The following is a 109,499-nucleotide window of genomic DNA, read 5'->3' on the forward strand; positions in this document are numbered from 1 at the left end:
GATCGTCCACGGCTGGTTGACGTACATCGTGGGGTAGGGGCCACGCAGGAACGGGGCCATGCCGGGGAACGTAGCGAGGAAGTCGGGACCGTTCTCGAGGTCGGCGGCGATGTAGAGCGGCGGGATGTCGATGCCCTCGGGCGTCGGCCAGGCCGCGACGTCGGACGTGTCGCCCGCTGCTGCGGTCGCGGAGGCCGCGCCGAGTGTCGCCTCGGAGAAGTCGGGGATGCCCGCCATCACTTCACTCCCAGAGTCTCGAAGACCGAGCGCAGCACCGCGAGCGCGTCGCACCCGGCGTAGAGCGTGCCGTCGACGCCCTCGACCTCGGCCTTCCCGGCCAGCCAGATCGTGGTTGCGCCGGCGTCGCGCAGCGCCTTCGCCGCCGGCGCGGCGGCATCGGCGTAGACGCTGTCCGACGAGCAGAGGCAGGCCACGGTCGTGCCCGACTTCTCGAACGCGGCGAGGAGCTCGTCGAGCTCGCCGCTGCCGGTGACGCAGTCGAGCCCGCCGGCCTGGAACAGGTTGGCCGCGAAGCCGGTGCGGGCGCTGTGCGCGGCGAGCGGACCCAGCCCGGCGAGGAACACCTTGGGTCGTTCGGGGGCGGCGTCGGCGCGGTCACGCAGCGCCTCGAAGTCCTGCGCGTACCGCAGCGGCGGCAACATACCTTCAGGTATGGGAGGCAACGGTTCGCGCTCGACCGGCAATTCGTCGACGAAGGCGAACTCGGTGACCCCGGTGATCGGCGACCGCCGGTGCGCGATGTCGTCAAGACGCTTGTCGTTCGTTGCGGCGATGAGGGCGGCGACGGTGCCGTCGTCGAGGGCCGCGAGCGCGCCGCCGCTCTTCTCGATCGAGGTGAAGACGTCCCACGCGGCGACGGCCAGCTGGTCGGTGAGCGACTCGACGAACCACGAGCCGCCGGCCGCGTCGACGACCCGGGCCAGGGAAGACTCGTCGTGCAGCACCGCATGGGTGTTGCGGGCGATGCGCCGGGCGAAGTCGTCGGAGCGGCCGATGGCCGAGTCGAACGGCAGCACGGTGATCGCCTCGGCCCCGCCGATCGCGCCGGCGAAACAGCCGATCGTGGTGCGGAGCAGGTTGGCCCACGGATCGCGTCGGGTCATCATGGCCGCGGAGGTGACGGCGTGCTGGCGCTGGCCGCGGCGGTCGTCGGAGGCACCGGAGAGCTCGGCGACGCGGTCCCACACCCGCCGCGCCGCTCGCAGCTTGGCGATGGACGGGAACTGCTCGGCGGTGACGGCGTAGCGGAAGTCGAGGGAGTCCAGCGCGTCGTCGACCGGCAGCCCGGCGTCGACCAGCGCCCGCAGGTAGGCGACGCCGACGGCCAGGCTCAGGCCGAGCTCCTGGGCGTCGCTGGCACCGGCGTCGTGGAAGACGGTGGCGTCGACGGTCGCGACCCTCAGTTTCGGCGCCCGTGTGCTCTGCGCACTCAGAGTGGGCAGGAGGCCGAGGTCGGCCTCGGCTCCGGTGCGAGCGCGGGTGCCGATCGGGTCGGCCCCGAGGTTGCCGGAGAGCTCGGCCGGGTCGACCCCGCGCTGCTCGCTCAGAGTGAGCAGAGCCTGCGCTGCTCGCTCGGTGTGCGCGCCGGCGTCGAGCACGATCGGGGCGAGGTCGAGGTAGACGCCCTGCAGCGCCGCGTCGAGGTCGTCCACGGCCAGGCCGCCGTCGCCGACCACGAGCCAGAGCGATGTCGCGCCCCGTTCGAGGTCGGCCAGCACCGCGGCGTTCGTGCGCGCGGGGTCGGGGTCGGCGTGCCGGGTGCGGACGTCCCAGCCGGTCGCCGCCCCGCCGTCCTCCGTCGCGCCCCGCACGAACGGGGCGTGCCCGGGGCGGCCGTCGGCGCTCACGCCGTGCGCGTCGTCCGCGGTGTAGAGCGGCTTGATGGTGATGCCGTCGTAGGTGGTGTACGACAGGGCGTCCTCGGGATCGACGCCGTCGCCCGCGCCGGACTTGGCGAGCACGGCGGACACCAGGGCCCGCCAGTCGTCGCGGCTCGGGGTCGGGAAGTCGGCGGCGAGCGCAAGCGACTCCGGCTCGTTCGGCATGCCTCGGATCGTAGGTCTCAGCGCCCGCGCAGGCGTCCTCGAGGTGGTCGATCTCTCGTGGGTGGGGGCGGGGCCGAGGTCGCGGCGCCCTCGTCGGCGGGGGTGACGAGGGCGCCGCGGGCCGGCGGGCATCGACGAGGTTCCAGGTCGTCGATCGAGCCGGGTCGGGCACCTTGCGCGAACAGAAGTTACGCACGCGCGGGCGGGCGGGCCACTGCAGTACGCCGAACCTTTGCGCAAGATCCGCGCAAGGCCCGACCGGGGGGCTCACACCCGCGCAGGGGTGACCATCCGGTAGCCGACGCCCCGCACGGTCTTGATGTAGCGCGGGTGGCTCGAGTCGTCCCCGAGCTTGCGGCGCAGGTTCCCGACGTGCACCTCGACGAGGTGCGTGTCCCCGCTCCAGTTGGACCCCCATACCGACCGCAGCAGCGCATCGCGGGCCCAGGCCCGGTTCGGGTGCGCGAGCAGGGTGGCGAGCAGGTCGAACTCGGTGCGGGTGAGCTCGACCTCCTCGTCGCCGCGTCGCGCCGTCCGGGCCTCGAGATCGACCTCCAGGTCGTCGTGGCACAGGACCGTTCCCCGCACCGGCGCCCCCACGACGCCGGGACGGCGCGGGCGGCGCAGCATCGCGTTGACCCGGGCCCGGAACTCGCGCGGGTTGACCGGCGTGGCCATGAAGTCGTCGGCCCCGGCCTCGAGGCCCACGACGCGGCCGATCTCGTCGAGCCGGGCCGACAGGACGACCACATAGGCGTCGGTGAGGGCGCGCACCTGCCGGCACACCTCGATGCCGTCAGGATCGGACAGGCTGAGGTCGACGGTCACGAGGTCGGGGTCGGCCGTGCGGACTGCCGCCAGCCCGCCCCGACCGTCGCCGGCCTCGATGACGACGAAGCCGCACTCCCCGAGGAGGTCGACCAGCGGCCGGCGGCGTTGCGGATCCGGCTCGATCACCACGGCCGGCCGCATGTCGGACACTCTACGTAATCGTCCCGGTTACTCCACGTACCAAAAGACCCGGGCCGGCAGGTCGCTCGGCCCGGTCGGGCGCGGTCGAGCGCCTCCTCGGGCGCCGCGGACGGTCCAGTCCGATGCGCGCGCCCGGCACGACAGCGACCTCGCTGCTCTACTCTGGCACCGGGCCAGTGGTCTCGGCGCTCGGCGACGACGTACTGCCCGGCCCGGCGCACGTGCCGGCAGGTCCCTCGCTGGGAAGGCAGGTTGTGCCCGCACACGTCGCGCACGAGTTCGCCGGTGATGCGCAGTCACCGGCCGCCGCGCGCGGCTTCGCGAAATCCGCCCTTGCCGAGCTGCTCTCCGAGCCGGTCCCGCCGACCCTGCGCGACGACGTCGAACTCGTGGTGAGCGAACTCGTCACGAACGCGGTGCGCGCCGGCAGCCCGACCGTCACCGTCCAGGTCTCCATCGAGGACGCGGCGATCCTCCTGCGCGTCGCGGACGAGGCCCGGGGTTGGCCCGAGGAGCGGCACGCCGGCATCCACGACACGAGCGGACGCGGCCTCCCCCTCGTCAGCGCGTTGAGCTCGTCGTGGGGCGTGCGGATCGTCGAGCACGGGAAGGTCGTCTGGGCCACGCTGGCCCTGCCCGCCTGATTCCCGGAACGGCGGGCGCCGCCCGTCCGTTGGACGATCATGCAGGCGCACGCCGGACACCCGCGACGCGCCCGAACCTGCGCCGCCGCGCTCCTCGCCTGCCTGCTCACGCTCTCCCTCGTGCCGGTCGGCGCGCAGGCGAGCAGCCGCCCCCACGCCCACCAGCACGTCGCCCGCATCGCGGTCGTGCTGCCGACGCTCGTCGCCGACCCGGGCCACCTCGCCCTCCACGGCGCCGTCCACAGCGCCGTGCTGCCGGGCCTTTCGGTCGCCGCGACGGCCGTCGCGGCGTGGCCGGTCACAGCTGATTCCTCCCCGACTGCGAAACACCGCACAGCGCAGACACCGCCGGTTCGAGGGCCACCGGCGCAGGGTTCCGCGTAGGGGCTCCCCTCTCCCGTCTCCTCGACGGTCGGACCGGAGCCGCCGCGCGGCCCGAGTCCGTCCCGAATCCAGCCGAGGAGTCTCGATGTCCCGATCCACCCTGGTTCCACCGTCCCGCCGCGCGATCGACCCCATCCGTCCGTCCCTCACCGAGGCCCAGGTGACGATGCTGCGGCACATGCTCGAACAGCAGCGCGCGTTCCGGCTCGAGCAGCTGGCCGAGTTGCACCGGCCGGGCGTGCCCGGCCTGCTCGGCAGCACCGACGACGAGGTGTTCACCTCGCTCTCGACCGGCGCCCGCGCGGCGCTGCGCGACGTGCAGCACGCCCTGTGGCGCATGGACGAGGGCGGGTACGGGCTGTGCACCGCCTGCGCCGCCCCGCTGCGGCTCGAGGTGCTCGAGGTGCTGCCGCAGGCGGCCCTGTGCCTGCCGTGCCAGCGCGCCACCACCGACCAGCGCGCGAGCGTGCCCGGCAACCGTGGGGGCGGGCCGGGCGCGTAGCGCGTACCGAATACGGTCACGCCCGCCGTCCCGCTCCGGGGACAGGACAGTCGGACGAGACGGTCCGGGCCCGGCTGGGGGTCGACCCGGGCCGGTAGGGTCGGCGGGCGTGACCGGACCAAACCCCACCGCTGACGCCACCGCCGCCGCAGCCGCTCTCGCCGAACGGAGCGGCGTCGACCGTCACGACATCGCCATCGTGCTCGGCTCGGGCTGGGTGCCGGCCATCGACGTGCTCGGCACCGCCGTCGCCGATCTCCCGGTCACCGACCTGCCCGGCTTCCTGCCGCCGGCGGTCGAGGGTCACGCCGGACGCATCCGCTCGCTCGAGGTGAGCGGCCGCCGGGTGCTCGCGTTCCTCGGCCGCACCCACCTGTACGAGGGCCGGGGCGTCGAGCCGGTCGTGCACGGCGTGCGCGTCGCCGCCGCGGCCGGCTGCAAGGTCGTCGTCCTCACCAACGCCTGCGGCGGGCTGCGCCCGGGACTGTCGGTCGGCGACCCGGTGCTGATCAGCGATCACCTCAACCTCACCTGGCGTTCGCCGCTCGTGGGCCCTCGCTTCGTCGATCTCAGCGACGTGTACTCGGCCCGGCTGCGGGCCCTCGTGCGCGAGATCGATCCGTCGATCGCCGAGGGCGTCTACGCGCAGTTCCCCGGCCCCCAGTACGAGACGCCGGCCGAGGTGCGCATGGCCGGGGTGCTCGGCGCGCACCTCGTCGGCATGTCCACCGTGCTCGAGGCGATCGCCGCGCACGCCGAGGGCTGCGAGGTGCTGGGGCTCTCGCTCGTCACCAACCTCGCCGCCGGCCTCGGCGACGCGCTCGACCACGAGGAGGTGCTGGCCGTCGGCAAGGCGGCGGCCACCCGGATGGGCGAGCTGCTCGGCCAGGTCATCCCACGGATATGAGCGCTGAGCGACGCGTGCGGAGCGAACCACCGGCCCGGCTCGGCTCGGGTGGCCGTATCGGGCGAAGCGAGAGCGGGCCAGTCCTGTTGACCGGTGCGGCCGGGCGCATCGGCACGTCGATGCGCGAGCGGCTGCCCGACTACGGGTGGGACGTGCGGGCCTTCGACCGGGTCGCCGTCCCGGGCGGCGTCGTCGGCGACATCACCTCACCCGCCGATCTGGACGCGGCGCTGGACGGTGTCTCGGCCGTCGTGCACCTGGCCGGGCAGCCCACCGAGGCGCCCTGGCCGACGATCCGCGACGCGAACGTCGACGGTCTGGTGCAGCTGTTCGAGGCCGCCCGCCGCGCCGGCGTGTCGCGCGTGGTCTGGGCGTCGTCCAACCACGCCACCGGGTTCACGCCGGTCACGCCCGAGCTGCCGGCCGACGCCGCGCCGCGACCGGACACGCTCTACGGCGTCAGCAAGGTCTTCGGCGAGGCGCTCGGGCGCTACTACGCCGACCGGTACGGCATGCGGGTCGCCTGCCTGCGGATCGGCACCTTCGCCGACGAGCCGCGCGATGTGCGCACGCTGTCGACCTGGCTCTCGCCCGACGACTGCGCCCGGTTGATCGACGCTGCGCTGCGCAGCGCCTCGCTCACGTTCTCGATCGTGTGGGGCGTATCGGCGAACACGCGGCGCACCTGGAGTCTCGGCGCCGGCCGCGCGCTCGGCTACGAGCCGCACGACGACGCCGAGGCGTTCGCCGGGTCCCTCGCCGAGCCCGAGCCGGATCCGACCGACGGGCTCGTGGGCGGCGGGTTCACCTCCCCCGGGTTCGGCATCGACGAGGTCTTGTCACGGAGTCACTCATGACGCTGCACGGACAGGTCCGGCGCTGGATCGCCGACGAGGTCGACCCGATCGCGGCGGCCGAACTCGAGGCGCTGCTCGACGAGGGCGACGACGTGGAGCTGGCCGACCGGTTCGCCGGCCCGCTGACCTTCGGCACGGCCGGGCTGCGCGGGCCGTTGCGGGCCGGGCCGAACGGCATGAACCGCGCCGTGGTGCGCCGGGCCGCCGCCGGCCTGGCCGCGTGGCTGCTCGAGCACGGTCACGCGGGGCGTGCGGTGGTCGTCGGCTTCGACGCCCGGCACGGCTCGACCGACTTCGCCCGCGACTCGGCCGCCATCTTCGCCGCGGCCGGGTTCGACGCCCGCCGGATGCCCCGCGTGCTGCCGACCCCGGTCCTCGCCTTCGCGGTGCAGCACCTCGGCGCCGCGGCCGGCGTGATGGTCACGGCCTCGCACAACCCGCCGCAGGACAACGGCTACAAGGTCTACGCCGACGATGGAGCCCAGATCGTGCCGCCGACCGACGTCGAGATCGAGCACGCGATCCGGGCCGTGCCGTCGACCCGCGACATCGCCCTCGACGAGTCGGGCGTGCGGGTGCTCGGCGACGAGCTCGTGACCGCGTACGTCGAGGCGGTCACCGCGCTCGTCGGCGACGGTCCGCGCGAGCTCCGCATCGTCCACACCGCGATGCACGGGGTGGGCACCGAGACCGTCCTGGCCGTGCTCGGCCGGGCCGGGTTCAGCGACGTGATCCCGGTGCCGCAGCAGGAGCAGCCCGACCCGGACTTCCCGACCGTCTCCTTCCCCAACCCCGAGGAGCCGGGCGCGCTCGATCTCGCGTTCGCGCTGGCGCGCGAGCGCCACGCCGACATCGTCATCGCCAACGACCCCGACGCCGACCGGTGCGCCGTGGCCGTCCCGCTCGGCGACGGCGGGTGGCGGATGCTGCGCGGCGACGAGGTCGGCGTGCTGCTCGGCGACGCCCTGTTGCGCGAGGGCGTGCGCGGCACCTACGCCACGACCATCGTGTCCTCGTCGATGCTCGGCGCGCTCGCCGCGAGCCACGGCGTCGGCTACGCCGAGACGCTCACCGGGTTCAAGTGGATCTCGCGGGCCGCGCCCGATCTCGTCTTCGGCTACGAGGAGGCGCTGGGCTACGCGGTGGCGCCCGACCTCGTGCGGGACAAGGACGGCGTGAGCGCGGCCCTGCGCATCGCCCACCTGGCCGCCGGGCTGAAGGCCGCCGGGTCGTCGCTGCTGCACCGCCTCGACGAGCTGGCCGCCGAGCACGGTCGCTACGCCACCGAACAGGTGTCGGTGCGGGTCGACGACCTGTCGATCATCGCCGCCACGATGCAGCGCCTGCGCGAGTCGCCGCCGACCGAGCTGCTCGGCCGGCCGGTCACCGCCGAGGACCTGCTGCCGGCCACCGACGGGCTGCGCTGGCGGGTCGACGGCGGCCGGGTCGTCGTCCGCCCGTCCGGCACCGAGCCGAAGCTGAAGGCCTACCTCGAGGTCGTCGAGCCGTCCGGCTCGGCCGAGCGGGCGGCCGCGACGATCGCCGCCCTGCGGGCCGAGGTCGAGCCCCTGGTCGGCGTCAGGACGTAGGGACGAGCCCGCCGGTCCGCCACGCCGCCCACGGCACGTTCCAGTCGCCGTAGCCCTGGCCGGCGGTCGTCATCGGGCCCTGACAGTTGCGGTAGTCGAGCACGTCGCCGACCGCGAGCAATCGGTAGAGCTGCTGCGCATCGGCCGGTCGGAGGTCCGTGCTGCCGCTCGAGATGTTCATCTGCCCGATGGCCCACACGCTCCAGGGCGAGCTGACCAGGTACTCGCCGGCGGCCGTCAGTCGCTGCGTGTACCGAACGTTGCACACGTGGTAGTTGGGCCCCGTGAGGCACACGTGGTCGGCCTTCGCCATGACCACCTTGACGCCCTGGGTCGTCGGCGTCCGGTCGGCACCGAGCGACACCGGGAAGATGCCGATCCGGCGACCGTCCTCGGCCAGGGTCAGCCGATGCGTGTCACCGTCGACGACCGCGACCCGGGCCGCCGCCGTGCGGAACGCGACCTGCACGTCGTCGGCGAAGGCGAGCCCGCGACCGGCGGAGAGCCCGGCGGCGGCGACCTCGACCCGGATGCTCGCGTGCGCCGGCCAGTAGCTCTGTGGGCGCAGGTGCGCGGTCATCGCCGCCGCCGGGCCGGTCCGCTCGAAGTACCAGGCCGCCGGCAGAGGCCGCCCGTCGACGGTCACCCGGGTTGCCGCCTGCCACGCCCGGCCGTCGGTGATCGGCCGCGACAGCGCGACGACCACCGGCAGCCCGACACCGACCGCCGACGTCGGGCGCAGCGTGACCGTCGTGCGCACCGCCGCCGCTCCGGCGGGCGCCTGATAGGCCGACAGGGGTGAGTGGGTCGGCGACGGCGCGACCCCGGCGACGGGTTGCCGGCCGCCGCCCGACAGCTCTGCCCCGATGCCGACGGCCGCGACGACGGCGGCCGCGGCCACGACCGGCGCCCACCAGCGGCGCCGCCAGGAGTTCGTCGGGTGCAGCTCACCGTGGCCGGTCGCGAAGCGGGGCGGCGGCGGGGTGGCGTGGTCGCCGACCACGGTCCGCGCCTGCTGGTCGAAGGCGTCGCCGAGCAGGCGACCGAGCTCGTCGTCGTTCATCGCTGTTCCCCGAGCACGCGCTGCAGGGTCGCCAGGCCGCGGCTCGCCGCCGACTTGACCGAGCCCGGGGCGATGCCCAGCGTCTGGGCGATCTCCTTCTCCGACAGCCCCGACCAGAAGCGCAGCGTCAGCACCTCGCGCTGGTGACGGGGCAGGGCACGGACGGCGGCGAGGACGGCCCGGTGCTCGTCGCGCAGCAGCACGTCGTGGTCGGCGCCGGCGGTGCCTTCGGGTTCGGCGACCTTGAGGTGCTTGCGGGCGACGACGCGGCGTCGGATGACCGAGCGGGACAGGTTCACGACCGAGGTGCGCAGGTAGCCGAGCGCGGCGTCCGGGTCGCGCAGGTTCGTCTGGTTGCGGTGCAGCGCCACGAAGGCGTCCTGGACGACGTCCTCGGCGCTGGTCGCATCGTCGACCAGCAGGACGGCGAAGCGGACGAGATAGCGCCAGTGCGCGTCGTAGAGCGCGGGCAGGTCGATACGTCCGACCGGCCGATCGGACGCGGGTTGCGCGTCGACCAGCCGCTGCGACTGCTCGTCGGCCTCCACCAGGGTCAAGGTTGCCACACCGGATGGTCGCCCGGCCGGGCGTCGAGGTTGCCTCACCTGTGGGACTGGTGGGCGTCAGCCGCGCCACATGGCGCTGACGCGGGCGCGCTGCAGCGTCGTGGCCGACGGGGTGCCGTATTGGACGACGACGGTCGCGGCCCGGGCGTCGACCACGGCGGCGTAGACCCCGCCGGTGCAGCGGAAGCTCAGGGCGACGTCGTCGACGAACGGCACGGTGCCGGTCGAGGCGGTGCAGCGCCGGCCGTCGGCGAGCTGCAGGGCCCACGGCCGGGTGCGGTCACCCAGCGGCGGCGCGGTCGGCAGCTTCGCGGTGAGGGTGACGACGACGGCCGGCGACCAGGGATCGGTGACGCAGGCGACGGTGGCGGGGGCCTGGGTCGACGGGTCGGCGAAGCACGGGTCGAGCAGGTCGTTGCCGGCGAGGCAGCGGTAGGCGTGCGCGACCGGGTCGGCCGCGCTCGCGGTGAAGCAGGAGCCGCGGGCCAGGCGGCCGGTCGCGACGCGCAGGTGGCCGGCCGGGTCGAACGGGGTGAATGCCCGCACCGTGGTCGCCGGCGTCGCGATCGCGGTTGGTGTGGGGAGAGCGGCGGCCCCGCTGGCGGCGGTTCCCCCAGAACGCGCAGCCGTCGCGGAGCGGCTCGCGCAGGACGCTGTCACCAGGGCCGGCAGCAGCACGCAGATCGCGAGCAGTCGCGAGCGGAGAATCCGCGACGGCAGATTCCCTCGGCCCGACCGCTCCCCCACATCCACTAAGACGCGATGGTGCGCCGAAACGTTGCCCGCCGATCACAGCGCCGCGTAACGATGTGGTCACAGGCCACAATGAGGTCATGAACCGACCGCGCCGTAACCGTGAGGAGCCCGGGCCGGGCCAGGAATCGGTGTGGGACTACCCCCGTCCGCCCGCCTGCGTGCCGTCCGAACGGCACGTCGTGGTGCGGGTCGGTGACACCGTCGTCGCCGACACGAGAGCCGCGTTCCGCGTGCTCGAGACGTCGCACCCGCCGACCTGGTACATCCCGCGGGGCGATGTCGTCGAGGCGGCGATCGCGCCCTCGCGGACCCGCTCCACCTGGTGCGAGTGGAAGGGCGCCGCGACCTACTGGGACGTGCTCGGCATCGAGGGCGCGGCGTGGTCCTACGAGCGGCCGACACCGGGCTTCACCGCCATCGCCGGCCACCTGACCTTCTACCCCTCCCGCTTCGCCTGCTACGTCGACGACGAGCGGGTCCGACCCCAGGAGGGCGGCTTCTACGGCGGCTGGATCACCTCCGACGTCGTCGGCCCGTTCAAGGGCGGCGAGGGGACCTGGGGGTGGTGAGGCCCGCCGGCCCGGTCGCAGCCCTGCTGGTGCTGCTCGGCGTGCCGCGGGGGTCAGCCGGGTACCGCTACATGTACTGCTGACTACCGCGGTCCGAACTGCCGGTCACCGGCGTCGCCCAGGCCGGGGACGATGTAGGCGTTCTCGTTGAGCTTCTCGTCGATGCTGGCGGTATAGACGTGCACCGGCAGCCCGCTGTCCTCGAGCGCGGCGAGACCCTCGGGCGCGGTGAGGGCGCAGATGACGGTGAGGTCGGTGGCGCCGCGCTCGGCCAGCAGCCGCAAGCAGTGCAGCAGCGAGCCCCCGGTCGCGAGCATCGGGTCGAGCACGATCACCGGACGTCCGGCCAGCGACTCGGGCAGCGAGGCCATGTAGGCGTGCGGCTCGTGGGTGCGCTCGTCGCGGGCGAGGCCGACGAAGCCCATCTGCGATTCGGGCAGCAGGTTGAACGCGGCCTCGGCCATGCCCAGCCCGGCGCGCAGCACCGGCACCAGCAGCGGCGGGTTCGCGATCGCGACACCGGTCGTGGGGGCCACCGGAGTGGTGATCGGGGCGTCGGCCCGCTCGAGTTCGCGGGTGGCCTCGTAAACCAGCAGGGTGGCGAGTTCGCGCAGCGCGGCCCGGAATTCGGCGTTGCTGCTGCGCTCGTCCCGCATCACGGTCAGTCGGGCCTGCACGATCGGGTGATCCACAACGGTCGTCTGCACAAGCATGACTGTAGGACGAGGCCCCGGACCGTCCCTAGACTGGGACGAGTGACGACGCTGGCACGGGACGACCTGACGAGCGTGGCGCGCGACGATGCGACGCTGCGCCGCTTCCTGCACGGGCTGCCCGGGGTCGACCAGGTCGGCGCCGAGGGACGTGCCGCCTCGCTGGCCACCCGGAGCATCAAGACCACGGCCAAGGCGTGGGCGATCGACACCGCGATCAGCATGGTCGACCTCACGACGCTGGAAGGCGCCGACACCCACGGCAAGGTCCGCTCGCTCTGCGCCAAGGCGGCCCGCCCCGACCCGTCCGACCCGACGGCGCCCGCCGCCGCGGCGGTCTGCGTGTACCCCGACCTCGTGGCCACCGCGGTCGACGCGCTGCGCGGCACGGACGTGCAGATCGCGTCGGTCGCCACCGCGTTCCCGTCCGGCCGCGCGTCGCTGGCCACCAAACTGCACGACGTGCGCGAGGCGGTGGCCGCGGGCGCGACCGAGATAGACATGGTGATCGACCGCGGCGCGTTCCTGTCCGGGCGCTACCTGCAGGTCTTCGAAGAGATCGTGGCCACCAAGGCGGCCTGCGGTCCCGCGCACCTGAAGGTCATCCTCGAGACCGGTGAGCTGGCCACGCTCGACAACGCCCGCCGCGCCTCGTGGCTCGCGCTGATCGCCGGCGGCGACTTCATCAAGACCTCGACCGGCAAGGTGTCGCCGGCGGCCACGCCGCCGGTGGCGCTCGTGATGCTCGAGGCCGTCCGCGACTTCCGGGCGATCACCGGGCAGCTGCGGGGCGTGAAGCTGGCCGGCGGCATCCGCACCTCGAAGGAAGCGGTGCGCTACCTCGTGATGGTCAACGAGGTCGTCGGGGACGAGTGGCTCCACCCGGCGCTGTTGCGCTTCGGCGCGTCCAGCCTGCTCAACGACCTGCTGCAGCAGCGGCACAAGATGACGACCGGTCACTACGACGGTCCCGACTACGTGACGGTGGACTGATGTTCGAGTACGCCCCGGCGCCCGAGTCGCGCGACATCGCGCGCCTCAAGCCGAGCTACCAGATCTTCGTCGACGGCCGGTTCCGCGACGGCGCGGGCGAGGCGATCAAGACGATCAACCCGGCCGACGAGGAGCCGCTGGCCGAGGTCGCCGAGGCCGGCCCGTCCGACGTCGACCTCGCCGTCAAGGCCGCCCGCAAGGCCTTCGACGGGCCGTGGGGCCGGATGTCCGGCGCCGAGCGGGGCAAGTACCTGTTCCGCATCGCCCGGGCGATCCAGGAGCGTGGCCGCGAGCTCGCCGTGCTCGAGTCGCTCGACAACGGCAAGCCGATCCGCGAATCGCGCGACGTCGACATCCCGACCGCGGCGGCGCACTTCTTCTACTACGCGGGCTGGGCCGACAAGCTCGGCTACGCCGGCTTCGGGCCGGCGCCGAAGCCGATCGGGGTGGCCGGGCAGGTCATCCCCTGGAACTTCCCGCTGCTGATGGCCGCCTGGAAGATCGCGCCGGCGCTGGCCTGCGGCAACACCGTGGTGCTCAAGCCGGCCGAGACGACACCGCTGTCGGCGCTCGTCCTGGCCGAGATCATCGCCGAGGCCGAGCTGCCGCCGGGCGTGGTCAACATCCTCGCCGGCGGACCGTCGATCGGGCAGGCGATCGTCGAGCACGAGGGCATCGACAAGATCGCCTTCACCGGCTCGACCGACGTCGGCAAGATCATCCAGCGGACGACGGCGGGCTCGGGCAAGCGGCTCACCCTCGAACTCGGCGGCAAGGCGGCCAACATCGTCTTCGACGACGCCCCCCTCGACCAGGCGGTCGAGGGCATCGTCAACGGCATCTTCTTCAACCAGGGCCAGGTGTGCTGCGCCGGCTCGCGGTTGCTGGTGCAGGAATCGGTGGCCGACGAGGTGATCGACTCGCTCAAGCGCCGGCTCGCCACGCTGCGGGTGGGCTCGCCGCTGGACAAGAACACCGACGTCGGTGCGATCAACTCCGCGACGCAGCTGGCCCGCATCCGGGAGCTGACCGACGCCGGAGCGGCCGAGGGCGCGACCCGCTGGTCGCCGCCGTGCGAGCTGCCCGAGCGCGGGTTCTGGTTCGCCCCGACCGTCTTCACCGACGTCTCGCAGGCGCACCGCATCGCCCAGGAGGAGATCTTCGGCCCGGTGCTGTCGGTGCTCACGTTCCGCACGCCCGACGAGGCGGTCGCCAAGGCCAACAACACCCCCTACGGGCTGTCGGCCGGCGTCTGGACGGAGAAGGGCTCGCGCATCCTCTCGATGGCGTCGCGCCTGCGGGCCGGCGTCGTGTGGGCCAACACGTTCAACCGGTTCGACCCGACCGCCCCGTTCGGCGGTTACCAGGAATCAGGCTTCGGCCGCGAGGGCGGCCGACACGGATTGGCGGCCTACCTCGATGTCTGATCGTTCTGTCCCGACGGCTGACCGGATCGATGTACGCAAGACCTACAAGCTCTACATCGGCGGCGCGTTCCCCCGCTCGGAGTCGGGTCGCTCCTACCCCGTCCAGGACGCGAAGGGCCGCCTGCTGGCGCACGCCGCCCAGGCCTCCCGCAAGGACGCCCGCGACGCCGTGACCGCGGCCCGCTCGGCGTTCGGCAAGTGGTCGGGCGCGACCGCCTACAACCGGGGCCAGGTGCTCTACCGGGTGGCCGAGCTCCTCGAGGGGCGCCGCGAGCAGTTCGGAGCCGAGGTCGCCGCCGCCGAGGGCCTGACCTCCGAGCGCGCGCTGGCCCAGGTCGATGCCGCGATCGATCGCTGGGTGCACTACGCCGGCTGGACCGACAAGTACGCCCAGATCGCGGGCTCGACCAACCCGGTCGCCGGTCCGTACTTCACCTTCTCGCTGCCCGAGCCGACCGGCGTCGTCGCTGTGCTCGCGCCGCAGGACTCCTCGCTGCTCGGACTCGTCTCGGTGCTCGCTCCGGTGCTGGCGACCGGGAACACCGCGGTCGTCGTGGCCGCGCAGGACCGCCCGCTGCCGGCGGTCTCGTTGACCGAGGTGCTGGCGACCTCCGACGTGCCCGGCGGCGTCGTCAACCTGCTCACCGGATTCACCGACGAGCTCGCGCCCTGGCTGGCCTCGCACCGTGACGTCAACGCGATCGACCTGACCGGCGCCGCCGCCGAGGCGCGGGCCGATCTGCAGGCCGAGGCGGCCGACAACGTCAAGCGTGTCTACCTCCCCCGCGACACCGACTGGACCGCGGAGCCCGGCCTGTCGCGCCTCAACGCCTTCGTCGAGACCAAGACCGTCTGGCACCCCATCGGCGTCTGAACCGGCGGGGTCTGAACCGCGTCACGTCGCGTCGTCCCAGACCCTGATCGAGGAGTAGTCGTACGGGGCCTCGCCATAGTGCAGCGGTTCGTAGCGACGCCAGTAGCAGTGATCCGGCACGGCCCCATCGGTCGGCCACCAGGCGATGCGGTACCACCCCCACCACTGGGGGCCGGAGGCGTGCGCCAGCGGCGTGGGCGCGGTGCGCAGATGCGGCGGGAGTCGTCGCCGCGCCCGATCGACGAGTCGATCCATCCGGTCGTCGAGCATGAGCAACCGGTTCCACTGGTCGCACACCACGAGGTCGTAACCGGTGGCTCGCAGAAGCCCCACGACCGTGCTCAGCCTCGGGTCGCTGGCGCCCGACTCGATCCGCGCGACGGTCGAATTGGGCAGCCCGGCGAGGTCGGCGAACTCGCGCTGGTTGAGCCGCCGGCTGCGCCGAACAGCCCGCAGCGTCCTCGCGATGTCCACGCCGGCCAGCCTGCCCGCCCGGTCGGTCCTCTGCCGTGCCTGATCACAACTTGGGGATAACCCCGCCACCGCCCGGGCGACCACCTCCGCCGCCCGCGGTGGCCTGCTGGCGAGTACGCATCACGCGCTCCAGCCGGGCCGATCCTCGCGTTGCCTCCACGCCAGCAGGCCACCACGGCCGAGACGGAACCCCGATGCGCGCACGCCAGCAGGCCACCACGGCCGAGGCCGGCACCCCGATGCGCGCACGCCAGCAGGCCCCCACGGCCGAGGCCGGACCCCCGTTGCGTGTACGCCAGCAGACCTCCACGGCTGCGCGGAGCAGCCACCGACAGTCTCAGCCAGTTGCCGCGGCGGGCGGCGGCGCAGTGTTGGGGGCAGCAGACCGGAGGGCGGCGAGGAGGGCCTGGCCGTCGGGGACGCCGACGCCGGTACAGGGGTCCCAGCCCGGAGCGGCCGAGTAGGCGCCGTTGCCGCCCTGGGTGATGTCGCGAAAACCGGCGGGTGAGGTGCCCGGTGCGGCGGCGGCGTAGATCGCGGGCTGGAGCAGGCCGAGCGGACGGCCGAGGGACTGCGCGAGACGGCAGACCAGACCGGCCCAGAGCGGCGAGACGGCGCTGGTGCCGCCGATCACGGTCGCCTGGCCGTCGACCAGCACCTGGTAGCCGGTCTGCGGGTCGGCGTCGCCGGCGACATCGGGCACGCCGCGTCCGGAGCCGCCGCCGGCTCGGGCCGGCACGCCGGCGCCGGCCTGCCACGCGGGCACCGGGAAGGTGTCGCTGACGCCGCCGCCGGTCGCGCCGCCGCCGGGGCCGTCGTTCCAGACCGACTCGCTCGTCACCGCGCCGCCCGAGCCGACCTGCAGCGACGTGCCGCCGCAGGCGAGCGCGTGCGGGCTGGAGGCGGGGAAGTCGACATGGGCGCCGGGGGTCGAGCTGGTGGAGTCGGACGAGCCGCTGTCGCCCGCGGCGGCCGTGACGGTGACACCGAGCAGCACCGCGTCGGCCATCGCGTTGTCCATGGCGGTGCGCGACTGCGCGCTCCACTGATCCTCGCTCTGGCCCCAGCTGATGCTCATCGCGGTGGGCGCCAGAGCGGCGTGCGCGGCCTGGGTGATCGCGTCGACGAAGCCGGCGTCGGTGTTGGGCGCGAAGTAGACGAGCTGCTTCGCGGCCGGTGCGACGGCGCCGGCGACCTCGATGTCGAGCAGCACCTCGCCGTCGGCCCCCTGCGGATCCTGGCCGGCCGCGTTCTGCGCGCCGTCGACGCTCACCGCGGTCACCGACGGCACCGGCAGGCCGAGGCCGCCGAAGTAGGAGGTGAGGTCGCTCGGGCCGAACCCGCCGCCGAGCTCGATGATCGCGATCGTCTGGCCCGCGCCGTCGCCGGCGGGGAAGTTGTATGCGGCCGCCAGCTGGACCGGCGTGAAGCTCGACCCGGGCGCGGCATTGGGGCCCGCGATGCGGAAGCGCCCCTCGGCCTGCGGGCGGTCGTCGAGCCCGAGCACCCCGACCAGGACACCGGCCAGCGCGGGCGGGACGGTGAGCTCGCCGCCGCGGCGGCGGGTGCCGCCGACGCCGGGCGCCGCCTGGTGCAGCGACGTGCCGAACAGCTCGCTCAGGCGGCCGACCGGGCCGCGCACCCGGACCAGGCGGGTGGCGAGATCGGCCGAGACGATCTCGGCCCCGGCGGCGGTGACCGCCGCGCGCACGGCGTCGAGGTCGGCCGGGTCGCCGCCGTACCCCTCGGCCAGCTGCGCACGGGTCAGCGGCGGCCCGCCGAACGCCTCGGCCGGCGGCTCGGCCCGGCGGCGGAGCACCAGCGTGATCTCGACCGGCGTGCCCGGGTCGACCGGACCGGTGACCTCGCCGGCCGCGATCTCCGGACGGTTGCTGCCTGGAACGGTGGTGCGCGATTCGCTCATACCGGGCATGGTGCCCGCGCCGTCCGACAATCTCGCATCCGACCGCGCCCGGTAAGTTCTGCGCCATGACGAGTTCGAGCGCGGCCATCGTCCCGATCACCCTGACGGTCAACGACCGCACCGGCCTGACCCTGTGGGCCCCGCCGTGGGAGGACGAGGACGGCGAGGAGTGGCAGGGCTTCCTCGGCGACGGGAAGAAGATCCTGCTCTACCCGAACGTCGCCGACCTCGCGGCGTTCATCGCGTCGGGCGAGGAGAACGACCTCTCCGACCACCCCGGGTGGGGCCAGGTGCTGAAGGCGACGCCGGATCAGCTGCGTCCGGGCGCCGAGGACCAGTACGACCTCGACATGGTCTACGAGTGGGCCAGCGGCGAGCCCGACCCGGTGCACGTCTCGGCCCTGGCCGACGTCGTCGACATGGTCGGCAAGATCGCCGACTGCTGCGACGACGGCGCGCTGCGCCGGCTCGTCGAGGGCACCCCGGCCTACGCCGAGCTCGTCGACGAGGAGAACACCTACCAGGGCAAGGACGGTCGCAAGCGCTGGAACGAGCTCGGCGACACCATCGCCGACTCGTGGGAGCGCGCGATCAAGCGCGTCGACGACTGGCTGGAGTGGGTCGGCGACTTCACCGTCGCCGAGTTCGACGGCGACGACTCGATCTGGCAGCGCGTGGGCGCCGAGCCGATCGAGCTGCGCTTCTCCGACGCCACGCTGCTGACCGTCCGCGGCGATGTCGCCCCCGACGCCGAGGGCGACGACACCGAGACCGTCTTCCTGGGCGAGCCCGACGACAACGTCGTCGTGTTCACCGAGGTCGCCGACCTCGCCCGCTACTGCCGCGACGCCAAGGGCCACCGGCTCGTCAAGCTCGAGTGGTGGAGCGAGCTCAAGGACCTCGACGACGACGCGTTCACCCCCGAGGCGAGCGGACGCTTCGACCTGCGCAAGCCCTCCGAGCGCGGCGCCGACCTCGTCCGCGAGCTCGCGATCTTCTGCGGTCTCGAAGCCGACACCGACGTCCTGGACGGATCGTCGATCGACAAGGACGACTGGAACACCCTCGTCGACGAGGTCAGGACGTGCTTCGACGTCCAGGACTGACGTCGGCCCGCAGGTAGCGCCGCACCTGGGGCGCGGCCGTGCGCACCTGATCGGCCGCCTGATCGTCGAGGCGTGACTGCGAGGCGCGCTCGGCCTCGACGCGGGCGGTGTAGTTCACGATCTCGGACGTGCGCATCGTGTCGTCCCAGCCGAGGAGGTCGGCGACCAGGCCGGCCACCGCGGGCGCGCAGTCGACCCCGCGGTGCGGGTACTCGATCGAGATGCGGGTGCGACGGGTGAGCACGTCCTCGAGGTGCAGGGCGCCCTCGTCGGTGACCGCGTAGCGGATCTCGGCCATCAGGTAGTCCGGCGCCTCGGGCACCGTCTCGAGCAGCGCGGCGTCGGTCAGCCCGGGGCGCAGGACGTCGCGCAGCAGCGATCCGTAGCGGTCCAGCAGGTGCCGGATGCGATGCGGGTGCAGGCCGTACTCGGCAGCGAGCGCCTCGACCTGGTTCTGCATCGCGAAGAAGCCGTCGGCGCCGAGCAGCGGCACCTTGTCGGTGCACGACGGCGCCACCCGCTTGAGCAGCTCGTCGGCACCGGCGTCGACGGCGTCGGCCGCCATCACGCGGTACGTCGTGTACTTGCCGCCGGCGATGGAGATCAGGCCGGGCACCACGCGGGCCACCGCGTGCTCGCGCGAGAGCGCCGACGTCTCCTCCGACTCCCCCGCCAGCAGCGGCCGCAGCCCGGCGTACACGCCGGAGATGTCGGCCGGCGTCAGCGGCGACACCAGCACCTCGTTGACCGTGTCGAGCAGGTAGTCGATGTCGGACTTGGTCGCGGCCGGGTGCGCGAGGTCGAGGTTCCAGTCGGTGTCGGTCGTCCCGATCAGCCAGTGGTTCTTCCACGGGATCACGAACAGCACGGACGTCGGTGTGCGCAGGATCAGCCCGGTGTCGCCGGTGATCCGCTCGCGGGCCACGACGATGTGCACGCCCTTCGAGGCGCGCACGCGGAACCGCCCGCGGCCACCCGACAGCGCCTGGATCTCGTCGGTCCAGACGCCGGTGCAGTTGAGCACCACGCCGGCGGCGACGCTGGTCTCCCGGCCGTCCTCGGCATCGCGCAGCCGCACACCGACGACCCGGTCGGACTCGCGGACGAAGCCGACCGCCTCGGTCGAGGAGCGGACCACGGCACCGTAGCGGGCGGCGGTGCGGGCGACCGTCAGCGTGTGCCGGGCGTCGTCGGCCTGCGCGTCGTAGTAGCGCACGGCGCCGACGAACGCGTCGTCCTTGAGACCGGGGAACATGCGCAGCGCGGCCCGGCGCGACAGGTGCTTCTGGCCGGGGACGCTGCTGTGCCCGCCGATCGTGTCGTAGAGCGCCAGCCCGGCCGCGACGTAGGGACGCTCCCACCCGCGGTGGGTCAGCGGGTACAGGAACGGGACGGGCTTGACCAGGTGCGGGGCGAGCCGCGTGGTCATCAGCTCGCGCTCGCGCAGCGCCTCGCGCACCAGCCCGAACTCGAACTGTTCGAGGTAGCGCAGCCCGCCGTGGAAGAGCTTGGACGAGCGGCTCGACGTGCCCGACGCCCAGTCGCGGGCCTCGATCAGCGCGACGGACAGGCCGCGGGTGGCGGCGTCGAGGGCCGCCCCGGCGCCGGTGACCCCGCCACCGATGACGACTACGTCGAACTCGTCGCTCTCCAGGCGCTGCCACGCGGCCTCGCGGTGACCGGGGTCGAGGCGGGCGAAGTCCACGATCCGACGCTACTGGAACACCGCGCCACGTGACGGCGTTGTCGGAGAACGTGGAGTCCCGAGAAATCGATGTCCTGAACCCCGTACCCGTGTCCGTCCTCGATCTGGCGCCGGTCGGTGAGGGCGCGACGACCACCGAGGCCGTCCGGCACACCATCGATCTCGCCCGCGCCGCGGACGAGCTGGGCTTCACCCGGTTCTGGGTCGCCGAGCACCACAACATGCCCGGCATCGCCAGTTCGGCACCGGCCGTGCTGATCGGCGCGATCGCCGCCGCCACCGAGCGGATCCGGGTCGGCTCGGGTGGCGTGATGCTGCCGAACCACGCACCACTCGCGGTGGCCGAGCAGTTCGGCACGCTCGCCGCGCTGCACCCCGGCCGCATCGACCTCGGCCTCGGTCGGGCGCCGGGCAGCGACCAGCTCACCGCCGCGGCGCTGCGCCGCAGTACGGGGCCGCAGGGGGCCGACGACTTCCCCGACCAGCTCGGCGAACTCGCCTGCTTCCTCTCCGACGACTTCCCGCCCGGGCACCCGTTCGCTCGCATCGTCGCGGTGCCGGCGGGCGAGCTGCAGCCGCCGCTGTGGCTGCTCGGCTCGTCGCTGTACAGCGCCGAGCTGGCCGGGCTGCTCGGCCTGCCGTTCGCGTTCGCCCACCACTTCAGCAGTGCGCACACGCTGCCCGCACTCGCCCGCTACCGCGACTCGTTCCGCGAGGGCGGCCTGCTGACCAAGCCCTACGCGATGGTGACCGTGCAGGCGGTCTGCGCGCCGACCGACGCCGAGGCCGACCGGCTCGCCCTGCCGGCCGCGCTGTCGTTCCTGCGGCTGCGGCAGGGGAAGCCGGGCCGCCTTTCCACCCCGGAGCAGGCCGCCGACTACCCGTGGAGCCGGGGCGAGCAGGAGTTCGTGCTGCAGCGCCGCGACGGGCAGGCGATCGGCTCTCCCGAAACCGTGCGGGCCTCGCTCGCGCGCCTGCTCGCGCAGACCGAGGCCGACGAACTCATGGTCACGACCCAGGTCTACGACCTGGCCGACCGCGTCCGCTCGCTCGAACTCGTGCGCGGGCTGTGGGACGAACTCCCGCTGGGACTTCAGCAGGGCTGATCGACCAGACGGGATCGACCTGGCAGGGTCGACCCCGTGGCTGACACTCCGAGCGTTGTCGCGGCGATCGACCAGGGTACGACGTCGACCCGCTGCATCATCTTCGACCACGACGCGCGGATCGTGGCCGTCGAGCAGATGGAGCATCGCCAGGGCCTGCCGCGGCGCGGCTGGGTAGAGCACGACGCCACCGAGATCTGGTCGAACACGCGCACCGTCATGGGCGCGGCGCTGGCCCAGGCCGAGCTGACCGCCGGCGACGTCGCGGCCATCGGCATCACCAACCAGCGCGAAACGACCGTCGTGTGGGACCGGAGGACCGGCGAACCGGTCGGCCCGGCCATCGTCTGGCAGGACACCCGCACCCAGCAGATCTGCGACGACCTCGCCGGGGACGAAGGGGCCGACCGCTTCCGTGATCGCGTCGGGCTCCCGCTCGCCACCTACTTCGCCGGGCCGAAGGCGCGCTGGCTGCTCGACAACGTCGAGGGGGCGCGCTCCCGGGCCGAGAGCGGCGAGCTCGCGTTCGGCACCATCGACAGCTGGCTGCTGTGGAACCTGACCGACGGCCACGTGCACGTGACCGACCCGACCAACGCGTCGCGCACGATGCTGATGGATCTCGACACCCTCGACTGGATTCCCGAGATCGCCGACGAGGTGGGCGTGCCGACGGCGATGCTGCCCGAGATCCGCTCGTCCTCCGAGGAGTACGGCACCGTGCGGGCGCGCGGTCCGCTCGCCGGCGTGCCGATCGCCGGCATCCTCGGCGACCAGCAGGCCGCCACGTTCGGGCAGGCCTGCCTCGAGGTCGGCGAGGCGAAGAACACCTACGGCACCGGCAACTTCCTGCTGCTGAACACCGGCACGTCGAAGGTGCTCAGCGAGAACGGCCTGCTGACCACCGTCTGCTACGCGCTGGCCGGGCAGGAGCCGGTGTACGCGCTGGAGGGGTCGATCGCGGTCACCGGGTCGCTGGTGCAGTGGCTGCGCGACAACCTCGGTCTCATCAAGGACGCCGCCGAGGTCGAGGCGCTGGCCCGCACGGTCGAGGACAACGGCGGCGCCTACTTCGTCCCGGCGTTCTCCGGGCTGTTCGCCCCCCATTGGCGCCCGGACGCCCGCGGCGCGGTCGTCGGGCTCACCCGCTTCGTCAACCGGGGCCACATCGCCCGGGCCGCGCTCGAGGCCACCGCGTTCCAGACCCGTGAGGTCGTCGAGGCGATGAACGCGGACTCCGGGGTCGCGTTGACCTCACTCAAGGTCGACGGCGGCATGGTCGTCAACGAGCTGCTGATGCAGTTCCAGGCCGACATCCTGGACGTCCCCGTCGTGCGGCCGGTCGTCGCCGAGACGACCGCGCTCGGCGCCGCCTACGCCGCCGGGCTCGCCGTCGGGTTCTGGTCCTCGACCGACGAGATCCGGGCGAACTGGTCGGCCGACAAGGAGTGGCGACCGGCGATGGACGACGACGTGAGGGGTGCCCTGTACGCCGACTGGCAGAAGGCCGTCACCAAGACCTTCGACTGGGCCTGACATGCGCCGCCTCCCCGTTGTCGCCGGAGCACTGCTGCTGCTCGCCGCCTGCTCGTCGACGTCCGGCCACGGGTCGGTCGTGCCGGGCTCGTCGTCGGCCCGATCGACCCCTCGCTCGACGCGCCCGGTCCCGACGTCGTCGTCGAAGACCCGTCCGACGACGAGCCCGGCCCGGACCTCGTCCCCACCGGCGCCGGCGACCGCCGAGGGCGTGCTGGCCGGCATGAGCCTGCGCGAGCGGGTCGGGCAACTGCTCATGGTCGACTGCCCGACCACGAGCGTCCCGGACGCCACGGTCGTCGCCATCCGGCAGTCGCACGTCGGCTCGGTGATCCTCGACGGCACGAGCACGGCGGGGATGGGCTCGACGCAGGACGTGACCGGGCGGCTGCGCGCGCTGGCGCCGCGCGGCGTCGGGCTGTTCATCGCCACCGACCAGGAGGGTGGGCTGGTTCAACGACTGCAGGGACCGGGCTTCACCCGCATCGTGAGCGCGGTCGAGCAGGGCGGCATCGCCCCCGCCACGCTGCAGGAGTTCGCGCTGTCGTGGGCCCAGCAGCTGCGTCAGGCCGGCGTCAACGTCAACCTCGCGCCGGTGCTCGACACCGTCCCGGCCGGATTCGGGTCGAACCCGCCGATCGGCGACCTCGACCGGCAGTACGGCAGCACGCCCGCAGCCGTCACCGCGCACGGGATGGCCGTCGTGCGCGGCATGACGGCGGCCGGCATCGACGTCACGGTCAAGCACTTCCCCGGCCTCGGCCGCACCCGCGGCAACACCGACCTCTCCAGCGGCGTGACCGACTACGTGACGACGCGTGACGACCCGTACCTCGCGCCGTTCCGCGCCGCGATCGCAGCTCACGTGCCGTTCGTGATGATGTCGACGGCGATCTACGCCCGCCTCGACCCCGGCACCCCGGCCGCGTTCTCACCGACGATCGTCACCGGCCTGCTGCGCCACCAGCTCGGCTTCGGCGGCCTCGTCATCAGCGACGACCTCGGCAACGCCGCCCAGGTGCGCGGGCTGTCCGTCGGCCGGCGCGCGGTGCAGTTCGTCGCGGCCGGCGGCGACGTCGTCCTCACCGTCGACGCCACCCAGGCCGCGACGATGACCGGCGCGCTCGTGGCCCGGGCGCAGAGCGACCCGACGTTCCGGCAGCAGGTGGACGCCGCGGCGCTGCTGGTGCTGCAGGCCAAGCAGGCCCGCGGCCTGCTCGGCTGAGCTACGCGTTCAGCGCGGCGTAGCCCGGCTTGATGCGGGTGTTGATGATCGCGAGGCGCTCGTCGAAGCCGATGAACGCGCTCTTCATCGCGTTGATGGTGAACCACTGCAGGTCCGACCACTGGTAGTTGAACGCCTCGGCCAGCAGCGTCATCTCGCGCGACATCGAGGTGCCGCTCATCAGCCGGTTGTCGGTGTTGACGGTGACCCGGAACTGCAGGCGGCGGAGCAGGCCGATGGGGTGCTCGGCGATCGACGTCGCGGCGCCGGTCTGCACGTTGGACGACGGGCACATCTCGAGCGGCATGCGCTTGTCGCGGACGTACTGGGCGAGCCGGCCGAGGCGGCCGCCGGCGGTGATGTCGTCGACGATGCGCACGCCGTGACCGAGCCGGTCGGTGCCGCACCACTGGATCGCCTCCCAGATGGACGGCAGCCCGAACGCCTCGCCGGCGTGGATGGTGAAGTGGAAGTTCTCGCGGCGCAGGTACTCGAAGGCGTCGAGGTGGCGGGACGGCGGGAAGCCGGCCTCGGCGCCGGCGATGTCGAAGCCGACCACGCCGTCGTCGCGGTACTTCACCGCCAGTTCGGCGATCTCGCGCGAGCGGGCCGCGTGCCGCATGGCGGTGGCGATCGCGCCGACCCGGATCGAGTTGCCGGCGGCCGCGGCCACCGACTCGCCCTCGCGGAAGCCGGACAACACGGCCTCGACGACCTGGTCGAGCGTCAGCCCGCCCTCGGTGTGCTGCTCGGGCGCCCACCGCACCTCGGCGTAGACGACGCCGTCGGCCGCGAGGTCCTCGACGCACTCGCGCGCGACCCGCGACAACCCACCGGCGGTCTGCATCACCGCGACCGTGTGCGCGAAGGTCTCGAGGTAGCGCTCGAGCGAACCCGAGTCGGCGGCCTCCTGGAACCACGCGCCCAGCTCGGCCGCGTCGGTCGACGGCAGCGCGTCGTAGCCGATCTGGCGGGCGAGATCGATGATCGTCGCCGGCCGCAGCCCACCGTCGAGGTGGTCGTGGAGCAGGACCTTCGGGGCCCTCTTGATGGATTCGGCGTCGAGCGGAGTGGGCATGGTGCCCACCGTAGCGACCCCGACGGACGTCATCGGTCCGGGCCGGTTGAGTGGCGAGTTCTTCGCTGAGTGGCGAGGAATTACCCGCCACTCAGCTCACGTTGTCGCCACTCAGCGAGGGGGGGTCAGGCGAGGGGTTCAGGCGAGGGGGGTCAGGCGAGGCGGTCGATGACCAGCTCGGTCGGCTCGTGCTCCGCGCCGATGTCGTAGCCACCCTCGAGCGCCTCGAGGGCACGCCCGAAGCGAGCGGGATCGTCGGCGTGCAGCTCGAGCAGCGGCTGACCCTGCACGACCGGGTCGCCGGGCTTGGCCCGCATCACCACACCCGCGCCGGCCGAGACCGGGTCCTCCTTGCGGGCGCGGCCGGCACCGAGACGCCAGGCGGCGACCCCGACGGCCAGCGCGTCCAGCCGCGTCAGCGTGCCCGATGCGGGAGCGCTGACGACGTGCGTCTCGCGGGCGGTCGGCAGCTCGGCCGCCGGGTCGCCGCCCTGGGCCACGATCATCGCGTTCCACACGTCCATCGCGCGGCCGTCGCGCAGCGCGTCGGCCGGATCGATCCCGGTGCGCCCGGCGCCGGCGAGCATCTCGCGGGCGAGGGCGAGGGTCAGCTCGACGACGTCGGCCGGACCGCCGCCGGCGAGCACCTCGAGGGACTCCCGCACCTCGAGCGCGTTGCCGGCGGTCAGGCCCAGCGGGGTCGACATGTCGGTCAGCAGGGCCACCGTGCGTACCCCGTGCGCCGTGCCGAGCGAGACCATGGTCTCGGCGAGCTCGCGGGCCTGCTCGACCGACTTCATGAACGCGCCGGTGCCGACCTTGACGTCGAGGACGAGCACACCCGCCCCCTCCGCGATCTTCTTGCTCATGATCGAGGAGGCGATGAGCGGGATCGCCTCGACCGTGCCGGTGACGTCGCGCAGGGCATACAGCTTGCGGTCGGCCGGGGCCAGGCCGTCGCCGGCGGCGCACACGACGGCGCCGACGGAGTTGAGCTGGGCGACGAAGTCGGCGTTGGACACGCGGGCGCGCCAGCCCGGGATCGACTCGAGCTTGTCGAGCGTGCCGCCGGTGTGCCCGAGCCCGCGGCCGGACAGCTGCGGCACCGCCACCCCGCAGGCCGCCACGAGCGGGGCCAGCGGCAGCGTGATCTTGTCGCCGACACCGCCGGTGGAGTGCTTGTCCGCCGTCGGCCGGGTGATCGCCGTGAGGTCCAGCCGCTCACCGGAGGCGATCATGGCGGCTGTCCAGCGCGCGATCTCGGCCGGCGTCATGCCGTTGAGCAGGATCGCCATCGCCAGCGCCGACATCTGCTCGTCGGCCACCACGCCGCGCGTGTAGGCGTCGATCACCCAGTCGATCTGCGCGTCGCTCAGCGTGCCGTGATCACGCTTGGTCCGGATGACATCGACGGCATCCATCGCCTCGCTCATCGACGCGTCACCCAAGGTCCTCCCGCCCGAAGGCGAGCGGCAGGACCTCGGTCATCGGCTTGGGCCCCTCGACGGTGTCGACCAGCAGGTCGGGGCCGCCGTGCTCCCACAGCAGCTGCCGGCACCGGCCGCACGGCATGAGCAGCTCGCCGCGGAAGTCGACGCACGCGAAGGCGACGAGGCTGCCGCCGCCGGTCGCGTGCAGCGACGAGACGAGCCCGCACTCGGCGCACAGCCCGAGGCCGTACGAGGCGTTCTCGACGTTGCAGCCCGACACGATGCGGCCGTCGTCGACGAGCGCGGCCGCCCCCACCGGGAACTGCGAGTACGGCGCGTACGCCCGGCCCATGGCCTCCAGCGCGGCGCGACGCAGCGCCGGCCAGTCGATCGCGTTCGACATGGTCATCCCTTCGTGTACGGCTGGCCGTCGGCCGCGGGGGCCTGCACGCGGCCGACCAGCCCGGCCACGGCGATCACGGTCGCCACATACGGAAGCATGCTCAAGAACGCCGACGGGATGGCCACCGGGGTGCCCACGATGCCGAGCGTGATCTGCAACTGGTCGGTGAACCCGAACAGCACCGCGGCGGCCACGGCGCCGCGCGGGCTCCAGCGTCCGAAGATGACCGCGGCCAGCGCGATGAAGCCCTTGCCCGAACTGATGTTGCCGTTGAACTGCCCCGAGCCGCCGATGGTGAGGGCGGCACCGGCCAGTCCGGCGATCAGACCGCCGATGAGCACGTTGCGGTACCGCGTGCGCGTGACGTTGATGCCGACGGTGTCGGCGGCCTTCGGGTGCTCGCCCACGGCCCGCGTGCGCAGGCCCCAGCGGGTGCGGAACAGCCCGACGTCGACGAGCACGACCAGCCCGTAGGTCATGTAGACGATGATGTTGACGTTGAACAGGGCCTGGCCGACGATCGGCAGGTCGCCGAGCAGCGGGATCTTGATCGGTGTGAGGGTGTCGCCGGCGTTGTAGTTCGCCGAATTCGACTCGCCGGCCATGATCGAGTGGTAGCCGAGGTTCGTCAGGCCGAGGGCGAAGGTGTTGAGCACGACGCCTAGCACGACCTGGTTGACCAGGTACCGGATCGCGAACGTCGCGAGCAGCAGGCCGATGAGCGCGCCGCCGACCATCGCCGCCAGGATGCCGACGCCGAGGTTGTGCGCCGACGACGCGAACAGCGCCCCGGCGAACGCCCCGACCAGCATCTGCCCCTCGATGGCCACGTTGATGACGCCGGAGCGCTCGCACACGATGCCGGCCAGCGCCCCGAGCACGAACGGGATCGAGGCGGTGATCGAGTTCTGCACCAGGCCGGTGAGGCTGATCGGGCGGTCGGGCGACCCGGTGGCCGCCCAGCAGAGGAAGGCCAGCACGAACAGGCCGACGGTGACGCCCACGACCAGCGTCAGCTGCGACTTGGTGTAGCCCCGCGCGAGCTGACCGACGCCGAGCAGCACGACAATCACGCCGATGATCATCGCGGCGCCGCCCCCGGGGAAGCGGAGGTCGGCCACGTGCCAGCGGTCGCCGAACTGCGACACCTGGAAGGCCGCCTCGCCGTTGCGGGCGCCGAGGCCCCAGGCCAGGAAGATCACCAACCCGGCGACGACGATGCCGATCCCGGTGGCGACCCGCTTGCGGGTGGACGGGCGCACCTCGACGACGTCGGGGACGACGACGAGCGCGTCGTCGGTCGTCGGCGCGTCCGGGGTTGCCGTGCTCATCCGTTCCATCCCTTGGCCAGGGCACCGACGCCGGTGCCGCCCCGCGAGGCCCGCAGCCGGAACAGCCCGCGGATGAGCGCCGGCGCGGCGATGAACAGCACCATGACGGGGGCGATGACCGACACGACGTCGGGCGGGGTGTCGGTCTGCGCGCCCATGACGACCCCACCGGCGCGGAAGGCACCGAACAGGATGCCGGCCAGCACCGTGCCGTAGGCCGACCCGCGGCCGAGCAGGGCGACGGTGATCGCGTCGAAGCCGAAGCCGGCATCGACGTCCTGGGTGAGGACGCCCCGCGTGCCCAGGACCTGCGAGCACCCCACGAGGCCGGCGAGCGCGCCCGAGATGACCATCGCGGTGATGATGCCGCGCCCAACGCTCATGCCCGCGGTGCGTGCGGCCGCGGCGTTGGCGCCGATGGCCTTGAGGCTGAAGCCGAGGGTCGAGCGGGTGAGCAGCCACCACGCACCGACGGCGGCGAGCAGGGCCAGCACCAGCCCGAAGTGGGTGCTCTCGAACAGGTGTGGCAGGCGGGCCGTCGAATCGATCGGGCTCGTCGTGGCCTCGGTCGAGTTGGGCGCCTGGAAGCCGTTGACGGTGAGCAGGTAGCCCAGCAGGTAGTACGCGACGTAGTTCAGCATGATCGTCGTGATGACCTCGTGCGCCCCGGTGCGGGCCTTGAGGACGCCGACGAGGCCACCCCACACGGCCCCGCCGAGGATGCCGGCGACGAGGGCCACGATCAGGTGGATGCCGCTGGGCAGGTGCCACGCGAAGCCGACGTAGCCGGCGCAGATCGCACCCATGATGAGCTGACCCTGCACGCCGATGTTGAACAGGCCGGTGCGGAACGCGACGGTGACCGCGAGCCCGCCCAGGATGAGCGGCCCGGCGTTGAGCAGCGTGTTCGAGATGGGGCCGAATACGGCCACGCCACCGTTGGAGTACAGCGAGTTCGTGTCGAAAACGGCGCCGCGGAACAGCGCGCTGTAGCCCGCCGAGATGGCCCGCCACGCCGAACTGAACGTGTCGCCCGGCGAGTCGGTGAAGTAGCCGAGGGCGGTGCGGGTCTTCTGGTCGGCCAGGGCGATCAGCACCGCCCCGACGACGAGCGCGCAGAAGAACGCCAACACGGTGACGACGACCTGGTTGCCGTACAGGTAGCCGTCGAGGGCACGGCGCAGCAGCCCCGGTCGCGGGGCGGCGGAGGTGTCCTTCGGCGGTTCCGGCGGCCCTTCGGGGGCCGGGTTCTTGTCGAGTGCGACGGTCATGACGTGCTACCCACCTCGTTGTCGCCGACGACCGCGACCGACAGCGGCGCCGCGGCCCGGGCTTCTTCGATCGTCGATCCCGCCATCAGCATGCCGATCTGCTCGACCGGGGTGCCGGGCGGCACCTCGCCGGCGATCCGGCCGCGGAACATGACCGCGATGCGGTCGGCGAGACCCATGACCTCGTCCAGCTCGGTCGACACCACGACGACCGCCGTGCCCTCGTCGCGCTCGCGGATGATCCGCTTGTGCACGAACTCCATCGAACCGACGTCGAGACCGCGGGTCGGCTGGGCGACGACCAGCAGCTTGAGCGGGCGGGACAGTTCGCGGGCCAGCACGACCTTCTGCTGGTTGCCGCCGGACAGCGTGTTGGCCGGCGCCGCATAGGTGCGGGGGCGGACGTCGAACTCCTCGACCCGGTGCTGGGCGTTGCGCTCGATCTCGTCGAGGTCGAGGCGGCCGAGGCGTCCGAACGGGGCGTGGTCGTGCCGGTCGAGCACCAGGTTCTCGGCCACCGAGAACGACCCGACGAGGCCGTCGTGGATGCGGTCCTCGGGCACGTAGCCGACGCCGAGGTCGAGCACGTCGTTGGTGGTCATCGTGGTCACGCGGCGACCGTCGATCGTGATGTCGCCGGCACTCGGGAGTGTGAGCCCGACGAGCGCCTCGGTGATCTCGGTCTGCCCGTTGCCCTGCACGCCGGCGATCGCGTAGACCTCGCCGGCGCGCACGTCGAAGGACACCGAATCGACGAGCACCACGCCCTGCTCGTTGATCACCGAGAGGTCCTTGACCGAGAGGACGACGTCGCCCGGGGTCGCGGGTTCCTTGTCGACGACCAGCTGGACCGGACGCCCCACCATGAGCGCCGCCAGCTCGTTCGACGTGGCGCTCGGATCGGCGATGCCGACGACCGCGCCGCGCCGGATGACGGTGATGCGGTCGCAGATCTCGCGCACCTCGTGCAGCTTGTGACTGATGAAGACGATCGAGGTGCCGGCGTCGCGCAGCGCGCGCATCACCGTGATCAGTTCCTCGGTCTCCTGCGGCGTGAGCACCGCGGTCGGCTCGTCGAGCACGAGCAGCTTGGCGTCGCGGCTGAGCGCCTTGATGATCTCGACGCGCTGCTGCACGCCGACCGGCAGGTCGCCGACCAGCGCGTCCGGCGGCACCTCGAGGTTGTACTTGCGCGAGATCTCGGCGACGGCGCGGCGCGCCCGGCGCCGGGCCAGGAAGCCGAGGCCCGCGGTCTGCTCATTGCCGAGCATGACGTTCTCGGTGACGGTGAAGACCGGGATGAGCATGAAGTGCTGGTGCACCATGCCGATGCCGGCCTTCATGGCGTCGCCCGGGCCGCCGAAGCGCACCGGGACGTCGTCGACGAGGATCTCGCCCTCGTCCGGGTGGTACAGCCCGTAGAGCACGTTCATCAGCGTCGACTTGCCGGCCCCGTTCTCACCGAGCAGCCCGTGGATCTCACCGGGCTCGATGACGAGGTCGACGGCGTCGTTGGCCGTCAACGAGCCGAAGCGTTTGGTGATCGCCCTGAGCTCGAGTTTCACAGCTGTGTCTGCCCCTTTCGACGCGACGGCGAGTGGGGCCGGATCGGCCCCACTCGCCCGCGCGTGCCGTCAGCTACTTGGGCTGACTCGGCGAGGTGATCTTGATCTTGCCGCTGATGATGTCCTGCTTCACGGTGTCCAGCTGGCTCTTCAGGCTGGCCGGCACCTTGGCGTCGAAGTCGTGGAACGGCGCGAGGCCGGTCCCGTTGTTCGACAGGTTACCGATGTAGGAGCCGGTCGGGAACGTGCCCGTCGCCGCCGCCTCGACGTACTTCTGCACCGAGTCGGCGAGGTTCTTGGTGACGCTGGTGAGGAAGTACTTGCAGTACTGGGCGACCGAGACGCAGCCGTCGGTGTCGACCCAGATCGCGTTCGCCTTGCCGCCGGAGGCCTGCGCGGCCGTGGCCGCACCGACGCCCGCGCCGCCGGCCACCGGGAAGATGATGTCGGCGCCTTGCTGGATGAACGTCTGGCTGATCTGCTTGCCCTTGTTCTGGTCGGTGAAGGACTGCGAGAAGGTGCCCTTCTTCGGCGACTTCTCGTCCCAGCCCAGGACCTGGACCTTCTTCTTGTTCTGGGCGTTGTAGTACTGCACGCCCTCCCAGAAGCCGTCCATGTAGATCGTCACCGGCGGGATGTTGAGACCGCCCCACGTGGCGACCGAGCCGGTCTTGGTCATGCCGGCGGCGAGATAGCCACCGAGGAACGCGCCCTGCGCGGTGTTGAACTGCAGGCCGTAGACGTTCGGGCCCGACGACCCGGCGTCGACCTCGGCGTAGTGCGACTTCGGGTTCGCCTTGGCCACCTTGGTGACGTTGTCGAACATCAGGCCACCGACGGCGACGATCGCCTGGCAGCCCTTCTGGGTCTCGGCCGTCAGGTTCGGGGTGTAGTCGTTGCCCGAGTTGGACGGCACGTAGGAGATCTTGATCTTCGGATTCGCCTGCGCGGCGGCCTGCAGGCCGGCGTAGGACGACTGGTTGAAGGACTTGTCATCGACACCACCGGTGTCGAGCACCATGCAGGCGTTGAGCGCGCCACCGGCGGCTGCGCTCGATGAGGTCGTCGCGGGTGCGGACGCCGACGAGGTCGCCGACGTGCCGCCGGCCGATGTCGAGGAGCCGCCGCTCTTGGCCTTGCTGCCACAGGCAGCCATGCTCAGCGCGGTCGCGGCACACGCGGCCACGACCACTCCAGTACGAATTACGCGCAAGGCGATCATCCCTTCGATTCTCGGCAAGCTGCCGCCACTCGGATTCTGCGGGACACCGTATGCCAGCCGGGTGACGGGCAGAACCCCTGCCCGGGGATCATCGCGCGTCTTGACCTGATCGTTGCCGAAGGGAGGTGTGGTAACGGATCAGGCGCTGGACGCGTCCTGCTCGAGCGGGACGGGCCGCGCCTTCGTGCTGCCGCGGTGCAGTCGGACCGCGTGCCGGTCGGCCGGGAGACCGCCCGCCAGGTCGGACGACGCCGGTTCGGCGACGGGGGTCCCGGCCGCCTCGTAGGCCAGCCCGCTGGCCCGCAGCCGGCTGACCGCCTGGTGCTCGCGCAGCCACTGGGTCGCCGGCTCGGCCGACATGGGCGTGGCCACGTGCCAGCCCTGCACGCCGTCGCAGCCGAGCGCCGTGACCAGGCTCTGCTCCTCGGCTGTCTCGACGCCCTCGGCGATGGCCGGGATGTCGAGGGCGTGGGCGAGGTCGACGAGCGCGCGGACGATACCGACGGCCCGCCGCCCGTCGCTCAGCCGCGACACGAAGGCGCGGTCGATCTTGATCTCGTCGACCGGCAGCGAGCTCAGCCGCTGCAGGGAGGAGTACTCGGTGCCGAAGTCGTCGAGGCTGATGGTGACGCCCATGGCCCGCAGCTTCTGCAGGGTCTCCTTGGCGTCCTCGAGGTCGTGCGTGATGATCCGCTCGGTGATCTCGAGCTTGAGCATCGCCGCCGGCAGGTCGAGCTCGCGCAGGCTGGTCTCGATGAGGTCGCTGAGCCGGTCGCCGGCCAGGTCGGTCGGCGCGATGTTCACCGCGACGGGGACGTGCAGCCCGGCGTCGCGCCAGCGCGCCATCTGGGTCAGGGCCAGGCCGATGACCCGCTCGGTGAGCAGCGGCATGATGCCCGAGCCCTCGGCGAGCGGGATGAACGCGTCCGGCGGGATGTGGCCGCGCACCGGGTGCTTCCAGCGCAGCAGCGCCTCGACGCCCATGAGCGCGCCCGTCTCGGGGCTGACCTTGGGCTGGTAGTGCAGCTCGAGCACGTCGTCGTCGAGCGCCTGGCGCAGCTCGCTCAGCAGGCCGAGCCGGTCGGTCGAGTTCATGTCCCGCTCGGGCGAGTAGATCTCGATGCCGGTGCGAGCCTCCTTGGCCACGTACATGGCGACGTCGGCGCGCTGCAGCAGCACCGTGCCGTCCAGCCCGTGGTCGGGGCTCATGGCGATGCCGACGGACAGGTCGATGTCGAGCGACAGCCCGTCGAGCACGATCGGGTCGAGGACCGTCTCGCGGATGCGTTCGGCGACCGAGCGCACCTCGTCCTCGTCGGCGTCGAACACGAGGACGGCGAACTCGTCGCCGCCGAGGCGGGCGACGTGGTCGAGGGGTCGGACGCCCTGCTGCAGGCGCTCGGCGAAGCGGACGAGCAGCGCGTCGCCGATCTGGTGGCCGAGGGTGTCGTTGACCCGCTTGAAGTCGTCGAGGTCGATGAGCATCAGCCCGAAGGACGCCGAGCCGCGGGTCGAGCGCTCGAAGGCCGAGTCGAGCTCGAACTGGAAGGTGGCCCGGTTGGGCAGGCCGGTGAGGACGTCGTGCCCGGCCGCGTGCTCGCGGGCCAGCGACATCTGCGCCGTCACGTAGAGCAGCAGGAGCGGGATCAGCAGCAGCGGCAGCAGCGACCAGGTGGTCTGCGCGACGACGACGAGCAGCGGCGACAGCGCCATCACGGCGAAGGTCATCGCCGTCACGTGCCAGAAGTCGTCGACGACCATGCTGCGGAACGTCCCCATCCAGGACACGACACCGGCAACGAGCAGCAGGTTGATGACGTAGTAGGCGACCCACGTGCCGACGACCCAGGTCATGTCAGCGAGGGCGAACTGGGTCATCGGGTGGGCCAGCGTCGGCACCCGGTCGGCAAAGGAGAGGATCACGAGGAAGCCGGCGCCGACCGACAGCGCGTACTGCGCCGGGTTGAAGACGGTCTTCCACCACGCCTTCTTGGCCCGCAGATCGGCGGCCAGCGAGGCGATGCCCACCAGCAGCACCGCCGGCCAGATGCCCCACATGATGACGAGGGCGCAGGTGAACGCGGTCGACATGACCACGCCCTGCGGGTCGTGGCCGCGGCCCTGGATGAGGGGCAGGAGTTCGAGCAGCACGAGCAGGACGGCGGTCATCACCAGCGGCGCGACCATCTCCACGCCCGGCGTGGTGACGACCTCGACGACGCCGACGAGCAGCAGGGCCCAGCCGGCGATCACCGTGCCGAACCACACCAGACTGGACAAGCTCAGTCGGCGCAACGAGAACTCGTTCTGCGTGATCACAAATGTCCCCTCTGACACGGTTCGCTGTTCAATCGGACGCGCAGCCGTGGACCTGAGGGAATCCGGTGATCATTTCGCCGGGCCGACGGAGATTCTCTCGTCGACGCGGCCGGGTTTCAGGGGTCGCCGTGAGGTATCGAGGTGCGACCTCAGCGCGACTCGCGTCGGAGCGCTCGCACTCCGAGGGCGCCGATGGCGGTGCCCAGGACGAGCGACACGATGACCAGCACGAGGTGCACGCCGAAGAAGGCGGTCATGCCGTGATGCCACGAGCGCTTGTCGGCCCAGATGTTCTTCAAGAACTTCGGCCAGATGATCCAGGACCAGACACCGAACGCGATCAGGAACCAGGAGACGCGCTTCGAAACGACCACGGCTCCAGTATCCGACGGCCTCATCACAGTCCGGCATGTCGGGTGGGCGTGAAGTGACGCCGCACCTATCCTCGTCCGAATGCGAGCGAAGCGGACGACGGCGGCCCTGGCCACGCTCCTGACCTGCCTCGCGCCGTCCGCGCTGATCGGCACCGCCTCGGCCACCCCGACCCACATCGTCCCGCCGCCCGCGCCGACCCCGACCGACAGCGGCAACTCCCCCGCCGCGCCCGATCCCCACCCGCCGCGCGGCGGCATCGGGCCGCACGGGGAAGCCGTCGGCGGCGCGCGGCTGCTGTCGCGCCGCGACGTGCTACCGCCCCACGCGCCCGCCCTGCCCGACGACCTCACCGCCAAGTCCTTCGTCGTCGCGAACCTCGACACCGGCGCGGTCATCGCCGCCCGCGACGCGCACGGCCGCTACCAGCCGGCCAGCATCCAGAAGCTGCTGACGACCGTCACGCTGCTGCCGCTCCTGCCCGGGACGAAGCGCGTCACCGTCAGCCGGTCGGCGGCCGAGACCGAGGGCTCGCACGCCGGCCTCGTGCCGGGCGGCAACTACACGATCGACCAGATCTTCCGCGGCCTGCTGCTCGTGTCGGGCAACGACTGCGCCGAGGCCCTCGCCCAGGCCGCCGGCGGCCGCGCCCGCACCGTCGCCCTGATGAATCGCACCGCGACGAACCTCGGCGCCTACGACACCCTCGTGCAGACGCCCTCCGGCCTGGACGGCTGGAGCCAGCTCACCAGCGCCTACGACATGATGCTGGTGCTGCGCGCCGCGCTCGCCCAGCCCCGGTTCATCGCCTACGACCGCGTCGCCCACACCTACCTGCCGGCGCAGAAAGCCGGCGACGTCGCGCCGGTGCCGCTGTGGAACCAGAACGAGCAGTTCCTGACGCAGGTCCGGGGCGCGCTCGTCGCGAAGACCGGATACACCGACGCCGCCCAGCACACCTTCGTCGGGGCGATCGAGCGCGGCGGCCACCGCTACGGCGTCGTACTGATGCGGGCCCAGCGCTGGCCCGACGACCAGTGGGTGCAGGCCACCAAGCTGGTGAAGTGGGCCGCCGCGCTCCCGACCGGCACCGCCCCGGTCGGCCGGCTCGTGACGCCGGCCGGGCCCCCCGCCCCCAGGCCGAGCTCGAGCGCGGCCAGGGCGCGGGTGCACGCCGATGTCGCCGCCCGGAAGCTGACCCGCGACACCGGCGGCGTGCCGACCGTGCTCGTGATCGTGCTCGTCGTCGCGCTGCTCGGCGGCGCCACCGCGTTCACCGCCCGCCACCTGCGCGCCCAGTGAGCCCGGGCCGACAGCTCTGGCCCGCGACGCCGTAGCCGTCAGTCGGGTTCGGGACGCGGACGGGTCACGGCCCACGCCGCGGCCGCACCGGCGAGCGCACCGACCCCGACGAGCGTCACACCGACCGCCGCCGGGCTCACCGCGGGCAGCGGCCGCGGTTCCTCGGCCGGCTCGCCCTCCAACGCCTCGATCGGCCCGATGCTCGCAGCGGCACCCTGCGCCTCCGCGGCAACGGTCGCCGTCCACGCGCAGGCGAAGAGCAGGAACCGGGCCACGAGCTGGATCCAGATCAGGACGGCGAGGATGCCGGCGAACGGGCCGGCCGTGGGCGAATTGGCGGTGTGCGCGATCGTGTACGTGCCGACGACCTTCAGCACCTCGAACCCGACGGCGGCGAGCAGAGCGCCCTTCCACGCCACTCGCTCCGGCGGGTGGGCGTCGGACAGTTTGATCAGCACCCACCAGAAGATCAGCATGTCGCCGGCGATCGCCAGACCGATGCCGAGCACCTTGAGCACCAGGCCGACCCCGAAGACGTGATCGAGTCCGGCCGCGCGCAGGATCTGCTCGGTCAGCGCGGTGCCGGCGACGGTCAGCCCGAGCGACACGACCAGCCCGAGCCCGAGTCCGGCGAGCACGAGCAGGTTCGCGACGCGGGCACCGATGAAGCTGCGCTGCCGTTCCGGCCGCCCCCACACGGCGTCCACGGCGGCGCGCAGGTTCGCGATCCACCCCAGACCGCTGAGCAGCACCCCCACGAACCCGACTATGCCGACCCCGGCTCGCTTGTCGATCGCGGTCTGCAGGGCATCGCGCAGCGTCGACCCGAAGGACCCCGGCACCTTGGCCGAGACCTGACGGAAGAAGTCCGCCTCCAGCGCCGGGTGCGAGTGCAGCACGAACCCGGTGACCGAGACGGCGAGCAGCAGCAGCGGGAACAGCGCCAGGAAGCTGAAGTACGTGATCGCGGCGGCGTACTGGCTGCCGTTGTTGCGCTGCATGTGCGCCCAGGCGCCGACGACGTGCCGCAGCCACGCATGCCGCCGCTTCGCCGCGGCCCACCGATCAGCGGCTCGCGTGCGCAGTGTCTGAACCCGGCCCTCGGTCACGCAGTAGGTGTACCCGCTCCGCCGAGCGGGAATCGGGTGCCCGGGGTCCAGCGTCCGTCCGCGTCGCGGGAGAAGAGCTGGAAGCTGTCGACGGCGAAGCGGGCCACGAAGCCCGACAGCCCGTCGTAGGCCTCGTCGAGCGCGGCCGCGTCGATGTCCTGGGCCACCGTGACGTGCGGGTGGTACGGGAAGTCGAGGACGCGGTCGAGCGGCCCGCGGCGGATGGCCGACTCGAGCTGCTCGCACTGCGACACCCCGGTCGCGATCTGGATGAACACCACCGGCGAGGTCGGACGGAAGGTGCCGGTGCCGGCCAGGTGCATGACGAACGGCTCGCTCGCCGCGGCCGCCGCGGCGAGGTGCTTCTCGACGAGGTCGAGCGAGTCGGCCGGCACGGGCGTGGGCGGCAGCAGCGTCACGTGCGGCCAGACGAGATCGGCCACCGGGTCACCGACCTGCTTGCGCCACTTCGACAGCACGGTCGCGTGCGGAGGCGGGATCGCGACGGCGACCCCGACCATCACGTCGTCGCTGCTCATGCCGTCGCGGCCGGCGGCACGAACCCGACCTTCGCGAAGACGGTCTCCACGGTCTGCTGCGCGACCGGACGGGCGCGCTCGGCACCGCGCGCGAGGACGCGATCGAGCTCGGCGGGGTCGTCGAGCACCTCGTTCACCCGCTTGCCGAACGGCTCGGCGAAGGCGACGACCGCGTCGGCCACGGCTACCTTCAGAGCGCCGTAGCCCTGACCGGACAGCCCGGCCTCGACCGCGGCCACCGACTGGTCGGTGACCGCCGCCAGGATGGCCAGCAGGTTCGACACCCCGGGCTTGTGCTCCGGGTCGTAGCGGATCTCGGTCTCGGTGTCGGTGACCGCGCGCTTGATCTTCTTGGCCGTCACCGCCGGGTCGTCGAGCAGGTCGATCGTGCCCGCCGGCGGCAGCGACTTGCTCATCTTCGACGTGGGGTCCTGCAGGTCGAGGATCTTGGCCGACTCCTTCGGGATGAAGGCGTCGGGCACGACGAAGGTGTCGCCGTAGCGGCTGTTGAAGCGCTGGGCGAGGTTGCGCGTCAACTCGATGTGCTGGCGCTGGTCGGCCCCGACCGGCACGTAGTTCGCCTGGTAGATCAGGATGTCGGCGGCCTGCAGGATCGGGTAGGTGAACAGCCCGACGCTGACGCGATCGGCGCCGCCGCGCGCCGACTTGTCCTTGAACTGGGTCATCCGGCCGGCCTCACCGAAGCCGGTCAGGCACTCGAGGATCCACGACAGCTGCGTGTGACCGGGCACGTGGCTCTGCAGGAAGATCGCGCTGCGCTCGGGATCGACGCCGGCCGCGATCAGCTGGGCCGCGGCCCGCCGGCTGCGGTCGGTCAGCACCGCGGGATCCGGCGTCTCGGCCGTCAGCGCGTGCAGGTCGGCGAGGAAGTAGAAGACCTCGTGCTCGTCCTGCAGCGCGACCCATTGCCGCAGCGCGCCGAGATAGTTGCCCAGGTGATAGGACGCCGAGGTGGGCTGGATTCCGGACAGCACTCGCTGCCGCTGCGCGGTTGGAGCCATGATTCGACGATTGTTCCACGCTGCGCCACCCCCCGACGGTGGGGTGCGGATCAGCCGGCGTGCGCCTCGTCGCGCGGCTCCGCGCCGTCGGTCTCCTCGGGCGGCGGCGTCAGCCGTACCCGGGCCACCCGGCGGCCCTCGATGCGCACGACCGTGATGCGGACGCCGTCGTGCTCGACGACGTCGCCCAGGCCGGGCATCCGCCCGAGTGCGGCCATCACGTAACCGCCGACGGTCGCGTACGGACCCTCCGGAAGTTCGACCCCGGAGATCTCGGCGATCTCGTCCAGATTCAGCTTGCCGTCGACCTCGACCTCGCCGCCGGAGAGCCGCCTCGCCTCCCCCGTGTCCTCGTCGTACTCGTCGCGGATGTCGCCGATGACCTCCTCGATGAGGTCCTCGAGGGTGACGATGCCGTCGGTGCCGCCGTACTCGTCGACGACGATGGCCATGTGGTGTCCCTCGCGGCGCATCTCCGACATCGCGGCCAGCACGTGCTTGCTGCCCGGCATCGCCTTCACCTCGCGAGCGACGCTGGCCACGGTGCGATCGCGGTCGTGGCGCAGCGCCGGCAGCATGAGGTCGCGGATGTGCACGAAGCCGAGCACGTCGTCGTGACCGCGCCCGACGACGGGGTAGCGCGAGTGCGGCGAGTCGCCGGCCACCCTGGCCGCCTTGTTGATCGTCATCGTCCCGTCGAGGAAGGTGACCTCGGTGCGCGGCACCATGACGTCGCCGATCGCCCGCTCACCGGCGGCGAAGACGTCGTCGATCATGGTGCGCTCGTCCTTCGACAGCGATTCGTGCGCGGCGACGAGGCCGCGCAGTTCCTCCTCGCTGATCGGCTGGCGCAGGGCGTCGGGGTCGCCGCCGAGGAGGCGGACGACCAGGTTCGTCGACTTCGACAGCAGCCAGATGATCGGGCGGAAGAAGCCGGCGATCCGGTTGAGCGGGCCGGCGAAGAAGCCGGCGGCCTGCTCGTTGCGCTCGAGCGCGAGCCGCTTCGGGGCGAGCTCGCCGAGCACGAGGGTGACGAAGGAGATGATTAGCGTGACGCCGATGATGCCGGTGGCGCCCGCCAGCCCCTCGCTCCAGCCGTGCGCGATGAGGTACTTCTTCGCGTCCGCGGAGAGCGTGACGGCACCGAAGGCGCTCGACAGCAGCGCGGTCGAGGTGACGCCGATCTGGACGGCGGCGAGGAAGCGGTTGGGATCGGCCACCAGCTTGGCGACGGCGGCCCCGCGACGCCCCATCTCGGCCAGCCCGCGCACCTGGCTCTCGCGCAGTGAGACGAGGGCGATCTCGGCCGCCACGAAGACGCCTTCGATGACGATCAGCAGCAGGACGATGCCGATGTTCAGCAGCGTGTCACCGGCCACGGGTGCCAGTCTACGGACGTCGGGGGGGCGGTCAGGCGGTGGCGGCGCGGGCGGTGCGCCGGACCGCGGGCGCGGTGGACGGCGCGGCCGTGATGGGGGCGACGGAGGCGGCCGGCTCGCTGCCGCGGAGCAGGATCTTGGCGACGAACTCGGGGGCGTCGGTCATCGGCACGTGGCCCACACCGCGCATCGTGATGTGCTCGCCGAACGGGAATGCCTGACGCGCCGCCTCGGCCTGCCAGGGCGGCAGCACGAGGTCGCGGGCGGCCCAGGCGATGGTGACCGGCACGTCGAGCGGGATCTCCATGTCGAACGGCTCGGCGGCGTCGAGCAGGGTACGCAGCGCGGGGCGGGCGTAACGGAACGCGCGGATGTCGCCTACGGCCTGGTCGGGCGTGACCCGGGCCGGGTGGGCGCACAGAAGGCCGTACATGAGCTTGCGGCCGCCGCGGGTGCGGGCCAGCAGCTCGACGCGGTCGCCGAGCCGCTCGCTCATCGTGGCGGCCCGCTGGAAGATCTGCTTGGTGTAGCGGAACTCGTGGCCGTTGCGCCAGAAGCCGGCCGGCGAGAGCGCGGTGACGCTGCGGGCGTCGCCCTCGGCCCCAGCGTACAGCGCGACGAGGCCGCCGAGCGAGTTGCCGGCCACGTGCGGGCGGTCGAGCTGCTGGTCGGTGAGGAACTGCTTGAACTGCTCGCGGAGCACCTGCTGCACCGGGCGCCCCTCGGTGACGAGCGGGGCCGACTGCCCGTGGCCGGGGAGGTCGACGAGGATGACCTCGCGCTGCTCGGCCAACTGGTCGAGCACCGGGTACCAGGCCTGCCGGCGGTGCGTGACGCCGTGCACGAGGACCAACGGGTCACCTGACCCGTGTCGTTCGTACGCGAGCATTCCGCCTCCGTCCCGGCGCTCGCAACTGCAAGCGACCAAAGTCCCGCCTCATGGCGGTCACCGGGACGTTACCCAGATGTCATGGTCTTACCTAGTGGCGCGGGTCACAATTTGACACCTTGTCACGGGAAAAACGAATCCGGCGTTCCAAGTGGCGGAACGCCGGATTCGCTGCTACGTAGGGGATTCAGCCGACGAGTGCCGTCAACGCCGCGTTGAGCGTCTTGCTCGGGCGCATCGCGGCGGCCGTCTTGGCGGCGTCCGGGTGGTAGTAGCCCCCGATGTCGACCGGAGCGCCCTGCACGCCGTTGAGCTCGGCCACGATGGTGTCCTCGTCGGCGGCGAGCGTCTCGGCCACCGTAGTGAACGCGGCGGCCAGCTCGGCATCCTCGGTCTGGGCGGCGAGCTCGCGGGCCCAGTACAGCGCCAGGTAGAAGTGGCTGCCCCGGTTGTCGAGCTCACCCGCGCGCCGCGAGGGCGACCTGTTCTCCTCGAGGAACGTGCCGGTCGCGCGGTCGAGCGTCTCGCCCAGGATCTTCGCCTTCGCGTTGCCGGACTTGTCGGCCAGCATCTCGAGCGACACCGCGAGCGCGAGGAACTCACCGAGGGAGTCCCAGCGCAGGTGGTTCTCCCTGACGAACTGCTGCACGTGCTTCGGAGCCGAGCCGCCGGCGCCGGTCTCGAACAGGCCGCCGCCGTTCATCAGCGGCACGATCGAGAGCATCTTGGCGCTGGTGCCGAGCTCGAGGATCGGGAAGAGGTCGGTCAGGTAGTCGCGCAGCACGTTGCCGGTCACCGAGATGGTGTCCTGCCCGGTGCGGGCGCGATCCAAGGTGAACCGGGTCGCGGCGGCGACGTCCATGATCTCGATCTGCAGACCGTCGGTGTCGAGCTTCTCGAGCGCGGGACGCACCTTCTTGAGCACCTCGGCGTCGTGCGCCCGCGTCTCGTCCAGCCAGAACACGGCCGGCATGCCGCTGGCCCGCGCGCGGTCGACGGCGAGCTCGACCCAGTTCTGGATCGGGGCGTCCTTCGTCTGGCACATGCGGAAGATGTCGCCGGCCTCGACGGCCTGCTCGAGCAGCGTCGTGCCGGATTCGTCGACGACGCGCACCGTGCCGGCCGCGGCGATCTCGAAGGTCTTGTCGTGCGAGCCGTACTCCTCGGCCTTCTGGGCCATGAGCCCGACGTTGGGCGTGGTGCCCATCGTCGCCGGGTCGAATGCGCCGTGCTCGCGGCAGTGGTCGACGGTCTCGGCGTAGAGCGCGGCGTAGGACGAGTCCGGAATGACGAACTTGGTGTCCTGCTGCTCGCCCGCGGCGTTCCACATCTGGCCCGACGTCCGGATCGCGGCCGGCATCGAGGCGTCGACGATGACATCGCTCGGCACGTGGAAGTTGGTGATGCCGCGGTCGGAGTCGACCATCGCGACGTCGGGCCCGGCCGCGATGGCGGCGTCGACCGCGTCCTTCGCCTCGGGGTGCGCGCTGAGCAGGCTGCCGAGGCCGTCGTTGGGGCTGACGTCGGCGTAGTCGTCGTACACGCGACCGACGACGGCGCGCACCGCGTGGCCGAAGATGATGGGGTCGGAGACCTTCATCATCGTCGCCTTGAGGTGGACGGAGAGCAGGACGCCCCGCTCCTTCGCGTCGGCGACCTGGGCGGCGAGGAACGCGTCGAGCGCGGCCTTGCGCATGACCGAGGCGTCGATGACCTCACCGGCGAGCAGCGCGGTCTTCTCCTTCAGCACGGTGACGTCGCCGTTCGCCGCGACGTGCTCGATGCGCACCGACCCGGCGGCGTCGACCGTCACCGACTTCTCGGTCGAGCGGAAGTCGCCGTCGTCCATCGTCGCGACGTGCGACTTCGAGTCCTGCGACCAGGCGCCCATCGAGTGCGGGTGCTTCTTGGCGTAGGCCTTCACCGAGGCCGGGGCGCGGCGGTCGGAGTTGCCCTCACGCAGCACCGGGTTGACCGCCGAGCCCATGACCTTGCCGTAGCGGGCGCGCGTCTCGCGCTCGTCGTCGGTGCTCGGGTTCTCGGGGTAGGCCGGCAGGTCGAAGCCCTGCTCGCGCAGCTCGGCAATGGCCGCCTTGAGCTGCGGCACCGAGGCGCTGACGTTCGGCAGCTTGATGATGTTGGCCTCGGGCGTCGTGGCCAACTCGCCGAGCTCGGCGAGGTCGTCGGAGATCCGCTGGTCGTCGCGGAGCCGGTCGGGGAACTGGGCCAGGATGCGGCCGGCGAGCGAGATGTCGCGCAGCTCCAGCTCGACGCCGGCCGGCGCGACGAACGCCTCGACGATCGGCAGCAGCGACTGAGTCGCGAGCGCCGGCGCCTCGTCGGTGTGCGTGTAGATGATCTTCATGCCACGTCCCTAGGGCTGGTCGGAGATGGTCCGGAGCGGTCAGGGCGACGCTAGCGGAGCGCCACCCCGACCATTTATCTTGACATCAAGATACCTTGCCGCGCGTCGGGGTGCATGCCTAGGGTGCTGGGAATGACCGCAGCCCGCACCCCGACCGACGTCGACCGGATAGCCGACACCCACGTCGATGTCATGGCCCGGCTCGACCCGATCCAGGCGACCCTCACCGGCATCGCCGGCCACGACGCCGAGCTGCCCGACTTCACCCCCGAATGGCGAGCCGCCGTGTCGGCCGAGCGGCGCCGCACGCTGACCGAACTGGCCGGCGCCGAGTGCGTCGATGCCACCGATCGCATCACCGTCGCGGCCCTGCGCGAGTCGCTCGAGGTGGCCGAGGAGTTGCGCGCGACCGGCGCCGAGGAGGCCGACCTCAACGTCATCGAGTCGCCGCTGCAGTCGATCCGCGACGTCTTCGACCTGACTCCGACGTTCACGGTCGAGCACTGGGCCACCATCGCCACCCGCCTCGCCGCGGTGCCGGCCGCGGTCGACGGCTACGTGGTGGCGTTGCGCCGAGCGGCCGCGAGCGGACAGGTGAGCGCGCGGCGCCAACTCGCCGCGGGCATCGTGCAGTGCGAGGACAACATCGGCCCGGACGGCTTCTTCGCGACCTTCGCGGCCGGCGCGGCGCCGGACGACGGCACCGACCTGCCGTCGTCCCTGCGGGCGGACCTGGCCCGGGGCGCCGCGGCCGCGAGCGCGGCCTACGCCCGCCTGCAGGCCTACCTGCGCGACGACCTCGCACCGCTGGCGCCCGCGCGCGACGCCGTCGGCCGCGAGGTCTACGCGCTGCACTCGCGGGCGTTCCTCGGCGCCCGGGTCGACCTCGCCGAGACCTACGAGTGGGGGCAGCAGGAACTCGCCCGCCTCGTCGGCGAGAGCGCCCGCACGGCCGAGCGCATCACGCCCGGCGCGAGCGTCGCCGAGGTCAAGGCGATGCTCGACGCCGACCCCGCCCGGATGCTCCGCGGCACCGCCGCCCTGCAGCAGTGGATGCAGACGATGTCCGACGCCGCCGTCGCGGCGCTGGCCGACACCCACTTCGACATCCCGGAGCCGATCCGCACCCTCGAGTGCCGCATCGCGCCGACGCACTCGGGCGGCATGTACTACACCGGCCCGAGCGAGGATCTCGTCACGCGGCCCGGCCGCATGTGGTGGTCGGTGCCGAAGGGCGTCACCGAGTTCGGCACGTGGCGCGAGCTGACCACCGTCTATCACGAGGGCGTGCCCGGTCATCACCTGCAGGTGGCGCAGACGGTCTCGCGCTCGGCCGAGCTCAACCGCTGGCGCCGGCTGTCGTCGTGGATCAGCGGGCATGGCGAGGGCTGGGCGCTGTACGCCGAGAACCTGATGGCCGAGCTCGGCTTCCTCGACGATCCGGCGGACTACCTCGGCATGCTCGACGGCCAGACCCTGCGGGCGGCCCGCGTCGTGCTCGACATCGGCGTGCACTGCGACTTCGAGGCACCGGCCGAGGTCGGTGGCGGCGCGTGGGATTACGACAAGGCGTGGCGGTTCTTCCGCAGCTACGTCTCGATGCCCGAGAAGAGCCAGCGCTTCGAGCTCGACCGCTATCTCGGCTGGCCCGGCCAGGCACCGTCCTACAAGATCGGCGAGCGGCTCTGGCTGCAGTTGCGCGAGGACGCGCGGGCCCACGCCGGCGACGACTTCGACCTCGCCGCGTTCCACCGCCGCGCGCTCGACCTCGGGTCGGTCGGCCTGGACGTGCTGCGTGACGCCGTCCTCGACAAGATCTGATCCGAGCGCGAACCGGGCGGCGCGTTCAGCGCCGCCCGGCCGCCCTGGCTCAGACCATCGGGGTCGCGTCGCTGCGACCCAGCTTGGCCAACTCGGCGTCGACCATCGCCTCGTGCTCCTCCTCGGCCCGGCGGGCCTTCGCCGGGCTCCAGAAGCCGGCGAGCAGGAAGATCAGCGGGATGAACACGATCTCGCCGCCGATGGCGATGTAGAAGTAGTGCTGCCACTGCTTCGGTGAGTCCTTCGCCGCCTTGACCACCGCCGGTGCGTTCTTCTGCAGGTAGGTGAGGTCGGCGACGACGGCCGGGTTGGCCAACGCCTGGTACTTGGTCAGGAAACCGAGATCCGCCGCCGGCACCTTGCCGAGCGCGACGAGCGAGGCCTGCGCGTCGAGCACCTTCTGGCCACTCGTGTTCAGCACGAGCAGGTCGGGCACGGGGATGGCCGACACCTCCTGCAGGTCGGCCACCGCCTGCGCCTGGGTGAGGCCCGCCTTCTGCACCATCTCGCCGACCGCCTTCTGCAGCGCGGCCGTGTTCGTCTTGTCGGTGAGCAGCGTGGCCAGCGTGGTCTGGTCGACGGTCTGCACCGCCTTCAGAGCCGGACCGTGCTGGGCGTTGAGGGTGGCGATCTTCGTGACGTCCGCGACCGAGACGCCGGTGACCTCGCTGATGGCCTTGATGCCGGTGGCGAGGTCGGTCGGGTTCTGCGCCAGCGCAGCCGCCGTCGCCGGCGACAGCTTCTTCGCCGTGGCCAGTTCCTTGGCGTACTTCGCCGACAGCGACTGCGCCTTGACCGCGATCGTCGGGTCCCCGGCGACCGCCTTGACCGTGGCGTTCTGGTCGGCGGTCAGCTTGGGATCCTTACCCGCGGCGAACGCCTGCACGGTGGCGCCCTTCTCGACCAGCGTCGTGACGGTGTTGATCACGTGCGGGACGATGAAGACGGAGACGGCGATGACGAGGCGGATGACGAGGCCCCATACGGCCAGACCGGTGGCGGTCAACGCCGGGTTCCGCTTCTCGATCGTCTCGGTGAAGCTCGCCATCCACGGCGCGTAGGCCGTGCCGAGGAACAGGCTGAGCAGGACGAGCAGCACGACGAAGGTGCCGTAGGTGGTGTCGGGGTGGGTGGCCTTCGTCGCGAAGATGTAGGTCACGACGATGGCGCCGAGCGCCCCGACGATCATGAACGGCTTACGTACGCGCACCTTGTCGGAGATGATGCCGACGACGAGCAGGCCGACGGCGTTGAACGTCCAGTTCCAGTTGCCGAGCGAGTTGGCCTTGGACTGCGTGAAACCGAAGATCGTCTGGAAGTACACCGGGAAGAACCCGACGGCGACGTAGTAGATGATCAGGAAGACGCTGATGGCGAAGGCCGAGCCGATGATGTCGGGCTTCCACATCTGCCGGAACGGGTGCTTCAGCGTGGCCTCGATGTCGATGCCCTTGGCCCGGGCCTCGACGAGGGCGCGGTCGCGCTCGCTGACCATAACCTGGTCGCGCAGCTCGGGTGCGAGCTCGCGCAGGAAGACCGCCGACAGCGCGGCCACGATGAGGCCCACGACGCCGGAGATCGCGTACTGGTTCTTCCAGGGGTAGGTGTTGGCGGTGTTGCTGACCTGGATGCTGACGACGAGGCTGCCGAGCACCGGGCCCAGCGTCCAGAAACCCATCGCCGACGCGCGGCCGAGCTGCGGGCTGAAGTCGCGGATCAGCGCCGGCGTCGCGACGAGGATGACGCCCTCGACCATGCCGATCAGGATGAACACGATGCCGAAGGTCAGCTTGCTGTCGGCGTTCGGGATGCCGAACAGGCAGAGCAGCGCCACGACGAACAGGCCGACCGTGATGATGTTGGCCCGGCCGTACTTGTCGGCGGCGCCGGTGAGGAACGAGGCCGCGGCGCCGAAGAGGTAGCCGATGACCGCGATGTTCACGTAGTAGACGAACGACATGTGGTAGTCGACGAGGATGCCGTTCTTGCCGTTGGTGCCCGCCGCCACCGCCCCGGCCAGATAGAACTGGTAGTACAGGACGATCGTCGCCAGCACGACGATGCCGAGGCACAAGAAGCGTTGTGCGTTCTTGGGGTAGTGGTGCAGTTCCCGGTCGAACATGCTCCGCTTGGCCGGCGTCCCCACTGATGCCGCTGTCATTGGTTCTCCGATTCCGGCGCGGGCCTACCGGCGTTACCGGAGTGTGAGCCACGTCGCCATCCCGGCTGTGTATAGACCTCGGTTACCGGCCAGTCAACGAACCGCGCCGCGGCCCGAGGACCCGACGAATCGGACTCGGCGCCGCGGCGCGGGTCGTGCGGAGAACTGTTACCGATCAGAGACCGGCGACGTCGGCCTGCTTGGCCCGGACGGCCTCAGCGGCTTCCTTGAGCCCGGCGAGCTCGGACTCGGTGAGGTCGCGCTCGACGACCTTCTTCACGCCCTCGCGGCCGATCTCGGCCTCGACGCCGAGGTACACGCCGCTGATGCCGTACTCGCCGTCCACCCAGGCGCAGACCGGGATGACCTCGCCCGAGTCCTCGATGACGGCCTTGGCCATGCGGGCGGCAGCGGCCGACGGCGCGTAGTACGCCGAGCCGGTCTTGAGCAGCGCCACGACCTCGGCCCCGCCGTTGCGGGTGCGGGTGACGAGCTCGTCGATCTTGTCGGCGTCCAGGACGTCGGCCAGCGGCTTCCCGTCCACGAAACAGGCCGACGGCACGGGCACCATCGTGTCGCCGTGCGAGCCGAGGGTCAGCGTCTGCACCGACTTGACCGGCACGCCGAGCGTGGTCGCCACGTTGTTGGTGAAGCGCGCGGTGTCGAGCACACCGGCCTGACCGAACACGCGGTTCTTGGGGAAGCCGGAGGCGAGCTGGGCGAGCGCGGTCATCTCGTCGAGCGGGTTCGACACGATGATGATGACGGCGTTCGGCGAGTGCTTCGCGATGTTCTCGGCGACGCCGCGGACGATGCCGGCGTTGACCTCGAGGAGGTCCATGCGGCTCATGCCCGGCTTGCGCGGCAGGCCGGCGGTGATGACGACGACGTCCGACCCGGCGGTGGCCTCGTAGCCGCCCCCGTCAGGCGTCGTGGTGGCGCCGACGACCGTCGTCTCGAAACCCTCGACCGGACGCGACTGGTTGAGGTCGAGCGCCAGGCCCTCGGGCTTGCCCTCGACGATGTCGGTCAGGACGACCGTCTCGAACACGTCGTACTCGGCGAGGCGCTGCGCGGTGGTCGAGCCGTAGAACCCGGCTCCGACTACGGTCACCTTGCCGCGGCGATTGTCGGACATTGAAATATCTCCTCTTGTCGGCCTGTCGAAGCCTGTCATCGCAGGCTAACCCGGCCTGCGCTCACCGGTGCAGGCGGAGGTCGACGGCGAGGATCAGGCCACCGAGCACCAGGTAGCAGAAGGTGTCGATCCACCGGTTGCGCACGGCGAGCAGCCCCACGCGGGGGGTCGGCAGGGTGAGCCGGAGCAGGCCGGCCAGGAGCACGACGACCGAGATCGCCGCGGTGCCCCGCCGCCAGTGCCCACCCGCGATCAACAGGTAGAGGAACGCGGCGCCGACACCGGCGAGGATCAGCAGGAAGGCGAACTGCTCGCCGATCCAGTGCCGGGCCCGCCGCAGCACGTCACGCCCGGGTCTCGAGGCTGCGCTCCGCCGCTTCGACGACGTTGGTCAGCAGCATCGCGCGGGTCATCGGCCCGACCCCGCCCGGGTTCGGGCTCAGCCAGCCGGCGACCTCGGCGACCTCGGCCGCGACGTCCCCGGCGATCTTGCCGTCGACCCGGCTCACGCCGGCGTCGAGGACGGCCGCGCCGGGCTTCACCATGTCGGCGGTGATGAGCGACGGCGAGCCCGCGGCGGCGACGACGATGTCGGCGCTGCGCACGTGGGCGGCGAGGTCGCGGGTGCCGGTGTGGCAGACGGTGACGGTCGCGTTCTCCGAGCGCCGGGTCAGCATCAGCGCGAGGGGGCGACCGACGGTGATGCCGCGGCCGACGACCACGACGTGCGCCCCGGCGATGGGGACGTCGTGGCGCCGCAGCAGTTCGATGATCCCGGTCGGCGTGCAGGGCAGCGGCGCCGGCTTGCCGAGCACCAGCCAGCCGAGGTTCGTCGGGTGCAGCCCGTCGACGTCCTTCACCGGGTCGACCGCGGAGAGGATGGCGAATTCGTCCAACCCGGTCGGTTGCTGGACGAGGAACGCCGTGCACGCCGGGTCGGCGTTGAGGCCACGCACGACCGCCTCGACCTCGGCCTGCGTGGTGCCGGCGGGCAGGTCGTGCCGGATCGACGCGACACCGATCTCGGCGCAGTCCTTGTGTTTCGCGTTGACGTACCAGTGGCTGCCGGGGTCGTCGCCGACCAGCACGGTGCCGAGCCCGGGTTGCACGCCTCGCTCGGCGAGGGCGGCCACGCGCCCGGCGAGTTCGCGTTTGATGGCCGCCAGGGTGGCCTTGCCGTCCAGAAGGGTCGCGGTCACGTTGCCTGATGATGCCAGCCGTTGCCGCGGCGGCTCCATCCGGCTGCGGTGACCGCGACCCCGGTTACCGGATCAGTGACCGGCCGGCGGCCCGTAGTCGGCCGGCGGCGGCGCGTAGGTCGGCGTCTCGCCCGCGGCCGGCGTCGGCGCCTTCTTCGTCGCGAGCATGAGGCCGCCGGCGACGAGGGCGAGGACAGCCGCGGCGATGGTCAGGAAGTACCCGATCTGCGGGCTGCGCGACATGTCGACGCCCTTGCCGGTCACGAAGTCCCAGCTGTAGGACTGCCCCTCGGGGCCGGCGAAGTGGTACTGCGAGGTGACCAGGAACCAGGCGACGATCACCGCGACGAGCGAGACGACGCCCATGACGAGCGCCGAACGGGCGGCCGAGGTGACCGGACCGTGCGAACCCTTGCTGAACCGGGCCGGGCTACGACCGAGCAGCAGCCCGACGACGCCGATGGCCAGGATCAGCAGCAGGATCGGCGGCAGCAGACCGATCTTGCCGTCCTTCCACGAGTAGAGGTTGTCGCCCTTCACCACGAGCTCGCCGTGGAACGAGCCCTCCGGCGCGAACCACGGGGTGACCGCGCCGATGACGGCGAGCAGCGCGGCCAGCGGGATCAGCCAGGCGACCGACGGCACCTTCGCCGGCACCTGCGGCGGCGCCTGGTACGGCGACTGGGAGGGCGGCGGCGGGGCCCAGGTGCCCTGCGGGCTGGTCGGGGGTTCGTAGCTCACGGTGCGCATTCCTGTCATTAGCTCGGATTTCGGTCGAACCGGCACCATACGGGATTCTCACTCAGGCTGCTCACAAGTCGGCGTCAGCCGATCTCGAGGCCGAAGGCGCGGACGAGGTGCAGCGCCTGCTCGGCGTCGATCTTGGCTCCGGTCAGGTCGACGAACCGCAGATCGAGCGCGCCGAGTTCCGCGCCCCGCAGGTCGGCATTGCGCAGGTCGATCCCGGACACCACGGCGTCGCGCAGGTCGGCGTTGCACAGGGTGCTGCCGCTGAGGTTCGCGCCGGTGAGGTTGCTGCCGCAGAACCGCACGCCGGAGAGGTCGAGGTCGGTGAGCACCGCGTCGGTCAGGTCCGCCTCCCCGAAGTCGCCGCCATCGATGTGGATGCCCTGCGCCGCGATGTCGGCGAACACCGACCCGGTGAAACGGCACTCGCTGAACGAGGCCTCGGTGAGCACCGTCTCGCGGAAGGCGCAGCTGACGAACGCCGAGTGCGCGTGCCGCGAGTGCGAGAGATCGGTCTGGGTGAAGTCGCAGGACACGAACGAGCAGCCGACGGTCAGGAGCCGGCTCATGGCCGCATCGCCGAACAGGCACCGCTCGAAGATCAGCCGCTCGAAGCGTTGGCCGGTGGCATCCAGGCCTCGATGGTCGACCTCGGTGGCCAGCTGGACGTGCGCGTCGGTCTCCTCGACCCCGGCGTCGCCCTCGTCGACGAAGTCGGTGAACTTCAGGCGCTCGTCGGCGCTCTCGTCCCACGATGTCATCGTCGACCTCCCGGGATCGATCAGCTAGTGAGCGAAGTGTCGGGTACCCGTCAAGTAGAGCGTGACGCCGGCGGCCTTCGCCGCGGCGATGACGTCCTCGTCGCGGATCGAACCGCCCGGCTCGACGATGGCCTTGACGCCGGCGTCGATCAGTACCTGGGCGCCGTCGGCGAACGGGAAGAACGCGTCGGACGCCGCGACCGAGCCGGCGGCCCGCTCGCCCGCCCGGGTGACGGCGAGGCGGCACGAGTCGACCCGGTTGACCTGGCCCATGCCGACGCCGACGGTCGCGCCGCCGCTGGCGAGCAGGATCGCGTTCGACTTCACCGCGCGGATCGCCCGCCAGGCGAAGGCGAGGTCGGCCAGGGTCGGCTCGTCGGCCGCGTCGCCGGCGGCGAGCGTCCAGGTGCTCGGGTCGTCGCCGGCCGCGTCGATGCCGTCGGCGTCCTGCAGCAGGATGCCGCCGGACACCGGGCGCAGTTCCAGGCGGCCGGTGTTGCTGCGTTCGGCGGCGACGAGCAGCCGCAGGTTCTTCTTGCGGGTGAGGGTCTCGAGCGCATCGGCGTCGAAGGCAGGGGCGACGATCACCTCGGTGAAGACGTCGCCGAGCTGGGTCGCCATCTCGAGCGTGACCGGACGGTTGGTGGCGATCACGCCGCCGTACGCGCTGACCGGGTCGCAGGCGTGCGCCTTGCGGTGCGCCTCGGCGATGTCGGCGCCGACGGCGATGCCGCACGGGTTGGCGTGCTTGATGATCGCGACGCAGGGCTCGGTGAAGTCGTAGGCGGCGCGGTAGGCGGCGTCGGAGTCGAGGTAGTTGTTGTAGCTCATCTCCTTGCCGTGCAGCTGATCGGCGCCGGCGATGCCCCCGCCGTCGGGCGAGACGTACAGCGCCGCGCGCTGGTGCGGGTTCTCGCCGTAGCGCAGCACCGCGGCGCGCTCCCACGCGGCGGCCATCCAGCCCGGGAAACCGGTGGAGGTGCCCTCGACCTCGTCGTCGGGCGCGACGACGTTGCCGAGCCACGACGCGACCGCGATGTCGTAGGCGGCCGTGTGCCGGAACGCGGCGACGGCGAGCCGCTGCCGGGCGGCGAGGTCGAAGCCGCCGGAACGCACCGCGTCCAGCACCTCGGCGTAGCGCGCCGGGTCGGTGACGACCGCGATCGAACCGTGGTTCTTCGCGCTCGCGCGCACCATGGCCGGGCCGCCGATGTCGATCTGCTCGATGACCTCGGCCGGACCGGCGCCGCTCGCGACGGTGTCGACGAAGGGGTAGAGGTTCACCACGGCCAGCTGGAACGGCGCGATGCCGAGATCCTCGATCGTCGACACGTGGTCGGGGTTGCCCTGGTCGGCGAGCAGGCCGGCGTGTACGTGGGGGTGCAGCGTCTTGACGCGTCCGCCCATGATCTCGGGGAAGCCGGTGACCTCGTCGACCGGCGTGACCGGCACGCCGAGGTCGCGGATGCGGGCGGCGGTCGAGCCGGTGGAGACGATCTCCACGCCGGCCTCGTGCAGGCCGCGCGCGAGGTCGTCGAGCCCCGCCTTGTCGTACACGCTGATCAGGGCGCGGCGGACGGCGATCTGGGTCACTGGTTGAGCTCCTCGCAGAGTTTCCGCAGGGCGGAGACGTAGAGCGGCTTCTCGGCCGCCTTGATCCGGTCGAACAGGGTGTGCTCGTCGTCGCCGTCGAACACGGGTACCGCCACCTGGGCGATGATCGGGCCGGTGTCGACGCCCTCGTCGACCCGATGGACGGTCACGCCGGTCAGCTTCACGCCGGTGGCCAGGGCGGCCCGGACCGCTCGGATGCCCACGCCCGGGAAGGACGGCAGCAATGCCGGATGGGTGTTGACCATCGCGAATCGGCCGACGAGCTGCGCGTCGAAGATGCGCATGAAGCCGGCGAGCACGACCAGATCCGGTTCCAGGTCGGCGAGCTCGCGCTCGAACTCGCGATTCCACTCCGCCCGGTCGGAGAACTCGGCGAAAGGCACCACGAAGCTCGGCACCCCGGCGGTTCGGGCCCGCTCGAGCGCGCCGACCGCCGGCCGGTCGGTGCCGACGGCCACGACGCTCGGGCGCAGCTGGGGATCGTCGAGGATCGCCTGCAGGGTGGTGCCGCTGCCGGAGGCGAGTACGACGATCCGGGCCGGCACGGTTCGAACCCTACCCGGCGAGTTTGTCCGACTTCCCGTCGTCCTCGGGTGCGGTGAAGGCGGCGCGGAGCAGGTCGATGGTGCGCGGCTCCCGGGTCACGTCCTCGGTCTCGTGCCCGGCGACGCCGTCGTCGGTCCGGGTGTCGAAGCCGGTGTCGAGGTCGGTGTCGGCCTGCCGCCCGCGCACGGCATCGACGCCGGCGCTGAGGGCGAGCGACACGGCGGCGGCGAGGGCGGTCGCGCCGAGGACGGCGAGGCCGAAGCGCAGCGGAGACGGGCCGAGGCTGTGCAGGCGTCCGGCGCCGATGCCTCCGCCGGACTGCCAGGCGAGCAGGGCACCGACGACGGCCGCCGCGACGACGCCGGCGGCCGCATCGCCCATCCGCGCGCCCCACCCCGGCGAGCGCCGGGCGATGACGGCGACGACGATCCCGGCCCCTACCGGCGTGGCGACGGCGAGCAACCAGACGAGGGTGGGCGCGCCACCCGGCCCGGACGGCAGCGCCCCGAGCAGCGGGAAGGCCGGCACCGTGCCGTGGGCCGGCGTGCCGAGCGCGACCGCGTTGTCGGCGCCCACGGCGAAGCCCGGTCCGGCGAGGTAGCTGGCCCCGGCGATCGCGGCGTTGGGCGCGGCGAGCAGCGCGAGCAGCAGTACCGGCAGCGTCGACCAGCCGCCGCCCACCTGGCCGGTCAACTGCCCGACGCGGGCGTGGTGGACGATCAGCGACCCGGCCACCAGCGCCGCCCCGGCGACCAGGTAGACCAGGGTGATCGCCGCCGCGATCCGCGCGACCACCGGCGCCGCGGCCGGCAGCCGGTCGACCAGGGCGTCGCCCAGCGCGCCGCCCCGGACGAACGCGACCCCGCCGAACAGCGCGAACACGACCGCCCCGGCGACGAACGCGCTCGGCACCGAGACGCCGCTCGTGCCGAGGCGGGCCACCCCCGCCAGCAGCGCGCAGCCGACAGCGAAGGCGAGCAGTTGCAGCAGGCCGAGCCGGATCGACCGCCGGAGCCCGTCCCCGGCGCCGGCCCCGGGGTCGGAGTCGGAGTCGACAGCGGAGTCGGAGGCGGCGGCGAGGGCGGAGCCGGCCCGCCAGGTGATCGCACCGACGAGCAGCAACAGTCCGAGCGGCAGGAACGAGGTGGCCACACCGTCGACGGTGATACCGCCGTGCAGGGCGGCGAGGAAGGTCAGCAGGCCGCCGCGGACCGCCGATCCGGCGTTGCCCGACGCGCCCGACGCCGGCAGCCAGCAGATCGCCACGGCGACGATCGCCCCGACCGCACCCACCACCACCGGCGCGATGCCCGACCAGAGCGCGGTGAGCCAGAGCGGTCGGGCAGTCGAGCGACCGCTCGGGTCGGTCCGCGGCCCAGGCATCTGATCAGGCTGACAAACCTCGCGCCGCAATCGGCCCAGGCGCGCCGCGCGCGATCCTGTGCGGATCGTCAGTGCCCGGCTCCCGCGCCGGGGCCCGCAACGGCGAAGGCCGGGACGCGGCTGCGTCCCGGCCTTCGATCGTGCTGGCGTTCCTACTGCTGGTAGCCCGGGGGCGGACCCTGTGGCGGCGGCTGCCCGTAGCCCGGGGGCGGCCCCTCGGGCGGGCCGTAGCCCGGCGGCACCTCGGAGTCCGACGGCGGCTTCTGCAGGGACGGCGGCGGCGGCGGCGGTCCCGACGGCGGGCCCTGTGGCGGACCGGGCGGCGGCCCCTGCGGCGCGCTGTGCGCTCCGGGCTGGGGCGATCCCTGCTGGGGTGCTCCGTAACCGGAAGGCTGGCCACTCTGCGTCGGCGGACCGTAGCCGACGGGCGGCGGCCCGTACCCCGGCTGCTGGCCCGGCTGGCCCGCACCCGGCTGCTGGCCGTACGTGGACGGCTGCCCGTAACCCGGCTGCTGCGGCTGGCCGTAGCCGGTCGGCGGGCCGAAGCCGGCCGCGGTGCTCGTCGAGCCACCGCGACCCGGCAGCTGGCCACCGGTCTGCTGGAGGCGCAGGAAGCACAGCACCAGGCCGGCGATGATCACGATCAGCGAAACCCAGTAGCCGACGCCATGGCCGACGTACGGCTCGAGCTTGCACGAGCCGAAGGACAGCGTGTTCGGCACCGTGACCGGGTCGATGACCAGCGCGAGCAGCGTGGACACCGTGGCGAGGGCGAAGGCGCCGAGCGCGACGAGGCGGGTCGGCACCGGCAGTTTGACCTGCGGTGCGAACAGCGCCAGCGCCACGGCCACTGCGCCGGCCAGGGCCAGCAGCGTGCCGAACCAGCCGAAGAAGCCGTGCCACGCGGTGACCGACTGCGAGTTCGCGGCGATCTCGCTGGAGGTGCCGGGCGGGCACGAGCCGGACAGGTCGGCGCCGGAGGTGTAGTAGCTGATGAAGGAGAAGATGAACGCGAGCAGCCCGGCGGCGAGGATGCCCCAGTCGAGCGGGCTCACCGCCTTCGGGTCGAAGCCCGACTTCGGCGGGGCGAAGCCACCACCCTGGGGAGTCCCGGAGCCACCACCCTGCGGCGCGCCGTAGCCGCTCGGCGCGGGAGCGCCGTAGCCGCTCGGCGCGGGAGCGCCGTACCCGCCTGGCGCGGGAGCGCCGTACCCGCCTGGCTGTGGCGCGTTGTAACCGCCACCCGGCGGCGGGGCGTTGTAGCCGCCGCCCTGCGGCGCGCCGTATCCGCCGCCCTGTGGCGGCGGACCGTAGCCGCCAGGGGGCGGGGATCCAGGGGGACCGTATCCGGTCATCGTGAGTCAACCTCTCGGTTCGCAGGGTTTCGGTTCGCGGGGTTATGGGTTCGCGGGCTATCGGGCAGGTCCTGCCCCGATGCTGCCCCGACCCTAACCCCTGCCTGAACCTCGGCTGAGACGTCGGGGACAAAACGACCGGGACGGGACACGCGAGGCGCGTCCCGTCCCGGTCGGACGGCTGTGGTGCGGTGCTACTGCGGCGGGCCGTACCCCGGCGGCGGGGGCGGCTGCTGGCCGTACCCCGGCGGCGGCGGCTGCTGGCCGTACCCCGGCGGCGGCCCACCGGCCGGCGGACCGCCGTGGCCGCGGCCACCGATGTTCGGCATGCCGGAGAGCGCGCCCGGAAGCTGACCGCCCTTCTGCTGGAAGCGCATGAGCGACAGCACCAGACCGGCGATGATCACGATCAGCGACAGCCAGTACCCGAAGCCGTGACCCTCGTCGACGCCCGGGCCGCTGTAGTCGCCGCCCGGGATGACGAACAGCGCGAGGATGACGCAGAGGGTGGCGGCGGCGAACAGTCCGAGACCGGCAAGCCGGTTCGCAACCGGCAGCTTCACCTGCGGCGAGAAGAGCTCCATCGCCACGACGCCCGCACCCGCCAGGGCGAGGAGCGCGGCGAACCAGCCGAAGAAGCCGTGCCAGGCGCTGGCACTGGCGCTCGCGCTGTACCCGCCGAAGGAGACGTCGACGGTGTAGTAGTCGAACATCGAGAAGATCAGGGCGAGCACGCCCGCGCCGACGATGCCCCAGTCAAGCTGATTGACCGTCTTCGGGTCGAAGCTGCCGTGGGCCGGCTGGTTGCCCGGCGCGCCGTACTGACCACCGGGCGGCGGCCCGTACCCACCGGGGGGCGGCGGAGGCGGAGGGGTGCCGCCGGGCGGCGGAGGCGGTGGTTGGAACGTCATTCCGTGCTCCTCAGTCGGGTCGTCTGGCCGAACTCTCAGCAAAAGCTAGCGCCAGACGGGGCGAAGTGAAACAACAAACGCCGATTTGATGCGGCGCGTCGACTGGGAAGAGCAGCAGCCGCCCCCGGTGATACCGGGAGCGGCTGCGACAAATACTGCAGAGCGGTCAGGCCCCGATCAGCCCGCGGTGCCCTCGATGATCTCCCGCATGAGGCGCGCGGTCTCGCTCGGCGTCTTGCCGACCTTGACGCCGGCGGCCTCGAGCGCTTCCTTCTTCGCCTGCGCGGTGCCCGACGAGCCCGAGACGATCGCGCCGGCGTGGCCCATCGTCTTGCCCTCGGGCGCGGTGAAGCCGGCGACGTAGCCGACGACCGGCTTGGTGACGTTGGCCTTGATGTAGGCCGCGGCCCGCTCCTCGGCGTCGCCACCGATCTCGCCGATCATGACGATCGCATCGGTCTCGGGGTCGTTCTGGAACGCCTCGAGGCAGTCGATGTGCGTGGTGCCGATGATCGGGTCGCCACCGATGCCGACGCAGGTCGAGAAGCCGAAGTCCCGCAGCTCGAACATCATCTGGTAGGTCAGCGTGCCGGACTTCGACACGAGGCCGATGCGTCCGGCCTTGGTGATGTCGGCCGGGATGATGCCGGCGTTCGACTTGCCGGGGCTTATGACGCCGGGGCAGTTCGGCCCGACGATGCGCGTGGACTTGCCCTGCGCGTAGGCCCAGAACGCGGCACTGTCGTGTACCGGCACGCCCTCGGTGATGACCACTGCGAGCGGGATCTGCGCGTCGATCGCCTCGATCACCGAGTCCTTGGTGAACGCCGGCGGCACGAACCCGACGGTCACGTTGGCGCCCGTCTCGTTCATCGCCTCCTCGACGCTCGCGAACACCGGAAGCACGGTGCCGTCGAAGTCGACCGAGGTGCCGGCCTTACGGGCGTTCACGCCGCCGACGACCTGCGCGCCCGAGGCGAGCATGCGCTTCGTGTGCTTGGTGCCCTCACCTCCGGTGATGCCCTGCACGATGATCTTCGAGTTGTCGTCCAAGAAGATTGCCATTGCTCTACTTCCCCGCGTTCGCAAGCTCGGCGGCCTTGTCGGCCGCGTCGTCCATGGTCTCGACCAGCGTCACCAGCGGGTGTGCCGCCTCGGTGAGGATGCGGCGTCCCTCGACGACGTTGTTGCCGTCGAGACGAACGACCAGCGGCTTGTTGGCTTCATCGCCCAGCATGTTCAGGGCGGTGACGATGCCGTTCGCGACGGCGTCGCACGAGGTGATGCCACCGAACACGTTGACGAACACCGAGCGCACCGACGGGTCGTTCAGGATGATGTCGAGACCGTTGGCCATGACCTCGGCGCTGGCGCCACCGCCGATGTCGAGGAAGTTCGCCGGCTTCACGCCGCCGTGCTTCTCACCGGCGTAGGCGACGACGTCGAGCGTCGACATGACCAGCCCGGCGCCGTTGCCGATGATGCCGACCTCACCGTCGAGCTTGACGTAGTTGAGGTTCTTCTCCTTGGCCTTCGCCTCGAGCGGGTCGGCCGCGGCCTTGTCCTCGAAGCCGGCGTTGCGCGCCTGGCGGAAATCAGCGTTGTCGTCGAGCGTCACCTTGCCGTCGAGGGCAACCAGAGTGACGTCGCCCGACCCGTTACCCACAGCCGCCAGCGGGTTGACCTCGACCAGCGTCGCGTCGGCCTTGACGAACGTCTCCCACAGCTTCACGAGGACGTCCGCGACGGGCGCGATCAGGTTCTCGGGGAACTTCGCGGCGGTCGCGATCTCGCGGGCCTTGGCCTCGTCCACGCCCTGGATCGCATCGACCGGGATCTTGGCGAGCGCCTCGGGCCGCTCGACCGCGAGCTGCTCGATCTCCATGCCGCCCTCGTAGGACGCCATGGCCAGGAAGGTGCGGTTCGCGCGGTCGAGCAGGTAGGAGACGTAGTACTCCTCCTTGATGTCCGCGCCCGGGTCGACCAGGACGCGGTGCACGGTGTGCCCCTTGATGTCCATGCCCAGGATCTGCTCGGCGTTGGCCTTCGCCTCCTCGGGCGTCTTGGCGACCTTGACGCCACCCGCCTTGCCGCGGCCACCGACCTTCACCTGCGCCTTGACGACGGTGACGCCACCGATCTTCTCGGCGGCCGCCTTCGCGTCGTCGGCGGTGGTGGCGACCTCGCCCAGGCTCACCGGGACGCCGTACTCCTTGAACAGTTGCTTGGCTTGGTACTCGAACAGATCCACGCTGACACGTCCGTTCTGGCAATTGTTTGGTAGACGAACCTTCTGACCCTAGCCAAGGCCCCGACGTCCGGTCGCGCGGCTGAGACTCGACTCACGCGCGGGCGGACCCCCCGTCATTCGGGGGTGACGTTCGTGCGCACCCACTCCACGATCTCGTCCATCGTCGCACCGGGGGTGAAGATCTTGGCCACGCCCATGCCCTCGAGCTCGGGCACGTCGGCCTCGGGGACGATGCCACCGCCGAAGAGGACGACGTCGTCGGCGCCGGCCTCCGCGAGCAGTTCGACGACCCGCTTGAACAGCGTCATGTGGGCACCGGACAGGATCGACAGCCCCACCGCGTCGGCGTCCTCCTGCACGACCGTCTGCACGATCTGCTCCGGGGTCTGGTGCAGGCCCGTGTAGACGACCTCCATGCCGGCATCGCGCAGGGCGCGCGCGATCACCTTCGCGCCACGGTCGTGCCCGTCGAGCCCCGGTTTTGCGATGACGATCCTGATGCGCTCAGCCACGCCGGGAGCGTATGCCGTGGGCTCGACCGCGTCATCAGCGGATCAGGGACCCGGCCTTCCGCTCGGAGGCGGCACCCCTGCTCGGCCATCACGTACGTACCCTTGCAGTTACGTACCGACTCAGTTACGTTCGATCCATGGACGCGATGTTGCACGCGCTGGCTGACCCGAGCCGGCGCACCATGCTGGAGATCCTGCGCGATCATCCGGCGACGGCGGGCGAGCTGTCCGACGCGCTGCCGATCGCGCGGCCCGGGGTATCGCGGCACTTGCGCGTGCTGCGCGAGGCCGGGCTGGTCGAGGTCGAGCAGCAGGCCCAGTGGCGCATCTACCGGCTCCGGCCGCAGCCGCTGGCCGAGCTCGACGACTGGCTGGGCCGCTATCGCGACCTGTGGCAGCAGCGGATGGACGCATTGCACACGGAAGTCGCCCGCGGCAGGAAGCCCCGGAACGAGAAACCACAACGGAGGGAACAGTCATGACCCGCATCATCGGCACCATGCATCGCATCGACGACAAGCGCGGAGCGGTGCGCATGGAGGACGTCTACGACACCGGCATCGACGACCTCTGGGCCGCGCTCACCGAACCCGACCGGCTCGCCCGCTGGATCGGCGACGTCGACGGCGACCTGCAGCTCGGCGGCACCTTCGAGGCCCGGTTCACCAGCACCTGGGAAGGGCCCGGCCGGGTCGACGTGTGCGATCACCCGCACCGCCTCGTCGTCACCCTCGAACCCGGCACCGCCGACGAGACGGTGATCGAGGCCGCGCTCACCCCCGAGGGCGACAAGACCCGCCTGATCATCGAGGAGCGCGGCCTGCCGCTGGACAACCTCGCGGCCCACGGCGCGGGTTGGCAGGCGCACGGCGAGGATCTCGCGCGGCACCTCGCCGGCGACGCCGGGCCGCAGTGGAAGGCGCGCTGGGACGAGCTCAGCCCCACCTACCAGGCCATGCCGGTCGAGTGATCGCTCAGAGTTTCTGCACCGGGGCGTACCGCAGCATCAGCCACTTGAGCCCGGCCGTGCCGCCGAAGTCGATCTGGGCCTGCGAGCCCTCACCCGTGCCGCGGGTGGCGACGACGCGGCCCATGCCCCACGCGTCGTGGGTGACACGGTCGCCCGGTTCGAGCGACGGGATGGCCCGGTTGCCGACCCCGCCGCGCAGGCCGCGGCCGCCGGGCGCGGTACGCGACGACGCGAGCGACTCCTGGGCACTGCGCCCCGAAGAGCCCCGCGCCTTGTACCCGTGGTCGCCGTACCGCGCGGGACCGTCGTCGCCGTAGGAGTTGACGAAGGGCGTGCGGTCGACCGCACCGGACCACGTCGCGAGCTCGCCCGGCACCTCGTCCAGGAAGCGGGACGGCGGGTTCCACGACGGCGCTCCCCAGGCCGAGCGGGACAGCGCGCGGGAGAGGTACAGCCGCTCGCGGGCCCGGGTGATGCCGACGTAGGCGAGCCGCCGCTCCTCGGCCATCTCCTTCGGGTCGCCGAGCGAGCGCATGTGCGGGAACACACCGTCCTCGAGACCGGCCAGGAAGACGACCGGGAACTCGAGCCCCTTCGCCGTGTGCAGGGTCATCAGGGTGACCACACCGCCCTCGGCGTCCGGGATGGAGTCGGCGTCGGCGACGAGCGAGACCTGCTCGAGGAACGCGACGAGGGTCGGCTCCTCGTCGGCGTTGGCGCGGTTCTCCTCGAACTCGCGCGCGACCGACACGAGCTCGCGCAGGTTGTCGACGCGCGACTCGTCCTGGGGATCGTGCGAGGCCTCGAGCTCGCGCAGGTAGCCGGTGCGATCGAGCACCGCCTCGAGGATCGCGCCCGGCACGCCGTCAGGTCCGGCGGCGACGGCCCGCAGCGAGGTCATCATCTCGGTGAAGTCGATGATCGCGTTGCGCGATCTCGGCGCGAGGCCGGGCACGACGTCGGCCCGCTCGAGCGCCGCGCCGAAGGAGATGCGCTCCTGCTCGGCGAAGACCTCGACGCACGCCTCGGCGCGGTCACCGATGCCGCGCCGCGGGGTGTTCAGGATGCGCCGCAGCGACACGACGTCGTCGGCGTTCGCGATCACCCGCAGGTAGGCGAGCGCGTCGCGGATCTCCTTGCGCTCGTAGAACCGCACGCCACCGACGACCTTGTAGGGCAGCCCGACCCGGATGAACACTTCCTCGAACACGCGCGACATCGCGTTCGTCCGGTAGAAGACGGCGACGTCGGACGCCTTGGCCGTGTCGGAATCGGCCAGCGCGTCGATCTGCTGCGCCACCCACGCCGCCTCGTCGTGCTCGTTCTCCGCGACGTAGCCGGCGATCAGCTCCCCCTGCCCGGCGTCGGACCAGAGGTTCTTCGGCTTGCGGTCGGGGTTGCGCGAGATCACCGCGTTGGCCGCGTTGAGGATCGTCTGGGTCGAGCGGTAGTTCTGCTCGAGCAGGATCGTCGTCGCGTCGGGGTAGTCGCGCTCGAACTCGAGGATGTTGCGGATGGACGCGCCCCGGAACGCGTAGATCGACTGGTCGGCGTCGCCGACGACGGCGAGCTCGGCCGGCTCGTACGGGCTCGCGGGCTCGGGGATCGTCAGCTCCCGCACCAGCACGTACTGCGCGTGGTTGGTGTCCTGGTACTCGTCGACGAGGACGTGGCGGAACCGGCGCCGGTAGTGATCGGCCACCAGCGGGTTCTCCTGGAGCAGGCGCACCGCCGTCATGATCAGGTCGTCGAAGTCGAGCGCGTGCGCGTCGTGCAGCCGCTGCTGGTAGCGCGTGTAGACGTCGGCCAGCACCTTCTCGGGTGGTGTCGACGCCTTGTCGGCCCAGGCCTGCGGCGTGACGAGTTCGTTCTTGAGGTTGCTGATCTGGGCCGACAGCGAGCGGGCCGGGTAGCGCTTCGGGTCGAGGTCGAGTTCGCGGCCCACCATCGTCATCAGCCGCTTCGAGTCGTCGGCATCGTAGATGGAGAAGGACGTCTTCAACCCGAGGTGCTTGGCCTCGGCCCGCAGCATCCGCACGCACATCGAGTGGAACGTCGACACCCACATGGCCCGGGCGCGCGGGCCGACGAGCGAGGCCACCCGGTGCTTCATCTCGCCCGCGGCCTTGTTGGTGAAGGTGATCGCCAGGATCTGGCCCGGCGTCGCCCCGCGCTCGGCGAGCAGGTACGCGACCCGGTGGGTCAGCACCCGGGTCTTGCCCGAGCCGGCGCCCGCGACGATCAGCAACGGACCGCCCTGGTGCACCACGGCCGCTCGCTGCTGGGGGTTCAGACCCTCGAGCAGCGTGGCCGCGTCGGCGGCCGAACCCGGACGCGTGCGGGGTGCGTCGGCCGGCGCCGTGGAGGGCAGGGGAAACAGGGCATCGAGCGGCTGGGTCATCTCGGCGTCCAGCCTACGTGCGGGCACCGACGCCGCCGCGCCGCCACCGCGTGCGGGACACCGGCACGATTTGTCCGTTTCGCGAGCGTCGTGCGTGGGTAACGCGGGGGATGACGAAAGGTGGCGGAACCCATGACCACACTGACCAAACCCACGTCGGACACCGGTCCGGCCGAGGGGAACATGCGCCGTGACATCGGCGTTGTCGGCCTGCTGTTCGCCGGCGTCGGCTCGATCATCGGTTCCGGGTGGCTGTTCGGGGCGCTCAACGCCTCGCAGATCGCCGGCCCGGCCGCCGTCTTCTCGTGGGTCATCGGCGCGATCATGATCCTGCTGATCGGGTTGTGCTTCGCCGAGCTCGGCGCGATGTTCCCGCTCACCGGCGGGGTCATCCGCTTCCCGCACCTGTCCTTCGGCTCCTTCGCCAGCTACACGATGGGCTGGATCAACTGGATCGCCGCCGCCACGGTCGCGCCGATCGAGGTCGAGGGTGCGCTGCAGTACGCCACGAAGTACGCCGCGTTCACGAAGCAGCACACGGTGGCCGGCGGCGCCACCGTCCACACGTTGACCGGTCTCGGCTATGTGGTCGCGGTGATCGCGATGGCCGTCTTCGTCGTCGTCAACTACTACGGCATCCGCTGGTTCGCCCGCGTCAACAACGTCGCCGTCTGGTGGAAGCTCGCGGTCATCACCCTCGTCATCTTCGCCTTCCTCCTCACCGAGTTCCGCGGCGGCAACTTCACCAGCCACGGCTTCGCCCCGCAGGGCACGCACGGCATGCTCACCGCCATCGCGACGGGTGGCATCACCTTCTCGTTCCTGGGCTTCCGCCAGGGCGTCGAGCTGGCCGGCGAGTCGAACAACCCCCGGCGCAACGTCCCGATCGCGGTGATCGGTTCGGTGCTGATCACCGGGGTCATCTACGTGCTGCTGCAGATCGCGTTCATCGGCGCCGTCGATCCCAAGGACCTGTCGAAGGGCTGGTCCAACCTCGACTTCGCCAACTCCTTCGGCCCGCTCGCCGCGATCGCGACGCTGCTCGGCCTCGGCTGGCTCGCCACGATCCTCTACATCGACGCGATCATCTCCCCGGCCGACACCGGCCTGATCTACACGACGGTCACCGGCCGCATCACCTACGCGATGTCGAAGAACCGCAACGCGCCCGAGGCGCTGGGCCGGACCACCTCGCGCGGCGTGCCGCTGGTCAGCCTGATCGTCACCTTCTTCGTCGGCCTGATCGTCTTCCTGCCGTTCCCGAGTTGGCAGCAGCTGGTCGGCTTCATCACCTCGGCGACGGTGCTGTCCTTCGGCTCCGGCCCGGTCGTGCTGGCCGCCATGCGCCGCCAGATCCCCGACGTCGAGCGGCCGTTCAAGCTCCCCTTCGGCGACACCATCCCGTTCCTGGCCTTCTTCTCGTCGAACCTCATCGTCTACTGGGCCGGTTGGGACGTGAACTGGAAGCTGTTCACGGCGGTCGCGCTCGGCTTCGTCCTGCTCGGTGTCTTCCACGCCATCGGCGGCGGGACGAAGGGCGGCATGCCGCACCTGCAGTGGAAGGCCGGCGCCACCTGGTCCCTGCCGTGGCTCGGCGGGCTGTGCCTGATCAGCTACCTGGGCGACTACCCGGAGCAGTCCAAGGCCGCCGGCAACACCGGCACCATCGGCTTCGGCTGGGGCTTCCTGGTGCTGTTCGGCCTGTCGATCGTCGTGTGGGCCATCGCGATGGCGGTCCGGCTGCCGGGCGACGAGGTCCGGCGCAACATCGAGGAGACGAAGGCCGAGGCCGCCGAGGAGGAGGCCGAGCTGGGCGCCTCGCACTGATCGCGCCCGCGGCAAGCGCGTCCCATCCGTTGGGACGCGCTTGCCGCTATGTGGACAGCCGTGTCACCATCGCTGCGTGACCAGCGCACGATTTTTCTACGGGTACCGCAGTCCGGTGCCCGTCGTTGCTGGCTGATCCACCCACCAACCGACGCCCCGGGCCCGTTGCCCCGGGGCGTTTTTTCGTGTCGGGACGTCGGACCGGGCGTCATTCGAGAGGAACCCTCCCATGCCGCCCATGACCCAGCCGCCCACCACCACCACCAGCGAGGACGTCGCGGTCGAGGCCGCCGACGCCATCCCGATGCTGCGCCACCAGATCGACAGCCTGGACGAGGCCATCACCCGCCTCGTCGCCGAGCGGGCCCGCCTCTCGTCGCGCATCCAGACCGCACGCATGAACGCCGGCGGAACCCGCGTCGAGCTCGGCCGCGAGCGGGTCATCATGGACACCTACCGCGGCGCGCTAGGGAAGAACGGGCCGATCCTCGCCGACGCTGTACTGCAGGTCTGCCGCGGGTCGCGCTGACCTCGATCTCCGTGGACGCCGCGGACCGCGGCGTACCGCGTCGGGCCGCTGGGCCGGGACGAGCACCAGCGCCCGCAGGTCGATCACGACGTGCACGATGATCGGCACCAGCAGGCTGCCGGACATCAGGTAGAGCAGGCTGAGCAGGACGCCGGCGAAGCCGGTGCCGAGCATCCCGAGCCAGCCCTGGTAGAAGTGCGCGAGCCCGAACAGCACCGACACGACCGTCGCGGAGACCAGCGGCTCGAGGCCGAGCAAGGACACCCCGGCCGCGATGAACAGGCCGCGGAACACGAACTCCTCGGCGATGCCCGCACCGAACGCCACCGCGGCACCCAGCCGCCGCTCCCCCGGCGTCGCCGGCACGAGCGCCGCGAACAGCCGCTGACCCGGCACCGTCCGTCCGCTCAGCGCCCGGCGGCGGAGCACCAGGCCGCTGGCCGCCACGAGGGCGCAGAGGTAGGCGACCGACCCCCACGCCTGCCCGACCTGCGATCCGTGCGGCCACACCAGCCCGACGTCACGCCATTCGATGCCGGTCGTCGCGAGCACCGCGATCAGCACCAGCGCGGTGCCGATCGCCTGCCGCGTCAGCGCGGCTCGGTAGAAGCGGCTGAGCGCGGTCGGATCGACCGCCCGCTGCTGCACAAGCCGCCGGTAGCGCGCCCGCTGCCGGGGCGGCGAGACGACCAGGTGGAACACCACGAGCGCGACGGTGATCGTCGTCGCCACGAGCCCGAACTGCGGATCGAGCCACGTGTCACGCGACACGTCAGAGCATCCGGCGGTCGACGGCCCAGCGGGTGAGCTGGTGACGGTTCGACAGCTGCAGCTTGCGCAGGACGTTCGAGGCGTGGGTCTCGACCGTCTTGATCGAGATGAACAGCTGCGAGGCGATCTCCTTGTAGGCGTAGCCGCGGGCCAGCAGCCGCAGCACCTCGACCTCACGCGGGGTCAGCTGATCGATCTCGGCGTCGACCGCCGGCACCACCGGAGCATCGCGGAACGCGTCGAGCACGAAGCCGGCGAGCCGCGGGCTGAACACGACGTCGCCGTCGGCCACCCGCGTCACCGCGTCGGCGAGCTCGTCGGCCGAGATGGTCTTCGTGACGTAGCCCCGCGCGCCGGCCCGGATGATCGCGATGACGTCCTCGGCGGCGTCGGAGACCGACAGCGCGAGGAAGCGGGTGTCGGGCAGCTGCGGGCCGAGCGCCTCGAGCACGGCCAGCCCGCCGCCGTCGGGCATGTGGACGTCGAGCAGCACGACGTCGGGGCGGGTCGTGGTGACCACCGCGACCGCCTCGGCGACGCTGCCGGCCTCGCCGACCACGTCGACGCGCGACCCCAGCTCGGTGCGCACGCCGGCCCGGAACATGCCGTGGTCGTCGACCAGCACGACGCGTGTGCTCATGACGTCGCCCGCGGCATTCTGATCTCCACCTCGGTGCCGGCGCCCGGCGCCGTCGTCACCCGCACCGTCCCGCCGTGACGCTCGATGCGTCCGATGATCGAACCGCGCACACCCTGGCGGTCGTCGGCGATGGTGTCGAGGTAAAAGCCCATGCCCCGATCCTTCACGTACACCGCAACCTCGTCCGGCTCGACCTCGGCGTAGAGCGAGACGGTCGTGACGCCGGAGTGCTTGGCCGCGTTGACGAGGGCCTCCCGCGCGGCGGCCGCGACCGCGCGCAGCCCGTCGTCGAGCGGGGCGTCGCCGACGACGACGACCTCGACCGACATCGCGTAGTCGTCCTCGACCTCGGCACCGGCGGCCCGCACCTGCTCGCCGAACTGACCGGCGGCCGGGGTGTCGTAGAGCATCGTGCGCAGCTCCCGTTCCTGGCCGCGGGCGAGCCGGGCGACCTCGCGGGGCGAGCCGGCGTTGCGCTGGATGAGGGCGAGGGTCTGCAGCACCGAGTCGTGCAGGTGCGCGGCGATGTCGGCCCGCTCCTGGGTACGGATGCGCGCCCTCCGCTCTTCGGACAGCTCGCTGACCATGCGCATCCACCACGGCCCGGTGACCAGCGCCAACCCGACGACGGTGACGACCATGGCGATCAGGCCGTCGCGCACCGCGGTCACGTCGGCGCTGGCCAGCACCGAGATCATCCCGGCCGCGACGAGGGCGACGCCGGCCGCGAGGCGGATCCGGCCCTGCCAGTCGCCGCCGCCGGCCGACAGCGAGGACACCGAGAACGAGCGCAGCCGGTCCCGCTCGGGGTCGGTCGCCTGGCGCCAGATGAGCGCGCCGCCGAGGCAGGCCAGCAGCGCCGGGACGAACAGCGCCTGCGACGGCAGGGCCGATGCCGCGGCGGCGACGGCGCCGACGACCGCGGCCGCCGCGATCACGTACTCGATCCATCGGGGCAGGCGCCCGCGGCCCGCGTCCGGCGCCACCGGCACGACGATCCAGTACGCGCCGTACAGGGCGATGCCGAGGCCGCCGGTGACGGCCAGGAAGAAGAACAGGAGGCGGACGATCCTGGGCCGCGTCCCGATGTGCTCGGCGATCCCGGCCGCGACCCCGCCCAGCACGCCGTGATCGGGACGCCGGTAGAGGCGGCGCGTCGTCGCGGCGGCGGTGGTCACGGTTCCATGATTGCTGCCATGACCCGCACCGCGCATCAGGCGCTACCCCGAGGCGGCGGTTCAGGGTCGGAATCCGGGCGGCACCCGATGTGCCGACACCCCCTCCGGGCGCAGTCTCATCGCCATGACCATGACTGACGACCTCGGCCCCGCTGCCCACGACTCCGGGGCGGCCACGCCGCCACCCGCACCGGCTCCCCACGTCCTGCGGCGCAGCCGCAACGGTCGCGTCGGCGCCGGCGTCGCGGCCGGCCTGGGCGACTACTTCGCGCTGGATCCGGTGCTGTTCCGGGTCCTGTTCGCCACCTCGGCGTTCTTCGGCGGCGCCGGCATCATAGCCTACCTGCTCGCCTGGGCCGCCATCCCCGAGGAGGGCACCGAGCGGGCCCCGATCGACGGCTGGGTCGGACGGCTGCGCCGGCGCCGCACCCCGGTGTGGGTCATGGCGGTGCTCGGCGGGCTGCTGCTCTGGTTCATCGCCTTCAGCTGGTGGGCCCCCGTACCGCTGTTCCCGGTGCTGGCCGTGGTCGTGATCCTCGTCGTCGTCTTCGGTCGCCGGGATTGGCAGCGGCCGTCGGAGGACGCGCCGACGGTCAGCCTGACCAAGGACGCCGCCGAGCCGGGCGCCGTCGAGGGCGGCCTGCGGTCGACGGACCGGCCGCAGGATCCGCCGTGGGTCAACGACGCCCGGGCCTGGTACGCCGAGGCCCGCGCGGCCCGCCGCCGGCGCCGGCGGCGCGCACTGCCCCTGCGCATCGGGGTGCTGGTGGGCCTGGTCGGCACGCTGACCGTGCTCGGCATCGTCGACGGCGTCAGCGGGATCGCGCTGCCGACCTACTTCTGGTGGTCACTCGGGATCGTCGGCGGCGGCCTGCTCGTCGGCGCCGCGCTGCGCCGCACCCCGTGGAGCGTGTCGCTGCTGCTCGGGCCTACCGTCCTCGGCCTGATCGCCTTCGGCGGCAGCCACGCGAGCCTGCACGACGGCACCGGTTCGCGCCAGTGGCGCCCGACCACCGTGCCGGCCGGCGAGTACCGCCTCGCGCTCGGCCAGGGCGTGCTCGACCTGACCAAGCTCGCGCCGCAGACCGCCCCGCGCACCATCGACGTCACCATCGGCGCCGGAGAGGTGCAGGTCATCGCCCCGAAATCGCTCGACCTGACCGTCGACGCCAACGTGCACATCGGGGTCGTCCGGGTCGACGGAGAGACGACCGACAACGGCGCCGGCCACGGCGGGTGGAACTACAACCGCACGATCGACCCGCCCGCCGGCGCCACCGGCCAGCCGATCACCGTGGTCGTCCACCTGGCCGACGGCCAGATCCGAGTCGACCGCCGCTGAGCCGCTACCCGACCCCCGTCGAGCTCCCGACCCCCGTTGAGCGACTCCCCCAGCCCGGTTGAGTGGCGAGTAGTCCGTCGAGTGGCTGAATACAACGCGCCACTCAGGTCAGGAACTCGCCACTCAACGGTATGGGGGCGCGGGAGTCGGGCGCGGACGGGTGGTCGGGCGCCCTACTCCCACTCGATGGTGCCCGGGGGCTTGGACGTGAGGTCCAGGACCACCCGGTTCACCTCGCGCACCTCGTTGGTGATGCGGGTGGAGATCTGCTCCAGCACCTCGTACGGGACGCGGGTCCAGTCGGCGGTCATCGCGTCCTCCGAGGAGACGGGGCGCAGGACGATCGGATGGCCGTAGGTGCGGCCGTCGCCCTGGACGCCGACCGAGCGGACGTCGGCGAGCAGCACGACGGGGCACTGCCAGATCTCGCGGTCGAGGCCGGCGGCCGACAGCTCGGCCCGGGCGATGGCGTCGGCGCGGCGCAGGATCTCGAGCCGGTCGGCGGTGACGGCACCGACGATGCGGATGCCGAGGCCGGGACCCGGGAACGGCTGGCGCCAGACCATCTCGGCCGGCAGGCCCAGCTGCTCGCCGACGCGGCGCACCTCGTCCTTGAACAGCGTGCGCAGCGGCTCGACCAGGGAGAACTGCAGGTCGTCCGGGAGGCCGCCGACGTTGTGATGGCTCTTGATGTTGGCCGTGCCGGTGCCGCCGCCGGATTCGACGACGTCGGGGTAGAGGGTGCCCTGCACGAGGAACTCGACCTCGTCGCCGTGCGAGCCGGCGTCGCTGACCACCTCGCGGGCGGCGTGCTCGAAGACCCGGATGAATTCACGCCCGATGATCTTCCGCTTGTCCTCGGGGTCGCTGACACCGGCGAGGGCGTCGAGGAAGCGCTCGACCGCGTCGACGACCTTGAGCCGCACGCCGGTGGCCGCGACGAAGTCGCGCTCGACCTGCTCGGCCTCACCCTGGCGCAGCAGCCCGTGGTCGACGAAGACGCAGGTGAGCTGGTCGCCGACGGCCCGCTGCACGAGCGCGGCCGCGACGGCGGAGTCGACGCCGCCGGACAGCCCGCAGATGACCTGCTTGCCGCCGACCTGGGCGCGGATGGCCGCCACCTGGTCGTCGATGATGTTGGCCTCGGTCCACGACGGGCGGGCGCCCGCGATGTCGTAGAGGAAGTGCCGCAGGATCGCCTGGCCGTGCTCGGTGTGCATGACCTCGGGGTGGAACTGCACGCCGGCCAGCCCGCGCGCGACGTCCTCGAACGCGGCGATCGGCGCACCGACGGTGGAGGCGGTGACGGTGAAGCCCTCGGGCGCGACCGTGACGGCGTCGCCGTGGCTCATCCAGACCTGCTGCATCGGCGGCAGGGTGCGCAGCAGCGTGCCGGGCTCGGTGACGGTCAGCCGGGTGCGGCCGAACTCCGAGCCCCCGGTGTGCGCGACCTCGCCGTCGAGCGCGAGCGTCATCGCCTGGAAGCCGTAGCAGATGCCGAAGACCGGCACGCCGGCCTGGAACAGCGCCGGGTCGGTGCGCGGGGCTCCGTCGGAGTACACCGACGCCGGGCCGCCGGACAGGATGATGGCCTTGGGCCGCCGGGCCAGGATCTCCTCGGGCGACGCGGTGTGCGGCACGATCTCGCTGTAGACGTGCGCCTCGCGCACGCGACGGGCGATCAGCTGGGCATACTGGGCGCCGTAGTCGACGACGAGGACGAGGTCTGTCTCCACGACCGGAGTCTACGGACGTGGATTCCACTCGTAACGCAAGCCGGTCATCTCCTCGCTGACGTGCCACAGCCGCCGGGCGAGCCGCTCGTCCTGGGCCTGCGGCGAGAGGCGCGCCGGGCCGATCGGGCCCCGGGTCTCGCCGAGCCGCTGCGGCCCGGTGTACGAGCCCGGGTCGGCCTCGGTCGCGGCGTAGAGAACGGCCCGGGCGCCGGCGGCGGCCGACTGCGTGAACGCCTTGACGAACACCGGCGCCGCGGCCCGGATGAGCGGGCTCGCCCCCATGCCCTCGCGGTCGTGGAACAGCCCGGTGGCCGAGACCCCCGGGTGCGCGGCCACCGATGAGACCGGCAGCTCGCGCGCGGTGAGCTCGCGGTGCAGCTGCAGCGCGAAGAGCAGGTTGGCCAGCTTGGAGTTCGAGTAGGTCTTCTGCGGCTGGTAACCGGGCCCCGCGTTGCCGTCGACGACCTCCTCCGTGCCGCCGTGGTGCGCGATCGACGCGACCGTCACGACGCGGCTCGGTTTCTCGCTGTCGAGCAGGGCCGGCAGCAGCAGGCCGGTGAGGACGAAGTGGCCGAGGTGGTTCGTCCCGAACTGCAGCTCGAACCCGTCGGCGGTCTTCGCCGGCTTCGGCGGGGCCATGACGCCGGCGTTGTTCACCAGCAGGTCGAGCGGGCCGTCCCACGAGTCGGCGAACGCTCGGATCGAACTGATCGAGGAAAGGTCCAGCTCGGCGGTCTCGACATCGGAGTCGGCCGCCGCGGCCCGGATCCGGTCGGCCGCGTTCGTGGCCGAGCCCGGCCGGCGGCAGGCGAGGACGACCCGCGCGCCGTGCGCGGCGAGCTCGCGGGCAACGTGGAAGCCGATGCCCGAGTTCGCCCCGGTCACGATCGCGACGCGCTTGGCCAGATCCGGCAGCTGCTCGGCCCTCCATCTCACGGTCTTAGAAGTTACGCCCCCGGGTGACAACCCCGCTTCAAGTCAGGAAACAATCCCGGCATGGCCGCACAGCAGATCCGGACCCGCGTCTGGCGCAACGGAGCCCTCGAGGCCGAGAACTTCCCGTTCGAACAGGTCTCGGACTACCTCGCCGAACCAGACTGTCTGGTATGGGCCGACCTGCTCAATCCCGATCACGAGACGTTGTGCCAGCTCGCGGAGGAGCTCAGCCTCGACCAGCACGCCGTCGAGGACGCCGTCGCGGAACACGAGCGCCCCAAGGCCACCCGCTACTCGTCCCACCTCTTCATGACCACCTACGCGATCGAGCACGACAAGGACACCGGTGAGGTGAGTGTCGGCCGGGTGTCGGCGTTCAGCACGAAGCAGGGCTTCGTCACCGTCCGGCTCGACGACGCGCTCGACGTCGACGCCGTGGTCCGCCGGTGGGACGACAACGCCGACCTGCTCAAGTACGGTCCGCGCGCGCTCGTCCACGGCCTGCTCGACGAGATCGTCGACGGCTACTTCACCACCGTCGAATCCCTGGACGACTCGATCGAGGCCATCGAAGACATCCTGTTCGACGACAACCCGAAGAGCGCGCGCGAGGTGTCGGAGACGACCTTCACGCTTCGCCGCTCGCTGGTGCAGGTGCGCCGGGCGATCCTGCCGATGCGCGAGGTCGTGAACACGATCATGCGCCGCGCCACGGCCGACGACCGCTCCCCCGAACTCGCGCCGTACTACGAGGACCTCTACGACCACGTGCTTCGGGCCGCCGAGTGGACGGAGTCGTTGCGCGACATGATCACGTCCATCTTCGAGACGAACATGTCGCTCTCGGACACCCGCATGAACATGGTCATGAAGAAGCTGACCTCCTGGGCGGCGATCATCGCGGTGCCCACGGCGGTCACCGGCTATTTCGGCCAGAACGTCCCCTACCCCGGCTTCGGCCACGAATCAGGCTTCCTGGGCAGCCTGTTCGTCATGGTGCTCATCGCCGGCTCCCTCTACGTGACTTTTCGACGCAAGGACTGGCTGTAACCGACCGGGCACACAAAGTTCTTGTGTCGCGTTAAGCCCGCGTCATGCCACACTGATTTTGCACAAGACACACGAGTTGTATTTCCACTCAATTCCAACCTTTCTGGCTGACGCCGGAGGGTGCCGTTGTCACGGGGGCGACCATTCGGCACGGGGGCGGACAGCCGTACAAGGCTGTCTTCGAACTGCGCGGTCCGGCACGATACGGGCCGTTCCTCATCGTGCTCGCGATCGCGCTGACGACCCCGGCCTTCGCCCGCGACACCGCACAGCCCTTCTGGTGGCTCGCCGCCGGCGTGCTCGCCGCGGTCATGTTCGCGGCGTGGTGGACCGCCGACCGCAGCCCGGAACTCTCGTGGCTCAGCCTGCCGGCGGCGCTGCTCGCGTTCCCGGTCGTGCTGCTGCTGGAACTCGCCGACCCGCGGGACGCGACGGCCTTCGCCCCGCTGCTGATCCTGCCCGTGGTCTGGTGCGCGCTCTACCACCGCGCGGCCCACCTCGCGGTCGTCAACCTGCTCGCGGCGATCACCCTGTTCCTGCCGATCCTGCTCATCGGCGCCCCCGGCTACCCGCCGTCCACCTGGCGCCGCTCGGTGCTGTGGCTGGTCGTGCTGCTGCTCATCGCACCCGCCGTGCAGACCATCCTGCGCTCGACCCAGCGCGCCGCCCAGCAGATCGTCGCGACCGAGCACCGATACCGCAGCGCGTTCGCCGACGCGCCGGTGGCGATCGCGATCATCGGCTCCGAGCCGGCCGAGCGGGGACGGATCCTGCTGGCCAACGCGCCGCTGCACGAGCTGCTCGGCTGCGCGGTCGGCGGGCTCGTCGGCGCCGACATCCTCGACTACACCCACCCCGACGACAGCGCCGCCTTCGCCCACGAGCTCAACATCGCGGTGCTCGGCGAGACCCGCCACATCGAGCTGCGGCTGAACCAGATCTCGGCGCGGGAGCGGTGGGTGTCGGCCTGGCTCGCCCTGACCCGGCACGCCGCCTCCGAACCGCCCCGCTTCGTCTGCCACTTCGAGGACATCACGGTGCGGCGCGAGTCCGAGCACGCGCTGCTCGAGGCGCTCGAGCAGCAGGGGGCGGCCTCGAACCAGATCCGCGAGGCGATCCGCTCCCGCAGCGATCTCGTGGCCATGGTGTCGCACGACGTGCGCAACCCGCTGTCCACCATCGGCGCCTACGTCGAGCTGCTGCAGATGGGCGAGGGCGGCGACCTGACCCCCGACCAGCGGATGATGCTCGACGTCATCGCGGCGAACGTGCGCCGCGCCTACGCGATCACCGACGACCTGGTGACCCTCGACGGCATCGAGAACGCCCCCGACCCGGCCCCGCGGGAGCCGGTGACCATCGGCGAGGTGCTCGCGCAGGTCGTCCGCTCGGCCGAGCCGAGCGCCCGGGCCCGGCACCAGCGCATCACCCTCGACTCGACGCTCGACGACATCCAGGTGGCGGGTCACGCGGTGCAGCTCGACCGGGTGATCTCGAACCTGGTGACCAACGCGATCAAGTTCACCCCTGAGGGCGGCTCGGTGAAGGTGCGCGGACGCCTCGAGGGCGGCACCGTCGTAGTCCAGGTGATCGACACCGGCAGCGGCATCGCCCCCGAGGACCACGAGCGGATCTTCGAGCGGTTCTACCGCTCCGACGGCGCCCGCCTGCGCCGGGTGGCCGGCACCGGGCTCGGACTCGCCATCGTCCGCGAGATCGCGACGCTGCACGGCGGCACGATCACCGTCGCGTCGGTCGTCGACCGCGGGTCGACCTTCACGCTGACCCTGCCCGCCATGGTCGTGGCAGCCTGACCGGTCGGCCGGCGGTCAGGCTCAGCCGGCCACGCCGGGCAGCACGCCGGTGAACCGGTGGGCCGCGGCCAGCCGCTCGGCCGGAACCTCGCGGTAGTCGGTCAGCCGCTGCCGGGTCGTGCGACCGGGCAGCGGGGCGACGATGTCGTCCAGCTGCTTGACCGTTTTCGCGGAGCCGTGCCGCGACCCGGCCATGCGGCTGATCGTCTCCTCCATGAGCGTGCCGCCCAGGTCGTTCACCCCGCCGGTCAGCACCTGGCGCGATCCCTCGGCGCCGAGCTTGACCCACGAGCACTGGATGTTGTCGATGCGGCCGTGCAGCAGTATGCGGGCCATCGCGTGCACGATCCGGTTCTCCCGAGGCGTGGGGCCGGGGCGGGCGACCCCGGCGAGGTAGATCGGCGCGTTGGTGTGGATGAAGGGCAGACCGACGAACTCGGTGAAGCCGCCGGTGCGGTCCTGGATGCGGGCCAGCGTGCGGAAGTGCCCGAGCCAGTGCGCCGGGTTGTCGACGTGGCCGTACATCATCGTGCTCGACGAGCGGATGCCCAGCTCGTGCGCGGTTGTGACGACCTCGATCCACTCCGACGCCGGCAGCTTGCCCTTGGTCAGCAGCCAGCGGACGTCGTCGTCGAGGATCTCGGCGGCAGTGCCCGGGATCGTGTCGAGCCCGGCCTCCTTCGCCGCGATCAGCCAGTCGCGCACGGACAGGCCGGTGCGGGCCGCGCCGTTGACGATCTCCATCGGGCTGAAGGCGTGCACGTGCATCTCGGGCACGCGCTCCTTCACCGCGCGGGCGATGTCGAAGTAGGCCGTGCCGGGCAGGTCGGGGTGGATGCCGCCCTGCATGCAGACCTCGGTCGCGCCGAGCTCCCAGCCCTCCTCGGCGCGACGCCCGAGCTCGTCCATCGACAGGGTGTAGGCGTCGGCGTCCGTCCGGCGCTGGGCGAAGGCGCAGAACCGGCAGCCGGTGTAGCAGACGTTGGTGAAGTTGATGTTGCGGTTGACGACGTAGGTCACGTCGCCGCCGACGACGTCGGCCCGCAGCGCGTCGGCGAGCGCGGCCACGGCGTCGAGCTCGGCGCCGTCGCAGTGCAGCAGCGCGAGCGCGTCGGCGTCGGAGAGCCCGGCCGGGTCGGCCTCGGCGTGCCGCAGCGCGGTGAGCACGTCGGCGTCGAGCTTCTGCAGGGCCGAGGTGCGCACCGAGGCAGCGCGCACCGTCTCCCAGTCGCCGTAGACACTGTCGAAGTCGCTGCGCCGGTCCTCGGTGCGGCCCTCGGTGTCGATGGCGGTGTGCAGGTCGGTGCGCCCGCTCGAGGTGTAGGCGTCGTCGGGCTCCTGCCACGGCAGGCCGGCGAGAACCGCGCCCTCGTCCGCGAGACCGTCGGGTCGGGCGAGCGCGGCGACGTGCGGCACGATGCGCGGGTCGAGCCACGGTTCGCCGCCGGTGACATAGGGCGGGTAGACGGTGAGGCGCTCGCGCAGCTCGAACCCGGCCTCGGCCGAGCGGGCCCGCAGCTCGTCGATGTGCGGCCACGGCCGCTCGGGGTTCACGTGGTCGGGGGTGAGCGGTGAGACGCCGCCCCAGTCGTCGATGCCGGCGCGCAGCAGCAACGCGAACTCGTCGCCGATGAGGTTCGGCGGGGCCTGCAGCCGCATGCGCGGGCCGAGAACGAGCCGCGCCACCGCCACGGTCGCCGCGAGGTCGTCGAGTTCGGCGTCGGGCATGCGGGCCATCGCGGTGTCGGGCTTGGCCCGGAAGTTCTGGACGATGACTTCCTGGATCGAGTCGAAGGCGCGGGCGATGCGGCGCAGCTCGAACAGCGCGTCGACCCGTTCGGCGAGCGTCTCGCCGATGCCGATCAGGATGCCGGTGGTGAACGGGACGTTGGTGCGCCCGGCGTCCTCGAGCACGCGCAGCCGCACGGCCGGGTCCTTGTCGGGCGAGCCGAAGTGCGCGCCGTGCGGGTCCTCGAAGAGTCGCCGCGACGTCGTCTCGAGCATCATGCCCATCGACGGCGCGACCGGCTTGAGCCGCTGCAGCTCGCTCCACGTCATGACACCGGGGTTGAGGTGCGGCAGCAGCCCGGTCTTCTCGAGCACCAGGATCGCCATCGCCCGGACGTAGGCGAGGGTGGAGTCGTAGCCGTGCGCGTCGAGCCACTCGCGCGCCGCGGGCCAGCGGTCCTCGGGCCGGTCGCCGAGGGTGAACAGGGCTTCCTTGCAGCCGAGCGCCGCGCCCTCGGTGGCGATCGCCAGCACCTCGTCCGGGCTGAGGAACGGCGCGGGCACACGGTTGGGCGTGGTCGCGAACGTGCAGTAGTGGCAGCGGTCGCGACACAGCCGCGTCAGCGGGATGAAGACCTTGCGGGAGTAGGTGACGACGCCGGGCCGACCGGCGTCCTCGAGCCCCTGATCCCGAACCCGGGCCGCCGAGGCGCACAGGTCGACGAGGTCGTCACCCCGCGCCCCCAGCAGGATCTCGGCCTCGGTCGCGTCGAGCGCGACCCCGTCCCGCGCACGGCGCAGGGCACGCCGCATTCCCGAATCACTCATCGAGCGCTACAAGCTCCGGAGCCGCGGGAGTATTTCCTCGCCGTAGAGCTTGAGGAACTTGGCCTGGTCCGGGCCGGGGGCGTGGAACACCAGGTGGTTGAAGCCGAGGTCGAGATAACGCTTGATCGACGCGACGTGCTCGTCCGGGTCGGTCGAGACGATGAAGCGCTTCGCGGTCTGCTCGACCGAGAGCCCGTCGGCCAGGCGCTGCATCTCGACCGGGTCCTCGACGCCCTGCTTCTGCTCGGCACTCAGCCCGAGCGCGCCCCAGAAATGGGTCGCCCGCATGGCCTCATCACGATCGTGGTCGAAGGAGACCTTGACCTCGATCATCATGTCCAGATCGGAGATCGAGCGGCCCACCTTCTCCGCCCCCTCGGCGATGGCCGGCATCAACGTGTCGGTGTAGAGCGCCGGGTCCTTGCCCGACGTGGTGATCCAGCCGTCACCCGCCCGGCCGGCGAAACGGGTCGCGGCCGGGCCCGACGAGGCGAGCCAGATCGGCACCGGCTGCTCCGGACGGTCGTAGATCGTCGCCTTGTCGGTCGTGTAGTAGTCGCCCTCGAAGCTGACCCGCTCCTCCGACCAGAGCTGGCGGATCAGCTTCACCGCCTCGCGGAAACGGGCGAACCGCTCCTTGCCGTCGGGCCACTCGACCCCCAGCGGCACCTCGTTCATCGACTCGCCGCTGCCCATACCCAGCACGACGCGCCCGGGGAACAGGCAGCCGAGCGTCGCGAACGACTGCGCCACGATCGCCGGGTGGTAGCGGAACGTCGGGGTGAGGACCGAGGTACCCATCGTGATCCGCTCGGTCCGCGCGCCCAGCGCGCCCAGCCACGTCATCGCGAACGGCGCGTGCCCGCCGTCGTGACGCCAGGGCTGCAGGTGGTCGCTGACGAACACCGAGTCGAAGCCGTGCTCCTCGGCCAGCACGCCGTAGTTCAACAACTCCGTCGGCGCGAACTGCTCGTTGCTGGCCTTGTAGCCGAACTTCAGGGGCTTGCTCATCGCTCTCCTACCGGTTCGTCACGATCAGTTCGGCCTTCTGGAACTCCTTCAACGTGGAGTACCCACACTTGCCCATCACCCGCCGCACCGCCCCGAACAGGTTGCGTTCACCCGTGGGGTCGGACGTCGGGCCGGCGAGCAGTTCCTCCAACGTAGGCCGCTCGCCGTCCGAGGGGGCGGTGAAGTCGACGACGGCCGACCGCGGGAGGCGGGGGTGGGCCGCGGTGGAATCCCAGTACCGCCCCTGGCCGGGTGCCTCGGCCGCGGCCGCGAGCGGCTCGCCGAGCATCACCGCGTCGGCGCCGCAGGCGAGCGCCTTGGCGATGTCGCCGCCGGTCGACAGGTCGCCGTACGCGACGAGGTGCACGTAACGGCCGCCGGTCTCGTCGAGGTAGTCGCGCCGGGCGGCCGCGGCGTCGACCAGGGCGGTGGCCATCGGCACCTCGATACCGAGCACCGAGTGGGTCGACGAGCCGAGGTGCGAGCCGTAGCCGATGATCACGCCGGCCGCGCCGGTGCGCATGAGGTGCAGCGCGGTCTGGTAGTTCGTGACGCCACCGACGAGCACCGGGACGTCGAGGTCGGCGATGAAGGTCTTGAGGTTCAGCCCCGACTGGTTCTCCCGGATCACGTGCTCGGCCGAGATGACCGTGCCCTGGATGACCAGCAGGTCGACGCCCTCGGCCAGGGCGTGCGGCGCGAGCTCGGCGGTGTGCTGGGGCGACAGGCGGACGGCCACGCGCACCCCCGAGCGCCGCAGGTCGCCGATCCGGCGGCGCAGCAGTTCGGGCGACACGGGGGCGGAGTAGATCCGCTGCAGCGTCGCGGTGTCGCCGTCGAGCCCGGCGAGCTCCGCGGCGGGGTCCTCGTACCGGGCCCACAGACCCTCGCCGTCGAGGACGGCCAACCCGCCCAGGCGTTCGATCTCGATCGCCGTCTCGGGTGAGGTGACGGCGTCGGACGGCGCCGCCACGAACGGAAGGTCGAAGGCATGCGCGTCGATCTGCCAGGCGGTCGAGACCACCGCCGAACCGCGGGTCCGTCGGGTGGGCACGAGGGCGATGTCGGCGAGGTGGTAGCCGCGGCGGGCGCTGCGTCCGAGGCCGATCTCCACTGTCTCTGGCATGCCCTGAGTCTGCCGTACCCGGATCGGGGCCCGGGTCGGAGGACCTAGGTCCTGTATGTCCGGGCCGTCCTCTGCTCCGACGGCCGGACGCAGCCGTCATGCTCGCTTTACACGATTCTCGACGCGCGTTCCGCGCAGCTAGGACCCCCCGCATGCCGATCGCCGAGGCGACGCCCGCCGGACCGTCGTCGACGGCTCCGGGCCGTCTGCGCGGCCTGCTCGAGGCTCATCGCCTGATCACCAGCGAGCCGTCGCTCGCCACGGTGCTGTCGCTGATCGTCGAGTCGGCCTGCCGTCTGGTCGGCGCCTCGAGCGGGGTGCTGCGGGTGATCAGCCCCGACGGCGCGCAGGAGCACCTCGTCCAGCACGGCACCGACGACGAGACCGCGGCCCGCATCTCCGCGTACCCCGGCCCGCGTGGGACGGCGCGCAGCCTCTACCTGCAGGTGCCGATCGAGGTCCGGGGGGAGCTGTTCGGCGAGCTGCACCTGGCCACGCCCGAGGGCGGCCGGTTCAGCGTCGAGGACGAGGAGCTCATCGACGCCCTCGTCGCGGTGGCCGGCACCGCCGTCGCCAACGCCCGGCTGTACGAGGACGCGCGGCGCAGCCGCGACTGGCTCAACGCGTCGGGCGAGATCGCCCGGGCCCTGTTGGCCGAGGCCGACGTGGACCTGCTGATGGAGGTCGTGTCGCGGGCGCTGCACGTGGCCGAGGCCGACTACGGCGCGCTCGTGCTGCCCACCGAGGACGGCCGGTTCCGGGTTGCCGTGACGGTCGGACGCGGTGCCGAGGAGTTCCAGGACCTCGTCTTCACCCCGGAGTCCTCGCCGATGGGCCGGGCCATGCTCTCCGGGCAGAGCCTGCTGCTCAGCGACATGACACTGATCGCCAAGCCCGAGTTCGAGAACATCCACGGGTTCGGACCGGTCATGCTCGCGCCGCTCGTCGACGCGAAGGGCCTGCGCGGCGCGGTGGTGCTCATGCGCACCCAGGGCAGCCTCGGCTTCACCCCCCGCGAACTCGACCTCGCCACCACCTTCGCCGACCAGGTCGCGCTGGCCCTCGACCTCGACGACGCCCGGGCCGACGCCGAGTGGCTGCGCGTGCTCGAGGACCGTCACCGCATCGCGCAGGACCTGCACGACAACGTCATGCAGCGGCTGTTCGCCACCGGCATGGGGCTGCAGGGGTTGGCCGCGAGCGGCCTGCCGGCCGACCTCGAGGAGCGCCTGAGCCGGCACATCACCGACCTGGACGAGACGATCGACGAGATCCGCACCCGCGTGTTCGGCCTCCGTTCGGCTGACGTCCGCGCCGCGATCCGCCCGCCGCGACGCTTCCCGCGGGTCGACGGCACCGCGGGGCCGCCGCGTCGTTGAGGAAAATGATCCAGTACCGACAGCCGGTCCTGTACCCGCCGAGCCGGCAAATGTGGTCTGCTGACGTCCTACAGCGACCACGAGGAGCCACGACGTATGACGACAGCGGACCCCCCCGCGTCGATGACCCGGATCTTCCTGCTCGACGACCACGAGATCGTCCGGCGTGGTCTCGCGGAATTGTTGAACAGCGTCGATGACTTCGAGGTGGTCGGCGAGGCCGGCACCGTGGCCGAGGCCCTGCGCCGCATCCCGGCCGCCGGTCCCGATGTCGCGATCCTCGACGGACGGCTGCCCGACGGCTCCGGCATCGAGGTCTGCCGCGTCATCCGCGAGGAGCAGCCGCAGATCCGTTGCCTGATCCTCACCTCCTACGACGACGACGAGGCGATCTTCGCCGCCGTCCTCGCCGGGGCGGCGGGCTACGTCCTCAAGCAGATCCGCGGCTCGAACCTCGTCGACGCGGTGCGCCAGGTGGCCGCCGGCCAGTCGCTGCTCGACCCCTCGGTCACCGACCGGGTGCTCCGGCGCATCCGCGAGGGCAAGCAGGAGGACGCCCGGCTGGCCTCGCTCAACGTCCAGGAGCGCAAGATCCTGGTGCTGATCGCCGAGGGCCTGACGAACCGGCAGATCGGCGAGCGACTGTTCCTGGCCGAGAAGACGGTCAAGAACAACGTGTCGAGCCTGCTGGCCAAGCTGGGTATGCAGCGACGCACCCAGGCGGCGGTGTTCGGGGCCAACCTGCGCCCGCCGACCGAGGGCGGGCGCGACTTCTAGGGGCGGTCAGCCGACCGTGTAGTTCGGCGCCTCGACGGTCATCTGGATGTCGTGCGGGTGCGATTCCTTCAGGCTGGCCTGGGTGATGCGCACGAACCGGCCACGCTCGGCGAGCTCGGCGGTCGTCCGCGCCCCGACGTAGAACATCGCCTGCCGCAGGCCGCCGACGAGCTGGTGGGTGACGGCGCTGAGCGGGCCGCGGTAGGCGACGCGTCCCTCGATGCCCTCGGGCACGAGCTGGTCGTCGCTCGTCACCTCGGCCTGGTAGTAGCGGTCCTTGGAGTAGGACTTCTTGCCGCGTGAACTCAGCGCGCCGAGCGAACCCATGCCGCGGTAGCTCTTGTACTGCTTGCCGTTGACGAAGATCAACTCACCGGGCGACTCGTCGCAGCCGGCGAGCAGGGAGCCGACCATGACGGTGTCGGCGCCGGCCACGATGGCCTTGGCGATGTCGCCGGAGTACTGCAGCCCGCCGTCGGCGATCACCGGCACGCCGACCGGCTTGCAGGCCAGCGAGGCCTCGTAGACGGCGGTGATCTGCGGGGCCCCGACGCCGGTGACGACCCGGGTGGTGCAGATGGAGCCGGGCCCGACGCCGACCTTGACGGCGTCGGCGCCGGCGTCGACGAAGGCCTGGGCGCCGGCCCGGGTGGCGACGTTGCCGCCGATGACCTGGACGTGGCGGGTGGCGGGGTCGCTCTTCAGCCGGTGCACCATGTCGAGCAGCATCCGCACGTGCCCGTGGGCGGTGTCGGCGACGAGGACGTCGGTGCCGGCCTCGATGAGGGTGGTGGCGCGCTCCCAGGCGTCACCGAAATACCCGATCGCGGCGCCGACCATGAGCCGGCCCTGCGGGTCCTTCGACGCGCTGGGGAACTGCTCGGACTTCACGAAGTCCTTGACCGTGATCAGCCCGGCGAGGCGGCCGCGCTCGTCGACCAGCGGCAGCCGCTCGCGCTTGTGCTGGCGCAGCAGGGCGGTGGCGTCCTCGTGCGAGATGCCGACCGGCGCCGTGATCAGCGGCATGGGGGTCATGACCTCGTCGACCTTGGTCGTGCTCCACTCGGCCACCGGGACGAAGCGGAGGTCGCGGTTGGTGATGATGCCGAGCAGGCGCTGATCGGCGTCGACGACCGGCAGGCCGGAGATGCGGTACTCGCCGCAGACCTCGTCGAGCTGCTCGAGGGTGGCGTCGGGGCCGATCGTGACGGGGTTCGGGATGAGGCCGGTCTGGGTGCGCTTGACGAGGTCGACCTGGTAGGCCTGGTCCTCGATCGAGAGGTTGCGGTGCAGGACCCCGAGGCCACCCTGGCGGGCCATGGCGATGGCCATGCGGGCCTCGGTGACGGTGTCCATGGCGGCCGACAGCAGCGGCACCCGCAGCGAGATCTCCCGGGTGAGGCGTGCGGTGGTGTCGATCTCGTTGGGCGTCACGTCGGTCTCGCCCGGCAGGAGCAGGACGTCGTCGTAGGTGAGGCCGATCGCCGCGAACTTGTCGGGCAGGCGGGAACCGGAACCGGTGGCGGACGGGCGGTCGAGTGAGGACTCGTCGGGCAATGGAAGCTCCTTGCGTGCGCCGATACCGCATCCTACGCGGGTCGCGAGGTGCGCCCGCCCGCGATATCAGCGGCTTCCCACAACCCCTCCCGCCCGGCGCGAAACCGGGGGATACTGGGCCGGCGGGCTCGGCCGGTTCTCGTTTCGGTTGGCGCGCAGCCCCTACGGCGTCCTACCGTGAGGGTGTGAATCTCATGGCGGGGGCCAGATGAATCTCGAAGACGGTCCACTCGATCCGTTCCTCGGTGATCCCGACGATCCCGCGGCGCTGCTCGACGACAGCGATCCGGCGCAGCCGCTCAGCGACGACGAGCGCGAGGACGTGCTGGCCGACCTCGCCGAGCTGGCCTCGTTCCGCAGCACGCTCAGCCCGCTCGGCGTCGACGGCATCACCGTCGACTGCGCCGACTGCGGCGAGCAGCACTTCTTCGGCTGGGACCTCATGGCCGCCAACCTGCGTGCCCTGCTCGGCGAGGGTCGCACCCACGTCCACGAGCCCGCGTTCTCCCCCGACCGCGACGCCTACGTCAGCTGGGACTACGCCCGCGGCTACACCGACGCCGTCCAGGCCCTGAGCAAGCGCCGCTAGTCACGGCGTTCCGGCGTAATTCGGGCGGCCCGGACCGCCATCTTGCCGATTTCTCACGTTCCCGCGCGGGCCGCGTCACCTTTGGCGCGCTCGTTCTTTGGATAACACAGACGACCACCCCGGAGGCGGGCGGTCCTGGTGTCCGGAGGACGTAGATGGCCGAAATTCGACGGCTGCCCGCTCTGCGCGAGGGCGACTGGGACTGGCAGATGGAGGCCGCGTGCCGCGGTTCGGACACTGCCGGCTTCTATCACCCGGAGAACGAGCGGGGGCCTTCCCGGGTTCGACGTGAGATGCGGGCCAAGGCCGTGTGCTCGGGCTGCCCCGTCGTCCAGAACTGCCTGCGCTGGGCGCTGGCCGCCCGCGAGCCGTACGGCGTGTGGGGTGGCCTGTCGACCGAGGAGCGCGAGTCGCTGCTCACCCGGCAGCAGGCCTCCGCCTGACCGACCCGGCTTCGGCCGGGACGACGGAAGGGCCCGCAGCGATCTCGATCGCTGCGGGCCCTTCGTCGCACTGGTGGTGCCTGGCGCTAGTGACTGTGCCCGTGGCCGCCGTGGCCGTGGCCGTGGCCGTCGTCGTGGTGCTCCGGCTCGGCCGGCTTCTCCACGATCGAGGCCTGCGTCGACAGGATCAGCGACGCGACCGAGGCTGCGTTGGACAGCGCCGCCTTGGTGACCTTGACCGGGTCGACGACGCCGTCGGCGAGCAGGTCGACGTACTCGCCGGTGGCCGCGTTGAGGCCGTGGTTCTCGGGGAGCTCGGCCACCTTCGACACGACGACGTAGCCCTCGAGGCCGGCGTTGGAGGCGATCCAGCGCAGCGGCTCGCGCAGCCCGGAGCGGACGACGCCGACGCCGGTGAGCTCGTCACCGGTCAGGCCGAGGTCACCGTCGAGCGCCGAGGCGGCGTGGACGAGAGCGGCACCGCCACCGGCGATGATGCCCTCCTCGATCGCGGCGCGGGTGGCCGAGATCGCGTCCTCGATGCGGTGCTTGCGCTCCTTCATCTCGACCTCGGTGGCCGCGCCGACCTTGATGACGCCGACGCCGCCGGCCAGCTTGGCCAGCCGCTCCTGCAGCTTCTCGCGGTCCCAGTCGGAGTCCGTCTCCTCGATCTCCCGCCGGATCTGCGCGATCCGGGCGTCGATCTCGCTCTGCGAGGCGGCGCCGTGGGTGACCGTGGTGGTGTCCTTGGTGACGACGATGCGCCCGGCCTTACCGAGCGAGTCGAGGCCGACCTGGTCGAGCTTGAGCCCGACCTCCGGGGCGACGACCTCGGCACCGGTGACGACGGCGAGGTCCTGCAGGAACGCCTTGCGGCGGTCGCCGAAGAACGGCGCCTTGACCGCGACGGCCTGGAAGGTCTTGCGGATCGCGTTCACGACCAGGGTCGAGAGCGCCTCGCCGTCGACGTCCTCGGCGATGACCACGAGCGGCTTGTTGGCCGCCGCGACCTTCTCGAGCACCGGCAGCAGGTCGGCGATCGAAGAGATCTTCTGCGTGGTGATGAGCAGGTAGGGCTCGTCGAACGCGGTCTCGCCGGCCTCGGGGTCGGTGACGAAGTAGGGGCTGATGTAGCCCTTGTCGAACTGCATGCCCTCGGTGAACTCGAGCTCGGTGGTGAGGGTCTGGCTCTCCTCGACGGTGATGACGCCGTCCTTGCCGACCTTGCTGAACGCCTCGGCGATGAGCGTGCCGATAGTGGAGTCCTGCGCCGAGATCGTCGCGACGTGCGCGATCGCGCCCTCGCTCTCGATCGGCACGGCGGCCTTGTCGAGCGCCTCGTTGACCGCGGTGACCGCAGCGTCCATGCCGCGCTTGAGCGACATCGGGTTCGCGCCGGCCGCGACGTTCTTCAGCCCGGCGTTGACCAGGGCCTGCGCGAGCACCGTGGCGGTGGTGGTGCCGTCGCCGGCGATGTCGTTCGTCTTGGTCGCCACGGACTTCGCGAGCTGGGCGCCGAGGTTCTCGTAGGGGTCGTCGAGCTCGATCTCGCGGGCGATGGTGACGCCGTCGTTGGTGATGGTGGGGGCGCCGAAGGACTTGCTCAGCACCACGTTGCGGCCCTTGGGGCCGAGCGTCACCTTGACCGCGTTGGCCAGCTTGTCAACGCCGCGCTCCAGCGCGCGGCGGGCGTCCTCGTCGAAGCTGAGGATCTTCGCCATGGGGTTCCTTTCCGTTCTTCAGACCTGCTCGGGGCACAACCGAAACGCCCCGGCGCACGCGATGGTGCGCGCGGCCGGGGCGGAGACTTCGTGTGTGCTTACTTCTCGATGATCGCGAGGACGTCGCGGGCCGAGAGCACCAGGTACTCCTCGCCGGCGTACTTGACCTCGGTGCCGCCGTACTTGCTGTACAGGACGACGTCGCCGACGGTGACGTCGAGCGGAACGCGGTTGCCCTTGTCGTCGATGCGGCCGGGGCCTACGGCCAGGACGGTGCCCTCCTGGGGCTTCTCCTTGGCGGTGTCGGGAATGACGATGCCGGACGCGGTCGTGGTCTCGGCCTCGTTGGCCTGCACGACGATGCGGTCCTCGAGCGGCTTGATGCTGACCTTGGTGGCGGTCACGATGTGACTCCCCTTCTCGGGTGTGCCCTTGATTTCGGGGCGATGACTCGTACGCATGAATGGGGCTGGTTGCCGTCGCGGGGGTCAACCACTCCCGAATTGGCACTCTAACGCGGCGAGTGCCAACTCTCAACGTCGGGGCCGCCCGGCTACCCGATCGTGGAGCGTTGGGCGCGAATCGGAGGCGCCTGACGCTCCACGATCGGCGAGGGGAATCAGTAGTTGCCGGTCAGACCCGGGACGGTCGGGTGCACCTGCAGGCGGCAGACGCTCACCGAGCGGGCGAGGTGCACGGTGTGCGAGGTGTTCGCCGGGGTGGTCGCGACCGAGTGCGAGAAGGTGCAGGCGCCGCTGGTGACCGGGTTGAAGTTCATCCATTCGACGTCGGCCGAGGCGTAGGCGCCGGGGTGCAGCACGACGGTCGGGATGCCGTGCCGGCTGCCGCCGGTGAAGCCGTTCACGGTGCGGGTGGCGTGGGCGAGCACGTGGTCGGTGGAGCTCAGGGCGTCGAGGCCGGGGTAGCCGTAGATCGTGCAGGTGTTGCCCGTGCGGTTGCGGAACCGCAGGATGAAGTTGGCGTGGCCGGTGGCGCCCTGCTCGGCGCTCGCGCTGACCGTGAGCGAGGTGTTGCCACAGGCGGGCAGGGCGGCCGAGGCCGGGGCGGCCCCGATCGCGGCGACACCGCCGAGGGCGAGGGCGCTGGTGGCGAGGACGGCGAGGCGGCGGGACACGGACATGACGGCTCCTGGGATCGACGGGACGGTGAGGAGGAGACGCGAGCGGCGCGGGTGATACCGCGGCGGCGGCGTCAGCGGAAGGCGGCGCGCTGCCAGGTGAGCCCGCCGTCGCGGGTGGTCCAGAGCGACTGCCCGTTGTCGCCGATCACCCGGCCGATGGTGGCCGACTCGAAACCGACGAAGGTGATCGGGCCGCTGACCTTCGGGATCGTGGTCCAGGTGGCCCCGCCGTCGCGACTGACCGCCAGCCGGTCGCCGCCGGCGGCGAGGACGGTGCGGGGGTCGCCGGCGAGGTGGTCGGCCGCGACCGGGATGGTGCCGCCGGCCGCGGTGGCCGTCCGCCCGCCGTCGGTCGAGGTCGCCACGAACGTGCGCTGCCCGGCATCCCGGACGGTGCACAGCACGGTCAACCGGGTGCCGGAGGCGGCTGCGACGTCGTGGCTGTCCACCTCACCGCCGACCTGGGGACACGGCTCGCCCTCGGCGTGCCAGGTCGCACCGTCGTCGGTGGAGGCGTAGAGCGTGGCGGTCGCGTTGTTCGCCCCGCCGGCCGGGTTGCGCTCGGCCAGCAGGTAGGCGGCGGAACCGCCCCGGGCGAAGGCCAGCCCGGCCACGTTGACGTCGGTCGGCAGCGTGGCGGCGGTCCAGGTGGACGATCCGATCGCCGACCGCTCGATGCCGACATGGCACGGCCCGGGGCAGCCGGAACCGCCCGACACGACCCGGATCACGTTGCCGTCGAGGGTCTCGAGTGCCTCGGCCCCACCGGTCTGACCGTGCCAGGTCTTCGCGCCGTCGGTGGTTACGAAGAGCGCCTGCGACCCGTAGGCGTAACCGATCTGCGACGTCGCGAAGCGCAGGTGTTGCACGCAGGGCGCGGCGCAGCCGTTGACCCCGGCCACGTTGAACGGCGTGCTCGCGACACTCGTCCAGGTGGTGCCGTCGGTGGTTCGCAGCAGCGCGGTGCAGCGGCCCGGCCCGGTGAGGCAGGTCGACGACGCCAGGGCCCAGCCGTCGTCGGCACCGTCGAAGGTGACGTCGAGCAGGCGGAGGTTCGACAGCGTGCCCCTCCCGCGCGCCGCCGCACCGGTCCCCGACGGCGTGGTCGAGGTGGGCGGGGTGCTCGCGTGGGTGGGCGCGGCCGGGGGTGACGACGAGGCGTGAGCCGACGTGGTGGGCGAGTCGATCGCGGGCACCCCGGCCTCGGGCTTCTGGCTCTGCACCACGGCGACCGCGCCGACGACGGCGGCAGCCGCCCCGGCGGCCAGCAGCGGCAGCGCCCAGGTGCGCCAGGCCGGCTGGCGACGGGGCGGCGCGACGTAGGCGATCGGGCGATCGACGGCGGCGACGATGCGCTCGGCCAGCGGACCGGCCGCCGGCGCCTGCCCGGACTGCTCGTACAGCGACCGGCGCAGCGCGAGTTCGAGGTCTCGGTTCTCGGGGTGGTGTCTCATGCCGTCCTCCCGGCGTCGGCCGCCATCTGCTCCCGCAGCGCGGCCAGGCCCCGGCTGATCAGGCTGCGCACGGTGCCGACCCGGCAGCCGAGCGCCGCGGCGGCGTCCTCGTCGCTGACGTCGTCGAAGAAGCGCAGGACGAGCGCGGCTCGTTGTCGTTCGGGCAGCCGGCGCAGCCCGGCCCAGATCTCGTCGCGGTCGGCGAGGCGGGCGCTCGCGTCGTACTCCTCGATGGACTCGGGCAGCTCGGCCACCGCGTACTCGCGCCGGGACGCCCGGCGGCTGTGGTTGATGAAGCCGTTGGTGAGCGCGCGTCGCACGTAGGCCAGCGGCGCGTCCGCCGCGGCGACGCGATCCCACTTCGGGTAGAGCCGCACGAGGGTGTCCTGCACGAGCTCCTCGGCGGCCGGGCCGTTGCCGGTGAGCAGGTAAGCGGTGCGGACGAGCGCCGGCGTGTGCTGCCGGACGAACTCCGCGAAGCCGACCTCGCTTCTCACCAGCACCTCCATGCCCTACTAGACAGCACGGAGGCGCACCCGGTTGCGGTTGATCCGCTACGTGACCGGTTCGTAATGCGCGCCGTCGTCGGCGAGGCGCCAGACCCGGCGGCCGCGGGCCGGGGTGGGCACGCCCCTGGCCTGCAGCGGGCGCCACAGCGGCCGGTGCCAGGTCGTCACCGGGATCGACGGGACCGTCTGCACATAGCGCGGACGCTGCGGCGCGGGCAGCTTGTCGAGGGCCTTCTCGAGGTCGGCGGTGTCGAGCTCGCCCTTGTCGCGCAGGGTCACCGCGGCCACGAGCACGTCGGCGTCGCCGTCGGTCACGCCGTAGGCGACGATCAGGTCGACCGCCGGGATCATGCCGAGCGCGAACCGGGTGGCCGACGGGATCACCGGGCCGTCCTCCGTGTCGACGATCTCGGCCACCGGGCCGGCCAGCCAGAGGTCGTTGTGCTCGTCGCGCAGGAACAGGTCGCCCGTCGAGCGCCACGCGTCGCCCGACTCGAAGACGCCTCGCAGCGGCACGCCGGCCATCGAGTCGGCCGGGTTCACCCGGGCCAGCAACAGCCCGACCTCGTCGACGCGGCACTCGCGGCCGAGCCCGGCAGCGTCCAGTTCGAGGCGGCGGTGGGTCATGTCGTAGGCGGCGACGCGAACCTCGGCCGTGCCCGGCAGGGGACGGCCCATCGAGCCCGGCACGCGTCCGGCGACGTTGGCGAGGATCGCCTCGCCCTCGGCCGAGGCGTAGAACTCGAGCACCTTGGCTGTCGGGAACCGCTCGGTCGTGCGCCGCCAGAGGTTGCGCGGCATGCCCGAGCCGATGAACATCCGGATCGGGTGGTGCTGCTCGTTCGGGTGCGGCGGCGCGTTGACGATGGGGCGCAGCGACGTCCAGGTGTAGGCGACGTGGGTGGCGCCGTAGCGGCGCACCTCCTCCCAGAACGTGTCCGGGTCGTCGGCGCTGGCCATCGCGAACCGGGCGCCGGACGCGACCGCGCCGCCGATGCTCATGAGCAGCGCCGACGAGTGGTGGAACGGCGCCACGCTGAAGACGGTGTCGCCGGGGCGCAGGGCCGCGGCCGACGCGGTACCCAGGGCCGACATCGCCCACCGGCGGTTGGTGATCTGCAGCGCCTTGGTGCCCTTGCCCTCGCCGGTGAACAGCACGAACGCGACGTCGCCGGCGCGGTGCGGGTTCGGCCGGTACCAGGCGGGCAACTCGACCTCGTCCGGGACGATGCGCTCCATGTCGATCGCCTCGACGCCGAGCTCGCGCCAGTCGCCGCCGCCGCCGAGCACGGCCCAGGTGACGCCCTCGATCTCGTCGACGAACTCGGTGTGCTCGGGGTCGGAGATGATCAGCGTGACCCGGCCGAGACCGGCCTCGCGCGCGATGTCGCCATCGGGCCGCAGCATCACCGCGGTGGCGCCGAGACGGCTCAGGGCGGTGATGACCGTGAACGCGCTCGGGCGGGTCCGCATCAGCACGCCGACGCGGTCGCCGTGGCGCACGCCGATGCTGATCAGGCCGCGGACGACGTTGTCGACGCGGTTCTTCACGTCGTACTGGCGGTGCGCGCGGTCGCCGAAGAGGAACGCGATGTCGTCGGGCGCCCGGCGGGCCTGCTCGTCGAGCAGCAGGCCGAGCGAGATGCGGGTCGCCGGGTCGAGCTGCTCGATGCGGGCGAGGCGGGGCAGCTGGGCCGGGGCCTCGCGCACCACGCTGCGCACGAGCCGGCCCCCGCGGCGGGCCGCGCCGAGCACCATGCGCCCGACGCCGAGGCCGAGCTCGAAGCCCTGGGCGGCCGCGACCGCGGCGGTTCCGGCGCGCAGCGGACGTCCCGCCTCGATGGTCTCGGCGGGAGCGATGGCCTCGGGCAGGTCACGCTTGCCCTCACGCCACTTGACCCACTCGGCCACGGTCGGCCAGGTGATGTTCGAGGCGCTGGAACCGACGACGAGGCCGAAGTGCCCGCCCGGCAGCGTGACCTCGTAGACGGTCGCGCGCGGCGCGGCGCGGCGGACGGCCCGCACCGCGTCCGGGTGCCCGATGGTGTCGGTGGCGCCGACGAACGTCAGGATCGGCAGGTCGATGTCGGCGAGCGTGACGAGCCGGTCGTCGATGACGAAGCCGCCCTCGAGCATCCGGTTGTGCGTGACGAACTGCTCGAGCAGCTCGGCGATCGCCGGGCCGGAGTACGCCGTCCACCCCTGGCTGTCGAGGAACTGGCGCTGCCGCTCGCGGGGCAGCAGGGCGTCGCGGTCGTGCAGCGCCATCAGGAACTGCAGGCGGCCCTGGACCGTCTTGGCCGGGTCGAGCATCTTGAAGCCGAAGCGCACCATCCAGCTCGGCAGCGCCACCTTGCGCAGCAGGCCGGAGTCGACGAGCTCGCCGGCGAGGCGGGCGATGACCTCGGGCGCGATCGGGATGGGCAGCGGCGCGGTCGTGTCGACGGGCGAGCCGAAGGTGATCAGCGAGTCGATGTCCTCGCCCCGGCGGTAGGCCGCGGTCTGGTAGGCGAACATGCCGCCCTGCGAGTACCCGGCGAGCACGATCTTCTTGGCCGTCGCCTTGGCGACCCGGTCGACGGCGTCGCTGACGGCGAGCACGTGGTCGGTGAGGTTGCGCTCGAGGCCGCCGGGCTCGCGTCCCGGGTCACCGAAGTCGACCACCCACGGGTCGGCGCCCTGGGCGTGCAGCGCGGCGACGGCCGAGGTCGAGGGCGAGACGTCCCACACCTCGGTGGACATCATCAGCGGCGGGACGAGCAGCACCGGGGTGGCGTCGGTGGCCGGGGTGCTGGGGGTGTGGTCGGAGTAGTAGTGGCGCAGCCGGTAGTTGGCCTGCTCGGCCTCGACGGTGTAGGGCGAGTGCTCCTCGTCGGTGACGAGACCGCCGAAGCGGACCACCTCGGCGACGTTGCGGGCCGTGTGCGAGACCCGCTTGGCGTAGCGCACCGCCGCCGGCACGCCCGGGCTGGGACGACGTGCGACGTCGCCGGGTCCGCTGTCCTTCGGAGAGTTCGCCACGGCATGAACTGTGGTGCTCTTCGCGCGCCGGTGCAACCTCAGCGGTAACAGGCCACAGTCAGCGCGGCACGGGCTCGAACGACCACACGTGCGGCGGCCGGGCCACGAGTTCGCCCGGCACCTCGGTGATGCCGCGGCCCGTCGGGTCGATCACGACCACCCGCCCGTCGTGACTGCGGAAGATCTCGGCCGCCTCGGCAGCGTGATGGCGCACGTGCGCCACCAGGTCGTCCTGCCGGTCGGGCGCGGCCTTGGCCTCCCACATCAACGTCGTCATGCGCCCATCCTGCTCCCCTCCCGGCCGGGATCAGACGAGGACGTCGGTGATCGGGAGGGCCGAGTCGGCCGGGAGGTCGAGGGCGGACGGCGTGGCGCCGTGAGCGACCAGCTGTGCGCCGAGCGCGGCGACCATCGCGCCGTTGTCGGTACAGAGCTTCGGCCGGGGCACGCGCAGCCGGATGCCGGCGTCGTCGCAGCGGGACTGGGCCAGCGCCCGCAGGCGCGAGTTGGCCGCGACCCCGCCGCCGATGACGAGGTGCCCGACACCCTGCTCGCGGGCGGCCCGGATCGCCTTGGCGGTGAGGACGTCGACGACGGCCTCCTGGAACGACGCGGCGACGTCGGCCACCGGCACCGGCTCCCCCGCGCGCTGCCGGGCCTCGACCCAGCGGGCCACCGATGTCTTCAGCCCGGAGAAGGAGAACGCGAACGGGTGGTCGTGCTGGCCGGTCATGCCGCGCGGGAAAGCGATCGCGGCCGGGTCGCCCTCCTTGGCGATGCGGTCGATCGGCGGGCCGCCCGGGAACGGCAGGCCGAGCAGGCGGGCCACCTTGTCGTAGGCCTCGCCCGCGGCGTCGTCGACGGTGGCGCCGAGTTCGGTGAGCTCCTCGCCGCCGATGCGCGGGACGAGCAGCAGTGACGAGTGGCCGCCCGACACCAGCAGCGCGATGCACGGCTCCTCGAGCGGGCCGTGCTCGAGCAGGTCGACCGCCACGTGGGCCGAGAGGTGGTTGACCCCGAACAGCGGCTTGCCCAACGCCAGCGAGTACGCCTTGGCCGCGGCGACGCCGACGAGCAGGGCGCCGGAGAGGCCCGGGCCGGCGGTCACGGCGACGGCGTCGACATCGGCGGCCGTGACGCCGGCGTCGGTCAACGCGCGGTTGATCGTCGGCACCATGGCCTCGAGGTGGGCCCGGCTCGCGACCTCGGGCACGACGCCGCCGAAGCGGGCGTGCTCGTCGACGCTGCTGGCGATCGCATCGGCCAGCAGCGTCGTGCCACGCACGATGCCGACCCCGGTCTCGTCACACGACGTCTCGATCCCGAGAACGAGCGGCTCAGACTGCACGACTCATCACCACCGCATCGATCCGTCCGTGGTCGTAGTACCCGCGCCGGACGCCGATCTCGGCGAACCCCTCGGTCAGGTAGAGGGCGCGGGCGGCGGCGTTGTCGACGCGCACCTCGAGGTAGATCTGCGCCGCGCCGCCGGCCCGCGCGGCGTCGAGCAGCGCGGCGACGAGCTGCCGGGCGAGGCCCTGGCGGCGGGCAGTGGGCACGACGCCGACGGTCAGGATCTCGGCCTCGTCGGCCAGCACCCGCACGCCGGCCCAGCCGAGCAGCTCGCCTTCCGGCCCTTCGGCCGCGACGTAGGTGCGGTGCCGGCTGTCGGCCAGCTCGGCGCGGTAGCCGCTGCGCGTCCAGGCCTCGGAGCCGAACATCGCGAGCTCGAACGGCATCAACGCGTCGATGTGGGCAGCGGTCATCGGCACGATCGACCCGGTGGCGTTCACTGCGACACCGGCTTGGGTGCCCCCGGCGCGACCGCGTCGGGGCGCCGCAGGTAGAGCGGCGTGAGCGGATCGGACTCGTCCCGGCCGACGATGCGCTCGAGCGCCACCCGCACGAGGGCGACCGGGTCGGGGTAGCGCTCGGCCCGCCGGCGCAGTTCGGGCCAGACCTCGGCGTACAGCTCGCCACCGGCCCCGGCGATCGCGGTGACGCCGGCGAGCGGCACCTCGGCCGGCTTGTCGACGGCCGGGTCACCCGCGCGCACGCCGTGCTCGTAGCGGGCCCAGTAGACCTCGCGGCGGCGGGCGTCACTGGCGACGAGCAGGCTCGGCTCGTCGGCGCAGGCGCGTCCGATGGCGTCGAGCGAGCAGACCCCGTAAGCGGGGATGTCGAGCAGGTCGGCGAACACGGCCGCGGTGACGAGCCCGACCCGCAGCCCGGTGTAGGGGCCGGGCCCGGTGCCGACGACGACGGCCGCGAGATCGCCGGGGGCGATGCCGGCCTCGCGCAGCGCGTCGTCGACGGACGGCGCGAGGAGCTCGCCGTGGCCGCGGACGGCGAGCGCGGTGCGCTCGGCGGCGAGCACGACGGTGTCGGGAGCCGCGTCGACGACGGTGACGACGCCGGCGGTGACGGCCGGGGAGGACGTGTCGAGAGCGAGAACGAACACGGCTCAGCCCATCCCGTCGAGGCGCTCGGCCCAGTCGCCGCCGTGCGGGCGCAGCGTGGCGGTGCGCTCCTCGGACTCGTCGGCCCGGGCGAGCTCGATCTCGAGCCGGGCGTCGGCGAGTTGCTCGACCAGCCCCGTGCCCCACTCGACGGCGGTCACGGCGCTCGCGGTGTCGACGTCCAGATCGAGGTCGTCGACCTCGTCGAGGGAACCGAGCCGGTAGGCATCGACGTGCACCAGCGCGATGCCGCCGGTCGCGGGGCGGTGGACCCGGGCGATGACGAAGGTCGGCGACACGATCGAACCCCGCACGCCGAGCCCGGCCCCGATGCCCTGCACGAGCGCGGTCTTGCCCGCCCCGAGCGGGCCGCTGAGCACGACGAGGTCGCCGGGGCGCAGCAGCCCGGCCAGTCGCCGGCCGAAGGCGCGGGTGTCGTCGGCCGTCGGCAACGTGATCGTGCGCGCGCCCAGTGTGTCGGCGTCGATCGGCACTCGCGGGTGCACCGGCGCTCCGCCGGGCCCGCGCATCGGTCCCAGCGTCATGAGCGAGCTCCGCGAGCGAATGACGTGTGGGCGTGGCCTGCGGCGGCCGGAGCGAAGCGGAGGACGGTCATGAGCGAGCTCCGCGAGCGAAGGACGAATCGGCATGGCCTCCGGCGGCCGGAGCGAAGCGGAGGGCGGTCATCGGACGACCTTCCCGCGGCGCCGGCGAACCGGGCGGACGGTCGCGAGAGCGTCCTCGATCAGCTCGGCGAGCGGGCCGTCGACGGCCCCGGGCTGTTCGAGCAGGGCCATGTGTCCGGTGGCCGGAACGATGACGAGACGGGCGTGCGGCACGGCGGCGGCGATCTCCTTGCTGTGCTCGACCGGGGTGATGACGTCGTCGGCCCCGGCCACGATGACGACGGGCGTGTCGGCGAGATGCTCCAGCGCGGCGAGCTTGTCGTGGGCCATGAGAGCGGGGAAGAAGTCGGCGATCACGTCGACGCCGGTGCGTCCGATGGTGGTCGTCACCAGCTCGACGACCGCCGGGTCGACGTCCGGCCCGAACGAGAGCCGTTTGACGAACACCCAGGCGACGTCGGTGAGCCGGGCCCGGCTGCGTTCGACGACCCGGGTACTGCGCCGGGCCCCGCCGAGCAGCAGGGGCAGCACCGGGCCCTTGAGCTTGGCCATCAGCGCCGGCATGCCGAGCGTGACCGCGGCCAGCTTCCCGGGCGACGTGGAGGCGAGCAGCACGCCCTTGACCCGCCCCTCCGGGCCGAACAGCTCGGGGTGGGTTCCGGCCAGCGTCATGACCGTCATGCCGCCCATCGAGTGGCCGACGAGCACGAGCGGACCGGTGGGGGCGAGCGCGTCGACGACCGCGCGGAGATCGGCGCCGAGCTGGTCGATCGTGGCGTGCTCGGCGTCGCTGCGGCCCGACCGGCCGTGGCTGCGGTGGTCGTAGGCGATCGAGCGGGCCTGCGGGCCGAACGCGGCCGCGAGCGCGCGTTGCTGCAGCACGAAGATGTCGTGGTCGAGGCAGAACCCGTGCGCGAAGACCACGGTCACTGGTGCGTCGTCCGGCCCGTGCTGCTCGTAGAACAGAGGCAGGCCGTCGTCGGCCCCGACGAAGCCGGAGCGGGTCGGCGTCGCCGGCGCGAACACGGCGTCCGAGCCGGCGGCCCGCCGCCGCTGCTGGGCGACCCGATGATCGGCGACGAGCGCCGCCCCCGCACCGGCCGCCACCAGGCCGACCGCCCCACCGATCAGGCCCTTCCTCATGCCGGGTCTCCCACGTAGACCCGCTGCACCCGCGGCCCGATGCGCGTGACGATCTCGTAGTGGATCGTGCCGACGGCGTCGGCCCAGTCCTGCGCGGTCGGCTCGCCGTCGCGGCCGGGGCCGAACAGCACCACCGGGTCGCCCGGCGCCACGGGCAGGTCGCCGACGTCGACGATCACCTGATCCATGCAGACGCGGCCGGCCAGCGCGAAGCGGGCGCCGTTCAACCACACCGGCCCGACCTTCGACGCGTGCCGCGGCACGCCGTCGGCGTAGCCGAGCGGGACGAGCACGAGGGTGGTGTCGCGGGTCGTCGTGTACTCGTGGCCGTAGGAGACGCCCTCGCCCGCGCGCACCCGCTTCACGCTCGCCGCGCCTGCCCGCAGCGTCATGGCCGGCGTGAGGTCGAACTGCCCGGCGACGGGCGAGAGACCGTAGACGGCGATCCCGGGGCGCACGAGATCGAAGTGCGCCTCGGGCAGCGTGAGGGTCGCGGCCGAGTTGGCCAGGTGCCGCACCTGCGGGACGACGCCCTCCCGGCCGGCGACGTCGAGGGCTGCGCGGAAGGCTGCGATCTGCTTGGCGATGGTGGGGTTCCCGGGCTCGTCGGCGTAGGCGAAGTGGCTCCAGATGCCGGTGGCCGTGACCTCGCCCGCGGCCTCGGCCCTGGCCGTGGCGGTCACCAACGCGGGCCAGTCGTCGACGTAGCAGCCGTTGCGCGACAGCCCGGTGTCGATCTTGAGGTGGACGCGGGCCGGGCGGCCCGACGCGCGCGCCGCCGCCGTCACGGTGTCGAGCTGCCAGGTGCTGCTGACCGAGATGTCGATGCCGGCCTCGAGCGCGCGGCGCACGGTGTCGGCCTCGCCCGGCGTCCAGAGCCAGGACAGCAGCGGGGCCGTGATGCCGGCCGCCCGCAGGGCCAGCGCCTCGTCGACGACGGCCGTGCCGAGCCAGGTGGCGCCACCGGCGAGGGCGGCGCGGGCACTCGGCACCAGCCCGTGCCCGTAGCCGTCGGCCTTCACCACGGCCATGACGTCGGCGGCCGTACCGGCCTTCAGGGACGCGACGTTGGCCCGGATCGCGGACAGGTCGACGACGGCCTCGGTTCGCAGCACGCGTCCAGTCTCCCAAACGCGAGATAGTGACGCCGGGCCCGCCACCTCGCGCGGCACCGCGCGCGATCTGGCCTAACCGAGCCGGTCGACCTCAAACTCGACCGGGAACGGCTCGGCGATACGCGCGATCTCGCTCGGGCCCCACGAGCCGACCTCGGTGTAGACCTCGGCGCCGGGCGCCAGCGTGTAGGCCGTGACGCTCAGGGGGTCGGTCTCGACCCGCCAGTACGCCTTGATGCCGGCCGCGGCGTACTTCGCCGGCTTGGTCACGCGGTCCATGGTCACCGACCCGGGCGACACGATCTCGATCGCGAGCATCACGTCGGTCGCAGCCAACGTCCTCGCTCCGCGCAGCCGCTCCCGCTCTACGACCACGAGATCAGGGACCAGGTAGGACCGGGTCATCTGCACACCCATCGGACCGGCGACGATCGTGCCACCGGGCAGTGCGCCGTGCATGGCCGTGCGCAACTCGGCGCTGGCGAGTTCGTGATCGCCACCGGTCGACGGGCTCACGACGAGACCGCCGTCAACGATCTCGTAGCGCCACCAGTCCGGCACATCGAGCGCATCGACGTCCTCGAACGTCCAGACGTCGCGCATCTCCACCATCGGGTGCATCGTGAACTCCTCCACTGCTCGAGTGTGACCCCCACCCGAGCAGTCTGGCGAGTTCTCGAGCCCGCGCGATCCGTCCTGTGGACAACGGCGGCCTCACCCGAGCCGGTCGACCTCGATCTCGACCGGGAACGGCTCGGCGATCCGCGCCGTCTCGCCCGGGGCCCACGAGCCGATCTCGGTGTAGACGCCGGCCCCGGCGTCCAGCCGGCACGCCGTGATGCCCAGCGGGTCGGTCTCGACCCGCCAGAAGTTCGGGATGCCGGCGGCGGCGTACTGGGCCGGCTTGGTGATCCGGTCCGTCGTGACCGACCCCGTCGACACGACCTCGACCGCGAGCCACACCTCCCTCGGCTCGAGCGCCCGCGCGGTGCGCGACCTCGCGTCATCGGGAACGACCAGCAGGTCGGCGACCCGGTAGGACGCCCCGATCGAGATCCCGGCGTTCCCGGCGAGCACGATCAGGTCCTCGGGCGCCGCTCGCGTCAACATCCGGGCCAGGAAGCCGATGGCGAACTCGTGGCGCAGGCCTGGCGTCGGGCTCACGACCAGCGCGCCGTCGACGATCTCGTAACGGTGCCGGTCCTCGACGTCGAGGGTGTCGAGGTCGTCGAGCGTCCAGACGTCGCGCATCTCGACGAGCGGGTGCATCGTGAACTCCTCCACGGCTCGAGTGTGAACCTCACCCGTCCATCCTGGCGAGTTCCGGACAGCCGCGAAGCCGCCTGTGGACGACGGTCAGCCGCGGCGGACGGTGCGCAGCGCGGCCCGCACCGCGTGCAGCACGTCGAGCGAGGAGGGCGGCCCGTCGGCGGCGGCGAGCTGGCCGGCGACACCGTGGACGTACGCGCCGGCCGCGGCGGCGAGCGGCGGCTCGACCCCGGCCGCGAGCAGCGAGCCGATCAACCCGCTGAGCACGTCGCCGCTGCCGGCGGTGGCGAGCCACGGCGTGCCGGTCGGGTTCACGTAGGCCGAGCCGTCGGGCGCGGCGACGATTGTCGCGTCGCCCTTGAGCAGGACGACGACCCCGAGCGCCGCCGCCGCCGCTCGGGCCGACCCGAGCCGGTCGGCCGACGGCCCGTCGGCGATGCGGGCGAACTCACGATCGTGGGGGGTGACGACGGTCGGCGCGTCGCGACGCAACAGGTCGGGGTGCTCGCCGAGCAGCGTGATCCCGTCGGCGTCGACGATCACCGGCACGTCGGTCGACAGCACATCGGCCAGCAGACCGCGCGCCGTTTCGTCGGTGCCCATCCCCGGGCCGGTGACCCAGGCCTGCACCCGCAGTTCGCTCGGCCGCGCGCCCTCCTGGACGACGACCTCGGGGTACGCCGCCCGCACGGCGTCGGCGGCACCCCCCGCGTAACGCACCATGCCCGCACCGCCCGAGATCGCCGACCCGGTCGCGAGCACCCCGGCCCCGGGATACGCGCTCGATCCGGCGACGAGCCCGACGACCCCGCGGGTGTACTTGTCACTCGTCGAGTCGGGCGTCGGCAGCAGGGCCGCGATGTCGTCGGCCTCGAGCACGTGCGTCGTCGCCGGTGGCAGGGTCGCGTCCAGCCCGATGTCGACCAGCCGCACCTCACCGGCGTGCGCGACCCCGGCGCCCAGCACCAACCCCGGCTTCAGCGCGCCGAAGGTGACGGTCACGTCGGCGTCGATCGCCGACCCGCCCGCCTCGCCGGTGTCGGCGTCGACCCCGGAGGGAATGTCGACGGCCACGGTCAGGTGCTCGCGGGCGGCCGTGCCCAGCCCGACCGCGGCGTCACGCAGGCCGCCCCGCCCGCCGATGCCGACGATGCCGTCGACGACGAGGTCGGCTCCGGCGAGCGCACCGGGCGAGACGGACGCGCGCCGGCCACCCGCCCGGGTCAGCGCCGCCAGCCCGCCGGGATGGGCCTTCCCGGGCACCAGCAGCACCGCCGTCACGCGAGCCCCGCGCCGCGCCAGCTCGGCCCCGGCGTACAGCGCGTCGCCGCCGTTGTTGCCCGCCCCGATCAGCAGCACGACCCGTGCGCCGTAGACGCGCCCGAGCAACCGGGCGCACTCGACCGCCAGCCCGTGCGCCGCCCGGGCCATCAACGCGCCCTCGGGCAGCGTGGCCATCAGGGCCGCTTCGGCCGTCCGGATCTGCTCGATCGAGTACACACCGCGCATGCCCTGATCCTGCCCGTCAGTCCGCTTCCGCGATCACGGTCGCGGCGGCGATCCCGCCGTCGTGCGAGAGCGAGATGTGCCACCGGGTCACGCCGAGCGAGTCGGCGCGGGCCTGCACGGTCCCGGTGATGGCGAGCGACGGCCGACCGACGTCGTCGACCCGCACCTCGGCATCGGTCCACGCCATGCCGCCACCGGCGCCGAGCGCCTTGGCCAGGGCCTCCTTGGCGGCGAAGCGGGCGGCGAGCGACTCGTCGGTTCGCGGCGAGCCGGACGCGGTCACCTGCTCACCGGCGGTGAAGAGCCGGTCGCGCAGCGAGGGCGTGCGTTCGAGGGTGGCGGCGAAGCGGGCCACCGGCACCACGTCGACGCCGATGCCGACGATCACCCGATGCCGACGATCACGAGGGGTGTCAGGCCGTCGGCGAACCGGCAGCAGCGGGCTCGCCCGGCGCCGGCGCGTAGTCGGACAGGTGGCCGGGGAACGCCGACTTGCCCGGGTTGAGGTACGCGAACGCGTTGTTGACCGCGGTCGCGACCTCGCCGAAGCCGGTGGCGATCAGCTTCACCTTGCCGTCGTAGTCGACGATGTCGCCCGCTGCGTAGATGCCCGGCACCGACGTGCTGCCCTTCGTGTCGACCATGATCTGGCGCTTCTCGATGTGGATGCCCCACTCCATCAGCGGGCCGAGGTTCGCGGTGAAGCCGAGGGCGGCGATGAGCTTGTCGCACGGCAGCGTCACCGGGTCGTCCTGGCCCTTGACCGCGATGTCGACCTCGGTGACGTCGGGGTCACCCCGCACCGCCGACACCTGCGCGTCGGTGAGGATCCGCACCGACGACGACTTGAGCAGCTCGACCGAGTGCTGGTGGGCCCGGAACTCGGCGCGACGGTGCACGACCGCGACCGACTTCGCGATCGGTTCGAGCATCAGGGCCCAGTCGAGCGCCGAGTCGCCGCCGCCGACGACCACGATGTGCTGGTTCTCGTACGCCTTGGGGTCGGGGACGAAGTGCACCAGCCCGCGGCCGAGGTACTCGCCGCCGGTGGGCAGCGGGCGGGGTGTGAAGGTGCCGATGCCGCCGGTGATGACGATGGCCTTGCACTCGATGCGGTGCCCGGTCGCGGTGGTGACCGCGAAGCCGCCGTCGCCGCGCTCCAGCCCGACCGCCTGATGGCCGAGCATGTAGTGCGGATTGAACGGCGCGGCCTGGGCCAGCAGCTGTTCGACCAGCTCGCGGCCCTTGATGGCCGGGAAGCCGGCGACGTCGAAGATGGCCTTCTCCGGGTACATCGCGGTGATCTGGCCGCCCGGTTCCTCCAGCGAGTCGAGCACGGCTGTACTCATCAACCGCACGCCCGCGTAGTACGCGCCGAACAGGCCCACCGGCCCGGCGCCGACGATCAACAGGTCGACCGAATTCGTTGAGGCCCCAGTCACAGCGCGGAGCCTAACCGACCGCTACTCGACGGTGACGGACTTCGCCAGGTTGCGCGGCTTGTCGACGTCGTACCCGCGAGCCTGGGCGATCTCGGCGGCCAGGACCTGAAGCGGCACGGTCGTCACGAAGGGCGACAGCAGCGTCGGCACCCGCGGCACCTCGATGAAGTGGTCGGCGTGCCGGCGGGCGGCCGTGTCGTCGGCTTCGGAGATGACGATCGTCCGCGCCCCCCGCGCCTTGATCTCGGCGACGTTGGACAGCATCTTCTGGTGCAGCACCGGACGCCCGGACAGCGACGGCATCACCACCACGACCGGCAGACCCTCCTCGATCAGCGCGATCGGGCCGTGCTTGAGCTCGCCGGCCGGGAACCCCTCGGCGTGCATGTAGGCGAGCTCCTTGAGCTTGAGCGCGCCCTCGAGCGCCACCGGGTAGCCGACGTGCCGGCCGAGGAACAGGATGGCCTTCGAGTCGGCGATCTCGCGGGCCAGTTCCCGCACCGGCTCGACCACCTTGAGCACCGCGGCGATGGCGTCGGGCATCGACAGGAGCGCCTCGTACTCGCGGGTGACCTCGTCGCCGTACTTCGTGCCGCGGGCCTGCGCCAGCGCGAGCCCGACCAGCTCGACCGCCGCCACCTGCGCGGTGAAGGTCTTCGTCGCCGCCACCCCGATCTCGGGCCCGGCGTGCGTGTAGAGCACGGCGTCGGACTCGCGCGGGATCTGGGCGCCGTTGGTGTTGCAGATCGCCAGCACCTTGGCCCGCTGCTCGCGGGCGTGCCGGACGGCCTCCAGGGTGTCGGCCGACTCGCCCGACTGGCTGATCGCGACGACCAGCGTCTGCCGGTCGAGGACCGGGTCGCGGTAGCGGAACTCCGAGGCCATCTCGACCTCGACCGGCACGCGCGTCCAGTGCTCGATGGCCTGCTTGCCGATCAGCCCGGCGTGGTAGGAGGTGCCGCAGGCGACGATGAAGACCTTGTCGACGTCGCGCAGCTCCTGCTGGTCGAGGCGCTGCTCGTCCAGCACGATGTGGCCGTCGATCAGGTGACCCAGGAGCGTGTCGCGCACCGCGGTCGGCTGCTCCTCGATCTCCTTGAGCATGAAGTAGTCGTAGCCGCCCTTCTCGGCGGCGGTGAGATCCCAGTCGATGTGGAAGTGGGCGCCGTCCGCGGGCGTGCCGTCGAAGTGGGTGATCGTGTACCCGTCGCGCCGGATCTCGACGACCTGGTCCTGGCCGAGCTCGACGGCCTCGCGGGTGAACTCGATGAACGCGGCGACGTCGCTGCCGAGGAACGTCTCGCCGTCACCGACGCCGAGCACGAGCGGCGAGTTGCGCCGGGCGGCCACGACGACGTCGGGGGCCTCGGCGTCGAGCAGGACGAGGGTGAAGGCGCCCTTCAGCCGTCGGCACACCGCGCGCAGGGCGTCGGCGGGTGAGCCGCCCAGCGAGCGCAGGTGGGCCGAGACGAGGTGGGCGACGACCTCGGTGTCCGTCTCGCTCTCGAACTCGACGCCCGTTGCCTCGAGCTCGCTGCGCAGCTCGGCGAAGTTCTCGATGATCCCGTTGTGGACGATGGCCACCCGGCCGGTGGAGTCCGTGTGCGGGTGCGCGTTGCGGTCGTTCGGCGCCCCGTGCGTCGCCCAGCGGGTGTGGCCCATCGCGGTGTGACCGGCCAGCGAGCCGCTGTCGGCCTCGGCCGCGATGACCTTGTCCAGGTTCTCGATGCGACCGGCCTTCTTGGCCACCCGCAGCCCGTCCGGGCCGATCACGGCGACGCCCGACGAGTCGTAACCGCGGTACTCGAGCCGACGCAGCCCCTCGACGACGACGTCCAGAGCCGGTCTGGGTCCTACGTAGCCCACGATGCCGCACATGGTGGACAGCCTAACGGCGGCCCGGGCCCGGGCATGCCATAGCGTGCAGGGATGGTCGATCGCCACGCGTGGGAGGAACCGGGCGCGTTCGAGGAGCTGCCCGGCGTCTTCCGCATTCCGCTCCCCCTGCCCGGCGACGCGCTGAAGGCGGTCAACGTCTACGCCATCGTCGACGACGACAAGGTCGTGCTGGTCGACAGCGGGTGGGCGATGGCCGAGTCGCAGGACCTGCTGGGCCGCTCGCTCGATTCGATCGGGTTCGGGCTGGGCGACATCCGCGAGTTCCTCGTCACCCACGTGCACCGCGACCATTACACCCAGGCCGTGGCGATCCGCCGCACCTACGGCACCTCGGTCTCCCTGGGCGAGGGCGAGCGGATCAGCCTCGAAGCCATCCACACCATCTCGGCCCACCCGGACATCGCGAACCTGCACGCCGCCGGCGCCCTCGGCCTGTCGCAGGTGATCGCCGGCTGGCAGGGCGACCGGGACCTGACCGACTGGGCCGCGCCCGACCGGTGGCTCGACGACGGGCTCGAGCTCCCGCTGCACTCGCGCACCCTGCGCGTGATCGCCACGCCGGGCCACACCCAGGGCCACGTCGTGTTCCACGACCCGCAGCACCAGGCCCTGTTCGCCGGCGACCACGTGCTGCCGCACATCACGCCGTCCATCGGCGTCGAGCTCGAGCGGGCGCCGTCCCCGCTGCGCGACTACCTGTCCTCGCTCCAGCTCATCCGGGCCCTCCCCGACACCCGCCTGCTGCCGGCGCACGGCCCGGTCACGGCGTCGACCGCCGATCGCATCGACGAGCTGCTCCGCCACCACGAGGAGCGGCTGACCGAGACGGGCAAGGCGGTCGAGGCGGGGGCGACATCCGGGTTCGAGGTCGCCAACATCCTGACCTGGACGCGGCGCGGACGGCACTTCGACGAGCTGGACACCTTCAACCAGATCCTCGCGACCCACGAGACGATGGCCCACCTCGAGGTGCTGGTCGAGCGGGGCTGGCTGCGCCGCGACACCGTCGACGGGATCGTGCGCTTCGCGCGGGCCTGAGCGCCCGCGGGCCAGGTCGGAAGACTCTGGGGCCGGCGTTAGCCCGCCGTTAGCTTGAGGGGACACCGAACTCGATATGAGCCCGGTGGTCCTGGAGGCTGCGCGTGTCGCTCGACCTGGCCCAGCTCGCGGCCGGCCTGCTCGAGGCCGCGCCGGACGCGATCGTCGGGGTCGACGAACAGGGCGCCATCGTCCTGGTCAACGCCCAGGCCGAACGCGTCTTCGGCTACCCGCGCGGGGAGCTCCTCGGCCAACGACTCGAACTGTTGGTGCCGAGCTCGGCCCGCGAGCTGCACCCGAAGCACCGCCGCGCCTACGTCGACGATCCGGTCCCCCGGCCGATGGGCGCCGGGCTGTCGCTCGCCGGACGCCGCCGCGACGGCACCGAGTTCCCGGCCGAGATCTCCCTGTCGGCGATCCACACCCGTGACGGTGTGGTCGTCACGGCGGCCGTCCGCGATGTCACCGACCGGCTGCGCATCGAGCGGGAACTGCGCGACAAGAACGCCGAACTCGAGCGGCTCGGCAAGGCGAAGGACGCGTTCTTCGCCAGCATGAGCCACGAGCTGCGCACGCCGCTCAACGCGATCATCGGCTTCACCAGCACCCTGCTGATGGAGCTGCCCGGCCCGCTGAACGAGGAGCAGGCCCGCCAGCTGCGCACCGTCGAGCACAGCGGACGGCACCTGCTCGCGATCATCAACGACATCCTCGACCTCGCCCGCATCGAGTCGGGCGCGGTCGAGGTGACCCTCGAACATCTCGACTGCGGCGAGGTGGTCGACAGCGTGACCTCCTCGCTGCGCCCGCTCGCCGTCGAACGCGGCCTCGACCTCGTCGTCACCCGCCCGGCCGAGCCGGTCGTGGCCGTCGCCGACGCCCGCGCCCTCGGCCAGATCCTGATCAACCTCGTCGGCAACGCCATCAAGTTCACCGATGTCGGACGGGTCGAGGTCACGGTGACCCGGGACGCCGACGGTCCGGCCATCGCGGTCCGCGACACCGGCCCCGGCATCGGCGATGCCGACCTGCACCGCATCTTCAACGCCTTCGAGCGCGGCGGCCGGGCCGCGTCGAGCATCAAGGAGGGCACCGGGCTCGGGCTCTACATCTCGCACAAGCTGGCCGAGCTCATCGGCGCCGAGGTCAGCGTCGACACCGACGACGGCGCCGGCACGACCTTCACCGTCCGGCTCGATGGCTAAGGTCCTCGTCGTCGACGACGACGCCGCGAACCGGGATCTCGTCGCCACCCTGCTCGGTTACCGCAAGCACGAGGTGGTCGAGGCGTCCGACGGGGCGCAGGGCCTCGCGGTCGCCCGGCGGGAGTCGCCCGACCTCGTCATCACCGACCTGCTCATGCCGGTGATGGACGGTTACGAGCTCATCCGCGAGATGCGCGCCGACGCCGCCCTGGCGAGCACGCCGGCCATCTTCTACACCGCGAACTACCTCGAGAACGAGGTCCGCCCGTTCGCGAAGACTCTCGGAGTCGGGCACATCGTGTCCAAGCCGATCGACCCGCAGCACCTGCTCCGCACGGTCGACGAGGCGCTGCTGGACCGCGTGACGACGCACCTCGTGCCGCGAGAGGCGTTCGCCCGGGAGCACCAACGCACGCTCAGCGCCAAGCTGATCGACAAGGTGCACCAGCTCGAACGCGCCGAGGCCGCGCTGCGCGAGAGCGAGTCCCGGTTCCGGTCACTGGCCGAGTTCTCCCCCGTCGGCATCTGTTCGATGACCCCCGAGGGCGCGATCACCTACGCCAACCCGCGGATGGTCGAGATCTGCGGCGGGGTCGACGGCGACATGGACACGGTCCGCTGGGGCACGCTGGCCCGGCCCGACGACCGCGACCGCGTGCTCGCCGCTGTCGCCCGCGCGATCGACACCGGAACCCCTCAGATCGAGCGAGCCTGCCTGGAGCTGCCGGACACCCGGCCGCGCTGGGTCCAGATGTGGCTCGCGCCGGTCGACGACCAGTCCGGGCAGCCCGGCATCGTCGCCGCGGTCGAGGACGTCACCGCCGTCGTCGAGGCCCAGCACCGGCGCGAGGAACTCGAGCAGCGGCTGCGCACGTCGGACCGCCTGGAGAGCCTGGGCGAGCTCGCCGCCGGCATCGCCCACGACTTCAACAACCTGCTCTCGGTCATCGTGAACTACTCGGAGTTCTTGGCCCTCGGCCTGGACGAGGTCACCGACCGGATCGGCGCCGAGGCGGCCGAGCAGCTGCGGGCCGACACCGCCGTCATCCACAGCGCCGCCGACCGCGCGGCCGACCTGACCCGCCGGCTGCTCGTCTTCGCCCGGCGCGACACCGTGCGCACCGAACTGGTCGACGTGAACGCGGTCGCGCGCGAGTCGATCTCACTGCTCGCCCGCACCATCGGCGGTCACATCACGATCGTCGACGAGCTGGACGCGGCCCCGCACCAGGTGATCGCCGACCGCACCCAGATCGAGCAGGTGATCATGAACCTGATCGTCAACGCCCGCGACGCCATCACCATGCGCGGCACGGTCACCGTCACCACCGAGATCGTCGACGTCGACGAGACGACGCCCGGGGAGCCCCGACCCGGCCGGTACACGCGGTTGCGCGTACGCGACGACGGCGCCGGCATGGACGCCGACACCCGGGTCCGGGTCTTCGAACCGTTCTTCACCACCAAACCCATCGGCAAGGGCACCGGCCTCGGCCTGTCGACGGTCTACGGCGTCGTCACCCGCCTCGGCGGCAGCGTCGCGATCGATTCCGCGCCGGGCTGCGGCACCACCGTGTCGGTCTACCTGCCGCTCGCCGTCGACGCCGTCCCCGAACCCGTCGAGCCGGCGCCGGACTCGGCCCCGAACGGCGCGGGCGAGGTCGTGCTCGTCTGCGACGACCACCCCGAGGTCGTCGCCATGGCCGCCCGCGCGCTGGCCGCGCACGGCTATCAGCCGGTGGTGGTCGAGCGCCCGGCCCTGGCCGTGGAACTGCTCGACGGCCCGCAGCCGGTGGACCTGCTGCTCACCGAGGTCGTCATGTCGGAGATGTCCGGCCGCGAACTCGCGGACCGGGCGCGGGCGAACCGGCCGGACCTGCCGGTGCTGTTCATGTCCGGTTACGCCGGTGACGTACTCGACCCGGCGTCGGAGGCCGCCCGCGAACTGCTGCTGAAGCCGTTCACCCGGACAGCGCTGCTCGAGGCGGTCGGCCGCCGGTTGCGCAGCGCAGGCTGATCGTCAGGCCGCGCCGACCACGGCGGCGAGCCGCTGCGCGATCGTGTCGGCCTGCTGCTGGGTACCGGCCTCGACCATGACTCGGACGAGCTGCTCGGTGCCCGACGGGCGAAGCAGCACGCGCCCGCTGTCGCCGAGTTCAAGCTCGGCGTCGCCGACCGCGGCGGCCACGGTGGCCGAGGCGGCAACGGTGTCCCGGTCGCCCACCTTGACGTTGATCAGCGTCTGCGGCAGGCGGTGCACGACGGAGGCGAGGTCGGCCAGCGAGGAGCCGGTCGTGACCATGCGGGCCATCACGTGCAGGGCGGTGAGCAGGCCGTCGCCGGTGGTGGACGAGTCGGCGAACACGATGTGCCCGCTCTGCTCGCCGCCCAGGCTCAGCCCCTTGGCCCGCAGCGCCTCGAGCACGTAGCGGTCGCCGACCGCGGTCGTGAGCACCTCGATGCCGGCGTCGCGCATGGCGTGGTGGAAGCCGAGGTTGCTCATGACGGTGGCGACGACGGTGTCGGCGTGCAGCGTGCCGTTGTCGCGCAGGGCGAGGGCGCAGATGGCCAGCAGCTGGTCGCCGTCGACGACGGTGCCGCCGGCGTCGACGGCCAGGCAGCGGTCGGCGTCACCGTCGTGGGCGATGCCGAGGTCGGCGCCGGTACGGCGCACGGCCTCGACCAGGCCGTCGAGGTGGGTGGAGCCGACGCCGTCGTTGATGTTCAGGCCGTCGGGGTCCGCCGCGAGGGTGGTGACCTGCGCGCCGGCCCCGCGGTAGATCTCGGGGGCGACGAACGAGGCGGCACCGTGCGCGCAGTCGACGACGACGTGCAGGCCGTCGAGACGGGTCGGCTGGGCGTTGAGCAGGTGCGCGCCGTAGCGCTCGGCGGCGTCGTCGGCCGCCCGCAGCCGGCCGATCAGTGCGCCGGTCGGGCGCCGCGACGGGCCGGCGGCGACCGCGGCCTCGATCTCGGCCTCGATGTCGTCGGGCAGCTTGTGCCCGCCCTGCGCGAACAGCTTGATGCCGTTGTCGGGCATCGGGTTGTGCGACGCCGACAGCACGACCCCGATGTCGGCGCCGTAGGACGCCGTCAGCAGCGCGACGGCCGGGGTCGGCAGCACGCCGACCAGCAGCACGTCGGCGCCGGCCGAGGTGAGGCCGGCGACGACCGCAGCTTCGAGCATCTCGCCGCTGGCGCGGGGATCGCGCCCGACGACCGCGACCGGGCGGTGTGACGCGTCGTGCGCCACGAGCACCCGGGCGGCCGCGCCGGCGACGGCGAGCGCGAGTTCCGGGGTCAGGTCGCCGTTGGCCAGACCCCGGACCCCATCGGTCCCGAAAAGACCCACGGGATTTAGCG

At 72.0% G+C, this 109,499-nt stretch carries 99 protein-coding genes (1 of these 99 running past the window's edge); 30 read left to right on the forward strand and 69 right to left on the reverse strand.

Going from position 1 to position 109,499, the window contains the following annotated elements:
* The 3 genes from scpA to VGN18_RS05215 all read right to left on the reverse strand — a co-directional run.
* Positions 1 to 237, reverse strand: the 5' end (the start) of a protein-coding gene (gene scpA / locus VGN18_RS05205; RefSeq protein WP_327538588.1) for a methylmalonyl-CoA mutase. It extends 1,923 nt beyond the left edge of the window; only the first 237 of its 2,160 coding nucleotides appear in the window; the start codon lies at positions 235 to 237; its stop codon lies off the left edge, out of view.
* Positions 237 to 2,066 carry a methylmalonyl-CoA mutase family protein gene (locus tag VGN18_RS05210; protein WP_327538589.1) on the reverse strand — a complete coding sequence of 610 codons (1,830 nt, stop codon included), beginning with the start codon at positions 2,064 to 2,066 and terminating at the stop codon, positions 237 to 239. The genes scpA and VGN18_RS05210 overlap by 1 nt, the downstream gene beginning before the upstream one ends.
* A 267-nt stretch (positions 2,067 to 2,333) precedes the next feature.
* Positions 2,334 to 3,038 carry a response regulator transcription factor gene (locus VGN18_RS05215; RefSeq protein WP_327538590.1) on the reverse strand — a complete coding sequence of 235 codons (705 nt, stop codon included), beginning with the start codon at positions 3,036 to 3,038 and terminating at the stop codon, positions 2,334 to 2,336.
* 254 nt (positions 3,039 to 3,292) lie between these two features.
* Between VGN18_RS05215 and VGN18_RS05220 the strand changes: the two genes are divergently transcribed.
* The 6 genes from VGN18_RS05220 (at position 3,293) to VGN18_RS05245 (ending at position 7,921) form a co-directional block, all read left to right on the forward strand.
* Positions 3,293 to 3,682, forward strand: a complete 390-nt coding sequence (locus VGN18_RS05220; protein WP_327538591.1) for an ATP-binding protein — start codon at positions 3,293 to 3,295, stop codon at positions 3,680 to 3,682.
* 39 nt (positions 3,683 to 3,721) lie between these two features.
* Positions 3,722 to 4,066, forward strand: a complete 345-nt coding sequence (locus VGN18_RS05225) for a hypothetical protein (RefSeq protein ID WP_327538592.1) — start codon at positions 3,722 to 3,724, stop codon at positions 4,064 to 4,066.
* 85 nt (positions 4,067 to 4,151) lie between these two features.
* On the forward strand, positions 4,152 to 4,568 hold the full coding sequence (locus tag VGN18_RS05230) for a hypothetical protein (protein ID WP_327538593.1): 417 nt from the start codon (positions 4,152 to 4,154) through the stop codon (positions 4,566 to 4,568).
* A 109-nt stretch (positions 4,569 to 4,677) separates the two neighbouring features.
* Complete coding sequence (locus VGN18_RS05235) at positions 4,678 to 5,475, forward strand: purine-nucleoside phosphorylase (protein WP_327538594.1); 798 nt, start codon at positions 4,678 to 4,680, stop codon at positions 5,473 to 5,475.
* 14 nt (positions 5,476 to 5,489) lie between these two features.
* Positions 5,490 to 6,332 (forward strand): NAD(P)-dependent oxidoreductase, encoded by an 843-nt coding sequence (locus VGN18_RS05240; protein WP_327538595.1) that lies wholly within the window; start codon positions 5,490 to 5,492, stop codon positions 6,330 to 6,332.
* Entirely contained in the window at positions 6,329 to 7,921 is a 1,593-nt protein-coding gene (locus tag VGN18_RS05245; RefSeq protein WP_327538596.1) for a phospho-sugar mutase, read from the forward strand. Before VGN18_RS05240 ends, VGN18_RS05245 begins: the two co-directional genes overlap by 4 nt.
* Here VGN18_RS05245 and VGN18_RS05250 read toward each other — a convergent pair.
* Genes VGN18_RS05250 through VGN18_RS05260 form a run of 3 tightly spaced genes read right to left on the reverse strand, consistent with a single transcriptional unit; the run spans position 7,911 to position 10,096 of the window.
* Positions 7,911 to 8,984, reverse strand: coding sequence for a L,D-transpeptidase (locus VGN18_RS05250; RefSeq protein WP_327538597.1), 1,074 nt, complete (start codon positions 8,982 to 8,984; stop codon positions 7,911 to 7,913). The two genes, VGN18_RS05245 and VGN18_RS05250, sit on opposite strands and share 11 nt — an antisense overlap.
* Positions 8,981 to 9,550, reverse strand: coding sequence for a SigE family RNA polymerase sigma factor (locus VGN18_RS05255; RefSeq protein WP_327538598.1), 570 nt, complete (start codon positions 9,548 to 9,550; stop codon positions 8,981 to 8,983). The genes VGN18_RS05250 and VGN18_RS05255 overlap by 4 nt, the downstream gene beginning before the upstream one ends.
* 57 nt (positions 9,551 to 9,607) lie before the next feature.
* Complete coding sequence (locus VGN18_RS05260) at positions 9,608 to 10,096, reverse strand: hypothetical protein (protein WP_327538599.1); 489 nt, start codon at positions 10,094 to 10,096, stop codon at positions 9,608 to 9,610.
* A gap of 287 nt (positions 10,097 to 10,383) precedes the next feature.
* Between VGN18_RS05260 and VGN18_RS05265 the strand changes: the two genes are divergently transcribed.
* The gene (locus VGN18_RS05265; RefSeq protein ID WP_327538600.1) at positions 10,384 to 10,875 is read left to right on the forward strand and encodes a DUF427 domain-containing protein; all 492 of its coding nucleotides are present in this window, start codon (positions 10,384 to 10,386) and stop codon (positions 10,873 to 10,875) included.
* 83 nt (positions 10,876 to 10,958) lie between these two features.
* Here the strand turns inward: VGN18_RS05265 and upp are convergent, their stop codons facing one another.
* Entirely contained in the window at positions 10,959 to 11,582 is a 624-nt protein-coding gene (upp, locus tag VGN18_RS05270) for a uracil phosphoribosyltransferase (RefSeq protein WP_327538601.1), read from the reverse strand.
* Between the two features lie 48 nt (positions 11,583 to 11,630).
* Here upp and deoC point away from each other — a divergent pair, with 48 nt between their 5' ends.
* The 3 genes from deoC to VGN18_RS05285 are packed head-to-tail and all read left to right on the forward strand — an operon-like array spanning position 11,631 to position 14,882.
* Positions 11,631 to 12,581 carry a deoxyribose-phosphate aldolase gene (deoC, locus tag VGN18_RS05275; protein WP_327538602.1) on the forward strand — a complete coding sequence of 317 codons (951 nt, stop codon included), beginning with the start codon at positions 11,631 to 11,633 and terminating at the stop codon, positions 12,579 to 12,581.
* Complete coding sequence (locus VGN18_RS05280) at positions 12,581 to 14,008, forward strand: aldehyde dehydrogenase family protein (RefSeq protein ID WP_327538603.1); 1,428 nt, start codon at positions 12,581 to 12,583, stop codon at positions 14,006 to 14,008. The genes deoC and VGN18_RS05280 overlap by 1 nt, the downstream gene beginning before the upstream one ends.
* Complete coding sequence (locus VGN18_RS05285) at positions 14,001 to 14,882, forward strand: aldehyde dehydrogenase family protein (protein ID WP_327538604.1); 882 nt, start codon at positions 14,001 to 14,003, stop codon at positions 14,880 to 14,882. The genes VGN18_RS05280 and VGN18_RS05285 overlap by 8 nt, the downstream gene beginning before the upstream one ends.
* Before the next feature lie 21 nt (positions 14,883 to 14,903).
* Here VGN18_RS05285 and VGN18_RS05290 read toward each other — a convergent pair whose 3' ends face one another.
* A complete protein-coding gene (locus VGN18_RS05290) occupies positions 14,904 to 15,356 on the reverse strand; it encodes a helix-turn-helix transcriptional regulator (protein ID WP_327538605.1) in 453 nt (150 codons plus the stop codon).
* A gap of 337 nt (positions 15,357 to 15,693) precedes the next feature.
* A complete protein-coding gene (locus VGN18_RS05295; RefSeq protein ID WP_327538606.1) occupies positions 15,694 to 17,280 on the reverse strand; it encodes a S53 family peptidase in 1,587 nt (528 codons plus the stop codon).
* 65 nt (positions 17,281 to 17,345) lie between these two features.
* Between VGN18_RS05295 and VGN18_RS05300 the strand changes: the two genes are divergently transcribed.
* Positions 17,346 to 18,386 (forward strand): hypothetical protein, encoded by a 1,041-nt coding sequence (locus VGN18_RS05300; RefSeq protein WP_327538607.1) that lies wholly within the window; start codon positions 17,346 to 17,348, stop codon positions 18,384 to 18,386.
* Here the strand turns inward: VGN18_RS05300 and VGN18_RS05305 are convergent.
* Entirely contained in the window at positions 18,358 to 20,091 is a 1,734-nt protein-coding gene (locus VGN18_RS05305) for a glycerol-3-phosphate dehydrogenase/oxidase (RefSeq protein ID WP_327538608.1), read from the reverse strand. The genes VGN18_RS05300 and VGN18_RS05305 overlap by 29 nt on opposite strands.
* 89 nt (positions 20,092 to 20,180) lie before the next feature.
* On the opposite strand from VGN18_RS05305, the gene VGN18_RS05310 reads away from it, so the two are divergent.
* Genes VGN18_RS05310 through VGN18_RS05320 form a run of 3 tightly spaced genes read left to right on the forward strand, consistent with a single transcriptional unit; the run spans position 20,181 to position 23,958 of the window.
* Positions 20,181 to 21,197: an LLM class flavin-dependent oxidoreductase gene (locus VGN18_RS05310; protein WP_327538609.1), complete on the forward strand. Its 1,017-nt coding sequence runs from the start codon at positions 20,181 to 20,183 to the stop codon at positions 21,195 to 21,197.
* Positions 21,198 to 21,233: 36 nt separating this feature from the next.
* Positions 21,234 to 22,733: a glycerol kinase GlpK gene (gene glpK, locus VGN18_RS05315; protein WP_327538610.1), complete on the forward strand. Its 1,500-nt coding sequence runs from the start codon at positions 21,234 to 21,236 to the stop codon at positions 22,731 to 22,733.
* A 1-nt stretch (position 22,734) separates the two neighbouring features.
* Complete coding sequence (locus VGN18_RS05320) at positions 22,735 to 23,958, forward strand: glycoside hydrolase family 3 N-terminal domain-containing protein (RefSeq protein ID WP_327538611.1); 1,224 nt, start codon at positions 22,735 to 22,737, stop codon at positions 23,956 to 23,958.
* A gap of 1 nt (position 23,959) precedes the next feature.
* Here VGN18_RS05320 and VGN18_RS05325 read toward each other — a convergent pair whose 3' ends face one another.
* The 9 genes from VGN18_RS05325 to VGN18_RS05365 all read right to left on the reverse strand — a co-directional run bounded on the left by VGN18_RS05325 (position 23,960) and on the right by VGN18_RS05365 (position 34,951).
* A complete protein-coding gene (locus VGN18_RS05325; protein WP_327538612.1) occupies positions 23,960 to 25,036 on the reverse strand; it encodes an adenosine deaminase in 1,077 nt (358 codons plus the stop codon).
* A 152-nt stretch (positions 25,037 to 25,188) separates the two neighbouring features.
* Positions 25,189 to 26,457, reverse strand: a complete 1,269-nt coding sequence (locus VGN18_RS05330; RefSeq protein WP_327538613.1) for a thymidine phosphorylase — start codon at positions 26,455 to 26,457, stop codon at positions 25,189 to 25,191.
* 19 nt (positions 26,458 to 26,476) lie between these two features.
* Complete coding sequence (locus VGN18_RS05335; RefSeq protein WP_327538614.1) at positions 26,477 to 26,869, reverse strand: cytidine deaminase; 393 nt, start codon at positions 26,867 to 26,869, stop codon at positions 26,477 to 26,479.
* Positions 26,870 to 26,871: 2 nt separating this feature from the next.
* The gene (locus VGN18_RS05340) at positions 26,872 to 28,200 is read right to left on the reverse strand and encodes an ABC transporter permease (protein WP_327538615.1); all 1,329 of its coding nucleotides are present in this window, start codon (positions 28,198 to 28,200) and stop codon (positions 26,872 to 26,874) included.
* Positions 28,197 to 29,471: an ABC transporter permease gene (locus VGN18_RS05345; protein WP_327538616.1), complete on the reverse strand. Its 1,275-nt coding sequence runs from the start codon at positions 29,469 to 29,471 to the stop codon at positions 28,197 to 28,199. Before VGN18_RS05345 ends, VGN18_RS05340 begins: the two co-directional genes overlap by 4 nt.
* A complete protein-coding gene (locus tag VGN18_RS05350) occupies positions 29,468 to 31,036 on the reverse strand; it encodes an ABC transporter ATP-binding protein (RefSeq protein ID WP_327538617.1) in 1,569 nt (522 codons plus the stop codon). The genes VGN18_RS05345 and VGN18_RS05350 overlap by 4 nt, the downstream gene beginning before the upstream one ends.
* A gap of 73 nt (positions 31,037 to 31,109) precedes the next feature.
* Complete coding sequence (locus VGN18_RS05355) at positions 31,110 to 32,258, reverse strand: BMP family ABC transporter substrate-binding protein (RefSeq protein ID WP_327538618.1); 1,149 nt, start codon at positions 32,256 to 32,258, stop codon at positions 31,110 to 31,112.
* A 138-nt stretch (positions 32,259 to 32,396) separates the two neighbouring features.
* Positions 32,397 to 34,577 carry a putative bifunctional diguanylate cyclase/phosphodiesterase gene (locus VGN18_RS05360; RefSeq protein ID WP_327538619.1) on the reverse strand — a complete coding sequence of 727 codons (2,181 nt, stop codon included), beginning with the start codon at positions 34,575 to 34,577 and terminating at the stop codon, positions 32,397 to 32,399.
* A gap of 149 nt (positions 34,578 to 34,726) precedes the next feature.
* Positions 34,727 to 34,951: an SCO4848 family membrane protein gene (locus VGN18_RS05365; protein WP_327538620.1), complete on the reverse strand. Its 225-nt coding sequence runs from the start codon at positions 34,949 to 34,951 to the stop codon at positions 34,727 to 34,729.
* 79 nt (positions 34,952 to 35,030) lie between these two features.
* On the opposite strand from VGN18_RS05365, the gene VGN18_RS05370 reads away from it, so the two are divergent.
* A complete protein-coding gene (locus tag VGN18_RS05370) occupies positions 35,031 to 36,251 on the forward strand; it encodes a hypothetical protein (protein WP_327538621.1) in 1,221 nt (406 codons plus the stop codon).
* Between the two features lie 38 nt (positions 36,252 to 36,289).
* Here VGN18_RS05370 and VGN18_RS05375 read toward each other — a convergent pair whose 3' ends face one another.
* The 6 genes from VGN18_RS05375 to VGN18_RS05400 all read right to left on the reverse strand — a co-directional run bounded on the left by VGN18_RS05375 (position 36,290) and on the right by VGN18_RS05400 (position 43,554).
* Positions 36,290 to 37,360: a YhjD/YihY/BrkB family envelope integrity protein gene (locus VGN18_RS05375; protein WP_327538622.1), complete on the reverse strand. Its 1,071-nt coding sequence runs from the start codon at positions 37,358 to 37,360 to the stop codon at positions 36,290 to 36,292.
* Positions 37,357 to 37,899, reverse strand: a complete 543-nt coding sequence (locus VGN18_RS05380) for a 2'-5' RNA ligase family protein (RefSeq protein ID WP_327538623.1) — start codon at positions 37,897 to 37,899, stop codon at positions 37,357 to 37,359. The genes VGN18_RS05375 and VGN18_RS05380 overlap by 4 nt, the downstream gene beginning before the upstream one ends.
* Positions 37,896 to 38,921 carry a tryptophan--tRNA ligase gene (trpS, locus tag VGN18_RS05385; protein ID WP_327538624.1) on the reverse strand — a complete coding sequence of 342 codons (1,026 nt, stop codon included), beginning with the start codon at positions 38,919 to 38,921 and terminating at the stop codon, positions 37,896 to 37,898. The genes VGN18_RS05380 and trpS overlap by 4 nt, the downstream gene beginning before the upstream one ends.
* A 50-nt stretch (positions 38,922 to 38,971) precedes the next feature.
* Positions 38,972 to 40,300, reverse strand: coding sequence for a hemolysin family protein (locus VGN18_RS05390; RefSeq protein ID WP_327538625.1), 1,329 nt, complete (start codon positions 40,298 to 40,300; stop codon positions 38,972 to 38,974).
* A gap of 31 nt (positions 40,301 to 40,331) precedes the next feature.
* The gene (locus VGN18_RS05395; RefSeq protein WP_327538686.1) at positions 40,332 to 41,144 is read right to left on the reverse strand and encodes an alpha/beta fold hydrolase; all 813 of its coding nucleotides are present in this window, start codon (positions 41,142 to 41,144) and stop codon (positions 40,332 to 40,334) included.
* 232 nt (positions 41,145 to 41,376) lie between these two features.
* Positions 41,377 to 43,554, reverse strand: coding sequence for an NADP-dependent isocitrate dehydrogenase (locus tag VGN18_RS05400; RefSeq protein WP_327538626.1), 2,178 nt, complete (start codon positions 43,552 to 43,554; stop codon positions 41,377 to 41,379).
* A gap of 132 nt (positions 43,555 to 43,686) precedes the next feature.
* Between VGN18_RS05400 and VGN18_RS05405 the strand changes: the two genes are divergently transcribed.
* On the forward strand, positions 43,687 to 45,375 hold the full coding sequence (locus tag VGN18_RS05405) for a DUF885 domain-containing protein (protein ID WP_327538627.1): 1,689 nt from the start codon (positions 43,687 to 43,689) through the stop codon (positions 45,373 to 45,375).
* Between the two features lie 49 nt (positions 45,376 to 45,424).
* Here VGN18_RS05405 and VGN18_RS05410 read toward each other — a convergent pair whose 3' ends face one another.
* The 14 genes from VGN18_RS05410 to VGN18_RS05475 all read right to left on the reverse strand — a co-directional run bounded on the left by VGN18_RS05410 (position 45,425) and on the right by VGN18_RS05475 (position 59,953).
* The gene (locus tag VGN18_RS05410; protein WP_327538628.1) at positions 45,425 to 47,536 is read right to left on the reverse strand and encodes an MFS transporter; all 2,112 of its coding nucleotides are present in this window, start codon (positions 47,534 to 47,536) and stop codon (positions 45,425 to 45,427) included.
* Positions 47,537 to 47,711: 175 nt separating this feature from the next.
* Positions 47,712 to 48,674, reverse strand: a complete 963-nt coding sequence (gene mdh / locus VGN18_RS05415) for a malate dehydrogenase (protein ID WP_327538629.1) — start codon at positions 48,672 to 48,674, stop codon at positions 47,712 to 47,714.
* Positions 48,675 to 48,735: 61 nt separating this feature from the next.
* Positions 48,736 to 49,017, reverse strand: a complete 282-nt coding sequence (locus tag VGN18_RS05420; RefSeq protein ID WP_327538630.1) for a DUF3017 domain-containing protein — start codon at positions 49,015 to 49,017, stop codon at positions 48,736 to 48,738.
* Position 49,018: 1 nt separating this feature from the next.
* Positions 49,019 to 49,873, reverse strand: coding sequence for a bifunctional methylenetetrahydrofolate dehydrogenase/methenyltetrahydrofolate cyclohydrolase (locus VGN18_RS05425; protein WP_327538631.1), 855 nt, complete (start codon positions 49,871 to 49,873; stop codon positions 49,019 to 49,021).
* A 72-nt stretch (positions 49,874 to 49,945) separates the two neighbouring features.
* Positions 49,946 to 50,614, reverse strand: coding sequence for a hypothetical protein (locus VGN18_RS05430; protein WP_327538632.1), 669 nt, complete (start codon positions 50,612 to 50,614; stop codon positions 49,946 to 49,948).
* 83 nt (positions 50,615 to 50,697) lie between these two features.
* Entirely contained in the window at positions 50,698 to 51,381 is a 684-nt protein-coding gene (locus VGN18_RS05435) for a pentapeptide repeat-containing protein (RefSeq protein WP_327538633.1), read from the reverse strand.
* Between the two features lie 24 nt (positions 51,382 to 51,405).
* Positions 51,406 to 52,974, reverse strand: a complete 1,569-nt coding sequence (gene purH, locus VGN18_RS05440; RefSeq protein WP_327538634.1) for a bifunctional phosphoribosylaminoimidazolecarboxamide formyltransferase/IMP cyclohydrolase — start codon at positions 52,972 to 52,974, stop codon at positions 51,406 to 51,408.
* On the reverse strand, positions 52,971 to 53,540 hold the full coding sequence (purN, locus tag VGN18_RS05445) for a phosphoribosylglycinamide formyltransferase (protein WP_327538635.1): 570 nt from the start codon (positions 53,538 to 53,540) through the stop codon (positions 52,971 to 52,973). Before purN ends, purH begins: the two co-directional genes overlap by 4 nt.
* A 10-nt stretch (positions 53,541 to 53,550) precedes the next feature.
* Complete coding sequence (locus VGN18_RS05450; protein WP_327538636.1) at positions 53,551 to 54,924, reverse strand: DUF6350 family protein; 1,374 nt, start codon at positions 54,922 to 54,924, stop codon at positions 53,551 to 53,553.
* Positions 54,925 to 55,076: 152 nt separating this feature from the next.
* Positions 55,077 to 56,279: a hypothetical protein gene (locus VGN18_RS05455; RefSeq protein WP_327538637.1), complete on the reverse strand. Its 1,203-nt coding sequence runs from the start codon at positions 56,277 to 56,279 to the stop codon at positions 55,077 to 55,079.
* 194 nt (positions 56,280 to 56,473) lie between these two features.
* On the reverse strand, positions 56,474 to 57,190 hold the full coding sequence (locus VGN18_RS05460) for a hypothetical protein (protein ID WP_327538638.1): 717 nt from the start codon (positions 57,188 to 57,190) through the stop codon (positions 56,474 to 56,476).
* Between the two features lie 177 nt (positions 57,191 to 57,367).
* Complete coding sequence (gene sucD, locus VGN18_RS05465) at positions 57,368 to 58,255, reverse strand: succinate--CoA ligase subunit alpha (RefSeq protein WP_327538639.1); 888 nt, start codon at positions 58,253 to 58,255, stop codon at positions 57,368 to 57,370.
* A gap of 4 nt (positions 58,256 to 58,259) precedes the next feature.
* Positions 58,260 to 59,441: an ADP-forming succinate--CoA ligase subunit beta gene (gene sucC, locus VGN18_RS05470; RefSeq protein WP_327538640.1), complete on the reverse strand. Its 1,182-nt coding sequence runs from the start codon at positions 59,439 to 59,441 to the stop codon at positions 58,260 to 58,262.
* A 113-nt stretch (positions 59,442 to 59,554) separates the two neighbouring features.
* The gene (locus VGN18_RS05475; protein WP_327538641.1) at positions 59,555 to 59,953 is read right to left on the reverse strand and encodes a cobalamin B12-binding domain-containing protein; all 399 of its coding nucleotides are present in this window, start codon (positions 59,951 to 59,953) and stop codon (positions 59,555 to 59,557) included.
* A 137-nt stretch (positions 59,954 to 60,090) separates the two neighbouring features.
* Between VGN18_RS05475 and VGN18_RS05480 the strand changes: the two genes are divergently transcribed.
* Positions 60,091 to 60,435: a metalloregulator ArsR/SmtB family transcription factor gene (locus VGN18_RS05480; protein WP_327538642.1), complete on the forward strand. Its 345-nt coding sequence runs from the start codon at positions 60,091 to 60,093 to the stop codon at positions 60,433 to 60,435.
* Entirely contained in the window at positions 60,432 to 60,923 is a 492-nt protein-coding gene (locus VGN18_RS05485) for an SRPBCC family protein (RefSeq protein ID WP_327538643.1), read from the forward strand. Before VGN18_RS05480 ends, VGN18_RS05485 begins: the two co-directional genes overlap by 4 nt.
* A 4-nt stretch (positions 60,924 to 60,927) precedes the next feature.
* Here the strand turns inward: VGN18_RS05485 and pcrA are convergent, their stop codons facing one another.
* Positions 60,928 to 63,324, reverse strand: a complete 2,397-nt coding sequence (pcrA, locus tag VGN18_RS05490) for a DNA helicase PcrA (RefSeq protein ID WP_349259841.1) — start codon at positions 63,322 to 63,324, stop codon at positions 60,928 to 60,930.
* Between the two features lie 132 nt (positions 63,325 to 63,456).
* Between pcrA and VGN18_RS05495 the strand changes: the two genes are divergently transcribed.
* Both VGN18_RS05495 and VGN18_RS05500 read left to right on the forward strand, forming a co-directional pair.
* Positions 63,457 to 65,151 (forward strand): APC family permease, encoded by a 1,695-nt coding sequence (locus tag VGN18_RS05495; protein ID WP_327538645.1) that lies wholly within the window; start codon positions 63,457 to 63,459, stop codon positions 65,149 to 65,151.
* 238 nt (positions 65,152 to 65,389) lie between these two features.
* Positions 65,390 to 65,680 (forward strand): chorismate mutase, encoded by a 291-nt coding sequence (locus VGN18_RS05500; RefSeq protein ID WP_327538646.1) that lies wholly within the window; start codon positions 65,390 to 65,392, stop codon positions 65,678 to 65,680.
* On the opposite strand, the gene VGN18_RS05505 is transcribed toward VGN18_RS05500, so the two are convergent.
* From VGN18_RS05505 to VGN18_RS05515, 3 genes are read right to left on the reverse strand one after another with little or no spacing between them, the layout of a single operon-like run.
* Positions 65,618 to 66,451 carry a CPBP family intramembrane glutamic endopeptidase gene (locus VGN18_RS05505; protein WP_327538647.1) on the reverse strand — a complete coding sequence of 278 codons (834 nt, stop codon included), beginning with the start codon at positions 66,449 to 66,451 and terminating at the stop codon, positions 65,618 to 65,620. The two genes, VGN18_RS05500 and VGN18_RS05505, sit on opposite strands and share 63 nt — an antisense overlap.
* Position 66,452: 1 nt before the next feature.
* Positions 66,453 to 67,091: a response regulator transcription factor gene (locus VGN18_RS05510; protein ID WP_327538648.1), complete on the reverse strand. Its 639-nt coding sequence runs from the start codon at positions 67,089 to 67,091 to the stop codon at positions 66,453 to 66,455.
* Positions 67,088 to 68,269, reverse strand: coding sequence for a PspC domain-containing protein (locus tag VGN18_RS05515; RefSeq protein WP_327538649.1), 1,182 nt, complete (start codon positions 68,267 to 68,269; stop codon positions 67,088 to 67,090). Before VGN18_RS05515 ends, VGN18_RS05510 begins: the two co-directional genes overlap by 4 nt.
* Positions 68,270 to 68,393: 124 nt before the next feature.
* Between VGN18_RS05515 and VGN18_RS05520 the strand changes: the two genes are divergently transcribed.
* Positions 68,394 to 69,611, forward strand: a complete 1,218-nt coding sequence (locus tag VGN18_RS05520; protein ID WP_327538650.1) for a PspC domain-containing protein — start codon at positions 68,394 to 68,396, stop codon at positions 69,609 to 69,611.
* 173 nt (positions 69,612 to 69,784) lie between these two features.
* On the opposite strand, the gene guaA is transcribed toward VGN18_RS05520, so the two are convergent.
* Together guaA and VGN18_RS05530 are read right to left on the reverse strand one after the other, a co-directional pair.
* Positions 69,785 to 71,347, reverse strand: a complete 1,563-nt coding sequence (gene guaA, locus VGN18_RS05525) for a glutamine-hydrolyzing GMP synthase (RefSeq protein ID WP_327538651.1) — start codon at positions 71,345 to 71,347, stop codon at positions 69,785 to 69,787.
* Between the two features lie 9 nt (positions 71,348 to 71,356).
* Positions 71,357 to 72,283, reverse strand: coding sequence for an oxidoreductase (locus VGN18_RS05530; RefSeq protein ID WP_327538652.1), 927 nt, complete (start codon positions 72,281 to 72,283; stop codon positions 71,357 to 71,359).
* A 60-nt stretch (positions 72,284 to 72,343) separates the two neighbouring features.
* Between VGN18_RS05530 and VGN18_RS05535 the strand changes: the two genes are divergently transcribed.
* A complete protein-coding gene (locus VGN18_RS05535) occupies positions 72,344 to 73,333 on the forward strand; it encodes a magnesium transporter CorA family protein (RefSeq protein WP_327538653.1) in 990 nt (329 codons plus the stop codon).
* 221 nt (positions 73,334 to 73,554) lie between these two features.
* The gene (locus VGN18_RS05540) at positions 73,555 to 75,147 is read left to right on the forward strand and encodes an ATP-binding protein (protein ID WP_327538654.1); all 1,593 of its coding nucleotides are present in this window, start codon (positions 73,555 to 73,557) and stop codon (positions 75,145 to 75,147) included.
* Between the two features lie 21 nt (positions 75,148 to 75,168).
* On the opposite strand, the gene VGN18_RS05545 is transcribed toward VGN18_RS05540, so the two are convergent.
* The 3 genes from VGN18_RS05545 to VGN18_RS05555 are packed head-to-tail and all read right to left on the reverse strand — an operon-like array spanning position 75,169 to position 79,840.
* Positions 75,169 to 77,703, reverse strand: a complete 2,535-nt coding sequence (locus tag VGN18_RS05545) for a bifunctional FO biosynthesis protein CofGH (protein ID WP_327538655.1) — start codon at positions 77,701 to 77,703, stop codon at positions 75,169 to 75,171.
* Positions 77,704 to 77,709: 6 nt separating this feature from the next.
* Complete coding sequence (gene fgd / locus VGN18_RS05550) at positions 77,710 to 78,714, reverse strand: glucose-6-phosphate dehydrogenase (coenzyme-F420) (RefSeq protein WP_327538656.1); 1,005 nt, start codon at positions 78,712 to 78,714, stop codon at positions 77,710 to 77,712.
* A gap of 7 nt (positions 78,715 to 78,721) precedes the next feature.
* Entirely contained in the window at positions 78,722 to 79,840 is a 1,119-nt protein-coding gene (locus VGN18_RS05555; protein WP_327538657.1) for a GuaB3 family IMP dehydrogenase-related protein, read from the reverse strand.
* Between the two features lie 152 nt (positions 79,841 to 79,992).
* Between VGN18_RS05555 and VGN18_RS05560 the strand changes: the two genes are divergently transcribed.
* Positions 79,993 to 81,219: a GAF domain-containing protein gene (locus VGN18_RS05560; RefSeq protein WP_327538658.1), complete on the forward strand. Its 1,227-nt coding sequence runs from the start codon at positions 79,993 to 79,995 to the stop codon at positions 81,217 to 81,219.
* 96 nt (positions 81,220 to 81,315) lie between these two features.
* Positions 81,316 to 81,996: a response regulator transcription factor gene (locus tag VGN18_RS05565; protein ID WP_327538659.1), complete on the forward strand. Its 681-nt coding sequence runs from the start codon at positions 81,316 to 81,318 to the stop codon at positions 81,994 to 81,996.
* Positions 81,997 to 82,002: 6 nt separating this feature from the next.
* Here the strand turns inward: VGN18_RS05565 and guaB are convergent, their stop codons facing one another.
* Positions 82,003 to 83,499 carry an IMP dehydrogenase gene (gene guaB / locus VGN18_RS05570; RefSeq protein ID WP_414655017.1) on the reverse strand — a complete coding sequence of 499 codons (1,497 nt, stop codon included), beginning with the start codon at positions 83,497 to 83,499 and terminating at the stop codon, positions 82,003 to 82,005.
* A 262-nt stretch (positions 83,500 to 83,761) separates the two neighbouring features.
* Between guaB and VGN18_RS05575 the strand changes: the two genes are divergently transcribed.
* Together VGN18_RS05575 and VGN18_RS05580 are read left to right on the forward strand one after the other, a co-directional pair.
* Complete coding sequence (locus tag VGN18_RS05575; protein WP_327538661.1) at positions 83,762 to 84,142, forward strand: DUF5319 domain-containing protein; 381 nt, start codon at positions 83,762 to 83,764, stop codon at positions 84,140 to 84,142.
* Between the two features lie 155 nt (positions 84,143 to 84,297).
* Positions 84,298 to 84,585, forward strand: a complete 288-nt coding sequence (locus VGN18_RS05580; protein ID WP_327538662.1) for a WhiB family transcriptional regulator — start codon at positions 84,298 to 84,300, stop codon at positions 84,583 to 84,585.
* 86 nt (positions 84,586 to 84,671) lie between these two features.
* Here VGN18_RS05580 and groL read toward each other — a convergent pair whose 3' ends face one another.
* The 19 genes from groL to glmS all read right to left on the reverse strand — a co-directional run bounded on the left by groL (position 84,672) and on the right by glmS (position 103,872).
* Positions 84,672 to 86,306 carry a chaperonin GroEL gene (groL, locus tag VGN18_RS05585; protein ID WP_327538663.1) on the reverse strand — a complete coding sequence of 545 codons (1,635 nt, stop codon included), beginning with the start codon at positions 86,304 to 86,306 and terminating at the stop codon, positions 84,672 to 84,674.
* A 98-nt stretch (positions 86,307 to 86,404) separates the two neighbouring features.
* Entirely contained in the window at positions 86,405 to 86,767 is a 363-nt protein-coding gene (gene groES / locus VGN18_RS05590; RefSeq protein WP_349259834.1) for a co-chaperone GroES, read from the reverse strand.
* Positions 86,768 to 86,925: 158 nt separating this feature from the next.
* Positions 86,926 to 87,447 carry a DUF4232 domain-containing protein gene (locus VGN18_RS05595; protein ID WP_327538665.1) on the reverse strand — a complete coding sequence of 174 codons (522 nt, stop codon included), beginning with the start codon at positions 87,445 to 87,447 and terminating at the stop codon, positions 86,926 to 86,928.
* A 71-nt stretch (positions 87,448 to 87,518) separates the two neighbouring features.
* The gene (locus VGN18_RS05600; RefSeq protein ID WP_327538666.1) at positions 87,519 to 88,901 is read right to left on the reverse strand and encodes a hypothetical protein; all 1,383 of its coding nucleotides are present in this window, start codon (positions 88,899 to 88,901) and stop codon (positions 87,519 to 87,521) included.
* Positions 88,898 to 89,398, reverse strand: a complete 501-nt coding sequence (locus tag VGN18_RS05605) for a SigE family RNA polymerase sigma factor (RefSeq protein ID WP_327538667.1) — start codon at positions 89,396 to 89,398, stop codon at positions 88,898 to 88,900. Before VGN18_RS05605 ends, VGN18_RS05600 begins: the two co-directional genes overlap by 4 nt.
* Positions 89,399 to 89,455: 57 nt before the next feature.
* Positions 89,456 to 92,431 (reverse strand): AMP-binding protein, encoded by a 2,976-nt coding sequence (locus VGN18_RS05610; protein WP_327538668.1) that lies wholly within the window; start codon positions 92,429 to 92,431, stop codon positions 89,456 to 89,458.
* 58 nt (positions 92,432 to 92,489) lie between these two features.
* Complete coding sequence (locus VGN18_RS05615; protein ID WP_327538669.1) at positions 92,490 to 92,708, reverse strand: hypothetical protein; 219 nt, start codon at positions 92,706 to 92,708, stop codon at positions 92,490 to 92,492.
* Positions 92,709 to 92,738: 30 nt separating this feature from the next.
* Complete coding sequence (gene tsaD / locus VGN18_RS05620) at positions 92,739 to 93,779, reverse strand: tRNA (adenosine(37)-N6)-threonylcarbamoyltransferase complex transferase subunit TsaD (RefSeq protein ID WP_327538670.1); 1,041 nt, start codon at positions 93,777 to 93,779, stop codon at positions 92,739 to 92,741.
* Positions 93,769 to 94,197 carry a ribosomal protein S18-alanine N-acetyltransferase gene (gene rimI, locus VGN18_RS05625; RefSeq protein WP_327538671.1) on the reverse strand — a complete coding sequence of 143 codons (429 nt, stop codon included), beginning with the start codon at positions 94,195 to 94,197 and terminating at the stop codon, positions 93,769 to 93,771. The genes tsaD and rimI overlap by 11 nt, the downstream gene beginning before the upstream one ends.
* A gap of 23 nt (positions 94,198 to 94,220) precedes the next feature.
* Positions 94,221 to 94,892 carry a tRNA (adenosine(37)-N6)-threonylcarbamoyltransferase complex dimerization subunit type 1 TsaB gene (tsaB, locus tag VGN18_RS05630; protein WP_327538672.1) on the reverse strand — a complete coding sequence of 224 codons (672 nt, stop codon included), beginning with the start codon at positions 94,890 to 94,892 and terminating at the stop codon, positions 94,221 to 94,223.
* A gap of 3 nt (positions 94,893 to 94,895) precedes the next feature.
* Entirely contained in the window at positions 94,896 to 95,435 is a 540-nt protein-coding gene (gene tsaE / locus VGN18_RS05635) for a tRNA (adenosine(37)-N6)-threonylcarbamoyltransferase complex ATPase subunit type 1 TsaE (protein WP_327538673.1), read from the reverse strand.
* A gap of 138 nt (positions 95,436 to 95,573) precedes the next feature.
* Complete coding sequence (locus VGN18_RS05640) at positions 95,574 to 96,659, reverse strand: alpha/beta hydrolase (protein WP_327538674.1); 1,086 nt, start codon at positions 96,657 to 96,659, stop codon at positions 95,574 to 95,576.
* Positions 96,656 to 97,774, reverse strand: coding sequence for an alanine racemase (gene alr / locus VGN18_RS05645; RefSeq protein ID WP_327538675.1), 1,119 nt, complete (start codon positions 97,772 to 97,774; stop codon positions 96,656 to 96,658). The genes VGN18_RS05640 and alr overlap by 4 nt, the downstream gene beginning before the upstream one ends.
* Before the next feature lie 72 nt (positions 97,775 to 97,846).
* Positions 97,847 to 98,410 (reverse strand): Uma2 family endonuclease, encoded by a 564-nt coding sequence (locus tag VGN18_RS05650; RefSeq protein ID WP_327538676.1) that lies wholly within the window; start codon positions 98,408 to 98,410, stop codon positions 97,847 to 97,849.
* Between the two features lie 78 nt (positions 98,411 to 98,488).
* On the reverse strand, positions 98,489 to 99,058 hold the full coding sequence (locus tag VGN18_RS05655) for a Uma2 family endonuclease (RefSeq protein WP_327538677.1): 570 nt from the start codon (positions 99,056 to 99,058) through the stop codon (positions 98,489 to 98,491).
* 72 nt (positions 99,059 to 99,130) lie between these two features.
* Positions 99,131 to 100,552: an NAD(P)H-hydrate dehydratase gene (locus VGN18_RS05660; RefSeq protein ID WP_327538678.1), complete on the reverse strand. Its 1,422-nt coding sequence runs from the start codon at positions 100,550 to 100,552 to the stop codon at positions 99,131 to 99,133.
* Positions 100,553 to 100,568: 16 nt separating this feature from the next.
* Positions 100,569 to 100,940: a holo-ACP synthase gene (locus VGN18_RS05665; protein WP_327538679.1), complete on the reverse strand. Its 372-nt coding sequence runs from the start codon at positions 100,938 to 100,940 to the stop codon at positions 100,569 to 100,571.
* 25 nt (positions 100,941 to 100,965) lie between these two features.
* Positions 100,966 to 101,994, reverse strand: coding sequence for an NAD(P)/FAD-dependent oxidoreductase (locus tag VGN18_RS05670; protein WP_327538680.1), 1,029 nt, complete (start codon positions 101,992 to 101,994; stop codon positions 100,966 to 100,968).
* A 21-nt stretch (positions 101,995 to 102,015) separates the two neighbouring features.
* Positions 102,016 to 103,872 carry a glutamine--fructose-6-phosphate transaminase (isomerizing) gene (glmS, locus tag VGN18_RS05675; protein WP_327538681.1) on the reverse strand — a complete coding sequence of 619 codons (1,857 nt, stop codon included), beginning with the start codon at positions 103,870 to 103,872 and terminating at the stop codon, positions 102,016 to 102,018.
* A gap of 51 nt (positions 103,873 to 103,923) precedes the next feature.
* On the opposite strand from glmS, the gene VGN18_RS05680 reads away from it, so the two are divergent.
* The 3 genes from VGN18_RS05680 to VGN18_RS05690 all read left to right on the forward strand — a co-directional run bounded on the left by VGN18_RS05680 (position 103,924) and on the right by VGN18_RS05690 (position 108,153).
* The gene (locus VGN18_RS05680; RefSeq protein WP_327538682.1) at positions 103,924 to 104,931 is read left to right on the forward strand and encodes an MBL fold metallo-hydrolase; all 1,008 of its coding nucleotides are present in this window, start codon (positions 103,924 to 103,926) and stop codon (positions 104,929 to 104,931) included.
* Between the two features lie 104 nt (positions 104,932 to 105,035).
* Entirely contained in the window at positions 105,036 to 106,136 is a 1,101-nt protein-coding gene (locus tag VGN18_RS05685) for a PAS domain-containing sensor histidine kinase (protein ID WP_327538683.1), read from the forward strand.
* Complete coding sequence (locus tag VGN18_RS05690; protein ID WP_327538684.1) at positions 106,129 to 108,153, forward strand: response regulator; 2,025 nt, start codon at positions 106,129 to 106,131, stop codon at positions 108,151 to 108,153. The genes VGN18_RS05685 and VGN18_RS05690 overlap by 8 nt, the downstream gene beginning before the upstream one ends.
* 3 nt (positions 108,154 to 108,156) lie before the next feature.
* On the opposite strand, the gene glmM is transcribed toward VGN18_RS05690, so the two are convergent.
* Entirely contained in the window at positions 108,157 to 109,488 is a 1,332-nt protein-coding gene (glmM, locus tag VGN18_RS05695) for a phosphoglucosamine mutase (RefSeq protein WP_349259843.1), read from the reverse strand.
* Positions 109,489 to 109,499: the final 11 nt, after the last annotated feature.

The sequence above is a fragment of the Jatrophihabitans sp. genome, assembly GCF_036000465.1.
Lineage (GTDB): Bacteria > Actinomycetota > Actinomycetes > Mycobacteriales > Jatrophihabitantaceae > Jatrophihabitans.

What these genes read in the sequence shown, in the direction of transcription:
- VGN18_RS05400 (WP_327538626.1), bottom strand. Translation starts at nt 43,554, where the DNA reads ATGAAGATCATCTACACGCACACCGACGAGGCGCCGGCGCTCGCGACT.
- VGN18_RS05380 (WP_327538623.1), bottom strand. Translation starts at nt 37,899, where the DNA reads ATGAGCAGCGACGACGTGATGGTCGGGGTCGCCGTCGCGATCCCGCCT.
- VGN18_RS05535 (WP_327538653.1), top strand. Translation starts at nt 72,344, where the DNA reads ATGGCCGCACAGCAGATCCGGACCCGCGTCTGGCGCAACGGAGCCCTC.
- VGN18_RS05435 (WP_327538633.1), bottom strand. Translation starts at nt 51,381, where the DNA reads ATGACATCGTGGGACGAGAGCGCCGACGAGCGCCTGAAGTTCACCGAC.
- VGN18_RS05615 (WP_327538669.1), bottom strand. Translation starts at nt 92,708, where the DNA reads ATGACGACGTTGATGTGGGAGGCCAAGGCCGCGCCCGACCGGCAGGAC.
- pcrA (WP_349259841.1), bottom strand. Translation starts at nt 63,324, where the DNA reads ATGACCCAGCCGCTCGATGCCCTGTTTCCCCTGCCCTCCACGGCGCCG.
- VGN18_RS05555 (WP_327538657.1), bottom strand. Translation starts at nt 79,840, where the DNA reads ATGCCAGAGACAGTGGAGATCGGCCTCGGACGCAGCGCCCGCCGCGGC.
- VGN18_RS05370 (WP_327538621.1), top strand. Translation starts at nt 35,031, where the DNA reads ATGCGAGCGAAGCGGACGACGGCGGCCCTGGCCACGCTCCTGACCTGC.
- VGN18_RS05340 (WP_327538615.1), bottom strand. Translation starts at nt 28,200, where the DNA reads ATGAGCACGGCAACCCCGGACGCGCCGACGACCGACGACGCGCTCGTC.
- VGN18_RS05575 (WP_327538661.1), top strand. Translation starts at nt 83,762, where the DNA reads ATGAATCTCGAAGACGGTCCACTCGATCCGTTCCTCGGTGATCCCGAC.
- groES (WP_349259834.1), bottom strand. Translation starts at nt 86,767, where the DNA reads ATGCGTACGAGTCATCGCCCCGAAATCAAGGGCACACCCGAGAAGGGG.
- VGN18_RS05450 (WP_327538636.1), bottom strand. Translation starts at nt 54,924, where the DNA reads ATGCCTGGGCCGCGGACCGACCCGAGCGGTCGCTCGACTGCCCGACCG.
- VGN18_RS05250 (WP_327538597.1), bottom strand. Translation starts at nt 8,984, where the DNA reads ATGAACGACGACGAGCTCGGTCGCCTGCTCGGCGACGCCTTCGACCAG.
- VGN18_RS05320 (WP_327538611.1), top strand. Translation starts at nt 22,735, where the DNA reads ATGCGCCGCCTCCCCGTTGTCGCCGGAGCACTGCTGCTGCTCGCCGCC.
- VGN18_RS05455 (WP_327538637.1), bottom strand. Translation starts at nt 56,279, where the DNA reads ATGACCGGATACGGTCCCCCTGGATCCCCGCCCCCTGGCGGCTACGGT.
- glmS (WP_327538681.1), bottom strand. Translation starts at nt 103,872, where the DNA reads ATGTGCGGCATCGTGGGCTACGTAGGACCCAGACCGGCTCTGGACGTC.
- VGN18_RS05355 (WP_327538618.1), bottom strand. Translation starts at nt 32,258, where the DNA reads ATGATCGCCTTGCGCGTAATTCGTACTGGAGTGGTCGTGGCCGCGTGT.
- VGN18_RS05580 (WP_327538662.1), top strand. Translation starts at nt 84,298, where the DNA reads ATGGCCGAAATTCGACGGCTGCCCGCTCTGCGCGAGGGCGACTGGGAC.
- mdh (WP_327538629.1), bottom strand. Translation starts at nt 48,674, where the DNA reads ATGTCCGACAATCGCCGCGGCAAGGTGACCGTAGTCGGAGCCGGGTTC.
- VGN18_RS05510 (WP_327538648.1), bottom strand. Translation starts at nt 67,091, where the DNA reads ATGAGCACACGCGTCGTGCTGGTCGACGACCACGGCATGTTCCGGGCC.
- tsaE (WP_327538673.1), bottom strand. Translation starts at nt 95,435, where the DNA reads ATGACGCTGGGACCGATGCGCGGGCCCGGCGGAGCGCCGGTGCACCCG.
- VGN18_RS05410 (WP_327538628.1), bottom strand. Translation starts at nt 47,536, where the DNA reads ATGACAGCGGCATCAGTGGGGACGCCGGCCAAGCGGAGCATGTTCGAC.
- VGN18_RS05600 (WP_327538666.1), bottom strand. Translation starts at nt 88,901, where the DNA reads ATGAGACACCACCCCGAGAACCGAGACCTCGAACTCGCGCTGCGCCGG.
- VGN18_RS05500 (WP_327538646.1), top strand. Translation starts at nt 65,390, where the DNA reads ATGACCCAGCCGCCCACCACCACCACCAGCGAGGACGTCGCGGTCGAG.
- VGN18_RS05485 (WP_327538643.1), top strand. Translation starts at nt 60,432, where the DNA reads ATGACCCGCATCATCGGCACCATGCATCGCATCGACGACAAGCGCGGA.
- VGN18_RS05230 (WP_327538593.1), top strand. Translation starts at nt 4,152, where the DNA reads ATGTCCCGATCCACCCTGGTTCCACCGTCCCGCCGCGCGATCGACCCC.
- VGN18_RS05225 (WP_327538592.1), top strand. Translation starts at nt 3,722, where the DNA reads ATGCAGGCGCACGCCGGACACCCGCGACGCGCCCGAACCTGCGCCGCC.
- VGN18_RS05280 (WP_327538603.1), top strand. Translation starts at nt 12,581, where the DNA reads ATGTTCGAGTACGCCCCGGCGCCCGAGTCGCGCGACATCGCGCGCCTC.
- VGN18_RS05595 (WP_327538665.1), bottom strand. Translation starts at nt 87,447, where the DNA reads ATGTCCGTGTCCCGCCGCCTCGCCGTCCTCGCCACCAGCGCCCTCGCC.
- VGN18_RS05480 (WP_327538642.1), top strand. Translation starts at nt 60,091, where the DNA reads ATGGACGCGATGTTGCACGCGCTGGCTGACCCGAGCCGGCGCACCATG.
- fgd (WP_327538656.1), bottom strand. Translation starts at nt 78,714, where the DNA reads ATGAGCAAGCCCCTGAAGTTCGGCTACAAGGCCAGCAACGAGCAGTTC.
- VGN18_RS05680 (WP_327538682.1), top strand. Translation starts at nt 103,924, where the DNA reads ATGGTCGATCGCCACGCGTGGGAGGAACCGGGCGCGTTCGAGGAGCTG.
- VGN18_RS05345 (WP_327538616.1), bottom strand. Translation starts at nt 29,471, where the DNA reads ATGACCGTCGCACTCGACAAGAACCCGGCCCCCGAAGGGCCGCCGGAA.
- VGN18_RS05325 (WP_327538612.1), bottom strand. Translation starts at nt 25,036, where the DNA reads ATGCCCACTCCGCTCGACGCCGAATCCATCAAGAGGGCCCCGAAGGTC.
- VGN18_RS05285 (WP_327538604.1), top strand. Translation starts at nt 14,001, where the DNA reads ATGTCTGATCGTTCTGTCCCGACGGCTGACCGGATCGATGTACGCAAG.
- VGN18_RS05565 (WP_327538659.1), top strand. Translation starts at nt 81,316, where the DNA reads ATGACGACAGCGGACCCCCCCGCGTCGATGACCCGGATCTTCCTGCTC.
- VGN18_RS05690 (WP_327538684.1), top strand. Translation starts at nt 106,129, where the DNA reads ATGGCTAAGGTCCTCGTCGTCGACGACGACGCCGCGAACCGGGATCTC.
- trpS (WP_327538624.1), bottom strand. Translation starts at nt 38,921, where the DNA reads ATGGCTCCAACCGCGCAGCGGCAGCGAGTGCTGTCCGGAATCCAGCCC.
- VGN18_RS05265 (WP_327538600.1), top strand. Translation starts at nt 10,384, where the DNA reads ATGAACCGACCGCGCCGTAACCGTGAGGAGCCCGGGCCGGGCCAGGAA.
- VGN18_RS05660 (WP_327538678.1), bottom strand. Translation starts at nt 100,552, where the DNA reads ATGCGCGGTGTGTACTCGATCGAGCAGATCCGGACGGCCGAAGCGGCC.
- VGN18_RS05335 (WP_327538614.1), bottom strand. Translation starts at nt 26,869, where the DNA reads ATGTCGAACGCGATCGACTGGCCGGCGCTGCGTCGCGCCGCGCTGGAG.
- VGN18_RS05560 (WP_327538658.1), top strand. Translation starts at nt 79,993, where the DNA reads ATGCCGATCGCCGAGGCGACGCCCGCCGGACCGTCGTCGACGGCTCCG.
- VGN18_RS05210 (WP_327538589.1), bottom strand. Translation starts at nt 2,066, where the DNA reads ATGCCGAACGAGCCGGAGTCGCTTGCGCTCGCCGCCGACTTCCCGACC.
- VGN18_RS05640 (WP_327538674.1), bottom strand. Translation starts at nt 96,659, where the DNA reads ATGAGGAAGGGCCTGATCGGTGGGGCGGTCGGCCTGGTGGCGGCCGGT.
- groL (WP_327538663.1), bottom strand. Translation starts at nt 86,306, where the DNA reads ATGGCGAAGATCCTCAGCTTCGACGAGGACGCCCGCCGCGCGCTGGAG.
- sucD (WP_327538639.1), bottom strand. Translation starts at nt 58,255, where the DNA reads ATGGCAATCTTCTTGGACGACAACTCGAAGATCATCGTGCAGGGCATC.
- rimI (WP_327538671.1), bottom strand. Translation starts at nt 94,197, where the DNA reads ATGACCGCTGCCCACATCGACGCGTTGATGCCGTTCGAGCTCGCGATG.
- VGN18_RS05300 (WP_327538607.1), top strand. Translation starts at nt 17,346, where the DNA reads ATGACGAGTTCGAGCGCGGCCATCGTCCCGATCACCCTGACGGTCAAC.
- VGN18_RS05405 (WP_327538627.1), top strand. Translation starts at nt 43,687, where the DNA reads ATGACCGCAGCCCGCACCCCGACCGACGTCGACCGGATAGCCGACACC.
- VGN18_RS05545 (WP_327538655.1), bottom strand. Translation starts at nt 77,703, where the DNA reads ATGAGTGATTCGGGAATGCGGCGTGCCCTGCGCCGTGCGCGGGACGGG.
- VGN18_RS05245 (WP_327538596.1), top strand. Translation starts at nt 6,329, where the DNA reads ATGACGCTGCACGGACAGGTCCGGCGCTGGATCGCCGACGAGGTCGAC.
- VGN18_RS05495 (WP_327538645.1), top strand. Translation starts at nt 63,457, where the DNA reads ATGACCACACTGACCAAACCCACGTCGGACACCGGTCCGGCCGAGGGG.
- VGN18_RS05215 (WP_327538590.1), bottom strand. Translation starts at nt 3,038, where the DNA reads ATGCGGCCGGCCGTGGTGATCGAGCCGGATCCGCAACGCCGCCGGCCG.
- VGN18_RS05460 (WP_327538638.1), bottom strand. Translation starts at nt 57,190, where the DNA reads ATGACGTTCCAACCACCGCCTCCGCCGCCCGGCGGCACCCCTCCGCCT.
- VGN18_RS05295 (WP_327538606.1), bottom strand. Translation starts at nt 17,280, where the DNA reads ATGAGCGAATCGCGCACCACCGTTCCAGGCAGCAACCGTCCGGAGATC.
- VGN18_RS05330 (WP_327538613.1), bottom strand. Translation starts at nt 26,457, where the DNA reads ATGGATGCCGTCGATGTCATCCGGACCAAGCGTGATCACGGCACGCTG.
- VGN18_RS05520 (WP_327538650.1), top strand. Translation starts at nt 68,394, where the DNA reads ATGACCATGACTGACGACCTCGGCCCCGCTGCCCACGACTCCGGGGCG.